The sequence below is a fragment of the Bradyrhizobium niftali genome (genome assembly GCF_004571025.1).
Taxonomy (GTDB): domain Bacteria; phylum Pseudomonadota; class Alphaproteobacteria; order Rhizobiales; family Xanthobacteraceae; genus Bradyrhizobium; species Bradyrhizobium niftali.
Genome location: NZ_SPQT01000005.1, coordinates 173014 through 288356, shown reverse-complemented (window position 1 = coordinate 288356; position 115343 = coordinate 173014). Strand labels below are relative to the sequence as shown.

102 protein-coding genes and 2 pseudogenes (1 of these 104 running past the window's edge) are annotated in these 115343 nt (G+C 57.8%); 63 read left to right on the top strand and 41 right to left on the bottom strand.

The genetic code is table 11. The features are described from left to right. From nifD to E4K65_RS13460, 10 genes are all read left to right on the top strand, one after another. Positions 1-1016, top strand: partial view of a nitrogenase molybdenum-iron protein alpha chain gene (gene nifD / locus E4K65_RS13505; RefSeq protein WP_135174592.1) — the 3' portion only. 487 nt of this gene lie to the left of the window's left edge; 1016 of the gene's 1503 nt are visible here — the last part of the coding sequence; the start codon falls outside the window, past its left edge; it ends in the stop codon at positions 1014-1016. 66 nt (positions 1017-1082) lie between these two features. Continuing rightward, positions 1083-2639 (top strand): nitrogenase molybdenum-iron protein subunit beta, encoded by a 1557-nt coding sequence (nifK, locus tag E4K65_RS13500; RefSeq protein ID WP_135174544.1) that lies wholly within the window; start codon positions 1083-1085, stop codon positions 2637-2639. A 97-nt stretch (positions 2640-2736) separates the two neighbouring features. Then, entirely contained in the window at positions 2737-4383 is a 1647-nt protein-coding gene (gene nifE, locus E4K65_RS13495) for a nitrogenase iron-molybdenum cofactor biosynthesis protein NifE (protein WP_135174543.1), read from the top strand. 9 nt (positions 4384-4392) lie between these two features. Beyond that, positions 4393-5802, top strand: coding sequence for a nitrogenase iron-molybdenum cofactor biosynthesis protein NifN (gene nifN / locus E4K65_RS13490; RefSeq protein ID WP_135174542.1), 1410 nt, complete (start codon positions 4393-4395; stop codon positions 5800-5802). Beyond that, positions 5799-6194 (top strand): nitrogen fixation protein NifX, encoded by a 396-nt coding sequence (gene nifX, locus E4K65_RS13485; protein WP_135174541.1) that lies wholly within the window; start codon positions 5799-5801, stop codon positions 6192-6194. Before nifN ends, nifX begins: the two co-directional genes overlap by 4 nt. Before the next feature lie 6 nt (positions 6195-6200). Next, entirely contained in the window at positions 6201-6677 is a 477-nt protein-coding gene (locus E4K65_RS13480) for a NifX-associated nitrogen fixation protein (RefSeq protein ID WP_135174540.1), read from the top strand. Then, complete coding sequence (locus tag E4K65_RS13475) at positions 6674-6874, top strand: CCE_0567 family metalloprotein (RefSeq protein WP_135174539.1); 201 nt, start codon at positions 6674-6676, stop codon at positions 6872-6874. Before E4K65_RS13480 ends, E4K65_RS13475 begins: the two co-directional genes overlap by 4 nt. A gap of 11 nt (positions 6875-6885) precedes the next feature. Next, positions 6886-7182: a ferredoxin III, nif-specific gene (fdxB, locus tag E4K65_RS13470; protein ID WP_135174538.1), complete on the top strand. Its 297-nt coding sequence runs from the start codon at positions 6886-6888 to the stop codon at positions 7180-7182. Positions 7183-8132: 950 nt separating this feature from the next. Next, positions 8133-8867, top strand: a complete 735-nt coding sequence (locus E4K65_RS13465) for a host specificity protein (protein WP_135174591.1) — start codon at positions 8133-8135, stop codon at positions 8865-8867. A gap of 490 nt (positions 8868-9357) precedes the next feature. Next, positions 9358-9753, top strand: coding sequence for a Rieske (2Fe-2S) protein (locus E4K65_RS13460; RefSeq protein ID WP_126261651.1), 396 nt, complete (start codon positions 9358-9360; stop codon positions 9751-9753). A gap of 9 nt (positions 9754-9762) precedes the next feature. On the opposite strand, the gene E4K65_RS13455 is transcribed toward E4K65_RS13460, so the two are convergent. Continuing rightward, a complete protein-coding gene (locus E4K65_RS13455) occupies positions 9763-10353 on the bottom strand; it encodes a hypothetical protein (RefSeq protein ID WP_135174537.1) in 591 nt (196 codons plus the stop codon). Positions 10354-10624: 271 nt separating this feature from the next. Here E4K65_RS13455 and E4K65_RS13450 point away from each other — a divergent pair, with 271 nt between their 5' ends. The 7 genes from E4K65_RS13450 to E4K65_RS13420 all read left to right on the top strand — a co-directional run bounded on the left by E4K65_RS13450 (position 10625) and on the right by E4K65_RS13420 (position 15663). Next, the gene (locus E4K65_RS13450) at positions 10625-10945 is read left to right on the top strand and encodes an iron-sulfur cluster assembly accessory protein (protein WP_126261653.1); all 321 of its coding nucleotides are present in this window, start codon (positions 10625-10627) and stop codon (positions 10943-10945) included. Next, positions 10924-11259, top strand: coding sequence for a NifU family protein (locus E4K65_RS13445; protein ID WP_347340954.1), 336 nt, complete (start codon positions 10924-10926; stop codon positions 11257-11259). Before E4K65_RS13450 ends, E4K65_RS13445 begins: the two co-directional genes overlap by 22 nt. A gap of 4 nt (positions 11260-11263) precedes the next feature. Beyond that, entirely contained in the window at positions 11264-12436 is a 1173-nt protein-coding gene (nifS, locus tag E4K65_RS13440; protein ID WP_135174536.1) for a cysteine desulfurase NifS, read from the top strand. Positions 12437-12441: 5 nt separating this feature from the next. Next, positions 12442-12666, top strand: coding sequence for a putative nitrogen fixation protein NifT (nifT, locus tag E4K65_RS13435; RefSeq protein ID WP_135174535.1), 225 nt, complete (start codon positions 12442-12444; stop codon positions 12664-12666). Beyond that, the gene (locus tag E4K65_RS13430; RefSeq protein WP_135174534.1) at positions 12663-13526 is read left to right on the top strand and encodes an SIR2 family NAD-dependent protein deacylase; all 864 of its coding nucleotides are present in this window, start codon (positions 12663-12665) and stop codon (positions 13524-13526) included. The genes nifT and E4K65_RS13430 overlap by 4 nt, the downstream gene beginning before the upstream one ends. 401 nt (positions 13527-13927) lie before the next feature. After that, the gene (gene nifB / locus E4K65_RS13425; RefSeq protein ID WP_135174590.1) at positions 13928-15427 is read left to right on the top strand and encodes a nitrogenase cofactor biosynthesis protein NifB; all 1500 of its coding nucleotides are present in this window, start codon (positions 13928-13930) and stop codon (positions 15425-15427) included. An 11-nt stretch (positions 15428-15438) separates the two neighbouring features. After that, positions 15439-15663, top strand: coding sequence for a 4Fe-4S binding protein (locus tag E4K65_RS13420; RefSeq protein ID WP_135174533.1), 225 nt, complete (start codon positions 15439-15441; stop codon positions 15661-15663). A 36-nt stretch (positions 15664-15699) separates the two neighbouring features. Here the strand turns inward: E4K65_RS13420 and E4K65_RS13415 are convergent, their stop codons facing one another. Next, positions 15700-15936, bottom strand: a complete 237-nt coding sequence (locus E4K65_RS13415) for a hypothetical protein (RefSeq protein WP_135174532.1) — start codon at positions 15934-15936, stop codon at positions 15700-15702. An 84-nt stretch (positions 15937-16020) separates the two neighbouring features. Between E4K65_RS13415 and E4K65_RS13410 the strand changes: the two genes are divergently transcribed. From E4K65_RS13410 to E4K65_RS13375, 8 genes are all read left to right on the top strand, one after another. Further along, on the top strand, positions 16021-16335 hold the full coding sequence (locus tag E4K65_RS13410; RefSeq protein WP_135174531.1) for a nitrogen fixation protein NifZ: 315 nt from the start codon (positions 16021-16023) through the stop codon (positions 16333-16335). Then, on the top strand, positions 16332-16571 hold the full coding sequence (locus tag E4K65_RS13405) for a nitrogen fixation protein NifZ (RefSeq protein WP_135174530.1): 240 nt from the start codon (positions 16332-16334) through the stop codon (positions 16569-16571). The genes E4K65_RS13410 and E4K65_RS13405 overlap by 4 nt, the downstream gene beginning before the upstream one ends. Positions 16572-16586: 15 nt before the next feature. Beyond that, positions 16587-16946 carry a DUF3024 domain-containing protein gene (locus E4K65_RS13400; protein ID WP_135174529.1) on the top strand — a complete coding sequence of 120 codons (360 nt, stop codon included), beginning with the start codon at positions 16587-16589 and terminating at the stop codon, positions 16944-16946. Positions 16947-16980: 34 nt separating this feature from the next. After that, positions 16981-17250 carry a DUF6129 family protein gene (locus tag E4K65_RS13395; protein ID WP_135174528.1) on the top strand — a complete coding sequence of 90 codons (270 nt, stop codon included), beginning with the start codon at positions 16981-16983 and terminating at the stop codon, positions 17248-17250. Positions 17251-17291: 41 nt separating this feature from the next. Continuing rightward, on the top strand, positions 17292-18446 hold the full coding sequence (locus E4K65_RS13390; RefSeq protein ID WP_135174589.1) for a DegT/DnrJ/EryC1/StrS family aminotransferase: 1155 nt from the start codon (positions 17292-17294) through the stop codon (positions 18444-18446). Positions 18447-18712: 266 nt separating this feature from the next. Further along, on the top strand, positions 18713-19015 hold the full coding sequence (locus tag E4K65_RS13385; RefSeq protein WP_430649028.1) for a hypothetical protein: 303 nt from the start codon (positions 18713-18715) through the stop codon (positions 19013-19015). Continuing rightward, the gene (locus E4K65_RS13380) at positions 19012-19485 is read left to right on the top strand and encodes a Rieske (2Fe-2S) protein (RefSeq protein WP_135174527.1); all 474 of its coding nucleotides are present in this window, start codon (positions 19012-19014) and stop codon (positions 19483-19485) included. The genes E4K65_RS13385 and E4K65_RS13380 overlap by 4 nt, the downstream gene beginning before the upstream one ends. Before the next feature lie 1381 nt (positions 19486-20866). After that, positions 20867-21214, top strand: coding sequence for a (2Fe-2S) ferredoxin domain-containing protein (locus E4K65_RS13375; RefSeq protein ID WP_126261662.1), 348 nt, complete (start codon positions 20867-20869; stop codon positions 21212-21214). A gap of 419 nt (positions 21215-21633) precedes the next feature. Here the strand turns inward: E4K65_RS13375 and E4K65_RS13370 are convergent, their stop codons facing one another. Beyond that, positions 21634-22377: an OmpW/AlkL family protein gene (locus E4K65_RS13370; protein WP_167770772.1), complete on the bottom strand. Its 744-nt coding sequence runs from the start codon at positions 22375-22377 to the stop codon at positions 21634-21636. A gap of 447 nt (positions 22378-22824) precedes the next feature. Continuing rightward, positions 22825-23238, bottom strand: a complete 414-nt coding sequence (locus E4K65_RS13365) for an ArsC/Spx/MgsR family protein (protein ID WP_126261663.1) — start codon at positions 23236-23238, stop codon at positions 22825-22827. Positions 23239-23790: 552 nt separating this feature from the next. Between E4K65_RS13365 and nifH the strand changes: the two genes are divergently transcribed. The 7 genes from nifH (at position 23791) to E4K65_RS13330 (ending at position 31466) form a co-directional block, all read left to right on the top strand. Beyond that, positions 23791-24675, top strand: a complete 885-nt coding sequence (nifH, locus tag E4K65_RS13360) for a nitrogenase iron protein (protein ID WP_126261664.1) — start codon at positions 23791-23793, stop codon at positions 24673-24675. Positions 24676-24823: 148 nt separating this feature from the next. Continuing rightward, positions 24824-25615, top strand: coding sequence for a nitrogen fixation protein NifQ (locus tag E4K65_RS13355; protein ID WP_135174526.1), 792 nt, complete (start codon positions 24824-24826; stop codon positions 25613-25615). Positions 25616-25832: 217 nt separating this feature from the next. Then, positions 25833-27023, top strand: coding sequence for a homocitrate synthase (gene nifV / locus E4K65_RS13350; protein WP_404550850.1), 1191 nt, complete (start codon positions 25833-25835; stop codon positions 27021-27023). A 343-nt stretch (positions 27024-27366) separates the two neighbouring features. Further along, positions 27367-27708, top strand: a complete 342-nt coding sequence (gene nifW / locus E4K65_RS13345; RefSeq protein WP_126261666.1) for a nitrogenase stabilizing/protective protein NifW — start codon at positions 27367-27369, stop codon at positions 27706-27708. Between the two features lie 992 nt (positions 27709-28700). Next, entirely contained in the window at positions 28701-29810 is a 1110-nt protein-coding gene (locus tag E4K65_RS13340; RefSeq protein WP_126261667.1) for an electron transfer flavoprotein subunit alpha/FixB family protein, read from the top strand. Positions 29811-29822: 12 nt separating this feature from the next. Further along, a complete protein-coding gene (locus E4K65_RS13335; RefSeq protein WP_126261668.1) occupies positions 29823-31130 on the top strand; it encodes an FAD-dependent oxidoreductase in 1308 nt (435 codons plus the stop codon). Positions 31131-31169: 39 nt separating this feature from the next. Next, positions 31170-31466 (top strand): ferredoxin family protein, encoded by a 297-nt coding sequence (locus E4K65_RS13330; protein ID WP_092218293.1) that lies wholly within the window; start codon positions 31170-31172, stop codon positions 31464-31466. A 230-nt stretch (positions 31467-31696) separates the two neighbouring features. Here E4K65_RS13330 and ahpD read toward each other — a convergent pair. Then, positions 31697-32244, bottom strand: a pseudogene (ahpD, locus tag E4K65_RS13325) (alkylhydroperoxidase, AhpD family). 6 nt (positions 32245-32250) lie between these two features. Continuing rightward, positions 32251-32805, bottom strand: a complete 555-nt coding sequence (locus E4K65_RS13320; RefSeq protein ID WP_126261684.1) for a peroxiredoxin — start codon at positions 32803-32805, stop codon at positions 32251-32253. 701 nt (positions 32806-33506) lie between these two features. Here E4K65_RS13320 and E4K65_RS48705 point away from each other — a divergent pair. Next, on the top strand, positions 33507-33794 hold the full coding sequence (locus E4K65_RS48705) for a hypothetical protein (RefSeq protein WP_235885622.1): 288 nt from the start codon (positions 33507-33509) through the stop codon (positions 33792-33794). A gap of 7 nt (positions 33795-33801) precedes the next feature. Continuing rightward, positions 33802-35805, top strand: a complete 2004-nt coding sequence (locus E4K65_RS13315; RefSeq protein ID WP_235885621.1) for a hypothetical protein — start codon at positions 33802-33804, stop codon at positions 35803-35805. 318 nt (positions 35806-36123) lie between these two features. On the opposite strand, the gene modC is transcribed toward E4K65_RS13315, so the two are convergent. Both modC and E4K65_RS13305 read right to left on the bottom strand, forming a co-directional pair. Beyond that, positions 36124-37248, bottom strand: coding sequence for a molybdenum ABC transporter ATP-binding protein (gene modC, locus E4K65_RS13310; RefSeq protein WP_135174525.1), 1125 nt, complete (start codon positions 37246-37248; stop codon positions 36124-36126). Positions 37249-38390: 1142 nt separating this feature from the next. Further along, complete coding sequence (locus tag E4K65_RS13305; RefSeq protein WP_135174524.1) at positions 38391-39461, bottom strand: cytochrome-c peroxidase; 1071 nt, start codon at positions 39459-39461, stop codon at positions 38391-38393. Positions 39462-40852: 1391 nt separating this feature from the next. On the opposite strand from E4K65_RS13305, the gene E4K65_RS13295 reads away from it, so the two are divergent. After that, positions 40853-41158, top strand: coding sequence for a hypothetical protein (locus E4K65_RS13295; RefSeq protein WP_135174523.1), 306 nt, complete (start codon positions 40853-40855; stop codon positions 41156-41158). A 54-nt stretch (positions 41159-41212) separates the two neighbouring features. Here E4K65_RS13295 and E4K65_RS13290 read toward each other — a convergent pair whose 3' ends face one another. The 6 genes from E4K65_RS13290 to E4K65_RS13260 all read right to left on the bottom strand — a co-directional run bounded on the left by E4K65_RS13290 (position 41213) and on the right by E4K65_RS13260 (position 48679). Then, entirely contained in the window at positions 41213-41512 is a 300-nt protein-coding gene (locus E4K65_RS13290) for a hypothetical protein (protein WP_235885620.1), read from the bottom strand. 246 nt (positions 41513-41758) lie between these two features. Continuing rightward, a complete protein-coding gene (locus E4K65_RS13285; RefSeq protein WP_135174521.1) occupies positions 41759-42478 on the bottom strand; it encodes a hypothetical protein in 720 nt (239 codons plus the stop codon). Between the two features lie 58 nt (positions 42479-42536). Continuing rightward, the gene (locus E4K65_RS13280; protein WP_135174520.1) at positions 42537-43286 is read right to left on the bottom strand and encodes a P-loop NTPase family protein; all 750 of its coding nucleotides are present in this window, start codon (positions 43284-43286) and stop codon (positions 42537-42539) included. Between the two features lie 1487 nt (positions 43287-44773). Beyond that, positions 44774-46180, bottom strand: a complete 1407-nt coding sequence (locus E4K65_RS47185; RefSeq protein ID WP_167770771.1) for a M16 family metallopeptidase — start codon at positions 46178-46180, stop codon at positions 44774-44776. Then, positions 46180-47532: a M16 family metallopeptidase gene (locus E4K65_RS13265; RefSeq protein WP_135174585.1), complete on the bottom strand. Its 1353-nt coding sequence runs from the start codon at positions 47530-47532 to the stop codon at positions 46180-46182. The genes E4K65_RS47185 and E4K65_RS13265 overlap by 1 nt, the downstream gene beginning before the upstream one ends. 436 nt (positions 47533-47968) lie before the next feature. Then, entirely contained in the window at positions 47969-48679 is a 711-nt protein-coding gene (locus E4K65_RS13260; protein WP_235885619.1) for a hypothetical protein, read from the bottom strand. A gap of 1762 nt (positions 48680-50441) precedes the next feature. Here E4K65_RS13260 and E4K65_RS47180 point away from each other — a divergent pair. Further along, complete coding sequence (locus E4K65_RS47180) at positions 50442-50609, top strand: hypothetical protein (RefSeq protein ID WP_167770770.1); 168 nt, start codon at positions 50442-50444, stop codon at positions 50607-50609. Here the strand turns inward: E4K65_RS47180 and E4K65_RS50215 are convergent. The 12 genes from E4K65_RS50215 to E4K65_RS13210 all read right to left on the bottom strand — a co-directional run bounded on the left by E4K65_RS50215 (position 50574) and on the right by E4K65_RS13210 (position 61885). Further along, positions 50574-50834, bottom strand: a complete 261-nt coding sequence (locus tag E4K65_RS50215) for a hypothetical protein (RefSeq protein WP_488226126.1) — start codon at positions 50832-50834, stop codon at positions 50574-50576. The two genes, E4K65_RS47180 and E4K65_RS50215, sit on opposite strands and share 36 nt — an antisense overlap. A gap of 16 nt (positions 50835-50850) precedes the next feature. Continuing rightward, the gene (locus tag E4K65_RS50210) at positions 50851-51000 is read right to left on the bottom strand and encodes a hypothetical protein (RefSeq protein WP_488226125.1); all 150 of its coding nucleotides are present in this window, start codon (positions 50998-51000) and stop codon (positions 50851-50853) included. Positions 51001-51092: 92 nt separating this feature from the next. Next, the gene (locus tag E4K65_RS47175) at positions 51093-51443 is read right to left on the bottom strand and encodes a hypothetical protein (protein ID WP_167770769.1); all 351 of its coding nucleotides are present in this window, start codon (positions 51441-51443) and stop codon (positions 51093-51095) included. 167 nt (positions 51444-51610) lie between these two features. Next, positions 51611-52156, bottom strand: a complete 546-nt coding sequence (locus tag E4K65_RS13250; RefSeq protein WP_209312060.1) for a tetratricopeptide repeat protein — start codon at positions 52154-52156, stop codon at positions 51611-51613. Between the two features lie 106 nt (positions 52157-52262). Further along, on the bottom strand, positions 52263-54380 hold the full coding sequence (gene sctV, locus E4K65_RS13245) for a type III secretion system export apparatus subunit SctV (RefSeq protein WP_135174518.1): 2118 nt from the start codon (positions 54378-54380) through the stop codon (positions 52263-52265). Between the two features lie 8 nt (positions 54381-54388). Beyond that, the gene (sctY, locus tag E4K65_RS13240; protein ID WP_135174517.1) at positions 54389-54811 is read right to left on the bottom strand and encodes a type III secretion apparatus assembly chaperone SctY; all 423 of its coding nucleotides are present in this window, start codon (positions 54809-54811) and stop codon (positions 54389-54391) included. 2 nt (positions 54812-54813) lie between these two features. Continuing rightward, the gene (locus tag E4K65_RS13235; protein ID WP_135174516.1) at positions 54814-55353 is read right to left on the bottom strand and encodes a hypothetical protein; all 540 of its coding nucleotides are present in this window, start codon (positions 55351-55353) and stop codon (positions 54814-54816) included. 33 nt (positions 55354-55386) lie between these two features. Further along, positions 55387-56277, bottom strand: a complete 891-nt coding sequence (locus tag E4K65_RS13230) for a SctD/MshK family protein (protein WP_135174515.1) — start codon at positions 56275-56277, stop codon at positions 55387-55389. A gap of 115 nt (positions 56278-56392) precedes the next feature. Then, positions 56393-56659, bottom strand: coding sequence for a nodulation protein NopA (locus tag E4K65_RS13225; RefSeq protein ID WP_235885618.1), 267 nt, complete (start codon positions 56657-56659; stop codon positions 56393-56395). Between the two features lie 37 nt (positions 56660-56696). Beyond that, positions 56697-56993 (bottom strand): hypothetical protein, encoded by a 297-nt coding sequence (locus tag E4K65_RS13220; protein ID WP_135174514.1) that lies wholly within the window; start codon positions 56991-56993, stop codon positions 56697-56699. A gap of 887 nt (positions 56994-57880) precedes the next feature. Next, positions 57881-59680 (bottom strand): HrpF/NolX family T3SS translocon protein, encoded by a 1800-nt coding sequence (locus tag E4K65_RS13215; protein WP_430649027.1) that lies wholly within the window; start codon positions 59678-59680, stop codon positions 57881-57883. Between the two features lie 1503 nt (positions 59681-61183). Continuing rightward, a complete protein-coding gene (locus E4K65_RS13210) occupies positions 61184-61885 on the bottom strand; it encodes a secretin N-terminal domain-containing protein (protein WP_135174513.1) in 702 nt (233 codons plus the stop codon). A gap of 189 nt (positions 61886-62074) precedes the next feature. Here E4K65_RS13210 and E4K65_RS47170 point away from each other — a divergent pair, with 189 nt between their 5' ends. From E4K65_RS47170 to E4K65_RS13155, 11 genes are all read left to right on the top strand, one after another. Next, positions 62075-62596: a nodulation protein NolB gene (locus tag E4K65_RS47170; RefSeq protein ID WP_235885617.1), complete on the top strand. Its 522-nt coding sequence runs from the start codon at positions 62075-62077 to the stop codon at positions 62594-62596. An 8-nt stretch (positions 62597-62604) separates the two neighbouring features. After that, positions 62605-63468: a type III secretion system inner membrane ring lipoprotein SctJ gene (gene sctJ, locus E4K65_RS13200; protein ID WP_404550826.1), complete on the top strand. Its 864-nt coding sequence runs from the start codon at positions 62605-62607 to the stop codon at positions 63466-63468. Positions 63469-63489: 21 nt separating this feature from the next. Further along, on the top strand, positions 63490-64110 hold the full coding sequence (locus E4K65_RS13195) for a nodulation protein NolU (RefSeq protein WP_135174512.1): 621 nt from the start codon (positions 63490-63492) through the stop codon (positions 64108-64110). After that, the gene (gene sctL, locus E4K65_RS13190) at positions 64107-64730 is read left to right on the top strand and encodes a type III secretion system stator protein SctL (protein WP_135174511.1); all 624 of its coding nucleotides are present in this window, start codon (positions 64107-64109) and stop codon (positions 64728-64730) included. The genes E4K65_RS13195 and sctL overlap by 4 nt, the downstream gene beginning before the upstream one ends. Further along, the gene (gene sctN / locus E4K65_RS13185) at positions 64727-66082 is read left to right on the top strand and encodes a type III secretion system ATPase SctN (RefSeq protein ID WP_135174510.1); all 1356 of its coding nucleotides are present in this window, start codon (positions 64727-64729) and stop codon (positions 66080-66082) included. The genes sctL and sctN overlap by 4 nt, the downstream gene beginning before the upstream one ends. Further along, positions 66058-66594 carry a hypothetical protein gene (locus tag E4K65_RS13180; protein WP_135174509.1) on the top strand — a complete coding sequence of 179 codons (537 nt, stop codon included), beginning with the start codon at positions 66058-66060 and terminating at the stop codon, positions 66592-66594. Before sctN ends, E4K65_RS13180 begins: the two co-directional genes overlap by 25 nt. A gap of 57 nt (positions 66595-66651) precedes the next feature. Next, positions 66652-67707 carry a type III secretion system cytoplasmic ring protein SctQ gene (gene sctQ, locus E4K65_RS13175; RefSeq protein WP_135174508.1) on the top strand — a complete coding sequence of 352 codons (1056 nt, stop codon included), beginning with the start codon at positions 66652-66654 and terminating at the stop codon, positions 67705-67707. Further along, the gene (sctR, locus tag E4K65_RS13170; RefSeq protein ID WP_027563377.1) at positions 67700-68365 is read left to right on the top strand and encodes a type III secretion system export apparatus subunit SctR; all 666 of its coding nucleotides are present in this window, start codon (positions 67700-67702) and stop codon (positions 68363-68365) included. The genes sctQ and sctR overlap by 8 nt, the downstream gene beginning before the upstream one ends. 1 nt (position 68366) lies before the next feature. After that, on the top strand, positions 68367-68642 hold the full coding sequence (locus E4K65_RS13165) for an EscS/YscS/HrcS family type III secretion system export apparatus protein (protein ID WP_025038819.1): 276 nt from the start codon (positions 68367-68369) through the stop codon (positions 68640-68642). A gap of 693 nt (positions 68643-69335) precedes the next feature. Beyond that, positions 69336-70151, top strand: coding sequence for a type III secretion system export apparatus subunit SctT (sctT, locus tag E4K65_RS13160; protein WP_135174507.1), 816 nt, complete (start codon positions 69336-69338; stop codon positions 70149-70151). Then, positions 70148-71185: an EscU/YscU/HrcU family type III secretion system export apparatus switch protein gene (locus tag E4K65_RS13155; RefSeq protein WP_135174506.1), complete on the top strand. Its 1038-nt coding sequence runs from the start codon at positions 70148-70150 to the stop codon at positions 71183-71185. The genes sctT and E4K65_RS13155 overlap by 4 nt, the downstream gene beginning before the upstream one ends. Before the next feature lie 190 nt (positions 71186-71375). Here E4K65_RS13155 and E4K65_RS13150 read toward each other — a convergent pair whose 3' ends face one another. The 5 genes from E4K65_RS13150 to E4K65_RS13130 form a co-directional block, all read right to left on the bottom strand. Further along, a complete protein-coding gene (locus E4K65_RS13150) occupies positions 71376-72008 on the bottom strand; it encodes a CpaD family pilus assembly lipoprotein (RefSeq protein WP_135174505.1) in 633 nt (210 codons plus the stop codon). A gap of 10 nt (positions 72009-72018) precedes the next feature. Then, positions 72019-73473, bottom strand: a complete 1455-nt coding sequence (locus tag E4K65_RS13145; protein ID WP_135174504.1) for a type II and III secretion system protein family protein — start codon at positions 73471-73473, stop codon at positions 72019-72021. A gap of 26 nt (positions 73474-73499) precedes the next feature. After that, a complete protein-coding gene (locus E4K65_RS13140; RefSeq protein WP_126261994.1) occupies positions 73500-74189 on the bottom strand; it encodes a response regulator in 690 nt (229 codons plus the stop codon). 39 nt (positions 74190-74228) lie between these two features. After that, the gene (locus tag E4K65_RS13135; protein ID WP_135174503.1) at positions 74229-74612 is read right to left on the bottom strand and encodes a hypothetical protein; all 384 of its coding nucleotides are present in this window, start codon (positions 74610-74612) and stop codon (positions 74229-74231) included. A 1588-nt stretch (positions 74613-76200) separates the two neighbouring features. Further along, positions 76201-77166, bottom strand: a complete 966-nt coding sequence (locus tag E4K65_RS13130; RefSeq protein ID WP_167770768.1) for a hypothetical protein — start codon at positions 77164-77166, stop codon at positions 76201-76203. A 523-nt stretch (positions 77167-77689) separates the two neighbouring features. Between E4K65_RS13130 and E4K65_RS13125 the strand changes: the two genes are divergently transcribed. Then, positions 77690-78130, top strand: a complete 441-nt coding sequence (locus E4K65_RS13125) for a VirK family protein (RefSeq protein ID WP_135174502.1) — start codon at positions 77690-77692, stop codon at positions 78128-78130. A gap of 721 nt (positions 78131-78851) precedes the next feature. On the opposite strand, the gene E4K65_RS48700 is transcribed toward E4K65_RS13125, so the two are convergent. The 4 genes from E4K65_RS48700 to E4K65_RS13115 form a co-directional block, all read right to left on the bottom strand. Beyond that, entirely contained in the window at positions 78852-79940 is a 1089-nt protein-coding gene (locus tag E4K65_RS48700; protein WP_235885616.1) for a hypothetical protein, read from the bottom strand. 219 nt (positions 79941-80159) lie between these two features. Next, the gene (locus E4K65_RS48695; RefSeq protein WP_235885615.1) at positions 80160-80747 is read right to left on the bottom strand and encodes a hypothetical protein; all 588 of its coding nucleotides are present in this window, start codon (positions 80745-80747) and stop codon (positions 80160-80162) included. Continuing rightward, positions 80732-81013, bottom strand: a complete 282-nt coding sequence (locus E4K65_RS48690; RefSeq protein ID WP_235885614.1) for a hypothetical protein — start codon at positions 81011-81013, stop codon at positions 80732-80734. The genes E4K65_RS48695 and E4K65_RS48690 overlap by 16 nt, the downstream gene beginning before the upstream one ends. Positions 81014-81314: 301 nt before the next feature. Beyond that, on the bottom strand, positions 81315-82226 hold the full coding sequence (locus tag E4K65_RS13115; RefSeq protein ID WP_167770767.1) for a hypothetical protein: 912 nt from the start codon (positions 82224-82226) through the stop codon (positions 81315-81317). Between the two features lie 1495 nt (positions 82227-83721). On the opposite strand from E4K65_RS13115, the gene E4K65_RS13110 reads away from it, so the two are divergent. From E4K65_RS13110 to E4K65_RS13090, 5 genes are read left to right on the top strand one after another with little or no spacing between them, the layout of a single operon-like run. Continuing rightward, complete coding sequence (locus E4K65_RS13110; RefSeq protein ID WP_404550801.1) at positions 83722-85044, top strand: NtaA/DmoA family FMN-dependent monooxygenase; 1323 nt, start codon at positions 83722-83724, stop codon at positions 85042-85044. Positions 85045-85079: 35 nt separating this feature from the next. After that, the gene (locus E4K65_RS13105) at positions 85080-86768 is read left to right on the top strand and encodes an ABC transporter substrate-binding protein (RefSeq protein ID WP_235885613.1); all 1689 of its coding nucleotides are present in this window, start codon (positions 85080-85082) and stop codon (positions 86766-86768) included. Beyond that, the gene (locus E4K65_RS13100) at positions 86740-87729 is read left to right on the top strand and encodes an ABC transporter permease (RefSeq protein ID WP_135174500.1); all 990 of its coding nucleotides are present in this window, start codon (positions 86740-86742) and stop codon (positions 87727-87729) included. Before E4K65_RS13105 ends, E4K65_RS13100 begins: the two co-directional genes overlap by 29 nt. Continuing rightward, positions 87726-88589 (top strand): ABC transporter permease, encoded by an 864-nt coding sequence (locus tag E4K65_RS13095; RefSeq protein ID WP_135174499.1) that lies wholly within the window; start codon positions 87726-87728, stop codon positions 88587-88589. Before E4K65_RS13100 ends, E4K65_RS13095 begins: the two co-directional genes overlap by 4 nt. Then, the gene (locus tag E4K65_RS13090; RefSeq protein ID WP_135174498.1) at positions 88590-90314 is read left to right on the top strand and encodes a dipeptide ABC transporter ATP-binding protein; all 1725 of its coding nucleotides are present in this window, start codon (positions 88590-88592) and stop codon (positions 90312-90314) included. Positions 90315-90947: 633 nt separating this feature from the next. Here E4K65_RS13090 and E4K65_RS13085 read toward each other — a convergent pair. Next, positions 90948-91208 carry a hypothetical protein gene (locus tag E4K65_RS13085; protein ID WP_135174497.1) on the bottom strand — a complete coding sequence of 87 codons (261 nt, stop codon included), beginning with the start codon at positions 91206-91208 and terminating at the stop codon, positions 90948-90950. Here E4K65_RS13085 and E4K65_RS13080 point away from each other — a divergent pair. From E4K65_RS13080 to E4K65_RS13060, 5 genes are all read left to right on the top strand, one after another. Next, complete coding sequence (locus tag E4K65_RS13080) at positions 91207-92688, top strand: pentapeptide repeat-containing protein (RefSeq protein ID WP_135174496.1); 1482 nt, start codon at positions 91207-91209, stop codon at positions 92686-92688. The two genes, E4K65_RS13085 and E4K65_RS13080, sit on opposite strands and share 2 nt — an antisense overlap. Before the next feature lie 197 nt (positions 92689-92885). Beyond that, complete coding sequence (locus tag E4K65_RS13075; protein ID WP_135174495.1) at positions 92886-93767, top strand: pantoate--beta-alanine ligase; 882 nt, start codon at positions 92886-92888, stop codon at positions 93765-93767. Positions 93768-94094: 327 nt separating this feature from the next. Next, entirely contained in the window at positions 94095-95336 is a 1242-nt protein-coding gene (locus E4K65_RS13070; protein WP_135174494.1) for a cytochrome P450, read from the top strand. A gap of 270 nt (positions 95337-95606) precedes the next feature. Beyond that, the gene (locus E4K65_RS13065) at positions 95607-95960 is read left to right on the top strand and encodes a hypothetical protein (protein WP_126262006.1); all 354 of its coding nucleotides are present in this window, start codon (positions 95607-95609) and stop codon (positions 95958-95960) included. Between the two features lie 580 nt (positions 95961-96540). Continuing rightward, entirely contained in the window at positions 96541-98772 is a 2232-nt protein-coding gene (locus E4K65_RS13060) for a hypothetical protein (RefSeq protein ID WP_135174493.1), read from the top strand. Positions 98773-100327: 1555 nt separating this feature from the next. Here the strand turns inward: E4K65_RS13060 and E4K65_RS13050 are convergent. Beyond that, the gene (locus E4K65_RS13050) at positions 100328-101653 is read right to left on the bottom strand and encodes an MFS transporter (RefSeq protein ID WP_135174492.1); all 1326 of its coding nucleotides are present in this window, start codon (positions 101651-101653) and stop codon (positions 100328-100330) included. Positions 101654-103363: 1710 nt separating this feature from the next. On the opposite strand from E4K65_RS13050, the gene E4K65_RS13045 reads away from it, so the two are divergent. The 3 genes from E4K65_RS13045 to E4K65_RS13030 all read left to right on the top strand — a co-directional run bounded on the left by E4K65_RS13045 (position 103364) and on the right by E4K65_RS13030 (position 107802). Then, on the top strand, positions 103364-103939 hold the full coding sequence (locus tag E4K65_RS13045; protein ID WP_135174491.1) for a hypothetical protein: 576 nt from the start codon (positions 103364-103366) through the stop codon (positions 103937-103939). 836 nt (positions 103940-104775) lie between these two features. After that, positions 104776-105084 (top strand): hypothetical protein, encoded by a 309-nt coding sequence (locus E4K65_RS48685; protein WP_235885611.1) that lies wholly within the window; start codon positions 104776-104778, stop codon positions 105082-105084. A 594-nt stretch (positions 105085-105678) separates the two neighbouring features. After that, positions 105679-107802, top strand: a complete 2124-nt coding sequence (locus E4K65_RS13030) for a prolyl oligopeptidase family serine peptidase (protein ID WP_135174489.1) — start codon at positions 105679-105681, stop codon at positions 107800-107802. A 1664-nt stretch (positions 107803-109466) separates the two neighbouring features. Here the strand turns inward: E4K65_RS13030 and E4K65_RS13025 are convergent. Then, positions 109467-110146 (bottom strand): annotated as a pseudogene (locus E4K65_RS13025) (helix-turn-helix domain-containing protein). Between the two features lie 1151 nt (positions 110147-111297). On the opposite strand from E4K65_RS13025, the gene E4K65_RS13020 reads away from it, so the two are divergent. Further along, positions 111298-111564, top strand: coding sequence for a DUF3551 domain-containing protein (locus E4K65_RS13020; RefSeq protein ID WP_135174488.1), 267 nt, complete (start codon positions 111298-111300; stop codon positions 111562-111564). 636 nt (positions 111565-112200) lie between these two features. On the opposite strand, the gene E4K65_RS13015 is transcribed toward E4K65_RS13020, so the two are convergent. The 3 genes from E4K65_RS13015 to E4K65_RS13005 form a co-directional block, all read right to left on the bottom strand. Beyond that, the gene (locus tag E4K65_RS13015) at positions 112201-112692 is read right to left on the bottom strand and encodes a hypothetical protein (protein WP_135174487.1); all 492 of its coding nucleotides are present in this window, start codon (positions 112690-112692) and stop codon (positions 112201-112203) included. Positions 112693-113382: 690 nt separating this feature from the next. Beyond that, positions 113383-113934, bottom strand: a complete 552-nt coding sequence (locus E4K65_RS13010) for a MarR family transcriptional regulator (protein WP_135174486.1) — start codon at positions 113932-113934, stop codon at positions 113383-113385. A gap of 399 nt (positions 113935-114333) precedes the next feature. Further along, a complete protein-coding gene (locus E4K65_RS13005; RefSeq protein WP_135174485.1) occupies positions 114334-114771 on the bottom strand; it encodes an SET domain-containing protein in 438 nt (145 codons plus the stop codon). A gap of 407 nt (positions 114772-115178) precedes the next feature. Here E4K65_RS13005 and E4K65_RS49485 point away from each other — a divergent pair, with 407 nt between their 5' ends. After that, on the top strand, positions 115179-115301 hold the full coding sequence (locus tag E4K65_RS49485) for a transposase (RefSeq protein ID WP_164719131.1): 123 nt from the start codon (positions 115179-115181) through the stop codon (positions 115299-115301). Positions 115302-115343 lie beyond the last annotated feature (42 nt).

The following is a 115343-nucleotide window of genomic DNA, read 5'->3' as shown; positions in this document are numbered from 1 at the left end:
TGATCGGTGACGACATCGAGGCAGTGTCGAGAGCGAAATCCAAGGAATACGGCGGCAAGACCATCGTGCCGGTCCGTTGTGAGGGCTTTCGGGGTGTGTCGCAATCACTAGGCCATCACATCGCCAACGATGCGGTGCGCGATTGGATTTTCGACCAGCTCGAGTCCGATGGCAAATCAAAGTTTGAGCCGACGCCGTACGATGTTGCGATCATCGGAGACTACAATATCGGCGGCGACGCCTGGTCATCGCGAATTCTGCTAGAGGAGATGGGCCTGCGGGTGATCGCGCAGTGGTCCGGCGACGGTTCACTAGCTGAGCTCGAGGCAACGCCGAAGGCAAAGCTCAACATTCTGCATTGCTACCGTTCTATGAACTACATCTCGCGCCACATGGAAGAGAAGTTCGGTATCCCCTGGTGCGAGTACAACTTCTTCGGACCTTCAAAGATCGCAGAGTCGCTGCGCAAGATTGCTGGCTATTTCGACGACAAGATCAAGGAAGGCGCCGAGCGGGTGATTGAAAAGTACCAACCGCTGGTGAGCGCTGTGATTGCAAAATATCGCCCGCGCCTGGAGGGCAAGACGGTGATGCTGTACGTCGGAGGGCTCCGTCCGCGTCATGTGATCGGCGCATACGAGGACCTCGGGATGGAAGTCATTGGTACGGGATACGAGTTCGGTCACAACGACGACTATCAGCGCACAGCTCAGCACTACGTAAAGGACAGCACGCTCATCTACGATGACGTTAATGGCTATGAGTTCGAGCGCTTCGTCGAAAAGCTCCAGCCTGACCTCGTCGGCTCGGGCATCAAGGAAAAATACGTTTTTCAAAAGATGGGTGTGCCGTTCCGGCAGATGCACTCCTGGGACTATTCGGGCCCATATCACGGCTATGACGGCTTTGCCATCTTTGCCCGCGACATGGACATGGCCATCAACTCGCCCGTCTGGAAGAAAACGAAGGCCCCCTGGAAGGAAGCTGCGAGGGCCAAGCTCCTGGCTGCAGAATAAACCAACTCATCTCGGTCTGCGCGAAGGCCGGCGCGACACCAATCTCGATAGTGAAGGATTTCAACAATGGCGCAGAGTGCCGAACACGTGCTCGATCATCTCGAACTGTTCCGAGGTCCAGAATACCAGGAGATGCTGGCCAAGAAGAAGATATTCGAGAATCCGCGCGATCCCGCCGAGGTTGAACGCATCAAGGAATGGACGAAGACGGCCGAATATCGCGAAAAGAACTTTGCGCGGGAGGCGCTAGCGGTAAATCCGGCCAAGGCATGCCAGCCACTTGGCGCCGTATTCGCCTCTGTTGGCTTTGAGGGCACGCTGCCCTTCGTCCACGGCTCGCAAGGCTGCGTGGCCTATTACCGCAGCCATCTGTCGCGGCACTTTAAGGAGCCGTCTTCCTGCGTCTCCTCGTCGATGACGGAAGACGCTGCCGTATTCGGCGGTCTGAACAACATGATCGACGGGCTCGCGAACAGCTACAACATGTACAAACCCAAGATGATTGCGGTCTCGACCACCTGCATGGCCGAGGTGATCGGCGATGACCTCAACGCCTTCATCAAAACGTCGAAAGAGAAAGGCTCGGTTCCGGCGGATTTCGACGTGCCATTCGCCCATACGCCGGCGTTCGTCGGCAGCCACGTCACCGGTTATGACAACGCGCTCAAGGGCATTCTGGAACATTTTTGGGATGGTAAGGCCGGAACAGCACCGAAGCTGGAGCGCAAGCAGAACGGGACGATCAACATCATTGGTGGGTTCGATGGCTATACCGTCGGGAACCTTCGCGAGATCAAGCGCGTCTTGGCGTTGATGGACATCCAGCACACGATTCTCGCGGACAATTCTGAAGTCTTCGATACTCCGACAGATGGCGAATTCCGGATGTATGACGGAGGCACGACGCTGGAAGATGCGGCTAACGCGGTTCACGCCAAGGCGACAATCTCCATGCAGCAGTGGTGCACCGAAAAAACGCTGCCATTCGTGGCTGAGCATGGGCAGGACGTCATATCGTTCAACTACCCGGTGGGCTTGTCCGCAACGGATGACTTTATCGTGGCGCTGTCACGCATCAGCGGCAAGGGGATTCCCGAGCAACTGGCGCGAGAACGTGGCCGCCTGGTCGACGCTATCGCTGACTCCAGCGCGCATATCCATGGCAAGAAGTTTGCGATCTATGGCGATCCGGATCTTTGCTATGGGTTGGCCGCGTTTCTGCTCGAACTCGGCGCCGAACCGACCCATGTGCTGTCTACGAACGGCAGCAAGGCATGGCACGAAAAAATGCAGGTGCTGCTTGCAAGCTCGCCATTTGGGCAGGGCTGCCAAGCCTATCCGGGCCGAGACCTCTGGCACATGCGCTCACTCCTGTTCACTGAGCCAGTCGATTTTCTGATTGGCAACACCTACGGCAAGTATCTGGAGCGCGATACTGGAACGCCACTGATCCGCATCGGCTTTCCGGTTTTTGATCGGCATCACCATCACCGCTCCCCCCTATGGGGCTATCAGGGCGGCCTGAATGTGCTGGTGAAGATCCTGGACAAGATCTTCGATGAGATGGACAAGAAAACAAACGTTCTTGGCAAAACTGACTACAGCTTCGACATCATTCGTTGATGAGCGACCGTGGCGCGTGCCATCGCCCAATAACTCGGCGATGGCACAAGCACACGACCGTTGACCATGCAATTAGTTTGCGCTGAGAGGAAAAGGGATGAGTTCACTAGCGGCCACGGTCCAGAATATTTTCGACGAGCCGGGCTGCGCCAAGAACGGCAGTAAGTCGGAGGCTGAACGCAAGAACGGCTGCACCAAACAACTGCAGCCGGGGAGCGCTGCGGGCGGCTGTGCTTTCGATGGCGCCAAGGTTGCGCTACAGCCGTTCACCGATGTCGCTCACTTGGTGCATGGTCCGATCGCGTGCGAAGGTAATTCCTGGGACAATCGCGGCGCGGCGTCGTCAGGCTCGAATCTGTGGCGCACCTCGTTCACAACCGATTTGAGCGAAACCGATATTGTATTCGGAGGCGAGAAGCGGCTCTGCAAAGCGATCAAGGAGATCATCGACAAGTGCGACCCGCCCGCGATCTTCGTTTATCAAACCTGCATCCCGGCGATGATTGGCGACGATATCAACGCAGTCTGTAAGGCCGCATCTCAAAGGTTCGCAAAGCCGGTGATCCCGATCAATTCCCCGGGCTTCGTCGGCTCGAAAAACCTCGGTAACAAGCTCGCCGGCGAGGCGTTGCTCGACTATGTGATCGGGACGCAAGAGCCAGACTACACCACCCCGTACGATATCAACCTGATCGGAGAATACAACCTTTCGGGAGAGCTCTGGCAAGTGAAGCCACTGCTAGACGAACTTGGAATACGGATTCTCTCCTGCATCTCCGGCGATGGCAAGTATCGCGAAGTCGCTTCATCCCATCGCGCGCGGGCGGCGATGTTGGTGTGCTCAAAGTCCATGATCAACGTCGCACGCAAGATGGAGCAACGCTACGGGATTCCGTTCTTCGAGGGGGCGTTCTACGGTATTCAAGATTCGAGCGAATCGCTGCGTCAGCTTGCCCGCTTATTGGTTGAGCGCGGCGCGCCTGCAGATCTACTCGGGCGCACTGAATCGGTGATCGCGCGCGAGGAAGCGTGTGCCCGGGCTGCGATAGGGCCGTACAAGCCACGATTCGAAGGCAAGAAGGCTTTATTGATTACCGGCGGCGTCAAGTCATGGTCGATCGTTGCGGCACTCCAGGAATCTGGGCTTGAGTTAGTCGGAACCAGCGTCAAGAAATCGACCAGGAATGACAAGGAGCGCATCAAGGAGCTCATGGGGCGGGATGCCTACATGATTGAGGACATGACTCCGCGCGAAATGTATAAGATGTTGAAGGACGCAAAAGCGGACATCATGCTGTCGGGCGGCAAGTCGCAGTTCGTCGCGCTGAAAGCGGCGATGCCCTGGCTCGATATCAACCAGGAGCGTTGCCACGCCTATATGGGCTATGTCGGAATGGTCAAGCTGGTGGAGGAGATCGATAAGTCGCTCTCCAGTCCGATGTGGGAGCAGCTACGTCGACCGGCACCGTGGCAGGCATTGGCCAAGGCGATGGAGCAAATGCAGCCGCCGGTTGCGGCGATCGCTTGCGATCCTGCGCTCGCCGAGACCGCGCGCCGCGCGAGGAAGATCTGCGTGTGTAACACGGTCGATCTGGGCACGATTGAGGATGCAATCTACGCGCACGGCCTGAGGAGCGTCGCAGCGGTGAGAGAGCATACCGATGCGCTCGGTGGCTGCTGTCGGAGGCGCATCCAAGGTATCTTGGTGTCCGATCCATCTGCCATGGGACAGGCGGCAGAATAAGGAGGCGTCATGGCCATCGTCACGGCGCCGAGGAAAGCCTGCGCTGTCAACCCGCTGAAGATGAGTCAGCCGATCGGCGGCGCATTCGCCTTCATGGGGCTGCGCGGGGCGATGCCGCTTCTGCACGGCTCCCAGGGATGCACATCCTTCGGGCTCACGCTTTTCGTCCGGCATTTCAAAGAGGCAGTACCGCTGCAGACCACCGCGATGAGCGAGGTCGCGACCGTACTCGGCGGTTATGAGAATCTCGAGCAGGCGATACTGAACATCTACAACCGTACCAAGCCAAAAATCATCGGAATCTGCTCGACCGGTGTCACCGAGACCAACGGCGACGATGTGGATGCCTACCTCAAGCTAATCCGGAGCAAGCATCTCCAACTCGCAAAGTTGCCACTGGTGTATGTCTCGACGCCTGATTTCAAGGGCGCGTTCCAGGACGGCTGGGGGAAGGCTGTGGCACGCATTGTAGAGGTGCTGGTGGAAGGGCCCGGCGCCAATGGCCTGCGGGACCCATTGAAAGTGAATGTTCTGCCGGGATGTCACCTCACGCCCGGCGACATTGATGAACTCCGTGTCATACTGGAAGATTTCGGGTTGTGCCCGTCCTTCCTCCCTGACGTAGCAGGATCGCTCGATGGACATATCCCCGATGAGTTTACGCCAACGACCATCGGCGGCATCGGCGTCGACGAAATTGAGAGCATGGGCCGCGCCGGATGGACGATTGCAATCGGGGCGCAGATGCAGCGTGCGGCAGAGGTCATGCAGGTCAAGACCGGCGTGCCTTTTCGTGTCTTCGAGCGGCTGTGTGGTCTCTGTCCAAACGACGAATTCATGACCTTCCTGAGCGAGATCAGCGGCCGCCCCATACCCTTGAAATATCGGCGCCAGCGCGGTCAGCTCGCCGATGCAATGCTGGACGCACACTTCCATATTGGCGGTCGCAAAGTTGCTATCGGCGCTGAGCCAGATCTTCTGTTCGATCTGTCCGGCATGCTGCACGACATGGGCGCGCAGCTGACAGCGGTCGTGACGACCACTCAGTCGGAGGTGATCGAGCGGATCAAGACCAAGGAGGTACTCATTGGCGATCTCGAGGATCTGGAAGGGCTTGCCAAAACACACCATTGCGACCTCTTGATCACGCATTCGCATGGCAGGCAAGCGGCGGCGCGGCTGAAATTGCCGTTCTATCGTACGGGTTTTCCGATGTTCGATCGACTTGGTGCGGGACACCAACTATCCGTGGGCTATCGTGGTACCCGCAATCTGATCTTTGAAATCGCCAACCTCGTGATCGCGCACCGCGAGGAAAACGATCGGCCTACGCCCGATAAGTGGCGGACTGCGTCCGAACTGCCACGTTGCTCGGGCTATCGCAGCTCCACCGGCGCGGCTGGGGAGGCGATTGGATGAAAGTTGCGTTTGCCACTCAGGACCTGAAACGAGTCGACGCCCATTTTGGTTGGGCAAAGAATATCGCAATCTACGATGTCACGCCTGGAGGGCACGTGTTTCTCAAAGCGATTGAGTTTGAGGGCGATCTAAAGGAAGACGGCAACGACGACAAGTTGGCGCCGAAGATCGAGGCGATCAAGGATTGCGCAATCCTTTACGTCGCCGCCATTGGTGGTGCCGGGGCTGCGCGAGTGGTGGCCAACAAGATCCATCCTATCAAGGTGAACAAGCCAGAAAGCATTCTGGTGTTGCTCGAAAAACTCGAGCGCGTACTGAAGGGCACGCCACCTCCCTGGCTACGCAAGGCCATGGCAAAGGACCGAGCGCGTACGTTCGAGTTCGACGAATGAGGTGATATGACCGCAAAAATAGAGCAGCAGGGCAGCGCCGTCGACGCGCCATTCCTCAAGCAGTTGATCAAGATTTGGCGTGCTCAGGATACCAACGGAGCCTGGAAGGCGAAGAGTGATCTTGACCTGCTCGAACCCTATATCCTGGACAAGCAGAAAAGGCGCGCATTGCCGATTATCGGTGATCCCGATCCCGATACACTGTGGCGGCTTAAGCTGTTCTTCGATGCGGTCGCGCTCTCGATCGAGAAGGAGACCGGCGGGATGCTCCAGCCGATTCTGGATCTGCATCATGAAGGCTTCGGCCGCATGGTGCTCATCTCAGGTCGGCTGATCGCCGTGAACAAGCAGCTGCGCGACGTGCATCGCTTCGGATTTGATAATTTCGTAAAGCTCGCGCAGGAGGGCGACAAATATGTCAGCGACGGAATCGACCTAATTCGGAAATTTCCGCAGGTGGCGAACTATTGGGGATACTCATGAGCGATCGTGAAACATTGAAGGCGGAACTAAGGAAGGTGTCCGCCAAGGCGACCCAGGCGAAGATGGATCTGCACGACCTTTCCGAAGAATTACCCATCAACTGGACCTCGATCATGGTGGTGGCGCAGAAGGCGTACGATGCCTATGCCGAACTTGAGCGGAAGGGTCTCGACTTGAAGGCGCTTGAAAAGACTTAAAGGGGCAATGCATGTCGTTTCAAACACGAGACGGACGCGACTGGACGCCACAATATTTGATCTCGATCGATCCCAAGAAGTGCATCGGCTGTGGCCGCTGTTTCAAGGTTTGCGGCCGTGATGTCATGACGTTGAAAGGAATCAGCGAGGATGGCGAATTTGTCAACCTCGATGACGACGACGATGAGATCGAAAAGAAGGTCATGGTTATGAATGATCAAGGCGCCTGCATTGGCTGCGGTGCATGCGCCAGGGTTTGCCCCGCGAACTGCCAGGCTCACGCGTCAGCCGTACCTGAAGCGGCGTGAGCGAACACACTCGTCCTGTCGCGGCAGGCGAGATATAGGTGAGGAAACGTGCAATTGCGATCAGGTGAACTCATGGTGAGAACGGCGCGCCCGAAGGATCTCGATTGGTTGGGGGGCGGCTATATTATGCCGATACAACAGCCGTTGCTCACAAACCACTCCTCTCCAAGGTCTGCCTATTCGTAGAAGGCGAGCCGCGCCTCCCGCAGCGCTAAGTAGATCGAAGTGCCTGTCATAATGGAGTCCTAAGAGCATAGTTCAAGGCAGGTAGCCACTTACGTTGGACGATTTGAGCCGAAGGGATGCTGCGCATGTCTGCTTGCGATCAGGAGAAGCTTACGTTTCTGCCGCGCCGCCGATCGTGGACAATGATGTCTGCCTAGATTCGAATCTGAGAACGTGAAGTGCCGGGAACACCTTAGTTGGTCTTTTGCGCACGCTCGGTGACGGACGACATTTCGCTGCCCAGTACACAGTCGTTGCACAGAGCATCGAGAGCACATCGCAAATCAGACACGGAACACTTGGCACGCAGGTCTCTAATTGTCGTTGCGCGGGTACCTGGTCGGACCTGCTACCCATCTGCTGATAGGGAATCTGCGAGTCATCATCATTAGACGTCGGTCTCTTTGACGGATCGGCAGCCGGCGATCTTACGTGCGATTCTACCCACAGATCGCGGCTTGTCGCAGCGACATTTGTAACTCACGCGCAGAGGTAGTCACGCCGAAGCGCAGGGTGTTTTGGTCAGGTTGTGGTCAGCTAGGAATCCTATCCTAGCAACAGAGCTTGCACGGCACGGGCTCAGTTGCGTGCAACTTTGCCGATAGGAGAGCGCTCTCATGTATGGCAGAAGCGTTGGCTCATCCAGCCAGTTTACAACCGGTAACCAAACTGACGATTTGTCAGAAGCGGGAGATAGTCCCCGGTTTGCGGAAACAGTTGCAGGAATGGAGCGAGGTGGGTCGTCATCCGAACCAGCGGCGTCATACTCTCTCGTTTCCGAGCCGCCCATTAGAGAGATCGACCGAGACTCCTTTTTGCGCGGAGTTGAGAGATTCTTGCGCAATGATATCAGGCGCATCGCCGAGAATCCAGAAGAGTACTCGGACTTCGTCTCCCAGAAGGCTGAGCGCGCAGCAACGGTTGCCGGAAGTTACGCCAACACGTACGACGATCCAAATAGACCAGCACGATTTTACAGCTACCGGTTGGGCGACGAAATTGTCGGGCTTCTAAGAGCAGGAGGCCCGGCTCGGATTAAAGGAGACCATTTTCAGCAGCAGTTTGGGCGCAACGATATCACGTCCGTCGTAGATCTTAGGGTGACTCATCCGCTTGTCGAGAACGCTGGCGATATCTTGCTAGAACATCAACTGCGACAGGACGGGGACCAGCCACTGATCTTGTCGCGGCCGGCCCTTGCAGGCATGGAACCTCGTCTAGCGGATATGGGTTTTGTTCCCGTAGGTCGTAACTACTGGGTGCTTGATCCTCACCAGCGCGGCGATGTGTGGGCGAAGAACGAGAACGATGAGTGGCAGCGGGTAGGCAAGCCTACGAAGTATCTTTCCAAAGATGGGGGCAGTGATGTCGGTCCTCAGAGAAGCTACGAAACGGACTCATCGGACGATGACCCTTCATTTTACTTGGAGCGCGCTCTTACGGAGATGCACATGGAGTAAATCCGCTGCAATAGCAGCAGCGGGCCTGAAATGACGGACATTTAACCGTTCTGTCCCGGGCTCAACGGTCTTGCTTCAAAGGGGGCGCACGCTCGCTGCGTCGTCCCCGCCGGCTGAAACGTTCGTTCAACCTTTCTCCGAAGGCGCTTACGAAGCTGCGGTGGGATGCGATCCGAGGGGCGTAACGGGCGGGCCTACGGAGTGGCCATCAACGAGCAGCAACGACCAGCCTTCGCAGGCAGCTCTCTGGCAAATGGTGCAGAGGGCCTGGACCCGAAAGCTGCAGCTGTATGGCCATCATGGAAACGGCAGCAAGGCCCAAATTGTCGAACTGACTGGTCTGAATTATGCGTCGGGTAATTGGGTGAGCCAGCAATGGCTGGCTTGCGCGTTGGATTACCACAGACACTATCAGCCCGGCACTTGTACGGTTCTTGCAGGTTGCTTGCACAGCGACAATGAAAATCGTCTTGCGATGAATGGGCGATAAATGAGGCCAAGTCCTATCTACGTGATCTGCAGGTTTAATGACATCCCGAGCCGCCAGGCCATGGGATTCCGCCTTATGGTCGTCGATGACCACGGCAATCACCGGCCGTGGTCCATCATTGTGGTGCGCTGGGGCAAAAAGGTGCTTGGCTACGTCAATAGATGCCCGCACAACGGCGTCAATTTGGACTGGCAGCGGAACGAATTCCTCGATCCATACGGTATCCGGCTGATGTGCGGCAAGCATGGTTCGACCTTCGAACTCGGCACCGGCCGGTGCGTCGAAGGTCCATGTCAAGGTAGGGTACTCACGCCGATCGCGTTGGCAGTTCTGGACGGTGATATCTGCGTTGTTGGCGTGCATCTTGTCGAAGACGATGCATCGGCCAACAACTGAAGACCGCGCTCAGACCGGCCGGTTCTCGTTGCGGTCTTTCACGGGCTCCATCCTCTTTAGCCCCTCGTCGTACGAGATCTCCTCATAGGACAGGCCGAGATCCTTTGCGGCATCGAGGAGGTAATCAAGCTTGCCGCCCGGATCGAGTTTCTTGATGTCGTCCTTGTTGAGCCCGACCAGGTCCATCATCTCCTTCCAAACCGTGGATTCATCGCATGGTAGGACGTGGAAGCTAATATCACCGAACTTGACTCGGTACTTCGCCAGTAAATCAATGTTGTTGCAAAACATGAAGTAGCTGCCTGTTGGGCTTAAGGCGCCGTCAAGGACGGTCACGACGTCAGCAAGATAGGCGAAGGAATGCAGATAGCCGGCCAGCACCGGAATAGTGCGTTCGCCGTCCTGCGCGATCGTCAACACCTGCTCAATCGAGTAGTCTGGCGGCCGTTTCTCGTCCGCGACCTGCGTCTGGAATTTTAGTGCCACGTCGCCGCGAAAGCCGAACCGGCCCGGCTTGGCAGTCCCGCCTTTGAGTACGGCATTGAGCAGGCGGCCCTCCTTCTCAAGTCTGCCGAGTGCGGTGTTCTCGATTGCAGTCATTAAACTCTTCCTCGATCTAAACTATTCACCGACGCCTTGGCCGGTGCCAGATGCGATGCAAATTGCTTGCCGTCGCATGTGTAGCGGCCTTCGCCGTAGCTTAGAAGAAAACGCGTCAGTGGCTGCTATCGCCTCAAGGAGCCTTGTCGGGAACCCAACACCGGTTTCAACGCCAACAGGCACGATCCAAAAAGGTGAGCATCATCAAGCGTCTGCGCGCTGGCACGTGACTTGCCCCTAACAGCTAGATCCAAGATGATGAGGGAAAGCCGTGATCAACCTGACGCACAGCGCAGTGAACGCAATCAAGAGCGCGATTTCATCGTCGACGCACCCGACCGGCGGTCTGCGCGTCATGATCGAAGCGGGGGGCTGCAATGGATTCAAATACAAGATGGGTCTGGTCGAAGAACCGAATCCTGACGACGCCGTGATCGAATGCGATGGGCTGAAGGTGTTCGTCGATAACAAGAGCCGTGAGCATCTGATCGGGACGACCATCGATTTCGTGATGGCACTGGAGAGTTCTGGCTTTACGTTTCACAACCCGAACACCACCGCGAACTGCTCATGCGGAAAATCGTTCGGCTGATGAACCAAATCGTTCAGCTGATGAGGAGGACATCGAAGCATGCCGGCCGAACCGGAACAACTGAGGCAATTACGACAGACCGAGAGCGTCGCATCCGCGGCGCCATCGAAGCAATCGGACCCAATCTGCAACGCGGTGGAGGTGACTGTCACCTGATCGAGATGGATGGCAGCAGGATCATGGTCAGGCTGTCCGCTGCCCGCACGTTCCGTAAGCTTTCGAGCGTTACGCTGAAAGGCATTCAGGCGCGCGGCTTGTTGATAAACTCGGCGAATTGGTCCGCCTGGTCCCCGTCGCGGCTGCAGGCGAGGTAGCGGATTGAGCGAAAATCGAATGCTGATTTACCTCGATAATAATGCAACGACTCGGACCGATCCATCCGTGGTGCAAGCCATGTTGCCGTTCTTCACCGAGCAATTCGGCAATGCCTCGTCCACGCATGCCTTTGGCAGCGAGGTCGCAGTCGCTGTGAGGCAGGCACGGCGTAGCTTGCGTATCCTACTAGGGAATGCATACGATAATGAAATCGTTTTCACCTCGGGAGGGACCGAGGGCAATAATGCCGCGATCCTCTCTGCGCTTGCGATGCAGAAAGATCGCGACGAAATCGTCACCACCTCGGTAGAGCACTCCGCCGTTCTTGCGCTAACCGAGCAATTGGCGACAAGAGGAGTCAAGTCGCACATCGTACCCGTAGATTCCCGGGGCCGGCTCGACATCGAGGCGTTTCGCGGCGCACTCGGGCCACGCACAGCGATTGCCTCGGTTATGTGGGCCAACAACGAGACCGGAACGATGTTTCCGGTGGAGTTTCTGGCCGGGTTGGCCCGCGAGGCCGGCGCGCTGTTTCACACTGATGCGGTCCAGGCCATCGGTAAGGTGTGCTTGAACCTGAAGGACAGTGCGATCGACATGCTGTCGCTATCCGGGCACAAACTGCACGGCCCCAAGGGGATCGGCGCGCTTTATTTGCGCAAAGGGACAAAATTCCGGCCGCTGATCTGCGGCGGATCACAGGAACGAGGGCGCCGAGGCGGGACTGAGAATATTCCCGGCATTGTCGGCCTGGGAAAAGCCGCCGAGCTTGCCGCGGAGCGGCTTGACCCCGAACGCGGTCGCATTGGCGCTTTGCGCGACCGTCTTGAGCAGGGAATCTTGAAGAACGGCGGGTGCGTTGTGCTCGGCGACACCGGCAATCGGTTGGCGAACACGGCCAATATTGCCTTCGACCATCTCGAAGGCGAAGCCATCGCCCACCATCTCGATCGGGCGGGCATCGCTGTGTCGCTCGGATCAGCCTGCAACTCCGGCTCCATTCAGCCATCGCATGTTCTGCGTGCCATGCAGGTGCCGCAGTGGCGGATGCACGGCGCGGTGCGCTTTTCTCTGTCGCGTGAAACCTCCGTCGCGGAGATCGATGAGGTCGTGTGCGCAGTGTCCGACATCGTGGCTCGCCTGCGCGCCACCTCCCCCGTCGCAGTCAGGGAGTAGACCTCGTGAAAATCATGATCCGCCGGTCTCCGGACGCGGGCCTGTCGATCTACGTGCCAAAAAAGGATCTCGAAGAGCCAATCGTTGAATCCGAGTACGAGACGCTATGGGGCGGCTGGATCAAAGTAGCTAATGGCTGGGTGCTCGATTTGCCTGAGATGCCGAGCGGCACAGCGTTACCGATCACAATTAACGCTAAAAAACGGGGCGAGAGCGGGGACGATCCGTGAAGGCGCCCCCACAGATCGACTTTGTCGATGGTGCCGATGCCAAGGCGAGGCTAGTTGATATCGCTGCCGGGCTGAGGGCCGCGAGCGTCATTCCCTATCTCGGTCCTGGCCTCGTCGAATTGTGCAGATCCGATATGCCGACCACGCCAGAGGCGTTGGCCAGCTTCTTCGCGAGCAAGGTTACGCCGCCGCGCCGGGCTAGGGGCAATGCGTGGGCCTCGGCGCAGCATATCGAGATCAGCAAACACCGGTCAGCCGTGACGACATTGATGACGCAGGCCTTCGCTCGCCCAGTCGAGCCGACGCGGTTGCACCATCATCTTGCGTCCCTGTCCCTGCCCGTCATAGTCGACGCGTGGTATGATGCCGCCATGCGCGCGGCGCTGGGTGAGCGCGATGGATGGGGCGAAGTGCAGGGTATCACCCGCATCGGCAATGGTGAGAATCGATGGTATCGCTTTTACGATTCACTTGGCCAGGAAGTGGACAGTGCCGTGGCCGGCAGCTGGGCGACGGTGTTGTACAAGCCGCATGGTAGCGTGCAGCCGGCCAACAACTTCCTTATCTCCGACGCTGACTATGTCGAGGCGTTGACCGAAATCGACATTCAGACACCAATTCCGGACATCATCAAGAAAAGGCGAACCGGCCAGACCTTTCTCTTCATCGGCTGCCGCTTCAACGACCAGCTCTTGCGTAGCTATGCCCGGCAGATCATAAAGCGCTCGGCCGACACCCACTACGCGATCGTGGATCCGGACGCGCTCTCTCGCAACGAGCTTCGCTTTCTACTCGAGCAAGGCCTTACACCGCTTGTGATTGGGCTCCCTTGCGCGGTTGAGATACTGATCACCCATTAGCGTCCTTGTGAAGCCAGAATCCCCCAGCTCGTATCGGGTTATTTGCGATAGCCGTAACGCGAGAAGACCCGGTCAGATGGAGCCGGGTTCCGGCGAGCTCGGCGCGAGAATGAATGCGCAAGCCATGGAGCGCTGCGTGAGAATGACGACGTATCTGTCGCACTGACAACAAGCGTATCATTGTATGTTCTTGCATGAGCCGGCGCACGTCGGTTCCGCTAACTCGTTGGCGTCTGGCAGCAATTTCATCGTCCCCGTCATGGCATGCGAGTTGCTAACAGCTTCTTGAGGCTCGCTCACGGATGGTCCTGGGAAGCCGATGATGCCTGCAGGGAAAAATGAAAATGAACGCGGTCGTCGGACGCGGAAAATATGTCAAAGCTGCAGTGGATAGCGGCAAGATGAAGTCCGCCGCCGAGCATAAGGGCTGCCGCGCTTCGGCCAAGACCGGGCAGGTGAGCTGCGGCTCGCAGGCAGGGCAAGGCGATCTGCCGACCGAAATCTGGGAAAAGGTCAAGAACCATCCCTGCTACAGCGAAGAAGCGCATCATCATTACGCCCGTATGCATGTCGCGGTCGCGCCTGCCTGCAACATCCAGTGCAATTACTGCAACCGAAAATACGACTGCGCCAATGAATCGCGTCCGGGTGTGGTGAGCGAGAAGCTCACGCCCGAGCAGGCGGTAAGAAAAGTGCTCGCGGTCGCGACCGCCATTCCGCATATGACGGTCCTTGGTATCGCTGGTCCCGGCGACCCCCTGGCCAATCCAGCAAAGACGTTCAAGACCTTCGAGCTGATCGCCGAGGCGGCTCCGGATATCAAGCTTTGTTTGTCAACCAATGGACTGGCTCTGCCCGACCATATTGATACCATCGCCAGGTCCAAAATTGACCACGTCACCATCACCATCAACATGATCGATCCCGAAATCGGCGCGAAGATCTATCCGTGGATCTTCTTTAACCACAAGCGCTACACCGGCATGGACGCGGCAAGGATACTCACCGATCGCCAGCTGCAAGGCCTCGAGATGCTTGGCGAACGGGGCATCCTGTGCAAAGTCAACTCGGTGATGATCCCAAACATCAACGACCGCCACTTGGTCGAGGTCAACAAGGCGGTGAAGTCGCGCGGTGCCTTCCTTCACAATATCATGCCACTGATCTCCGCGCCCGAGCACGGCACGGTATTTGGCCTCAACGGTCAGCGCGGACCGACCGCGTGGGAATTAAAGGCGCTGCAAGATGCTTGTGAAGGGGAGACAAAAATGATGCGGCATTGCCGCCAGTGCCGCGCCGATGCGGTCGGTCTACTCGGGGAGGATCGCAGCGCAGAGTTCACCACCGATCAGGTCATGAAAATGGACGTCCAATATGACTTAGACATGCGCAAGGCATATCAGAGCAGGGTAGAGCGTGAGCGTGCCGCCAAAATCGCGGCCGGCCAAAAGGAGCTTGCCGAATGTGCCGGAGAGATGAGCGCGATCACTCTTCTAGTGGCCGTCGCAACCAAGGGCTCGGGGTTGATCAACGAGCACTTTGGGCATGCAAAGGAATTCCAGGTTTACGAACTTTCTACATCCGGCGCCAAATTCGTCGGCCACCGCCGCGTGGACGTTTACTGTCAGGGCGGTTATGGCGAGGAGGACAGGCTTTCCGCCATCATGGGTGGCATCCATGACTGCCATGCGGTCTTCGTGTCCAAGATCGGCGGCTGCCCGAAAAGCAAACTGATCAAGGCGGGGATCGAGCCGGTCGATCAATTCGCCCATGAGTTCATTGAGAAGTCGGCGATCGCCTGGTTCAAATCCTATCTGGACAAGGTGAAACGCGGGGAGATCCAGCACGTGCAGCGCGGCGACGCCGCGATCCGGCAAGGATCTCGGATCTCTGCAGCGTAAAGGGGGAATATGTGCCATTCAAAATTGTCGCCTCGCAGTGTACGAGCTGCTCAGCCTGCGAACCCTTATGCCCGAACGATGCCATCTCGGAGAAGGGGGGGAGCTTCGTTATTGAAGCGGTGAAATGCACTGAATGTGTTGGCCGTTTCGACGAGCCGCAATGTGTCGCCGCCTGTCCGGTCGACAACACCTGCGTGGTTGACACATCCTTGCCTCGTTACCAGGCGCCAGCTTAAAGCGTGAGGCCCATGAGTGGCGTGCCAAGAGCTGGTTCAAAAAGCGTCATTAGCTACGTGCTGCGGGTTGGCGGCGGCGCAGGCGCCGATCTTCGGTCCTCCATCGCGGACGAGAACTGCGCTGGATTGCCGTGCGTTCGTGCTGTAACTGGTCGGCAGCACGGCCCTGGCGGGCATTTCATTCCGCGCGGTGGTGCAAAGCCGGTTCGCGATGCCGAGAGTGGCCTTCTCGGCAGCGCTGCTATCGTCGATGTGACTGACGATGCCGCGCAAGGATGAAGTGAATGCAGAATCTCGCCTGCGGGGGCCGAGGCGGCTCCCCGCACCTCTAAAGGAGCGATGCATGAGAGGCGATACATGAACAGCATCGTTCGCGACAGCGACGTCGTCGAGCTCAATCAGCCGCCTGTCTACAGCTTTGGCCAAAAGGTGCGAGCCAATCGCACCATCCGCAATGATGGCACCTATCGCGGCAAGGAGATCGGCGACGTTTTAGTCAAGAAGGGAGAGGTGGGTTACGTCGTATCGATCGGCACGTTCTTGCAGCAATTCTACATCTACGGCGTCGAGTATCCGGAAAGCGGCTACCGCGTTGGCATGAAGCGCAAGGAACTGGAGCCGGTGGAGGCCTACGAGGAGATCGATGATCTGCCATTGCCGGAGGAGTCGTGACGCAGCCCGGCTTTCCGAAATATCGACGTGGCCAGCGGATCAAGACCGCAGTCGACCTCATCAACGACCACTCATTTCCCGATAGGGAGCCCGAAGGAGTCTTGCTCGCCGCCGGAGCGACCGGTGAGATCATCAACGTCGCGATCCATACCGAAGCGAACGTGCCGATCTACATTGTCGATTTTGGTGAGCAGCTGCTCATCGGCTGTCTTGAAGAAGAAATCACAGTGCTTTGAATGGGGGCTTTCGCCATGAATGCTGCGCTGATGAGAAAGCTAAAGGCCGGGCTGGTGCCTCACCCCAACGAGCTCGATCGTAAACGGATCGAGCGCGGCTTGAGCTCGCGCAAGCGATATCTCTACGTCTCGCCGAACGTGACGCCGGTAAGGGGCGGCTACCTCGTCGAGAGCCCCTGTTGCTCGCGCAACATCGACGAGGATGGCGCACTCATCGATGTCGCGCTGATTCTTTATGATGCCGTGAGCGGGATCTGGAAGCTGTTTCGCAAGAACCACGCGCGCGGAATCTGGGAATTTTACAGCCTTTACCATCGGTTGACTTCTGCAATCGACGAATTGAATGCGGATCCGGAGCGTCTGTTTTGGCAATGATGCCCCGCCTTTCACGAGCCACAGAGGAGCCACGATGGCGCTCACCGCGCAGGAATTGATCGAAATCGAGCGGCTGCTTGCAGCCGATGGCGCCGAGATGGGTTCGTTTGTCGAGCTGCAGCGCCGCTTTCCGCAGCTTGCTTGGGTGCGCTGTGATGCGTCGGATGTGGCGGACCAGCCGTTCCGGCAGTTTCCGCGTTTCGACCTTCATCTGATCGATGGATCGGATCACTGCGTGCAGATTACGGCCGATCCGACGCGGGCGACCGGCATCGTCTTGGCCAAAAGGAATGTTGGGCGGTGAGCACTGAACTGGCAGAGTATCGGCTTGATGGCGCGTACACTGTGGAGGAGAATGCATCATTCATTCCACTGTCCGATCCCGATATCACCTTTGCCGAGCTCTCTGCCGTGGAAACGCTGCTGTGTTCGCCGCAGATCTCCAACGGGCAGATTACTGAGGCGTTTGAGCACGCTTTCGCCGCCTATCTTGGTCGCAAATATGCTGTTGCGGTCTCGAGTGGTACCATAGGGCTCCTCCTTGCGCTGAGGGCGCTCGGCATTGGTCCCGGGCACGAGGTTATCGCCTCGCCCTACTCCTTTCGTGAGACCGCGCATGCCATCAGTCTCGCAGGCGCACGAGCGGTATTTGCAGATATCGACTATTGGTCGGGAGCATTAGTCCCAGCGAAGGCCGAAGAGCGCATCACGGCCAATACGCGGGCGATTGTCGCCGGCAATCCTAACGGTCATCCAGCGCCATGGTCGGAGCTGCGCGCGGTCGCCCAGCGCCATCAGCTGCTGCTTTTGGAGGATTCCACCGAGGCGATCGGATCGAGCTACAAGGGTGAGCTCGTCGGCCGGTTTGGCGACATCGCGGTATTCGACTTTGCTCAGCCGCTGGCCCTAACCTGTGGTGAAGGCGCAATGGTTGTGACCGACGATATCGACATCGCGCTCGGCTTGCGTCGCCATCGCGCCCATCGCCTGGACGAGCGCTCTTCCGTTGTTGTCGGTAGCACGGCGCCTTATCAGGCCGGCATGAGCGATCTCACGGCTACCTTGGGCCTAGCGCAGCTCAAGCGTCTCGATGAAATCCTGGAGCGGCGTCGGTTCGTCGAGCAGCTTTATAACGCGCATATGCAATCATTTGAGGGCATCAAGCCGCCTTATGTTGGCCCCGATGTGGTCGAGGTAAACTGGTTGCTTTATCTCGTTCATCTGGGGACGCGCTTCACGCGATCGGGGCGCGACGCCATTATCGATGATCTGCGCGGCGCGCAGGTTGAATCCACCGCCTATAGCCAACCGCTGCACTTGCAACAACACTACTTTGACTTCGGCTATCGGCGTGGCGATTTCCTGGTTGCGGAAAAAATCGCAGATCGCGCTCTTGCGCTTCCGTTTCACACCCATCTCACGAACAAGCAGATCGAGTTTATCGTGGAGACCATGAAAGATGCGTCGGTAAACGTGGGAGCGGGTGCCGCGATTTACTAAGATGATCGTCATCCACGACACGGAAGAATGAGGGTTGAATGGCGGTGAGCGTGGTATTTCTCATCGCGAGAGATGAGCAACGGACCGAGGATACGTCCTTTGCGGCAGCGTTGTCGGATAGCATGGCGGGAGCGCGCCGGATGCCGTTGGAGGTATGCACTTGTCTTAGAGCAGCAAGAGAAATGCTCCAAGCGAGCGCGAAGAAGCCCTTCTCGATAGCAGAGAAGCGGCGCGTCCAAGGCGTGGCGTGAGAGCCTACCGCCAAGGTGCCCAAAACTAAGCACATCACAGTCGAGATTCTCGGTGTCCGTTCAGGATCTTTAGAGTTATCAAAAAAGGTGATCGGTATGAACTCGCAACAAGTCATCATCCACGTCCGCTTCGCTCCGAACGGAAGGGTGATCCAAATCAGCGAGCGTCCGGCGAAGCTCACGCCGAACCAGTGGTTTGACGTCCTCAACGCCCGTGCCAGCTCGGCTTATCGGGCGCTCGCTCGTGGCCGTGGGATTTTTCAGCTGAGCCGGACTGCGATCGAAGCCTTCAAGCAGGAAACTGCGAGGCCGGGATGAGCGAACCTGTAATCGGCAACCTGATGAGCGGTCACATCGAGGTTTTTGTCGTCTGTCCGGCCGATGCCATCGAGCGGAGTGGGGCCATGAGCTTTAGCCTGTCGCGGATTGACGATAGGGGCGAGAGCCGGCCGTTTCCGATTATTGTGGTGCGCACCTTCGGCAATGACTATTTTGGTTACGTGAATCGTTGTCCGCATCAGAGCGTCTGGCTGAATATCGGCTCCGGTACGTTTTTCTCGGCGGACCGCTCCTTTCTTAGATGCGGCCGGCACGGTGCAAGATTCGAGATCGACACTGGGATGTGCATCGACGGCCCCTGCGACGGACAATCGCTTGAGCCGGTAGCGCTCGCCGTGATCGAAGGTGACGTCTGCCTGTGCGGCGTCAAGCTGCTCGAGGACGATCGGTTTGGCAACCCCTTCGGGAACAGCGACGAAACCATGGATGTCACGATCCATCCGGACTAACGGGCCTATCGCTTTATTGTGCTCAAGCTGCCTTAGGGCGCTTTGCCCTCGAATGAGGCCATTGTACGCGTGAGCGTTGGTAGATGCGTGTCACAGCTTTTGATAAGACAAACGGCCACCTCGTCGGATTGCGGCCTTGCACTCCGCGACCTGCGCAGCACCAACAAGCTGCTCTTGCGTTGGCTCGTCAAATCGAGCCGGCAGCGGGACATGCCTCCTAGCGCCGTGGATATGTTTGAGGGGAAATGCCCCCGGCGGCTGGAAGTTCGCCGAGGGCATCGTCTGGGCGTGGAGAATGGCGGGACCCAGACTGACAGGATCGTTTGGGGATGAGGAATGACGATCCTGTGTCAGAAGGCCGGCCGGTGCAGCTGGCGTTATTCCCGGCGCTGCAGCTGCCATGCCAAGCCTCGGCTTGTGCGACACTCTTAGCGAATGGCGCCACCATCGTCAGTAAGGGCCGGTTAGAGCAAATGCATTCATGGGAACGTGCTCGTTGTTCCGCATTTCCGGCTGCAAGCGCGCGTCTTGACGCGTATCGTGTGAAGCGTGATCCCAATCTGGGACCGCTGTGTTGCGTTTTAGCGTTGCTGCCGACGGGATGCGACCGGCTTGGTCTGCAGCCTCAAAGGTGGCTCGGCGTTCATCCCTGCCTCGTTGGGCTCTCGCGACAGGCGCTATCTGTTGAGCAAACGATGGATGGGAAGCGGCGGAGCGCAGCGTCCAGCTTCAGGGCGAAAAAGATGCTGTAGGCTCGCGCCGGTCAATGCGGCCAGCCGATCACCCATGGTAGAACACGGCGCTCGATCCGCCGCACGATCTTCGAGCTCCTCGCTAGGCGGCTCGAGGGTCATGAAGATCGCTGCTCATTCCAAGATACGATAGCGCAAGAGCTGGGCCAAATAACCGAGCGTCTCTGTTGTTCTGCGTACGAACTGCAGAAGGTTGAACGGGAGGTCAAAGGCTATGCGAGGTTTGTCGTGTCAAAAACAGAGGCGAACGACATTGTCGTAACCTTCGCAACAATTGTGAGTCGCGCAAAGCAAGGGATCGTTGCGGAAGCGAACGTTACGCATCTGGTGTGCAACTTGCTTTGGAGAAGTTGGATGGTGAGCAAGCGGGAGCAGAAAGATCGTGATGAGGGCAGAAGAGGTTGGAGTTGATCAAGGAGGCTGCTCTGGACGCGAAGATATCTATCGCTGATCGTCGGCGACGACCATCACTATGGCGCCCGCTCATTTTGCCTGCTTTGGCGAGCGCGTGTGGGAATCATTAGCATTAATTAGTCGATGCGGCGTTTAATCGTAAGAGATTTTTTGGGGGAGATGTGCTCGCATCTTGTCTCTTCTCAGATGAAGCCCATTGATCACAGGATAGGCGCATGAACTCAGAAACCGAATTCGAGCTTCCTCAACTTTATAGACATCATGTCTTTGCCTGCAACACGCAGCGTCCGCCAACTCATCCGCACGGCAGCTGTGGCGCCTCCGGCGCACAAGCCCTATGGGATCGAATGGCCAAGGCGATCGAAGCGCAAGGCCTCAACGATATTGGCTTCACGATGGCAGGCTGCCTTGGCTTTTGTAACTCTGGTCCCTTGATGGTCGTCTATCCCGACGGAGTGTGGTATCGCGCGTCCACGCCTGAGGATGTCGACGAAATCGTAAACTCCCACCTCGCGCAAGGCAAACGTGTCGACCGCCTTGTGATGGTGTTAAAGCGAACCTAGAGGGCTCGATTAGCGGCCCCTTGCCAAGGCAAGCAAGCATCGACGGTTTGTGCGGCGATGAGCTGGCTGCTCGGAGGTCAGATCGTCTGAGATAGAGCGTAGCCATCACGCCCCGGATTTGAGAACAGAAAGTCATTGACGTTTTCGCGGCGTGCCGCCTTTCTTCTCCGGCCCAATCGGCAAATGGCGGCCTTTGCAACGCGCGTGCTGGGTCGATCTGTTTGTGTACCGTCACCGCTTGCCACGCGACCCGGAGTTCACAGCGAGAGCAGTGCTGGGCTCCCCGCGTCTCGCGAGATGACGCGTACTTGACGCGTCATCTCGCTCTGTTTGCACTGCGGTGAGGTTAGGGACGCGCTCGATGATCTCGCCGCGTCCGGTTTGATCAAACGGATCCCCTTTCTGATCCTGTTCTAGCGTCAGAACTTGTAAGTGACGCCGCCGCTGACGAGCCATGGGTCGATGTTTGCGCGACCGGTGACGGCAATCGCATTGTTTACGGTCGCGGAGTACTCCGGCCGCAGCCATAGCTTCTTCACGTCAAAGTTGAGGCCCCAGTGCCGATCAAGCATGTAATCGAAGCCGAATTGGACCGCCGCGCCGAATTGGTTGCTGATGCGCAAATCCGTAACGGCAAGACCAGCGAGCGACGTATTGGCTGCCGATTGGTTGAAGAATGCGGTGTAGTTGATGCCCGCGCCGATATAGGGCTTGAGCGCGCCGAAATCGGTGAAGTGATATTGCAGGGTCAGTGTTGGCGGCAACAGCCAGGCTTTGCCGATATCGAGGCCAGTGAGCGCGCCATTGCCGCTGATGTGATGGCTAGTTACGCCGAGAATGAGTTCGGCGGCAACGTTTCTCGTGAAGAAATAGGTGATGTCGAGCTCGGGTATGACTTGATCGCTGATCGAAAGCCCAGAACTTGGCGAGGACAGCGAGGGCACCCCGGCGACGCTGACTGAGCTGCCTTCGGTGTCCGGCAAAACGCCAAGTACGCGCAGGCGGATCATCCATGGATTGAAGGGTTCGATCGGGGGCGCTTGATAGTAGATCGGCGCCCGGCCCAGATCTGCAGCCTGTACCGGGATGCTGACCAACGAGGTTGCTAGCGCGAGGAGTGACGCCCTCGTCAGAACTGGCCTTGTTCTCATCGAATTCTCCATTCCAAAATCCGCGCGAAGAGCCGCGCGATATCTCTGTCACACACCGGGAAAGGCGGAGGATTTGATGCCGATCAAAATGGAAGCGAGCAGAGCGCAATTATGCCGCTAAGTTGCATAAGGATCACTGCCGCGCAGGGTGGAGATCTGTTCTGATCCTTATTCAATTCAAGAGAGGCGGGTCTGTTCAAGAAGCCGCATCTCGGATTGTTGCTCTGATCCAATCCAGGCCGCGGACATCATGCGCGACAAAGGCGGCACCTGCCACCGCCTCTCACAAGAGCGGGAAGCGCGGCGATCGAGCGCAATATAGACGATGCCCCTTACGGGCAGCCACTCGCGCGGGCCGTCTCAGCGAAGGTCCCGTCGCTTATTGCCCGTGAAGGAAGCCGGAAGTGGGAAACGTCATCCTTACTTGTTTGATCGACTGGGGGCCGCTCCTTCGTTTCCTCAGGCCTGCGCACAACGCCTGGGGTTTGCTTTGTGCAAACACCCCTCGAGATCATCTTGCGTCTTGCGGCCAAGCAGCGACAGCACGGGCTCATGATCGAGCCCGGCACATCGTGCCCCGTCTACGTCGATCAGCGGTCGTCGTATCAGGAGCGGATCGCCCACCATCAATGCGAGTGCGCTTGCCGCGTCGATAGTATCGGGATTGATTTCGCCTGACTTGATACGTGCCGCAGCTCGGTTGAACCAGGAGCCGACGGGCATATTGCCGAAGAAGCTACGTAATTCCTCCGCATCCCATGGCTCCTTCAAGATGTCTTGGGCGATCACGTCGTGGCCGGCGGACTTCAGCGCTTGAATCTGACGCGCGTTAGTGGCGCAGCCGGGTTTCTGATAGAAGATGATTGTCGCCACGATATACCTCTGTAGGCGCGCTGAGCTGAACGATTGGCACGGCGCGGCTGCTTCGGGAGCCTCTTCAATTTCTTGCCGATCATCTCCAAAGTCAGCGCACCAAGCGCCGTACCATGTATGCAACCTCGCCGCTGGTGCGCCAGATTGCGGGCCAACCGGCATATTCACTGTCGTCGAATCGGAGCAAGTTCCGTTCCACACGTGAGGGCATCGGAACTGATGGCGCAAATCGGCTTTTCGCGTTGATCGTTGTGGTCGTTGTTAGTTTTCTGACAGCCGCGCAGATCCTGTTAGATCCAAAACAGTCAGGGCCTTACTCACCGGCTAGTTGGTTTTCAGAAACGTAATCAGAAGCTTAAGGAGCGCGGTCAAGCGTTGGCACGGCGGTTGCTAATAAGCGGCAGCAACACTGACTGAGGGCTGAGTGCACGCCGACGCGTAAGACGAGCGATGCGCTCCTTCCCTTGAACCCGTGTGCCCCCGTTTCTGAGAGAGAAACAAGCTCGCGCGCAAGAAGCGCAACTTTTGGCAAATCGGTTGATGGAGAACAACATGTCTTCACTGAGACAAATCGCGTTCTACGGGAAGGGCGGCATCGGCAAGTCGACCACTTCGCAGAACACGCTGGCGGCGCTGGCCGAGATGGGTCAAAAAATCCTGATTGTAGGGTGCGACCCGAAAGCGGACTCGACCCGCCTGATTCTGCACGCTAAGGCGCAAGACACGATTTTGAGCCTTGCAGCGAGCGCCGGCAGCGTGGAGGACCTCGAGCTCGAGGACGTAATGAAGGTCGGCTACAAGGACATTCGCTGCGTGGAGTCCGGTGGTCCTGAGCCGGGTGTCGGCTGCGCCGGCCGCGGCGTCATTACCTCGATCAATTTCCTGGAGGAGAACGGCGCCTACGAAAACATTGACTATGTCTCATACGACGTGCTCGGCGACGTCGTTTGCGGTGGCTTTGCGATGCCGATCCGCGAGAACAAGGCGCAGGAAATCTATATCGTGATGTCCGGTGAAATGATGGCGATGTATGCCGCGAACAACATTTCCAAGGGAATCCTGAAATACGCAAACTCTGGCGGCGTGCGGCTGGGCGGTCTGATCTGCAATGAGCGGCAGACGGACAAGGAGTTGGAACTGGCGGAAGCGTTGGCCAAGAAGCTAGGCACTCAGCTGATCTACTTCGTGCCGCGCGACAACGTGGTGCAGCACGCCGAGTTACGCCGCATGACGGTGCTCGAATATGCACCCGATTCCAAGCAGGCCGATCACTATCGCAATCTTGCGACCAAGGTTCACCAAAATGGCGGCAAAGGCATCATCCCGACTCCAATCTCCATGGACGAGCTCGAGGACATGCTGATGGAGCATGGCATTATGAAGCCCGTGGACGAATCCATCATCGGCAAGACCGCCGCCGAACTCGCGGCCTCGTAAAGGCCGCGAGTCGCGGCCTTGCGAAGGTGCGCGACGAATGCCGGTCTCCCTCACCGACGCATCCCGGGAGGCCGGCATTCTGACGATCGATCTTGACCAAAACCAGGATGCGGCAGGGAAAACCTGACTGCTGTGGAACCCTCAAAATATGTTCGAAGCGCAATACCTTCCGTTCATGGCTGCTTGTGCCGTTGATGCCAACAGCCAGATACACAGGGGAATTGCAACCTACCGTCTGCTCACCGGTGTGCCTCCTGCAGATGCCGATATTGCCATTGACAGCAATTTCGATCGCCATGTCCTGGCGTCTATCTTGGCGGCTGCCACAATGGATGGTGGGTCCCTTCCCGAGAAGGCCGGCCTGTCCGGCCTTGAACTGGCGGCCTTGCTGGAGCAGTACTTTCCCTCGCTTGAGATCAAGCTCGCGGGGCAGCTCTCGGTTTTTAAGTGCGAAGGGGACGAAGAGATCGCAATGCTGCGCGATCTCTTGCTCAAGCAACGCTCGACGGAACGGGATATCGGTCACTGGCTGGCTGCGATGATAGCGCGGCGCGCCATTGAGCCAGGCCATCTTTGGGAAGCTCTCGGCTTGCGCAATCGCGGCGAACTCTCTCGGCTGCTGAGCCGCCATTTCGCGCCGCTCGCCGCGCGCAATGTCAACAATATGCGCTGGAAGCGCTTCTTCTACCGCATGCTTTGTGAGAATGAAGGCCTCGCGATGTGCACGACACCCGTGTGCAACCAATGTGACGACTTCAACATCTGCTTCGACGAAGAAAGCGGTGAGAGCCGGATGGCCGAGCGCCGGCGCGATTTTCTGTTGCAGGCGGCTCGGCCGGTCGTTGCCGGCGGCTGGCCATCTGAACTGCCACAAGGGTCCGCGATCGCATCATCATCGGGGAAAGCCTCGCAGGATTCGGTAAGCCGCGCGGAAGGCTGAGGGCGCGGCTGACGCCGTTTCGAGCGAGTGACCATGTGTCCAAGGCGGCGGCGGGCTCAAGTGCTCCGCAACAATTCTCACATCCTGGCGGGCCGCAACTGCATTAAAGTTCGAACACGGCGGGGCAGTAGGCAAGGCGTCCGCTTCATAGGCCTGTCGCATTTACGACAATCCATTTGCTGAAGCTTAGGTAGGTCAAACAATGAGGAGCTCTCGCGTGATTGCCGCTAGCACCGCCGCAAAATCGTCTTGGTCCGACCAGGTGCGCGCCAAACCCACCGTGCTCAACGACACGACATTACGCGACGGCGAGCAGGCACCTGGCGTTGCGTTCACCACAGAGGAAAAGCTAGCGATCGCGCAGGCGCTGGCGCGGGCCGGAGTCACGGAGATCGAGGCGGGAACGCCGGCGATGGGCAACGAGGAGATCGCCGCCATTCGCGCCATTGTCGAAGCAGATCTTCCGCTGACCACCATAGGCTGGTGCCGGATGCGAGAATCGGATGTCGACGCGGCGATCGAAGCAAAGGTGTCCATGATCAATATGTCGATCCCGACCTCCGATGTCCAGATCGCGGCCAAGCTAGGTGGTCATCGCGACCTGGCGCTGGAACGGGTGAAGCGATTGGTAGGCTATGCCTGTGCGCGCGGACTTGAGGTCGCCGTCGGTGGTGAGGACTCCTCCCGCGCCGACATCGATTTTCTCATCAGACTGATGGCAACTGCAAAAGCCGCGGGCGCGCGTCGCTTTCGTATTGCAGATACGCTCAGTGTGCTCGATCCCGACGCAACCTACGTGCTGGTCAGGAATTTGCGTGCGACCACCGATCTCGAACTCGAATTTCACGGTCACGATGATCTCGGACTCGCAACCGCCAACACGCTCTCCGCTATCAAGGCCGGCGTGAGCCACGCCTCAGTGACCGTCATCGGGTTGGGCGAGCGGGCCGGAAATGCCCCGCTCGAGGAAATCGCGGTCGCACTCAAGCAGCTCTACGGGCGCGAGACTGGCATCATACTCCCGGAGCTCGGGAACGTCGCCGCGGTGGTAGCAGGCGCGGCCGCACGTGCGATTCCTGTGAACAAGGCCATCGTCGGAGAGCATGTATTTACGCACGAATCCGGCATTCATGTCGATGGCCTTTTGAAGGATCAACGCACCTATCAATCGCTTGATCCCGTTTTGTTTGGCCGCTGCAACCGCTTTGTGATCGGCAAGCATTCCGGACTTGGGGCGATCACCGCGTTACTCGATGAACTGCAGCTCGTTGCCAGCGCCGATGAAGCCAGACAGATTCTGTCGCAAGTCCGCAAATATGCCATTGAGCACAAGCGGCCGGTCGAGCGCGAAACCGTGGCGGCGATCTGGCGCGACGTGTGCGGATGCCTGGCAACCCACCCCGCGTGAAAAGCCGTGTCCAGCAGCGTTTGCGTAAACAGACGCGCCCCAAGGATGGCGTCCGATATCGCTGATGGGCCCGAACGGCGTCCAGCTTTCGCGCGTCAGATCCCCTGGCGCGATCTCACCTCCAGATCTTACTTCCCGTTCCGCCATACATGCTGTGATCTCCTACCCAATGGCGAGCCGCCCCGCACTGCCAATCGGCGTCTTCTCGCCCTGAGTTCCGGTCCGGCGACCGTCCTGACTAGCGTCAGCCTCGATCGTGGTCTGGCCATTGATCCCGCCAGCAGTCAACAGGCGCCACCCCATCTCATTTACCGTCCAGAGCTAATCCGAAGGAGAATTTTCCATGATCAACTCATCCCCGGCAGCCGGTATCCTCGATCGGCTCAGCAAGGCCTCATCGGCGGAGGATTTTTTTTCGCTACTTGGCGTCGATTACGATCCTAAAATCGTGAATGTCGCGCGCCTTCACATCTTAAAGCGCATGGGACAATACTTTGCAAAAGAGCAATTTGCAGGTGCCGCAGAGCCGGAAATCAGAGCTCGGTGCAAGGCGATGCTGGAGCGGGCTTATGCCGATTTCGTGGCATCGTCACCGATCGACCAGCGAGTGTTCAAGGTTTTGAAGGAGGCGGCCGCAGATCCTAAGAAGGCGGCGGCCTTTGTCCCATTGAGCGAGCTGAAGTGATCTAGCGTTCCACTGCAAGGTGTGCCCGACGGGGCACCGTGGCAACCCGATGTGCGGCCTTCGTCTTTATCCGGGTCAACTCTCTGCAGCTATCACCCGAGCGGCGGCTGTCGTATTCCCGACCCATGTCTGGACTGGTCGTGTCCACGGTACCAGCGGATATTTCAAGTGTCTGCCAAACCATTACTTTCGACTGACTTTCACTGTTTTTTGCAACTGGTACGACACTTGCTGTTGTCCTGCCGATCCGATCATCGATGCCGACAGATGGTAGTCGTCCGAGATGAGATTGAAGGAAGACTTATGATGCTGCATTTAGTGCCTGCCGAGCCCTGCGCCATCATCTCGTGGCCTACGATCGCGCCAGGTGCGTTCGAAACGGCCTTTGACACGATCAAGGCTCCGTATGGACGGTGAGATGGTGGTCAATGGATAAGTTGGCCGTTCGCGCTACACCTGGAGAGGGTATGCCCAGCGTTGTCCGGATCAAGTCGGCCCCGGATTCCGCTCAGATTTGTATCCATCTCATGGCGGATAGCAACATGCGTCAGGAAGAGGGCCAACGTCGGCCCATACGGGCTGTCGGCGCTGGAGGCTCGGCATGGATCGCGTGACAGGTGCGTTGCCAGGATCGCGCTCGTCGTCACAGTCAATGTGGAGCTGGTGGGCCGAAAGTGAGGCGCAGGTATTGCGCAGCGAACGGACTCGCCAACTCAGGCATGGAAGCGACCGGTCACAACCACCGCGGCGCCCTGGCCGCTGCGGTGGCGCTCGTCGAACCTGGCGCGCAAGCGTCCAGTGTGGAAGACCGCTCCAAATCCGGCCGGACCGGTACGTCTATCGCGACGACGCCTCTTGTTGTGCGGCCGGTCGGACCAAGCAGACGGGGCAGAACAGCCGGCCCCTCGCTGACCAAAAGTGATCTTCAGTTATCGAAGCTAAAAAGCAAACCTGTGGCGCGGGCGCGCCTATCTTTGAGGGGAATTTAGAGTATGAACAATGTCACCAGAACGGCCATGCCGGCGGCGGCCGGTCGCGCAGGGGCCAAAAAAGAACTGCCGGAGCACTTTAAGGCCTACAAGCACGTCTGGGTCTTCGTTGAGCTGGAGCGCGGCCGGGTGCATCCGGTCTCCTGGGAGCTCATGGGGGCGGGCCGCAGGCTGGCCGACAGGCTAAAGGTGAATCTTGCTGCTGTCGTTATCGGTCCGGAGGGGCAGCACACACGTAACGCCGCGCTTGACGCATTTTGCTATGGCGCCGATATGGCCTATCTCGTGAGCGACAATGTTTTGTCGGATTACCGCAACGAATCCTACACCAAAGCGCTAACCGAACTCGTCAACACCTACAAGCCCGAGATCCTACTGTTGGGGGCGACGACGCTCGGTCGCGATCTCGCAGGTTCCGTGGCGACGACTCTGTCGACGGGGCTCACAGCCGACTGCACCGCGCTGGACGTCGACGCCGATGGTTCGCTGGCGGCGACGCGTCCGACCTTTGGCGGCTCGCTGCTCTGCACGATCTATACCTTGAATTATCGTCCGCAGATGGCAACCGTCCGCCCGCGGGTCATGCCGATGCCTGAGCGCGTCGTACGCGATGCCGCTCGTATCATCGTCCATCCGCTCGGTCTTGTGGAAGATGACATTGTCACAAAGGTATTGTCGTTCCTACCCGACCGCGATGCAGAAACCTCCAATCTGGCCTATGCCGATGTCGTGGTTGCGGGCGGCCTGGGACTGGGATCGCCTGAGAACTTTCGGTTGGTGCGCGAGCTCGCAACTCTGCTTGGCGCTGAATATGGCTGCTCGCGTCCTCTCGTGCAAAAAGGGTGGGTTACGTCTGACCGGCAAATCGGCCAGACGGGCAAAACCATCCGGCCGAAGCTCTATATTGCCGCCGGCATTTCCGGCGCGATCCAGCACCGGGTTGGCGTGGAGGGTGCGGATCTGATCGTCGCCGTCAATACTGACAAGAACGCTCCGATCTTTGACTTCGCCCATCTCGCGATCGTCAGTGACGCCATTCAATTGCTACCGGCGCTGACGGCCGCATTTCGCGCTCGGCTTTTGCCGAATTCGCGCGCCCGGATCGCTGTCTAGAAGGAGATGATAATGATTGAAGAGAGATTCGATGCGATCGTGGTCGGAGCCGGTATGGCCGGCAATGCGGCGGCATTGACCATGGCCAAACGCGGCATGAAGGTGCTGCAGCTCGAGCGCGGCGAATATCCCGGATCGAAGAATGTGCAGGGCGCCATCCTCTATGCCGACATGATGGAAAAGCTGGTCCCCGAGTTTCGAGAGGAGGCGCCGCTCGAACGTCACCTGATTGAGCAGCGGTTCTGGATGATGGACGATCGCTCCCATGTTGGCATGCATTACCGTTCAGACGACTTCAACGAGGAACGGCCGAACCGGTACACGATTATACGCGCCCAGTTTGACAAATGGTTCTCTTCCAAGGTGCGGGAGGCTGGCGCGACCTTGCTGTGCGAGACGACCGTCACCGAGCTCGTACGGGACGAGCGTGAAAGGATCGTCGGTGTTCGTACAGACCGTCGAGACGGCGAAATACATGCCGATGTCGTCGTGCTGGCCGAGGGGGTCAATGGCCTGCTCGGGACGCGCGCGGGCCTACGCGCGCGGCCGAGACCCGACAACGTTGCGCTCGCGGTGAAAGAGATGCACTTCTTGCCCCGCGAGACTATCGAGGCGCGCTTCAATCTCAGGGGCGATGAAGGCGTCGTGATCGAGGCGGTCGGTACCATTTCCCGCGGCATGACCGGAATGGGTTTCATCTATGCCAACAAAGAGTGCATTTCGCTCGGCATCGGTTGTCTCGTCGCCGACTTCCAGCGCACGAGCCAGACGCCCTACGGCCTGCTCGATCAATTCAAGAGTCATCCTTCCGTGGCGCCCCTGATAGCAGGGTCCGAAGTCAAGGAGTATTCGGCCCATCTCATTCCTGAAGGCGGGTACAAGTCGATCCCGCAGCTTTATGGGGAAGGCTGGGTCGTAGTGGGCGATGCGGCCCAACTCAACAATGCCATTCATCGCGAGGGTTCCAATCTCGCGATGACTTCCGGCCGCATCGCCGCCGAAGCGATAGGTCTCGTGAAATCGCGCGGCGAGCCGATGAGTGCAGCAAATCTGTCGATCTACAAGAAGATGCTAGACGATTCCTTCGTCATCAAAGATCTAAAGAAGTACAAGGATTTGCCGCCCCTAATGCATACCCAGTCACAAAACTTCTTTCTCACCTATCCGCAGCTCATCTCCAAGGCGATGCAAAACTTCGTGCGCGTCGATGGTACGCCCAAGGCTGAGAAGGAGAAGGCGACCCTGAAATCCTTTGTCAAGGCGCGGTCATGGGCAGGTCTGTTCGGTGATGCTTGTCGTTTTGCCCGGGCCTGGCGCTGACCGCGACAGTTGTGAAGCCCAACAATGGAAGGTCAAAGCATGAATGTCGAATCCCCAGTCCGCGTCGAAGACAAGCTGTATTATAATCGCTATCTTGTCGACATCGGTCACCCTCACGTCAAGGTCCGTGCGCACACGACGCCATCGCCGCAGCTCCTTGCACTTTTGAAAGCCTGCCCCGCGCGATGCTACGAGCTAAACGACAACGGCCAGGTCGAGATAACAGTTGACGGCTGCATCGAGTGCGGTACCTGCCGCGTGATCGCCGAGCCCACCGGCGACATCGAATGGAGCCATCCGCGCGGCGGATATGGAGTGCAGTTCAAGTTTGGCTGATAGTGGAACAGGGCCGTAATGCGGCCGAGTTAGGCGATAGGGCTTCACCGCATCATTGGCGCATTCCGCGTCACTTGCGCGGCGCCTGGACTTCGAGCAAGACACTCTTCGGGGGGACGCTGCACAAGCCATAGCGTGCAGATGTGCCGCTCGTTCGGGAGCCGCGAAGGACTGGTTGTGACCTCACTGAGTGGCGCCACAACGCGGTCGATCGGATCGTAGAGGAAGGATCAGCCCCTCGCCTGAGAGGGGTCGGGCCCAGCGGCCTCGATTGCGATTGCCACTGACTGCATGATCGCGGCAAAGCGCACGGCGGTCTGGATCGCTTCGGAATTGACGCCCGCGGCTCTCAGTGTCTTCTCATGGGCATCGATGCAGGCACGCAGCCGTTTATGGCGGAGACCGCAAGCGACCACAGCTCGAAATCGGACTTCTCCACGCCGGGATTGCCGATCACGTTCATACGCAGCCGTGGCGGCATCGTTTTGTATTCCGGGTTGGAGACAAGGTGAGCGAAGCGGTAGTAAACGTTGTTCATTGCCATGAGGCTGGCTGCGGCTTTCGCTGCGGCAATCGCCACAGATGTCATCACAGCGGACGCAGCCGATTCCATCGCGGCAATCAGGGCTGCATTGCGAGTGGCAATCGCGCTCGCCAGCAGCAGCCCGTATTTTCGTTGTGGCGAAAGCGTCTCATCGGCCACCAAGGAGGTCAAGTTAAGCCTGACGTCCTTCGCGAAATCGGGAATCTGGTCGCTTAGTTGTTCGATCGACGACATGCTGCCTCAAGCAACCTTCAAGGTTTCGCCGCCGATTTCGCGGTTGCAGGGACAGAGCTCGTCGGTTTGCAGCGCGTCCAGAACGCGGAGCGTGTCCTTAGGACTGCGCCCGACACTGAGATTGGTCGCATAGACGTGCTGGATCGTATTTTGGGGGTCAACAATAAAGGTGTAACGATAGGCAACCCCTTCTGGTGAACGCACGCCAAGACCGTCGACGAGCGTTCCCTTTGTGTCGGCAAACTGCCAGATTGGAAGTTTGTGCAGGTCGAGATGTGAGCGCCGCCAAGCGAGCTTGCAGAACTCATTGTCAGTCGAACCACCCAGTACAACCGCATCGCGATCGGCGAATTCCTTGGAAAGCCGGGCAAACTCAGCGATCTCTGTCGGGCAGACGAAGGTAAAATCCTTCGGATAGAAGAAGATGATCTTCCATTTTCCTGGAAAGCTCGCTTCGGTCAGCGTCTCGAATGCACTCTGTCCTCCTTCTTCCTGCGCTTGAAAACCGGGCTTCACGCCTGTGATTTCGAACCGCGGCAACTGACTTCCAATTCCGAGCATGCTGTCCTCACAAATTCGCTTTCTGTAGAAGGTGGCTTCGCTGTTGAAGCAAGCTATGTGCCATCCGTTCTCAGGAGTGGAGTCCAGCGGCTTTGATACAGACATGCCCGGGCGCTTGGAGCGTCGATCTGAGAAAAATCTGTAGCCAAGCGCTTCCTTGCCAAGGTTCATGAAAGCAGTCTTGCTTTGCGCGACCGCCTGAGATGTTCGCGCTGCAAGCGTCTGGTCAAGGCCGTTCTGCGTCCCCTCGAGCAAACCGCCTCATCTCGCCATCAATGTGATGAATGACTGTCGGCCTGCCGAGATCTAATGGAAATACGGAACCTGACGAAGCGCGAGGTTCGTAGCATCTGGCGCAAACAAGAGCGGCTGTATCGCCGGCGACAACAGATTGCGCCAGTAAGGCCAGATGCTCGCGGCTGCCAAACAAGGTGCGAGTAATCAGAGGCTACGGCGCTTCGCGCATTGAGGCGCTTCAAGCGGCGCGAGATCACCAGGCTCGGTGGTTTGCCGGATTCTAAAAGGTTTGAAAGCCAACCAGGCTCGCCTTTGGCGGCGATTTGGGGCTTGAACTCTACGTAGCGTCAGGTTGTACAGTCTGGATGATACATGCGGCGATCACTCTGAAGCTCCATGATCAGAAGGAGAGACCTCAATGTCTCAAGATCTTAGGTGCGTTAGCCGCCTATAAAGATGAATTCATGAAGATGGCCAGCGCCAACAGCAGGAACTATGTGTGTGGAGCATTGGAAACACTCCAGAAGTTCCTGGCTGGAAATGCCATTCTGGCCCCAGCTTTTGTGAATACGCGAGAGCAACCGATGCATCCCCAGGACGAGCGGATGATCCGCCAGTTCATGGAAAACGTCAAAGACTACAGAATTACTCCCGATGGTATCAGAGGCCGCGGGACTGGAAAGGTCCCGGCTGCTACGATCAAGTCCAATGTGCAGGCGCTCAACACGTTTGCTCGTTGGCTCCGAGAATAAAGGACCATTGGCTCTTCGGGCGTTCAATGAACCAAGGTCGCTCGCCGCCGACATCGACGAGTACGTTGAAGCTGGCGGCGATGATCGCGACCGCCTCAGCGCGGCACTGTCTCATCTGCGCAGGATCGGGGCTGACGGGCTCCAAGCTGTCGGCGCCGGGGCCCGACTGATGGGACGCGAAACATTGTCGGCTCATCCGGAGGACATCTCCACGATCGATGACTTTTTGACCGACGCTCTGTCCAAGCTTGGATCTGACGCGACCAAGAAGGAGAAAGCCGCCGTTTCGACGATGGTTTCCCGGCTATGCTCTTTTAGTGATTGGCTTCAAAGGGAGGGCAGGCCGTGCATCATGAACCGAATCGGCGGCAACACTGCGCAGCAATCGTCATTGACCGCAGATTATACGGCGTTCAGTAAAGCCACAAAGCGGACGGCTCCACTCGATCCGTTTAGAAAATACCTAGGTCTCGAGCCCCAACAAGGATTTCGCCCTTACGACGACGACGCCCGCCTCATCGAGGGCCTCGCCAACGAAGAGCTGAGCAAGCTTGACCCGAGTTCCCAGCACAGGAGAAAAACCATTCAAGGTACGGCCTCGGCGCAACGCAAGTTCAGTGGCTGGCTCCGCACAGAGGGTAGGGAGAGCATCGCGAGCCGAATCAACGGCAACAATAAGCAGCAACGCTCGCTGGATGCAGACTACCGGGCTTACCGCGAAGCCAAAGGGAAATCCGGCGTGACTCTCAAGAAGCTCAGGCAGTATGTGCAAGTCCTCGAGGCAAACAGAGCGCTGGGTGTACCCGCTCCTCAGCAAAGAGCAGGCTCGGACTCAACCTCCATCCCGACCTGGATGCGAGATTTGCCGACGCCGCCGTCCGAAAGTGAGTGGCCGCCGATAGTAGGCGCGTTTGGTCAGGCCGGCTTGCAGGAGGCGGCTGGGTCGAGCTCGACTTGGTCCCCACAACTGCCGACCTATTTCGACTTTCCAACGCCGAAGGGTGAGCCAGCTCGGTCCTCAGACATCTATCGGGGGCTCGGTTCTTTGGTTGACCTGCCGTCCACACCGCAGGAGGTGCGTGACGATGCCCAGTCAGGGCCGGTGCAGAGCCATGCCGGCAGACCTCCGTTCTTCATCGGGCCATCAGGCGTACCTCAAGAGCTGGAGGATATCGGATGTCTCGTCGGCGAGGATTGGCAGCATGGCTCACAGCCGGTGCCGGATTTCCTGCTCGATGTACTTGACAATAAAATGCTGTTGCCAAGTTCGCGAATGGCTCCCCAGCCGGTCTCCATCAACGGGGCGACCTACTCCATCACGTTGGGTCCGCGAGGACGCCGCGACGCTCAGCTGATCCATCATGCTGGCCCATCCTCGGCTCCTAAGGCCAGGGTCGGCGGTTCGGCTGCGAGTGCCTCTGCCGGCGACCGCAGCGGGCGGGTGCTCGGAGCCAGGGACTGGCTGGGCGACGAGCATATCCAGCGGGACTACGAACTCCTGGCGCAGGAGTTATGGGCGAGCAATCCAAATCTTGCCGCCCGGACCCGGTTTGTAGATCCTCTCATGGCCTTTCGGGTGGGCCAGGGTACCAACGCCGACGCGCTATCCGCATTCCATCAGATTGTCGATGATCCCAATGGTAACGACACAGCCGACTTTCTGTTCTTGCCGGTGAATGACGCCAGCACCATGGGTCCCGATGACGGCGGGTCCCATTGGTCTTGCTGCTGGTGGACCGCCGCGATCGCAACAATCCAGTCGCCTACCACTACGACTCCGCCCGGGGACGCAATGACAGACCCGCAGCAATGCTCGCAGCGCAGGTGGGAGCCGAAGACAACCTGCAAAACGCCCAATACGCCAGCAGAGGAACGGCTACGATTGTGTGTCTTTGTGCTCGACGGTACGCGGGCGCTGGCCAGGCGGTTAGCGGGCAGACGTCAGCCAGACCTGAACCTAAGCAATCTCGTCGTCGACCGGCAGGCACTGCAGAACCGACTGAGGGGTTGATATCGGCGGAAAGGGCAGCAGGTTGAACTCTCGCCATAGAAGGTCCGCAATCGGCACGTTCGCAAGGCATCGTGGTGGCGCAGAGCGTGGGAGCGGACGCAAGAGCTAAGGCTGTTTTCGGAGGCGGAAGAGCCTGATGGGCGATTTCGGAGACGACGTGGTCGACTGTCTCCTGTCGTCATCAAGCGATCCGGTATCATCGTCCCCAAATAACCGCAGCTGGGTCTGAAGGCCCCGCTGCGCGCCCGTCTCGTTGAGATCTCGCGCCACCACCCTGTTGATGTGTTTCTCGTATCGGGGCATAGCTGCCGAACGCTCTCATGCGGATCGTGGCAGGCGGTGCAAGTACCGCTCGGCAGCCGCGAGCGGAACGGCGCGCGCGATCTCCGCAAAAACGTTCGCTCCATTGCTGAGCCGTAGCGCATCAAACGAGCGGCGCGTGATGCGCGCCAAAAGCGGCACGCCAGAACGGCAAGTTTCAAGAGCCAGAACCAAGGTGACCTCCGCCTCGTCGAACGGCAGAAAGGCATTGATGCGTGCCGGAAATACATTGAGGATAGAGCTTGCACGTGGGGGCTCGCACGCAATGCTGACATCGCCGGCTGCGATGCGCAGCCGCAGCTGCGCGCCCGGTCTAAGCGGCACTCCAGGTATCAGAAGGCGCGCCCCGTTAAGGCGGAGCATGATCAGCCCATAGCGTCCATCATAGCCGCCGACCAAGGTATCAAGACAGACTGCCGCTTCGCCGCGCCCGGCAAGCGCCGGATCGGTCTGAACGACGTTGAGCGGCCCGGCCGCTGTCACGACGCCATCTTTCATCATGACAAGATGATCGGCAAAACGCTCGATATCAGCGTAATCTTGGGTGATGTAGATCATCGGCAATGGGAGCGTTTCCCGTATGCGCTCGAGAAATGGCAGGATCTCGCATTTGGCGGCGCGGTCGAGCACAATGAGTGGATCGTCCAGCAAAAGTAGCTGAGGCTGGCCCAACAGCGCGCTGCCAAGAGCAAGTCGCTGTCGCTCGGCCGCCGAAAGATGTGATGGCGAACGCTCGAGCAGCGGCGACAAGGCGAGCAATTCGACCACTCCATCAAAATCGATTAGTGTTGGTGTCGATGTTGACGCCTTGTATAGGAGGGTGCGCCGTACAGACCAATGAGAAAGAGGAATTGGTGGTCGGAATACATATGCGACGGGACGCAGATGAGGCGGTCGAAACTTTGTCTCATCCTGCCAAACCTCTCCATCGACCGCACAAAATCCAGTCGGCACATGCTGCACGCCGGCGATGCAGCGCGCGAGTGTGGTCTTGCCGCACCCGGGCGGACCAAAAATTGCTGTGACGCCTTTGGCCGGCAGGATGAATTGCGCATCTAACGGAATGTTCGCGAGAGAGCCGTTGAACGCAACCTCAATATAGCCCGTTCTTGCTTCTCTCATGAACCTGCGCCTGTGCTGTATCTTCCCATCCAAGTCACGAGCACAGCTGCAATAGAGATGATCGCCGTGCCTTAGATAATCCGGCCGGTGCCGCTCCAGCACGGCGTCTCTGCTCGCCTGAGGGCATAAGCTGCGGCGGTGGACTGCAGATCTGTGTTAAGATCAGAGGCTTCTTGAGCATCTCCGCGCCGCGACGATCGTGACAGTCGGACGCTGCCCAGTGCGCTTGCCAATGAGAGGCAAAGCGCCTCTCCCTTAGCGCGAGGTTTTCAGCCTGCTTCGCCGGCCCGGAGGCTTTTGCTGAATGTCCAAATTGCGCGGCTTGAGAGGTTTGGCGGTAAAGATGCCGGCTCAGGCCAGAGCTGAATACTAGCTCGGGGCCCGAAATCCGCATCAAGGATCCCACGGCTTTGCTAGCCGATTTGAAGTTTGCGCCGGGAGCTACGGTCATGGCTTCTGCATTCTCGGGTGCGACCAGCATCAAAGCCAGATCGATCAGGATGAATCGGATAAATCTCATTGAAACTCCGGCTCCCCGCGCCCTTTCTTTGGCGGCGACTGGTTGATCCCTACCCAGCAATCCGCGTGCCGTTTCAAGGAATATCTGCGCGTCTTGCGGCAAGGGAGGTTTTGTATCGGTCTCCACCCGACATCCTAAGTCGTCACATCTTATTGTAGGACTGTGGACGCTCGCGTCACCATGCGCACATGTAGGAGCTACCACATGGAAGCTGAGGATGATCCATCGCCTTTTGGATTGGGGATGGTGCTTTGGCGAACATGCGGCCGTAAAACTCGTCAAAGAGGGACAAGTGCATGCCATCCGATCTGGCGCACGTTCCGATCTGTGCGGAGGAGAAGGTCGGCGGCCGGGCGCTTGAAAAAAGGGCTGATGTGAGATGATATGCGGTGCCCGCGAGCTACGGCAGAACGTCTCCTAGCAGCACGGGTCGCCGACGTATTTCAGGGCGCGCGGGCCTTCGTTGCCTCGCGAGTCGACGCAGGATTGAGCTGCCCAAGACGGATGACTTGACCGGCGCCTAAGGAACTCTGGCGTCGGCGACGAACGGGTTGGGGCTCGAGGTCCGCAATTTGAGCCTGCTGAATGCTCCAGCTTGGATCGCCTACGCTATCGTGAAGGCCTATTTGTCTAAGGAGGGCTTTGGCGTTGCACTGGTGCGCGTGGGCAGTATCGGGTACTCGATCTTCGGCAGCTGCCCGGTGAGCGAATTCAGAAAGGCGACAATCTTGTCAGTTTCTTCATCGCTGAGCTTTGCTCCAAGCTGAACCTCACTCATGACGCCGACCGCTTGCTTAAGACTCCAAACCTGACCAGAATGAAAGTAGGGCGGACGCAATGCGACGTTGCGCAATGGCGCCGAGCGGAAAACATACTCGTCGCCGAGATCCTTAGTGACGGCAAAACGACCCTTGTCCTCCTTTGGAAGCAGGCTTTCGGCTGGCCTTTTAATGACGCCGAAGCGAAAATAATCCTGTCCACCGACGTTAATTCCGTTGTGGCAAGAGGAACATCCCTTTTCGATGAATAGCTTTAGCCCGGTTTTCTGCTGATCGCTGAGAGCATATTCATCGCCCTCGAGGTACTGATCGAAGGGGGCGGCGGGAGTAATCAAGGTTGCCTCGAAAGCCTCGATGGCCTTGGCGAAATTGTCAAACGTAACGGGCGCCACTTCGTTTGGAAAAGCCTTACTGAACATAACGACATAATCGGTCATTGAATTCAATGTTTTGAGCACGTGATCGGGCGTCGCATTCATTTCGACGCTGGCCTGGACAGGGCCTGCGGCTTGCGCCTTAAGATCCGCCGCTCGACCATCCCAGAACTGCGCCACGTTGAAGACCGCGTTATAGACTGTTGGCGCACGACGTGACCCCAGCTGCCAACGATGACCAATCGACCTCGGGCCGGCATCTACCCCGCCCGTCCCAAGGTTATGACACGTATTGCAGCTAATAACGCCGCTCGCCGATAGCCTCGAATCGAAAAACAAGGATTTGCCAAGTGTGATCTTTTCATGGGTGATAGGATTGTCCTTCACCGCTGGAGCGACTGAGGGAATTGGCTTGAAAATCCGCTTGGCGACGCGCATCAAATCCTCATTGGCGCCTGCTGCGGGTGAAACCAGAATGGCTGAGGCCACAACACTTAACCTACCGGCCCTGGAAAGCTCGCGTACCGCTATTTTCCTCATGTGATGTCTCGCTTTTCTCCTAGATCGTGGAATCGCAAACATAGCGCTCGGTCCGCGTCCGCCCGCAGAACGACGTGCAGCAGTCAACGAATGGTGTCTTCCGTATGCTGGGCTAGGCTGCACCCAGGCCGACGCTCCGCCGGTGCTATAGCAACCGGCGTGCCAGGGGGCTCAAGGTCGAAGCCTACTGAGCTGGTTTCAAGCAATTGCGCGCTGTGAATTGCAGCAAGCGGCTTGAGGCTGTCGAATCGACGGTACGTGACCGGTGCGACGAATCATCATCCAGCCACAGGAATCCTGGCCTGTCGGTCCAAGCCTCCGTGCTTCTCGGAAACTCACCCGTACGGCACTCTTTGACTCTGCAGGTCAGCTGGCTGGGACCGCGAACAACGCGAGCTGCGCCGGCGCAGCTTGTCGCTGCTCGGCTCGATGCGTGCGCTTTGAGCTTCAACCCCCACCCCGCGGGGCAGTCGGTCAGGCGTGCAGTTGTCAGGAGTTTCGTCCTACTGCCACCAAATGTGGGTATGCCCGTCTCAGCACGTATTCACACGTGCCGGACGCTCAAAGTCCTTGAATCGACCGTGGCGTCAGGTTGTAGGCATTGCGAAGTAGAACGCCACCGGGGAGACAGCATCGCCACACATGCGCTAAACGGCCAATCTTTGCCGTACCTCCGTCTTCGCAATGAGCGTGTTGCGCGTGGCGGGACGATGATTCGGAGGCCTTAATCATTGCGGCTGCCCCGCAACAGGCGCGATCATGGCTGCCGACGCGCCGTATCCGGCAAACAGATGACGCTCGCGGGGCAAAGAATAATAGTGAAGGATATGCGACTTAAGACAGGTTTGGTGAATCAAGAGCGACGAATGAGCTGGATTTGCAATGCGCATTGCTGTGCATCCGCCCTCGCTGCGATCGTGATCGCGATCGCAGCCACGTGGTGCACAGAACAAGCTCGTGCGCGAGATCGTGGGGCCGAGCAAGTCTTAATGTCATGCAGACTAGACGTGATGCGCTTCTGTGACCGCTTTAGAGGGCCTAGCGATGTGGAGGTAGCCATCTTTTGCCTTAGGGACAATTTCAAGAATTTACGCGGCGAATGCCGCCGCATCATGCCAATTGCGGCGGAGAGAAAAGAAGGACCAAGACGGCGTCTCAATAGGCTTCCGGTCGTCCTCCATCGAGAGTGAGGCGTCCGAGTGGCAGTTGCAGTTGCAGAAATTGAGCGACAGTGAGGTGTTTAGACCTGCGGGCCAGAGTTTGGCCGAAAGTCGATCGGGCTGAAGCATCAGCCTGCCGCGCCGCAGTTCATCTATCCGGGGGCTGAGCTCCGTGAATCGATTGGCCCCGATCAGCGATCGATGTGCGCCCACGCGCGCTACGAGATTGCAATGCGCTCTGAACTTCAATTTCGTACTGAAGCAGTTGCGCTCTTCAGCGCTGCAGCGATCCGCCGACTTTGGGCCCGCCGTGAGATTGCCATCGGCTTGGTCGTAGCTGGTCGGAAGGACAATCTGTGTAACTGCGGTGGTTACGGCAGGACATCTGCAGGAATTCGTGCTGCCCATCAATCTATGGCGTTGTGGTCGGCAACGAAGTATTTTCCGGCAGGCTATAACTGGCAAAAGATTGCCGGAACGTTAGCGTTGGAGGTTGTTCCGTCGTGGTCTTCTTCAGGTTTCTCAGCTGGAGAATAGCCCGGTTTCGACTGCCGGGCTAAAGACACAGATAGAGCCAGGAAACCTCTTTTGTTATCCGCCCATCGACTTCCCGAAGGAACTGCTTGATGCCATTGCGGCGTTGTCGATGGGCGCTTCAGGGGAATCAGTTTGCCCGATCGTGATGCTCTTGGCCGAATACCGTTTCGGGCTCAAGGTCAAAGGAAACGCCGTCGCCAAGAGCCGTTCAAAGGCAGAAAGTTGTTCAACCAGACGATTCTCGACGGCCTTGCGCTCCGCGCCATGTAGGTCCGTTTTAAGGAGTCGACGGCATCGCCAGATTTCGCTCCGCAGGGATCTGATCTCACTTAATGCATCATCAATTGAAGTCATCACAGATGCTTCGTCCCTGGAGTATCAAGCATAGCGCTGGTCATCGAGCGGCCATTCCTTCGCTCCGCCTTCCTGCCGAATAATTGCATCCGAAGACTCGCGACTTTCCCGCCCGTTCGTTCGGTGAGCAAAGATACGCAGTCCACTGAAGGGTCGTAAATCGAAATTCATGCGTTCGAGACCCTTGAGAGCGCCATCGAAGACGACCCATAGACCGGACGCATAGATGGCAGGCAGATCGGAATCTCAAGTAGCCCTTGTGCAACGTAGGCTGTCGATATCCGTGCCCCGAGATCGATAGACCTTTCGCAGCATCACACTCGAATCCAGATCGCGAAACATGCTGTAGTTCCGTCGGATCCATTGATGCAGCTCGGTGGACCAGTCATTCTCGTTGCGTAGATATCCAGTGAAGGAAAAGCCAAGCCGGTCTATATATCTCTTGAGGAACAGCGGAAGCGCGGGAATTCGAAGCACCCGCTCGCCATCCATCGCTTCAGGTAATTCGCCACGAAGCACGAATTCATTGTGGACGGTGACCAGCGACGCCGCCGGAATTCGCCGCCGCAGCATTTCATAACCGCGAAAGGAGATGCGGTCAGCGCCTGCGATGAAGAGAATGGTGGGGGCGACATAGCAGCGCGCCGTCTCCTTCATGAAGCCGATCTCTTCGCACATCCTGAAGAATTCGTCGAAGGCGTGAAAGCCGAGATCGATTACCTTGGCGACCCGGTCGTGGATGATAAGAGGGTCCATCAGCTGCATCTTGCCATAAGTGTCGATCACATCCGCGGTCTCCGTGATGTTAGGGAGGTAGTCGAGCAACGACGGCTCTTTCAAGTTGACATCAAACGACAGTGCTGTGCCGTTTTTCAGCAGCAAGAACTCGCTCATGGCCCGAGCGATGAGAGTTTTACCGACCTGCGGGCTAGGAGAGCAAATGATGTAGATGGGGGTCGCTAACATAGCCAGCAGATCAATTTCGTTTCGTACGTGGGCCCGACCTGAGCTCGCCGAAATGCGACTACTTCTCGCCGGCCCGGGTGGCGGACTTGGCGCCGGCCAATTCCGTCAAGTTGATGCGATCAAATTCGCTCCAGACATTTGCCAGCCAATGCCGGACATAACCGCGCAGCACGAAGGAGTTGTTCGCGGGTTCATCGTTCCGCCCCTTGTTCGCGACGAAGTCTACGAATGGGACGGATGCAACTTCCACCTGCTCATAAGCCATCTCGTTGAGCTTCGGTATGACCAACTCAGTCGCATGTTTGATGCGGTGAAAATAGGAATTATAGGTCGCTTGATCCCACTGGAAGAATTGAGTGTCGTTGATGAAGTTCTTGACTAGGTAGTACTTTGCGCCGTTCATGAAGGTCGCGGTCTCCGCGATTTCGTCTAACGAAGCGATGGATGATCCCAGGATATGGAATACGGCGAATGTTATCTGGCCAGACCGCGCCGAGTCCAGAAATCCGATGTCGCGCAAGGAAGCCAGCGCAGAGGACAGTAAGCCCGCACGAGCATCAATGACAGTGACGGACAGCCCTGAGTTCAGGGTATCGAAGATCTTCATCTGGTCCGCTGTCGCCGTCATGTCAACGATCTCGGTGATCTCGGGATAAAAGCGCTTCAGCGTTCCCCGCGGCGACTCCGTGTCGAATGCGCGTGTTTGCACGTTGTTGACGCTGAAGTAGTCCAGTAGCGTTCGTGATACGGTAGTTTTGCCGACCCCTCCCTTGTCCGCACCTACCACAATTACAACTGGCTTCACCATGGAAATCTCCTGAGACACTCGCTATTGCCGCGCGCAAACTGCGCAACCGACGCGTCTCTGCTTTGGATGCGAACATGGCAGAAAGAAGGGGCAATGAACCTTCGGATGAGAGAGATCTGCAACCGATGAACATTTCAACATCAAGCGAGTGACGGCCTTGGATTGCAATGACGATGCAAGCCGATAATGGGGAGTAAATCACTCGTGGTGGTGATCTACGTGAGGTTTGTAAGCGGCTGGAATGCGTGCCGCCAAGAACCAATGGCCTGCCTGTGGTGATCGCTGCGTTGCCGTAAGTTATCTATCGACGCCGCTATCTAGATTGGCATAAAGCGACCGAATCTTACGTAGCGTTAGATTGCGAGCTCGGGGAAGAAAAGGTGGTGCTACGCGGTACGACTATGGCTTGGTAAATCATCAAAGGTCCGCTGGAACAGATCGTCGTCTTTTCGGCAGACAATGACCCTGAACGAGCGAGCTCTCAGATGCTAAAGAGATCGAGATATGCGAGCGCTGAAACGGGCTGCTGACGCAAATAGCAAGCACACATCTGTTCGCGTCGAGCCGAGATTATCGTCTCATGGAGAACGAGATCGAAGGCTGAGCGGGCACGCCCGACGGCGCAACATCGGTAGCGAAGCGAGATCGAGAACGCTGCGTCAAAAGAAGGCCGGCGTCGAGCGAATAGGACCGGCGATCCTCCCCTCGGGCACTGCGGGAAGCTGCGCGGAATGAACGATGGCCTGGCGCGTGTGCGTTCTCGCTGGGCCGCTTCCTGGGTGCGTCGGACGGTGTACGTTACCGTTTTGAAGCGCCCACTCTGATCACCCTTTCAGTTTACTCGGGCAAGCCCGCCTGAAAGGGAATGCGAGGTGCGCGTCCACTTCTCGTTTCTTCTGGTCGGTCGCGCTTTATATAGTTGGTCTGCATATTCGGCCTCGGCGTAAAGCTACACCGCGCTTGCCTTCATATGGGGCAACCACCGGAGTCTGCCAGACATTCCCTAGGGTTTGCGCTGGAGGGGCATCGATGCCGCTGGCGCCACGGTACAGCCCTGCCGGCTTAACGCAGCTCGAGCACAGGCCGAAGGCGGTCGAAAGTAGCGATCCTCTGGCGCTGCGAAGAGCTCCGATCCGGCCATCGCTGATAGCCTGGAAATGAAGAATTGGGACAAGCCATTTGGTAAGGGGTTATTTCCACGCCTGAGCTATTGCCCAATGGCAGGACGACAGCGCCTCAACTTACTGTTCGCCGGGGCTATTTTCTATCTTGCATTTGGTTGCCCTGAAGATTTCAACCCGGACTACTTATTTGGCAACGCGATTGAGCAAAAACCGTGCTCGAGCGGCCGCATGGTAACTGTCCACGAGCGAATATCTCCACGAGCTAAAGGCGGGTGGCTAGGCGCACGCTGTGCGGAGCAGCCAGGCGCTTGCTAAGCGCCTGGCTGCTAGAAATTCAATTCGGTGGCGCCATCGGAGCGGCATTTATCTGCCGGACGCGCCTGGCGGAAGTATGGTCGCCGATGGCATGGTGGTCGGCTGCGTTGCGTCCTTTGGAGAGCGGCCAACGATAATTGTGAGCAGACCATCGCCCCACAGCCGCCGCGCTGCTCTCTTGGCGTCTGCCAACGTCACCCCATCGACCACGGCGTTGTGCTTGTCGAAATAGTCGATGGGCAGCTTGTCAAGCTGCTGCTGCTGCAGCGTCCGCGCAAGCTTTGATGATGTGTTGAGAGCCAGCATTTGCGAGCCCTTCAGGTAGGACTTTGCATCATCGAGTTCCTGCTGAGTCGGTCCCTCCTCGGCGATGTGGCGGACCTGCTTCTCGATTTCTTCGACCGTTTCGTCGGCACGATCGGCGCAGGTGCCGCTATTGCCGAGAAACATGGCTGAATGATCCAGCCAGACCAGGTTCTCACGAACGGAGTAGGCTAGTCCGCGCTTCTCGCGGACTTCGCGGAACAAACGCGACGTCAGGCCGGCGCCGCCGAGGATGTGGTTGACCACATAGGTGGCCATGAAATCGGTCTCGGTGCGACGGACGGCTGGACCGCCAAAAGTTACAACTGTCTGCGGAACGTCGAGCGGAATAAAGACCCGCTGCGGCGGCTTTGCTGCGATGACGTCGGAAACCGGCGTCGCTTCCGCTTTGGTCGGCAGGCTGCCAAAGGTTTTGTCGAGCAGCTTGCAGAGGACCTCTGGATCGACGTCGCCGACCACCGCGAGTTTGAGCGTGTCTTTTGCGAGCACGCGTCGGACATAGCCCTTGAGATCCGCGACTTCGATCTTCGGCACGCTTTCCAGCGAGCCCCCGACTGGGCGAGCATAAGGATGATTGCTAAAGGCGACTTCGAGGAACTTGCGATGGGCCAGAGACGAAGGATCGGTCGAGTCGTGCCGAAGGCGCGCAAGCGCAGTGGCACGGATCCGTTCGACATCGGCCGCGTCGAAACGGGGCGAGGTTAGCGCCATCCGTAAAAGGTCGAAGGCGTCGTCTGCGTTGTCCTCGAGCGTGCGCAAGGAACCGCGGAAGTGATCATGGGTCGAGTGAAAATGCAGATCAATGGCGCGATGCTCGAGCCGCTCATGAAAGGTCTTGAAGTCAAGCTCGGCGGAACCTTCCTTGAGCAGGCCAGCAACCATGTGGCTTACGCCAGGTTTTTGTTCGGGGTCCTGAGTCGCGCCGCCGGTGAAGGCAAATTCCATCGCGATCAACGGGACAGTGGAATCCTGCACGAACCAGGCTTCTATACCGCAAGACGAAACCAGGCGCCTGATCCTGGTCCGGGCATGCGTCCTCGTGGCGGCAAGCGAATTGGGCGAAGCGAGCGTGGCGATTGTGAGCGAGCCTCCCCCAAGGAGGACCTCACGTCGTGTGCAAGGATGGATCATTAGAGCTTCTCCCCGTGTTTTAGGGTGGATTCTTTGATGAGATAGCCGGTCACCGCTCGTTTCTTGTCGAACCATTTCCGCGCGGCCTCCTGCACCTGCTGGGCACCGACCGCGCGGATGCCATCCGGCCAGCCCCGAATATCGTCGATGGATAGTCCCGTTGTGAGGCCGCGGCCATACCAGCGTGCGAGCATCTCCTGATTGTCCTGGGCGTAGGTTACCCGCGCGATCAGCCGCGTCTTGACCCTCTCGAGATCTGCGTTGCTCGCGGGATTACCCGCAATGTCGGCTATTACCTCGTCGATGGAGCGCTCGATCTGGCTGAGCTTGACGCCGGGTTTTGGTACGGCAGAAGCCGCGAATAGCGAGGGATCGAGCGCGGCCGAGTGGTAACTCGCTCCGGCAGTGACCGCGAGCTGCTTTTCGACCACCAGCGAGCGATAGAGGTATGAGTTGACGCCGCCGCCCATCAACTGCTCGAGCACGTCAAGCACTGGACCCTCGCCGGCGGCCGCGGTGCGAGCCGATGGTACAAGATAATAGCGGTGCAGGGCTGGCTGCTCGACGCGGGCATCGGCCAACGTCACTGTGCGCGGCGCGGCCGGCGTCGGCTCCTGCGGCCGCAGGCGTTCCAGGGGAATTGATGCTTGCGTGGGGATGGCGCCAAATGTCTCCGTCACCATCGGGCGGATTTCCTTAGGGGCGACGTCGCCAGCGACGATCAGGATCGCGTTGTTCGGTGCATAAATGCGCTTGTAGAAAGTAAGCGCATCCTCTCGGGTAAGCTTTTCGATTTCGTGGCGCCACCCGATAATGGGGCGTCCATAGGGGTGGTTGAGGTAAAGCGCCGCCATCATCTGCTCGGCGAGACGTTCACGCGGATTGTTGGCGACGCTCATATTGAATTCCTCCAGCACGACGTCGCGCTCGGAAAGCACGTCCTCATCTTTGAGGATGAGACCGGTCATGCGGTCGGCTTCAAATTCCATCATCTTGCCGAGGTGCTCGCGCGGCACGTGCTGGAAGTAGCTGGTGTAGTCGAGCCCGGTGAAGGCGTTCTGATTGCCGCCGGCGCGCAGGACGGCCTTGGAGAATTCATTCGCTGGATGTTTGGAGGTGCCCTTGAACATCAGGTGTTCGAGGAAATGCGCAAGCCCCGATTTGCCAGGCGGCTCGTCGGCGGAACCGACCTTATACCAGATCATCTGAGTCACAACGGGTGTGCGATGATCCGGGATCACGACCACCTGGAGGCCGTTCTGAAGCGTGAAGCTAGCTGGTCGATCCGATCTGACCGTGTCGGCAAAGACGCTCTCCCCTTCAGGAAGATATAAGTCAGTGCTATCATCCATTCTGTGCTCGACCGCCAGCGCGGTAGGCGTCGTCGTGCCAGAGGCATTAGTGGCGGTACCTCCTGCCTTGGCGGTGACCGAAATCAGATTCTTCATGGTATCGCCTTTCATTCCATGCTGATCAACGTTCATGGCAGACAAATCCGACAAAGCGCGGAGCCGCTCGTTTTGCCAAACAGCAGAGCAAAGACCGGACCAGTCGCTGGAGTGGCGTACTCACGGCCGCGCGCACGCCAAGTGGATACAAAGCAGAACTGGCACCTACCATCCTGGCAAAAGGTGAACCGTCGACATGTCGTGAACACGACATTTACGCACGACGCGTCAAGAAAACCTGGCGTCAACTGGCAGAATGGAAAACTTGCAGAAGAGATCGATTGAGCGGCGGTATGACGTCGGACCAACTTTCCGCAGGCTCGCGGTTACAGATCTCGCTCTACACGATGAGTGGCTTGGCAATATTTCTCATGGTCGCGAGGCGGGAGTCGGCGAGAAGCTCCCTGGAGTACACTGCGCCGAAGTAGTCGAGGACGAAGGTGCCAGAATAGCGTAGAGTATCGGCCGCGCGGATTAGGTTATCAAGAATTGTGCCGACTTGGCCGATGCGATCGCGATAGCGCGAGCAGATAACATTAACGGCGTTCATCGAGTGGACCGCCTCGTCGGCAATTACCTCCCGCAGCCAATGATGGAACGTGTTGTTCCCAAGGGCGTCATAAAACGGTTTTTCTGCTGCATAGGCGCGGCAAGTGCACATTTCATCAAATGCGATCATAACCATCACGGAAAATTCGTCCTTCAGGTGTTCAACGATCGGCCCAAAATCATGAGATCGAGCCTCCAATCTCTCCCGAAGAGTCTTTTCGGATCCATTAGCGACAAGTTCAATGATCCGGATGAATCCGTCGGTGTGGCGCTCTTCGTCAATCGCCCAGGCGTTAAAGAATGCAGCAGCTTCATCGGAAGCGATAAGATCTCGCGCCACTAATTCTTGTTTCAAGTACCGGGCGTCATATTCGGTGTACAGATCGGGCCACAATTTTTCCCAACGTGCGCGGACAGCCGACGGCTCGGCGGCGAACATCGCTGGCGTAAGAGTATCAAGTAATTCTTTTGGACTCCAGTTCCGTCGAAACGGCGTGATCATCGGAGTGCCCCTAAACGCGTAGGATGCGAGCGTGCCGGCCCACAATTGTTGTCATCCGTACGCTCGTGTCATCCGTACGCTCGCAGAGCATATGCTGCAAACAAGAGGCCGTCGTCTCCTTGTTTTGGTAGGCTGATGGCCAGAGGTCGTTCGGCTGGCTGAAGCGTCCCCTTGAATGGCGCAGTAGCCTTTTGTGATCCACACGGCCGCAAAACCAGGGACACTTGTCGTTGCTAGTCGCGGGTCTAAAACGGCCTCTCTTGACCTCGCGAGGGGCGCTCTGGCGGGCCGCCATGCTGACAGGCACGATAGTTTCAGCAGATTCACGACGCCGCCTATTCAGGGGTAGGACTGCGGCACGTTTTGAAGCACAGTTAGCGGCACACGTGACATCCGATGGGAGGCCCCGCATCAATCGGGTGTGGACCAATGGGTGGTAGTTTGCGTCCCAGTGGATCCCGAACGTTAGCCTCGTTCCCATAGCCCTTTAATCGTCGGCAGTTGCGGCGATACTACCTCCCATGAGTATCGATGAGTATTTCTGGCCTTCTTCGATTCCGCTAAATTCTCGCTGAAATCCCTCTGGACTCCCGCCGCGCAAGCGCACCGCTAAATCAAGTAAACGGAGCTACGGAAGAGACTCGGAAAGTTATGCGATAAAGCTTACGCTACTTGGTAGATCGCCTAGGTTGCGCGATTGAGAATCCGTCGCTAAGCAGCATTTCGGTTGTCGACCGGCCAGGTAAACAACTGCTCAATCTCGCTAGCTTCGATGAGACGGAGGAAGTCACAGTCGCGTGCCGTATGCTGTTTATGGAGGCAAAAGGATGGCGACAAAGCACCGGCTCTCTGTCTTTCAAGTCACCAATAAACGGATTTCTCAATTAGTTAGTGAGGATTCCAAAGGCAGGCCAGTTCACAGTCATCGCGATTGAGATTGCAGGCCGAAACGTGCCTCGCTCGCGCTAGCTATTGCTAACTCCGCTATGCGGCCAACGGTGCAGAAGCGCCCGGATGGAGCACTGCGGAGCGGTTTTATGTGGATGTGATCCTTGTGGAAGACATTCATTATCGGCCCCCGTCATGCCGGCAAGGTTCTGCCAACCATTCACGGCTTCCACTCCGACCGCTAATGGATCGAAAACGGTTTTCGAGCAAGTTCTTGCCCGGGATAGCAGGGGAGGAGATCCACACATGAGCGGACCGGCCGTTATGGAAAACGTGCGCCGCTATCGCGCGATAGCTTCGTTGTGCCGTCAGTCCGCCGCATTTCGGCCAATCCAACGGGACTCATTGCTAGCGCAAGCGAGGAACGCGCGATCGCAGAGATCGAGAGATACTTCAGTTGTTCTGCTGCACGTCCTGCTTGATTGCGCTCGACGATGAAAAGTATCCACCATCTGGCCAATAGGTCGGATCATGAAAGGCAATGCTGGCCAAACGATCCAATCGCGCAAGCGGCCGCGCTGGTAATTCATCGGTGGGAGCTTCAGATAGAACGCTCAAATAGCTTCATCATCTCCGCCAGCACATCCCGGGCCCTCGTCCAGCCACCGGATAGCTCAGCTCTATTGCTTCCGCCCTCGCCGACGCTGTGCCAAGGGGCCCGTTACGTTCCCCTGGGGGATGATGCGTTCGCATTCGGCAAGAAGGAGTCCTTGGTTCGGCACCGTTCGTCGCGGTGCCGTGCAAACATTAAGCCCTAAAGCCGACCGTAAGAGGGGCATGCCAAGTAAATCTGCTAGCCGCCGGGAGCTCAGATGTGTTCAATGATCGCCTGATGAATGTCGGCGCGCGCTGGGCAGCCAGAAGATCCGATGTTGCGCCGCGCAAGGAAAACGGAAACTCCGGCTTATCAAAAGCGCGATTCCGCCATCCCCTGCGGATGCAGAAATCATCGATCAAGAGTTATATGGCGAAGGGCATTTGATGCGAGGCTGACCTCGCCAAAGTCGATCTGGCCAATGACGTCGGTTATCTTCGTGTAGAGCCTGTGCGCTCTACACAAAATATATTCATCATACGGATCGCTCGCGGGCTTTGCCGCACTCTCGGTACACCTGGCATTGCCGCTATCGGGCGATTTACTCGCTCGTTGCCATTTGCATCCTTTGTTTTTCCATTTGTCCTCGTGCTTGGTGGGATCAAGCACCATCATCGAGTCACTTACCTCAACAAGCCAAACGGTGCTGCGCGGGCTTTCGCTTCCGGATTGAAAGAGTGAGAGAGGACGAGGGCTCGTTGCCGTCGATCCGGAGCTGATGTTCAAGCAAGATATTGCCCGCGTTATCGACAAGCGGATGAGTAGCCTGGAAATCTATTATTGAGGTGAGTTCATCTCACCCAGGAAATTGTTCGCGCCAATCATTTTTGCGCTTGAGCAGCTCACTCGGGCGACCTCCGGCTTCGGTTCTCAGGAACCCGGCGCTCTTGTTCCCGAGCTGTAGCTGAAATATCGCGCTTTCTCCGAACCAGACTTCGTCGGAAGCAAAACGCAACGTCCGCTGTGCGTCGAGCCTTTCGGGACATCCGACCTAGAGTATCGCTGCGGATTCGCAGCAATATGCTCTATGTCTTCGCCATAAAACTCTGCCAGCTTGTTCTCGAATGAAGATCTTGAGATCTCAACCAGCGGTGGCTCGTCAACCAGCGCGTATGGCGGGACTGCAGTCGAAAATGATTCAGAGGAGAAACTCGATGGCGCCGAATTCAGGAAGGAGAGTATATCCGGCGAATCCTTGGCGATGCGCGTAGTACCGGTCATCAGTCGCGCTCGTTCTCATTTCATCGGCCTCGGGATAAATTGCTGGTGCGCTGAAACAAGAAACCTTCCATTTGTATCGGCGAGGTCGCGGGGGCTGCCGCCGATTGAGTGTTCCGCGTTGATGGTAAGCCTAGCTGTTGGCATGCTGACAGCTAAGCATCAAGACGTCACCATTCCGGTCCGCTCCCGCATGGGCTCGTTCGAGATAGCGCCGCGAAGTGCGGGCCGTCCGCCTGCGGTGCTGGGTCGGCGCCGCCGGTCTCCGTCTTACCTTCAAGGGCGAGGGACAGTTTGAAGTTATTGCGCAGCATTGGGTTTGCGGGTTCCGCTGCGAGAGCTTGGCGGTAGAGTTCTTGGGCCTCCCGATGTCGGCCCTCGTGATCGAGAACAACTGCTTTGGCATTCAATGCGCGCAGGTCGCCGGGGGCTGCCAATAAGATCCTGTCAAGCACCTCAAGCGCATCATTCGGGCATTTGCGTGCCAGCAAAGCCCGCGCAAGAGGAATCGCGGCATCAACATTCTCCGGTCGTTGCTTCAGCGCATCGCGCAAAGCTTTCTCGTCAGCATCCCGACCGAGGGCGAGAGCGATGCGTTCGCGCATAGCTGGATCGACCTCCTTGGCCCCGACCAGCTCTGGCGCAGACGTCGGCTGCTGTGAAAGACCCGACTTGTGCGAGTCAGCGCAACCTGCGAGCAGCACGATGGCAAGCATGGGGAGAAAGGCCGAGCACGAATGGCGACGAAAGTTAGGCCAGCGCCGCAGAACGTTAATCTTACATGAATTCATAAGTGACCTCACGACCCCAAACCTGTGCTCGTCAGCCGGCCGCAGGGAGGAGGTCACGATGCCCGCCTGTAGGAGTCTTGTCCTTGCCAGGCGGAAGTTTGACGGAGCCAATCGGCTGGACGGTGAAATCCGAGGCGAGATCCTGATAGGAGAGAACAGGTAGGTCTATTCCATTGCGGGTGAGAAAGCCGCGGACGAAGCGCCGGATATCCATCGATCCCAGGATAACTGGCTGGCTCTGACTGCGTGCGATGCTCGAATGGATCTGGCGAAATTGTGAAAGCAGCATCTCGCTTTGCCGATCCTCCAAAACGAGATAGGGACCGACAGCGGTCTCGCGCACCGCACTGCGCACGATATCCTCGGTCTCGCGCTCGACGATAAAGGCCGCCACAACACGATGGGCGTTGGCGTAGCGGTGACAGATCTGCCGCTTCAGAGCGGAGCGCACATATTCGGTGAGCAGTACTGCATTTTGTTCCCGTTCGCTCCATTCTGCAAGCGCCTCCAAAACCAAACGGGTGTTCCGGATCGGGATGCCCTCGTCCAGCAAGCGACGTAGGACATCCGCGATGCGAGGGATCGGTGTCGTGCGCAGCACCTCTTTCACCAGATCGGCATATTCCTGCTCCATCCGGCCAAGCAACTGACGCGTTTCCTGAATGCCAACCAGGCGCTGTGCATAGCGTCTCAACGTTGACTGGACGCGTAAGGCGATGATTTCGCTCGGACGGTGGTGCCCTATTCCGGCAGCTTTGAGAGCAGGCGCATGGCCTTGTTCGATCCAGATCCGATTCGTGTCTGGGTCCTGCCAAAAGGGGATCCCGCTCAGTTCAATGTTCGCCACGTCGTCGTTAAGTAAGAGTTGTGTCGGGTCAATGGCGCCCTCTTCCACGGGCACTCCTTCGACATCCACCCGGAATTGCGATTGGGCCAGGTGCTGTGCGCTTTGGGCGGGAATGCGTGGAATTGTGATGCCAAGATCAGCTGAAACCAGTGCCGAAACCCGTGCGACGCACTGCTCGAGTTCCCCTACGTCGATTGCCTGCATCAGGCTCGGCGCTAGCAATAGCGTAATCGGAAGTGCCTCCGCGGGCACGGTTTGCTTCTGACCCTGTGCGGAAGCGGGAGCCGAACCGGTGGGACCGGCGCCGGCCTTGAGAGCGGTCTTGCCCTCTTGCACGCCAACCTTGAGAAAGCTGGCAGCGGAGAACAGCGCGGCCAGTATGACAAAGGGCGGCAAAGGGAAGCCAGGAACGAACCCCATCACAAGCAAGACACAGGAGGCCAAGCGTAGCGCTTGTGTGCTGGCCGTCAGCTGGTTGACGATATCGGCGCCGAGATTGAGTTTGGAAGGACCGTTGACACGAGTGACAATGGTTGCGGCTGTAATTGACAGCAGCAGGGCCGGAATCTGCGAAATGAGCGCATCACCGATCGTCAGGGTGGTATAATGGTGCATCGCCTCCTCGAGGGACATGCCCTTGGAGAGCGATCCGATCGTGATGCCACCCAGCATGTTGATGCAGATGACTATTAGTCCGGCTATGGCATCGCCCTTCACGAATTTCATAGCACCGTCCATCGCGCCGTGCAGTTGGCTTTCTCGCTCCAGCGCGCCGCGCCGGCTGCGGGCTTCGTGCTGATCGATATGGCCGTTGCGCAGCTCCGCGTCGATCGCCATCTGCTTGCCCGGCAGCGCATCGAGCGTGAAGCGCGCAGATACCTCCGCCACCCGTTCGGCGCCCTTGGCGAGAACCATGAACTGCACCATGGTCACGATCAGGAATATGACAATGCCCACGGCGATGTTGCCGGATATGACAAAATCGCCGAACGTATGAATGATGCTGCCGGCATCGCCCTCGGCGAGGATCAGTCGCGTCGTTGCAACGGTAAGAGCGAGACGAAAGACGGTGGAGATCAGGATGACGCCCGGCAGGGACGAAAAGTCGAGCGGCGTGTTGAGATACAGGGCTACCATCAACAGCAATATGGCAAACCCCAGATTGAAGCCGATCAGCATATCGATCATGACGATCGGGATCGGCATGATCATCATTCCGATCGCAAGAAGAAGCATCAGCGCGACCATCAAATCCGGGTGAGCCGGCGCGCGCGTGATGAGAGTTCGTAGAAGGTTGGCCATGAGAAGCCTTATTGTTGTTTAATTGCAGCTGTGCTGCCCCGCAACAAAACATAGCGTTTGAAGACGGCTTGCGCTTCGGTCATGCGGCCAGCGTGTCGCAGCGCGTGGCTGCGCATCAGCATCAAGGGTAGACACGAAGACGGCTCGTCATCCAGTTTGTCAAGCTGATCCAATACCGACAGTGCTTCGTTACCGCGACGCTCCAAGATGAGAGCGTAGGCCAAGATGCGGAGCAGGCGGATATCTTGGGACTGTTCGTGAGCGGCCAGCCGCAACAGAGCCAGGCTCTTGGCGCTCTGTCCGCACGCAAGGTAGACATAAGAAAGCACGCAGAGCAAATCTCGCTCCGGCCCGGAGATCAGCTCGACAGCGCCGGCTTCGGAAACGCGCTGTGTAGATGTGAAGTGTTGTACTTTGTCTGGCCCGGCCATCGCTAGCCTTTGATCAAGCCATTGTGACTCTGCCGGAGCAGGATTAATCGCTGCAGCTCCAGTTGCAGAAGCGCGGCCCCTTCACGTGAAACCAAATCCTCTGGCGCGGCTGATAGCGTATCAGCCAAACGCTCCAGAAGAAGGCCGTGTTGCTCTGGACGCAGAACATGCGAATGACGTAAGCGCGGCGTCACGAAGGAGAGCAGACTGTGCGCGAGATTGGGCTCATTAAGCCAAGCGAGTTCCGAGCTTGGCTCGATCTGACCTGGCGGGGCGCGCGCCTCGTCTAGATTGATGCGCGAAACCGCATCGATCGAACTGAGCTCGAGCGCGCTCTCGATCGTGACGTCCACCAACCGATCCAGCACGTCACTATGACGAGAAAGTGAGGTGTGGCTCTTAGGATCATTGCCACGCGCCCGGTCAATCCCGATGGACTTGGCTCGAGAATTGACCGGCGTGTTGGCAGATGCATGATGATCAACGTTTGGCCCCTGAAAAGAGGTGCCGGGCTCGACGGGATTGGGGGGCAGCCTAGTCATGGCACTTTGCTTCCTTACCTGCGGCCTGAAATGCTAATAGGGCAGAGTGGCAAGCCGGCCATCCCGGCTCAGCAGAACACGCCCTTCCTCGATCCCGTAGACGGTCCATCCATTGCTCAAGAGCGCGCCGACGAAATACTTTTGACCAGCAATGACAATATAGGGGTCGCTCCCGCGCCAAACAGCTTGGACCCCAATTGCGGGAGGCGTCTTCTCATCCTTGATAGCCACCGCGTTGACGAGCGTATAAGCGCCATTGCTATTGTGATCAAACCGCTGCTGGACGTCTCGCCATGTGGCGAGCGAGGCGGGCGTAACGGTGCCATCGGCGGTGACAACGCCCGCCCCAGAGCCGACCTTGATGCCGACAAGGCCCGCTCTGTCAACTTCCTCTTGCAACCGTTCGGCAGCTGCATCGGTGGCCAGAGCATCAGGAGCGCTGAGCGCCAGCTTGGGCGCAATGTCCGGAGCAGGGGACGACGGACTTGACGCCACGGTGGTGTCGGTCTGGATAAAACTGGATGAGACTGCGCCAACCGCGGCAGAGCTGACCAGGACAAAAGTGAGAACGGCGAGCGATATACGCCGGCGGTTGATGGAGCCAGCTTGTTTGTAGTCCTCGATCGTCCAGCGAATGGACATCGCCCCGGCATGCAAAACGACAGGAAGAGGGACAACAATGGGCTCATTCGCTAAAACAGTCTCATGCCCCTCGATCCTGACGTCCCTCGCAAGGGCCTCGATCTCGATTGAATTGGAATGCGGGGTGACACGAAGATGGTGCGGTTCGAGGCCTTGTTCGACGAAGATTAAGTCTGCATCGAGGCTGCTGCCAATCAGACACGATCCGCCCCCCACTTTACTTGTCAGCCCGGAATAACACCCCGACAGCACTTCGAAATGCAGGCAATTTGGTTCATTCACGGTCGGTTTCCTGAACAGCGAACGGGACCGTACGGCAAAACCGTACGGCCCGTTGCGACTTCACAGACTAAGCAGCCGGGGAAAGTGGGGCGGCGACGTCGCCCCATCTCATCCCTTACTGCACCCGCTCATCGGCCGCTTTTTTGACAGTCGAAAGCTCGGTCGAGACGACGCGAAGTTCCACATCCCTCTCAGCAGCCTTTGTGCTGGTCAAAGTCAGAGCGGCGATTTGCCGTTGGAATGCCGCCTCTCCAGCAGCTTCAGCAGCCGTGGAAGCGGCTGCAGCAGTAGCGGTGCCGGCTGCCCCACCTGCAGTCGAGGTATGAGACGCACCAACATCTTTAGGCATACTATTCTCCTGTTTGCTCGATTTCGCCGCCACGTGCGGCTCCTATGTCCTAACGTCGCAACATGCGACGTCAGGAATCCTCCTCTGTCTCGGCCATGACATCGTCGAAATGGCTCATTGCACTATTCGCAACTTGGAGAGCAGCGGCTCCCAAAGCGGCGCTGAACGCTTGCTGCATAGCGGCTTCGTGCGAGTTTCCGCCCGGAGTGGACGCGCCGCCGTTTACGGGAATGTTTGCATCAGGCGATCGGGCATGATCGTCGCGCTCGCCAGGCTTGTGAGATCCTTTTTTGCCGCCGCTTTTGCCGCCAGCCGCATGGAGGTCAGCGTCAACGTGCCCAGCGGCGCTAGAGTTCGTAACGCGCATCGGGTTCTCCTATGTCAATTCGATCGTGCCAATGGAGGCAGTTTCTGCTCTCCACTATGCAAGTATTAGCTTTCGACAAGCTGACGAGTCGTAGAAAATGCAATGAGCCGATGGTCGATCGTCATTATACGTCTTCACCAGCCGGCCGTATTTGAACAAGTTGCCCGCGAAAGCTGGAGATCAGATGGTTAAGACAAACAATCGTTTGTGAAGATGATCGGGTGAGCACGTTGCTCATCGTTTCGAAAGCTTCAATAGCGGAATACCAAAGCCACCACTAACAAAAACGTTTTGAGGCCGACGTGCTGTAACCTCGGGCTCACGTCCCTTGCGATGCTCTTTCGACAATTTGCTTGCAGTCAGGCGAAGCGGCATGGAGCTTGACCTGGTCGGAGCGAAGCGGAAAGCCAGAGTGACGGCCGATTCAGCGGCCAAGAGCGGTCCCTCGGTCCTGGCGGGCCCATAGCAGATCCGTCAATCGCGACCTACTTTCAGGGAGACCGAGCAGAAGCCCGCCAGTCGAGAAAGAGCCCTTCGGACTTCTACCGCTCTGGACCAATGTGCTCTCGATCCTTGCGCAATCGGCAGGCTCCGCGGCTGCGGCCGGCTGTCGCGTAGTGTTAATGCATCGCGATCTTGACAGGGGCGTATGCAGTCGATGGAACTTCACAGCGGCAGACTGGGTTTGAGGTCGGATTCGAGAGTGCGGCCAACATAGTTTGTACGCAGTGAAGAGCCGAAATAAGTTCCTCGGATTCGGGGGCGGTCTCAAGTATGCTGGTAGAGCTTGCGCGACCTACTGCTCGGCAGAGAGGCCCAACCGCGCGGAGGCCGCGCAAGCTCATTACCGTTTCCAGCGTGATCCTGAGAAGATAGCGTCGCTCCGCCTAGGCGTTAGCGTCTGCAGCTTGCAAGCGCTCGGATTCGATGCGAGCCTTTAGGTTATTCAGATAATCCTCCGCGTAGGACTGGGCCACCGAAACCGGCAGGTTGATGCCGGCCGTCGCGGCTTCTTGAATTGCCTGCTTCACCAAGCCTTCTCGCATTGCTAATTTGACCTCAGGTCCGGCGATGCAGCCCACCGCCTGTGCCGCAAGGCTCAGCCCAGCTTCTTCCAGCGCTTGCTTTATGTTGCCGCCACTGATGGCAGTGTGAAGAAGATTTGCAGCTTGCGCCTCGGCTTCGAGCACCATTGACGCCAGATCGGCCAATTCACCCAAGCCTGGAATGAAGCCAAGTACACCGACTGCCGTCGCGGCCCAGTCGAATACCTTAGAGCCAACTTTGAGCACGTCATTAAGTGCGTGCATGAAGGCGCCACCGTTCTTTTTGGGAGACTTGATGTCGGGCTGGTCTGCCATGCCCATCGTCATGTCCGCGACCGCGTCCTGCTCGGCAGGCGTTCGGACGGCATGGGTCTTCACTTGGTGAACGGTGCGGTTCGCACCCGACATGTTGTTGAAGAACTGGTTGAAGTCGCTGTTGCTGATGTTGCCGGAATCGACCGTATGGCCACCACCGAAGTCGAAGAACTTGTGGTGGGTTTTGTAGCCCGTAATCGCGTTGTTCATCAACCCGAACAACACAGGATCGGAGAGCAGCTGGGAGGCCGCCTTTCGCACCTCGGGCGCGAGGCTCTTATCATCGACCATGCTCGCCAACTTTTCCCGGGTCAGGTCACCCTTCCCGAAGAACACGTTTTTGTTCTTGCTGATCGTATTGAGCGTATCGAGCTCGGCTTGCGTGAGATTGATCGATGATGAAGCAACCTGCAGGAAGTCCTCTTTGTGGACCTTGTCTATCGAGCCACCGTACAACTTCTTCCATTCATCCGGGTGGTCGAGGAAGTATTGAGCGGCCGCGAGGACCTGTGGCGGGCATTTGCCGGTTTTAGCTTCGCCGTCGACGATCCGTTTGAAATCCGCAAGGCTCAGGTTCTTAGGCAGGTTGTCGGCATAGCGATAGAGCTCGCGCAATGCATCGGTCTGGGTCATAACCGATGGCTCGCCATTCCGGGTGCCGTCGGAAGCGATGTAGTTTTGCGTATAGCTCTCTGCCCGCCGCTCCTGGAAAGCAGCAACCTGAGGGTGGTGATCGGAGAAGCCGGAGAGATCACCTGCTTTGATCTTCCCGCCGCAGCGGCCGTCACCTTGCGAGCCTATCGCATAGAAGAGCTCTGGGTCCAGTTGCAGAGCCTCGATCGCCGCCTTTAGATCCGGCGGTGTGGAGGGATCGTTGGCCAAATCTCCAAGAGATTTCCAATCCAGCGGGCATTTGTCTTTGTGTCGGTTCAGCACCGACACAATCTGCAGCTCGGCATCAGTCAGCGTGCCGCTGTTCCACGTGATCCTGGAGCTTTGTACGGGTGCCTCTGCAATCTTCGGGGCGCTCGCGGCGGAGGAGGACTCCGCGGAGGATGGCTCTGGGGCCTGCTGACATGCGTCCAGCGCGGCCTTGATCTCCGGCGGGAGGATGTTCCGCACCTCCTGCGTGAGTTGCTCCGTCAGCTGCTTGGCCGAGTCTGCAGCCGGCGGATCCTGTGGAGTGGAACGGTCATCGGCATTGTCTTTCAACGAGAAACTAGCCAGCATCGCCTCGAAGTTTGAAAGATCCCGCGCCGATGAGGGCCCGGGGGCTAGCCCGGACAAACTCGAGCTGGCGGTTAGCGATAGGTTGTTGACTGACATTATACGTCCTCTGATTTGAGATCGCACCACAAGCCGGTCATGTGGCGCAGCCCGAGAATCGCGACGAACAACGAGCAAGAAATGTCGATAGGCTTCGATGGCTCCTACCACTCGCTTCCGATTGCTCAGTGCGCCCCCAGCGCTCGGTTCCGCTACAATCTATAGGCACTTCGCCGTCTAGATATTCACGCCACATGGTAGGTTCGATTAGCTTTCCAAAAGCTGACGGTGCTCAGAGGTTTTACAACGAGACGCGCAATGATGGTGTGAGAGGCGGTGATGGGTTCTCGATATCGGAATCGGCTTGCTTGTTATGCTCGATCGCTCGCCTCCGGGCCAACTAGGTCGATTAGCGAGGCCGTGTCTGCCGCTCTCCAGATGGTCACGTGCGCTGATTCGTGAAACAATGTCGCAGGTCTCCGCAGCATCTTATGGTGAAATCACCCACGCGTAGCGACCTCGCGCCTGCGCCCAACGAGAGTATTGGCGCTTGCGTAGATGCTCGAAAGAGTCCGACGGTATTGTGCGGACCCTATTGCCCCGAGCCGATCGAAGCTCAGCTGCACTCCGCATTCTTCATGTCATCATGCTTAGCCGATTGGTGAGTGTTCGCTCGAACCTACAGGTCAAAGGCAAGGGTCCAGCGACGGTTTGAGACAAATAACACCTTCTTCTCGCCATTCCGCCGTGTGAGGCACACCCAGGATGGTGAACGTTGTTGTCCGGACACCCCTGGTAGGTTTGAGATCGCGGCTTCTTAGCATTTCGATCTGAGCGGGCGTAGCTGTTTGGCCAGTGAGGACCCAGTCGTCCTTGGCGCGACGACCGTTCCATGGCGAAATCTCCAATTTCCGGCGGAGCAACCCTGCGTGCAATGTGGGCCCAGCTTGAGACGGTCCAGCGTGAGGTGACCCGGCCCGCATGAGCCAAGGCTCAAGATCTTGCCAAACTCCGAGATCGGAGGCGTCCGCGCGGTGTTGAGCGATCGGCTGTTGGGAATTGGACCGCTCGCCGCCGCTCAATGATGGCTACACGCGATGCTGCTCCGAGTTCATGCCCAATTAGGTCCTGGCTGTATTCGGGTATTTCATGCAATGCCATTAGTTCACGCTCAAACTCCCTTGGACCGGCGGGCGATGAGGACGAGTGGGACGCTGGGTTGTTGTCCGCGCGGCTTAGCGCGTTGAAGTCCATCCTGTTCCTCCTTTTGGGCAACGGAGTGGCTTTCATTGCTATGCGACGAAGCTCATTTTCATGACGGACTTCGTGGAGTTGTTCAAAAGCTCGCATGAGGCGCTAAAGTGGCAAAGCACGCTCACCGATGCTGCTGGCTAGAATTCTGGTTCGCATCAGTGGCTCCGGTTTGGACGTTTATTGCGCCACCCTGCGGCATCGGCCATCTACACATCCGCGCTCTGACAATGCAGCAGTAGCTTTCGAAAAGCTGACAGAGGGCATAAGCAGACGCATTGCATCTCTTCCAGGCCATCTGTTGTCATCAGGTCATTTCTTACCTGCATCAGGTGTGTGAACCACGCCGTCTTGATGTGGTGCCTCCGGCGAAGGAGCATCGTTCGGTCGTCCTTCGCGAATGACCACGCTGGAGGATCCTCGAAACAGCATCAAAACCGACTCGTGCGGCGGCTTTTCGGTACCGCTCGAGTTTCGCCGTGCCTGTACCTCCGCCGCAAGTCCTTTTACTGTTTGCTCCACAAGCGCGACAAAGCGGGGTGGACCGGAGGCGAAGACAAGGCCATCTCCCGGTACGGGTCTCACGATGTAACGCTCGTCGGAGATGTTGAGCGCATCGAGTGCCGCCTTGAACGCATCAAAGCTGATTGGACTCAAGACCAAAAGGCGGCTTTGCGCCTCATGCGCATCGGATACGTAGAGCACCAGCCCATCGTAGTACCATTGAAGATTGTAGAGATTAATCAACCGTTCGAGGAACTCTCGCGGTGGGAGATCCGGCATTCGTCCGCGAATCCGCCCCTTCACCCCGGTGCTGACATTGACCCTGATATTTAGGTTGTTGCCGAATTCCTGCAGTGCGGCCGCGAGGTCCTGATCCAGAACTGTGTAACTATAAGGCGTCGATGGCAGCGCCAGGGGAGCGCCGAGCGCCTCGACGACGCCAAAGCAAATGAAAACACCAGCGTAGAGAACTTTCGTCAAGATGTGCAGCCTTGTGGATGGGATGAGCATTCCTGCTATTTTTGCGCTTGAGAACAAGCACCGGAATTCGTCCCAAAATGTGGAAGCCGATGCTTCGTCCCAAATTGGAAGCTACCCGTGATCATTAGATGACAGATGCTCGTCAGTTTTTGGTCAGCTTGCTTCTCCAAGGTGCGGCCCTTCGTGTGAACGAACGGCTCATCTCACCACGTGACAGAAATGATTTCCTCCATGCTGTTTGGCGTTACGTCGATCTCTGCCAACTCCGTCGAGTGTGCCTCCAACGGCTGTTCGCCGGCACACGCTCAGTTTGGCGAGAGTCTTGCGCAGGCGGCCTCGAACCGAGGCGTCGCCTCTTCTGTGACTGAGCACGCGCCAGCTCCATCGCTACCGGAAGTGCAGCGCGCGGTGGCGCCGGCGAGCCCGCTAGGCGATCGCGTCCTTCAGAGCATTTCTGCTATCCACCAGGGCAAACCATTTCCGTCGGGTGCAGTTTCGCCGGCGCTCGTCGGCGAGCCTGATCCTACCAAGAATCTGCAGCTTGGGCCGGCCGCGCAACCGGTCTTGCGTGTGCAGCAAGTGGAGGTACATCCAGTGGGCCAACCGGAGGGTGTGGATCATTTCGACTCGGCGCTGACGAATCTGCGGGATGTTTACAACGGCGTCATCCAGGTTTCGCTCATCTCCAAGGGGACAGGTGCTGTCAGTTCATCTCTGAATAAGCTTCTATCGGCGGGCTGAGTGGGCCGTTGGCTGTCTTGACGCAAGACAAGATCGGTAATGGCCGGCCCGCAAGAAAGCGGCTTGATGCTCTCGTCTTGTTGCTGCTTTCGCTGACCCTCGCCGGTTGCAAAGCTGATCTGTATACCAAAGTTCAGGAGCGTGAAGCCAACGAGATGCTTGGGCTGCTCCTGAGCAAGGGCGTCGATGCCATCCGTGTCGTCGGTAAGGATGGGACCAGCACAATTCAGGTGGAAGAAAGGCAGCTCGCCTACTCAATCGAGCTGCTGAATGACCATGGCTTGCCGCGCCAATCCTTCAAGAGCCTTGGTGAGGTGTTCAAGGGGACGGGCCTCGTTGCCTCTCCGGTTGAGGAGCGAGCCCGCTACGTCTATGCTCTCAGTGAAGAATTGTCGCGCACGATCAACGATATCGATGGGGTTCTCTCCGCCCGTGTTCATGTCGTTCTGCCGAAGAATGATCTTTTGCGACAGGATGCAACCCCGTCCTCGGCGTCCGTTTTCATTCGACACGCCTCCAACGCGAAGCTCTCAGCCTTGCTGCCGCAGATCAAGATGCTCGTCGCCAATAGCATCGAAGGTCTATCGTACGACAAGGTGACGGTCGTGTTCGTGCCGGTTGAGCGAGCTCAGCATGAGGCCTCCGTTGTGCCAGCGGCAGCTTCGGCAGAACCAACCAAATTCATCGCAACTCACATTGCGATCGGTGCAGGAGGTGTGCTCGCCGCGTTGGGCATTCTATCTTACGTACTGTTGATCACACGTGGGCGACAGCTTCGTCAATCCTGGCGCAAAGTGACAAATCCGGGCAGAGGCGCCAGCAAGCCAGCGGTCCAGTCCGCCGGCAAAAAACTGTCGTCCGATCCGAAATAGGCGGCAAGCAGGTCCGTATCGATGGCATCCACTGACCCAAATCATTCACTCACCCCGCATTCCGATCGCGTGCGCGAGCTTGCCGCTTTGATTCATCCCGGAAGGTTTGCCGGCCATCTTGATGGGCTCCTGTCGGCCGCCACCGTGCTGCAGCTGCAGAAGACTCCGAGACTGCAGCAAAGACTGGTCGAATTGCTAATGGGCAGTGAGCTGGTCTCGAACGGAACCGCCTGGGGTAGGGACGTTCTGCTCGGGCATGATCCGCGTCGGGCGGCCCTGCTCGCCGGCAGTATCTGGCATGCGCGTTCGGTGCTCAAGCTTGTGTCAAAGCACGATGTAGCGATTCTGATCGAAAATATTGGTGCCGAAGCTCATGCTTTCGCAGTCCGACACTTATCCAGCGCCGTCGCAACCACATCGATTGACGATCCGCAGAAGCTCGCGAGCCAGATTGAACATGACGGATGTGCCTGCCTTGGTGCTTGGCTCAAGGACGCAACAGAGCTTGACCGTGTGCGCGTTCTTTTCCGCTTACCTGTGGGGACCACCGCCGAATCCCCAGCAGCCGAACACCACAATTCAGCGGGTGAGTTACTGTCTTTGGTGGTGGCGCACTTGGCCACGGAGGAGCCAGCGGCATGACGGCCAACGAAACAGTCTTGCCTGATAGCCCGCGGATACGGCCGCTCGGTCCGCTCATACCAGCCGCGGAACTTGGCATCTGGTACGATGCGGTGCAGACGCGCGCGCTAGCCGAGCGATACCTGCGACAAGTTCGCAGTTGGGCAAGGAAGGCCTATCAGCAGGAGCGGGAGCGCGGGCACTGCGAGGGTCTAAGGTCAGGCTCGGACGAAATGGCACAGCTGATTGCCCGAGCTGCTTCCGATGTGGCCGGGCGAAAAGCCGTTCTGCAACAGGAGTTACCACAGCTCGTCATTGAGATATTGACCGATTTGTTGGGCTCCTTTGATCCGGGTGAGATGTTGGTAAGGACCGTTCGTCACGCCATCGAGCAAAGATATGGCAGCGCAGAAGTATGCCTTCACGTGTCTCCTGTGAATGCTGATGCACTAAGGCATGAATTCGTGGCGTTCGATGGAACGAATGGTCGGCCGAGAGTCAGAATTGATCCGGACCCTGCCGTGGGGCCGGACCAGTGCGTTCTGTGGAGTGAGTTCGGCAGTGTCGATTTAGGACTTGCCGCGCAGCTCCGCACATTGCGTCTCGGCCTTAATCCATCTTCTCAGGAAAGCTATTCGTGACGACGCAACAATCAGGCCATGATCAAGCCGGCGGAGAAGGAGATGTGCATGCGGCGATAGCATCTCTGAGATTCGCAGCAAAGTATGTCGATACGCGTGCCGTGCGGGGACGGATCACGCGTGCGATCGGCACCTTGCTCCATGCCGTGTTGCCAGGGGCCCGTGTTGGAGAACTTTGCCTATTGCAGGATCACGCTTCCGGATGGTCACTTGAGGCGGAAGTCGTCGGTTTGCTGCCGGACGGGGTGTTGCTGACGCCCATTGGCGATATGGTAGGCTTGTCCCACCGCGCGGAAGTGCTCCCGACCGGGCGCATGCAGGAAGTGTCAGTCGGGCCCGACCTGCTCGGCCGCGTGATCGATAGCTTCGGCCGTCCACTCGATGGCAAGGGGCCGATAAGGACGGTCCACACTTGTCCGCTCCGCGGCAAGGCGCCCAACCCGATGAGGCGGCGTGGCATCGAGCGGCCGTTTCCGCTCGGCGTTCGCGTGCTGGATGGACTTCTGACGTGTGGCGAAGGTCAGCGGATCGGAATCTATGGAGATGCCGGTTGCGGTAAGTCGACGCTGATGTCGCAAATTGTAAAAGGTGCGGCCGCCGACGTCACCGTGGTTGCGCTCATAGGGGAGCGTGGACGCGAGGTGCGTGAATTCATCGAACGTCATATTGGAGATGCCCTCGCTCGCACGATCGTTGTCGTTGAGACATCCGATCGATCGGCAATGGAGCGGGCGCAATGCGCTCATATGGCGACCGCACTCGCCGAGTTTTTTCGTGATCAAGGGCTGCAGGTCGTTCTGATGATGGATTCGCTGACGCGCTTCAGCCGTGCGATGCGCGAAATCGGCCTTGCCGCCGGAGAACCTCCCACCCGGCGCGGTTTTCCTCCTTCCGTCTTTGCGCTGCTTCCTGGTCTGCTGGAGCGAGCCGGTATGGGCGAGCGGGGCTCGATCACGGCATTCTATACCGTGCTTGTCGAAGGTGACGGCACGGGCGATCCGATCGCCGAAGAGTCGCGCGGCATTCTCGATGGTCATATCATTCTTTCGCGCGCGCTGGCCTCGCGAGAGCATTTTCCCGCCATCGACGTGCTGTCGAGCCGAAGTCGTGTCATGGATGCGGTCGCCTCTGGTCCACATCGCAAGGCGGCATCCGCATTCCGCGATCTGCTCTCGCGCTACAATGAGGCTGAGTTCCTGATCAAGGTCGGTGAATACAAGCCGGGCAACGATCCACTGACTGATCGGGCAATCGAGTCAATTGAGGAACTGCGCGCATTCTTGCGCCAGGGACAGGACGAGCCGTCTAGCTTTGAGGAGACCGTTTCATGGATGTCGCGTCTGACGGCCTGAATCTCGTGCAAGCGTCGAAATTACGGCTGGTGAAAGACATGAGAGAGCGAAGCGCGCTTCGTGAATTGTCGAACATGGAAGCCAGGCGCCAAATTGCGGTCGCAGCGCTGCAGCGAGCGTCTGAGAATCTTAAAGGCGCGGAGAATCGTCGCGCCAAGGCCGAAGCTGAACTTTATCAGGAGCTGGCGTCGCTCGAGATGATGTCCGTGACGGAGCTCGATCGTCGCTGTCAACTCGTCCTTGGGCGACTGGCAGCAGAGATCGAATCGGCACGCCAGGCGCGTGAGCAGGCGCGCGTCGCGCATGAGCAGGCCCAGCGGGCGGTGAATGAGGCGCGGACCATATGGGCCAAGCGTTCGGCGGCGAGCCAGAAATGGCAGGAGATTGAGGGCGATGTCCAGCGCACTACCGCTGTCCGTTCGGAGTTTGCAGCCGAAATCGATGCCGACGATGAGGTTTTGCTCCGATATCAGGGTGGTTCGCGCAGCCAGACGATCGATGGCTCGAACTAATGGCTGGTTCTCTTATCACGTCGCGAGCTGCGCCCGCGGAACCTGTCGATAAATGCCATGGGTGAACCCGCACTATTTCAGCCAGCGGCAAAGCTGTCGCATGAAGTGGTCTCCTGGCTCAACGAGACCGCCGCACCGCGCACGGTTCTGCAGAGCCGCATTGGCGATAAGCCGCTATCGATCCGTATGAGCCGGCTTGTTTGGCAGGCCGAGCCATATGCCACGTCGGTGCTCGACTGCGTATTTTGCGCCGAAGGCGAGACCGCTGTGTTGTCCTTGCCCCGCCTTCTCGTCGAGGCACTGATTTCAACGGTCCAGTATGGCCTTACTTTACCTTCCGAGCCAACCCGCTCGCTCCTTCTCGAACTTGCACTGGAACCTTGGCTCGCTGCATTAGAGATCGTGCTCGCGCGGAATTTGCAGCTGATCCGCGTCGAAGACGCAACGGCCAAAGACCCCTATTTGGAGTTCGACGTTACTTTTGGGCCGCTGGCGGCCAAGGCTCGCCTGTTCTTGTTCGCGCCTCTTGACGGTCTGGTTCCGTCTGCGTTTCGTGTCTTAGGCGAGTTGATCGGCCAATTACCGCGAGATTTAGGTAAGATTTCTTCGGAATTGCCGGTCGTAATTGCGAGAGAGATCGGCTCGCTGCGCGCGCCCATCAAGCTTCTTCGCCAAGCACAGCCCGGCGACGCACTGCTGCCCGAGGTCATTCCCTTTGCCCATGGCCAGCTCATCCTCGCTGCGGACAAGTTGTGGGCGCCGGCGCAGGTCGCGGGCGACAGACTTATCCTTCGGGGACCATTCCGCCTGCAGTCCCATCCTCTAAGGTATGCAAATATGACGATAAGCCCCCAAGCTGAACAAGCAATCTCGCCCTCGGAAGCCGACATCGACAGTGTTGAGATCACGCTTGTGTTCGAATGCGGCCGCTGGCCCATCCCGCTGGGTACGTTGAGAAGCATCAACGAGGGGCACGTGTTCGAGCTTGGCCGGCAGGTGGACGGTCCGGTCGACATTGTTGCCAATGGTCAATTGATCGGCCGCGGCGACATCGTACGTGTCGGTGAAGCGTTGGGCATCCGGTTACTTAGCAAGTTGGCGGTCAATGGTTGACATTCAACCGAGCATCCTTGCGCTTGTTGCGGCGACCGCCGGTCTTGGCCTGCTGGCGTTCGCAGTTGTCACAACAACGGCGTTCATCAAGGTTTCCGTCGTTCTCTTCCTGATCCGCAACGCGCTCGGCACTCAGTCCATACCACCGAACATCGTTCTGTATGGAGCTGCATTGATCCTTACCGTGTTCATAGGCGCCCCAGTATTCGAGCAAACCTACAACCGCGTGACCGATACGCAACTTCGTTACCAAACCGCCGATGACTGGTTGACTGCCGCCAAGGAAGGCAGCGAGCCGCTGCGCGCCCATCTCAAAAAGTTCACCACTGAGGAGCAGCGCACGTTCTTCCTCTCGTCGACGGAACATATCTGGTCGGAGGAGATGCGCGCCAACGCAACAGCCGATGATTTTGCGATCCTCGTGCCGTCTTTTTTGATATCGGAGCTTAAGCGTGCGTTTGAAATCGGTTTCCTTCTCTATCTTCCGTTCATCACGATCGACCTGATTGTGACGACAATTCTGATGGCCATGGGCATGTCAATGGTATCACCAACAATGATATCCGTTCCTTTCAAGCTCTTTCTGTTCGTCACAATCGACGGCTGGTCGCGGCTCATGCACGGATTGGTCTTAAGCTACGCATCCCCGGGGGGCTGAGATGGACGAGGCCAGCATCCTCACCCACCTGAGCCGATCATTAGTCCTGTTCATGATCTGGGTTCTACCGCCGCTCCTGGCAGCCCTCGTGGCCGGATTGGGTATTGGCATCGTGCAGGCAGCAACCCAGCTCCAGGATCAAACCTTGCCGCTTACCGTGAAGCTCCTCGTCGTCGTCGCCGTGCTCGTTCTGTTTGCTCCGGTGCTGAGCGCGCCGCTGATCGAGCAAGCCCAGCATATCTTCACTGAGTTCCCCGCGCTCACAGCGAGGTATTAGTGCGCGCGGAACGCAAGCCTGTCTAAGTGTCAGCTATAGCGTCGCGTTTGTTGGCCTTCATTGCGAACCACAAAGGGCGAGTTCGTCAGCTTATCGAAAGCTCGCCTCACTATTATGGGACGGATAGACATCCGAACTGTCCTGTTCGGCTCTATGAGCCTGCCGTATTCGGAGGAAGAATGACCCCATTTGGAATTTCTATCCGTTCGATTCAGGTTTGCTTACGATGTGATGGAATTACTTGCTGAGACCTGGTCCTCGATGCACAGCCCGGCGAGTTGTCGACGCAAGTGAACGGGCAACGGCTTTGATTGCAAGCGGCCCCACGATTCTGGCATTCTGGTGAATGAGCCTGCGAATGGAGGTGCCGCTCGAGACCGATCTCCATAGCCTGCGAAATTGATGGAAGCTTCGAGGCCCTCAGATCTCCAAACCGCGCTGCGGCCGGTGAGAGCTGAAGAAGCGTGGCTTGTAGGCCGCGCGCGATTTCGCCGGTGCTCTCATCGAATGGTCATATACCTCTGCCGGATGGCTGTAGTCATATGGATAGTGAAGCCGAAGTCATCTGCCCTGGGAGGCCTGTCGCTCTGAAACCGCAGGGACACGAGATCTGCAGAGTTCTTGACGTCTCACATCATGGCGACGTGAGTGCGACGGTTGCATTGGCTGAAGGGACCACGAGCTGAACTCAAAATGGATGCCTTGTCGCCCACCGAGACGCAAGCTCTGATTCAGACTGCTGTCGAGTTCGTCGTTGCGGCCGGTCTTGGCGCGGCCCGGGCCCTCGGCATTATGCTCGTTCTTCCGGTATTCACGCGACCGCACATTGGCGGGATTATCCGCGCAAGCGCGACGATTGTGATTGGATTGCCTTGCTTGATGCAGATCAGGAACGGCTTGCAGACACTAGATCCGGGTACCCGTATGGTTGCAGTCTCGCTCCTCGGTTTGAAGGAGATATTTATCGGCCTGCTGTTCGGGTTTCTGCTTAGTATACCACTTTGGAGCATCCAGGCCATTGGTGACATCATTGATACCCAGCGTGGCATCTCCAGCCAGGTGGACGATCCTGCGACACGCAGTCAAACCGCCCCGATGGGGCTCTTTCTCGGGACTGCCGCGGTTACGATCTTCGTTGTATCAGGAGGTCTGCAGACCATGGTCAGATGCCTCTATGGAAGTTATCTGATCTGGCCCGTGTATCGGCTGCTACCGCCCCTGACCCACCACGGGGCAATGGAGTTTATTGGGCTTCTCGACCATATCATGCATGCGACCCTCGTGGTCGCCGGGCCCGTGCTGGCTCTGCTGCTTCTGATCGACGTATCCCTCATGCTGCTCGGGCGCTTTGCGCCGCAAATCAAGCTGAACGATCTCTCACCGACCATCAAGAATGCCGCTTTTGGCATCATTATGGTCAGCTACGCCGTCTTCCTGATCGAATATATGGGAGCAGAGATCATTCGGTTCAACGGCGTGCTGGAGTGGCTCGAGAAGTTCTTGAAATGAGCGACACGAGCGAAGAGAAAAAACTTCCACCAAGTCACAAGAAGCTGAGGGACGCGCGTAAGAAAGGGCAGAGCCCGCGCAGCGCCGACTTTGTGACCGCGGCAGGCCTTTGCGCTGGTTTCGGCTGCCTGTGCTTCAGGGCGGGCCCGATCGAAGACGGATGGCGCGAAGCCGTGCGGCTCACCGACAAGCTGCAGGAACAGCCCTTCAACAGTGCGGCCCGGCAGGCGTTGGTCGGATTGATGGACCTTTCTATAACAGCCGTGGCTCCCATCCTAGGTGCGGCGGTTGTCGCGGCGATTCTGGCCGGTGTCTTGGCCGGCGGCGGGCTGACGATTTCGGCTGAGCCGCTTAAACCCAGCTTTGAGAAATTGGACCCGGTCAAAGGGCTGAAGCGGATTGTCTCCCAGCGGTCGGTTGTCGAGCTTGGAAAGTCTATCGTCAAAGTTGTGGTTCTTGGCGCTACGTTCGTTTTCACTGTGCTCGCAAGTTGGAGGGCACTTGTATACTTGCCCGTGTGCGATTTGAGCTGCTTTGGTTTTGTTTTTAAAGAGCTCAAAGTGCTGATCGCGATTGCTGCCGGCGCTCTTCTGATCGGCGGCTTGGCCGATCTGCTCATCCAGCGTTGGTTGTTCTTGCGCGACATGCGCATGACGCAGAGCGAAGCCAAGCGCGAGTCCAAGGAACAGGATGGTAATCCGCAGATCAAGGGTGAACACCGCAGGCTCCGCCGGGAGTCGGCGAACGAGTCCCCGCTCGGCATCCATCGGGCGACATTGATACTGACGGGGCGAGCGACATTGATTGGGCTGCGCTACGTTCGGGGCGAGACCGGCGTCCCGGTACTGGTGTGCCGCGGCGAGGGCGAAACGGCTTCACAGTTACTGGCGGAGGCGCGCGCCCAACGTCTGAGCATTGTCGAGGATCATGTGTTGGCGCGTCAGCTGATCCGAAAAGGTGCGATGGGCAAGGCCGTTCCGATGGAGTGTTTCGAGAGGGTTGCAAAGGCAGTCTTTGCCGCCGGCCTAGTTTAGCGTCGCACAAAACAGCGATGCGCTCAAATCTCTGGTCAACGACCCAACTGTCCCAAAACCTGATCTGCAAGCTGCACGATCCCAAGGATCGAGCAAAGATTCGACTCCTGGAGGCTCGTCGGCCTATTCCAAGACTGATATGGACAAGAATGGCCACCGACGTTCATGCTGCTCGGGTCCTACGAGCCGCTTATCGGGTTTCTGGCGCAACCCTGTTATGCGTTTCATCCTCCAAATTACTCCTGTTGCCCGCCGACGTGGCCCCACGTGCGGTGATGGGAAGCACTGCACGATCACCACTGGTCGGCATGACAGCGCCATTGCCTAACAAGTCGCCAGGTTCATTGACCATGACCGCAAGGTTATTCCGGACTGAGCAGCCAAGGGTTGGATTGAACGAATTGTCGTTCACTGTAGGACCGACGATGGAGAGCGAGGGGCAGACCGGAGGATGGGCTTCGAAAGTGATCGCTTCGATCCTCACCCCGGAACGAGCCGGCAAATCCACACGAGAAGCGGACAGGTGGATGTTGTAGGTGGCAACGCCCATGGCGCGAGCCTCGTGGGCCACCTGTGCAACGAGTCTGGGTGGGCCGATGACACCCACATGGAGGGCATCCCGCCGGCCGCGACTGGTCGCTGCAATAAAGCTTCGCAGCCGATGCCGTTCGGGGCCACGAAGGCTCTGCAGGAACAGCACGCTACTCTTCTGCTCGACCCGGATCTCTTGGTCAGCCGGCGCGGGCTGGATCGAGGCAGTATTTGCGCAGCCCCCCAATGTTGCTCCAATAGCGATCGGGTAGCACAGATGTCGCAAAGTCATTTGGCGATCCTCATTCGATAATAAAGCCGGCGCTGCCGGTCAATCCTGGTGCGCTGGCGCGAGGCGCATCGCGCTCTCGCGGCGGCCGGGCAACCGTGTTCGTCAAAATCCGCCCCGCGTCTGAGGGCGGTGAGATGCGGTCGCTCGGCGCACTCATCCGGTTCGGATTCGGTCCGGGCCGCACGATGTAGGGCGTGACAATAATGACCAACTCGGTTTCACGTTTTTGAAACGATGAGGAGCGAAAAAGCGCGCCCAGGATCGGCACATCGCCGAGCCAGGGAAACTCGCCGATATCAGTGTTGAAGTTGCGTCTGATGAGGCCGCCGATTGCAAAGCTCTGACCGCTGGCGAGCTCGACCACGGTGCTCGCCCGCCGAGTCGAGAGGGCAGGGACCGCCATGCCATTGATTTTGACTTCGCCTTCGCTCGACAGTTCGCTGACTTCGGGCTTCACACGGACATTGATCTGATTATTGTTGAGAACCGTCGGAACGAACTCGAGGCTCACGCCGAACTGACGAAATTGGACGGAAACCTGCCGGTTGTCCTGCATCACCGGAATGGGGAATTCGCCGCCGGCGAGGAAGCTTGCGGCTTCGCCGGACATCGCCGTCAGATTCGGCTCAGCCAGGATTGAGGCGAGGTGCTCGCTCGCGAGAGCGTCCAGAACAGCGCTCAAATTGGTGTTGCCGGCGCTAAACCCAATCCCGATCGTGCCGCCGCCGCCGGCTGCGCCGGACCCTCCCCCTTTGCCGGTGACAAGGAAAGCGCCGTTTGGGCTCGAGGCGGTGAAGTTGATGTTGAGATCCTTGACGGCGCTGCGGGAGACCTCTGCCACCCGTACGCTGAGATTTACCTGTAATGAACCGGCGACCTGGATCTTGTTGGCAACCAGCGCGCCAGCCCCAAGAAACTGCTCAGTGACCTTCCTGGCCGTCTCGACGACCTCGGCGTTAGGCGCCGTACCGCTAAGGATCGCGCCGCGCGGGGTATAGCTGACCTGAATCGGATAGTCGCCGACCTCGGCCTTCAGCGCGGCCCGCAGATCCTCGATCGGTTGGGTGACGACAACACGCAGCTCGGCGAGAGCCTCTCCGTTGTCGTTTAGGGCGAACAGGCTAGTCCGTCCCGACTTTTTGCCAAACACGAAAATCGTGGTGTTCGACGGCGCCTGATAATCCGCAATGGCCGGGTCGGCAATAAAAATGCTCGCAGCCGGTCCGGTCAGATGAACTGTCTTTCCCTGTGAGGAGGTAAGGTTGAGCGTGCCGGTGGTGCTGCCAGGCGCCGCACGTGGCGGTTCTCCTTTGCCATCTCGCTTTACCTGAGCTGCGGCAGCAAGCGGAAGTAGCAGAGCGACTGCGCACAGGGCGTAGCAGAGGCGGGGAAAAGCGGCAGAGTGCGAGCTGCTGGCGGCCACCGACGGCTCATCGGCGCCGGCGTCATTGTTAACGACGTTCAAGGGATTGTTGCTTTCAAGTGAGACTGCTAGGCAGCCGATGCTGCGCCGATGAGTTCAAGGGTGTAGCCGACACCGCGCGCGGTCTTGATCCTGAGCGTTGCCTCCGCCTGGTTCAAATGCGCTCGTAAGCGGTAAATCCCGACTTCCAGCGCATTGGTCGAGACCTCGTCGTCAAACGCATACAAGCTTTCTTCGAGCGCTGTGCGGGGCACGGTACGGCCCGCGCGGTTGAGCAAATGTTCAAGAATGCACACTTCGCGGCGCGCAATTCTCAGTACTCGTCCACCGACGGAGACTTGTCTCGCGATCGGATCGAAATGCAGATTCCCGAATGTCACCACCGGCGCCGTCATCTGCGTTGATCGTCGCAGAATAGCTCGCATGCGAGCAACGAGCTCGTCGATAGAAACGGGCTTGGGCAGAAAATCATCCGCTCCGGCGTTGAAGATCGCAATCCGCCGACTGAGATCATTGAGATTGCTCATCATCATAGTCGGCATTGATCGTCCTTCGCGCCGCAACTGCTTCAACCAGTCCAAACCATCTCCATCGGGCAAGAAGGATTCGAGCAGTATCATGTGGTAGTTCGCGCAATCCAACGCGGCCGACGCCTCATCCAGCGTCCGCGTCACGTCGACGGCGAACCCGCAATTCAGCAGCGCTTCCTTTACGGCGCGGCCAAAGTCCGCATGATGATCAACCAGTAGAATTCGCATTCATCGCCTCTCGTCCATCCTCGGCAGGACTTGAGCGTGTCACGCTTGACCATGACGATCGGCGGAACCCAGAGGATGCCGCTTTGGCGTGAATTCGAAAACCCGTGCGCGATACGCACGGGCTTGTTGGCAGGCAGCCAATGTCTGCACGTCCGCCGTCGGCGGATAGGCGGGGGCCTGCGGCGGATGGTTCCAGCCCGCGGCGCGGCTCAAAATCTCCTTTACGCCGGCAAGAGATCCGCAATCTCTCACGAGGCTGAGAGCCCCGGCGATGTGCTGATTCATCTGCGGGCCGAGCATAGCGGTGGCTTCATGCATTAGGCGAACGCCTGCAGTAGCGATCGCGCCAAACTCGCGGAGCGAAAGGAAAGCGCAGGCGAGAGCGGCTGTATTTGCCGCCGAACGGACTTGCGAAACCGACATTGGAACTCCCAAATCGTCTTGATCCGCGGTCAGTCCTGCAAGGCTGTTGAGCCTGTAGTGTCGTCAAGTCACTACGATACAAGTTTTCCGCGTTTAAGACAGTTCACGCGCTATGCGTCGGACGACGGGCTGTAAAAGGCCAAGATGCGATGAAACGATCAACACGCCCATCGGCGGGTTGGACATTGTCTCGCCCGCCGGTGATAATGGCCAAACATGGTGTCAACCGTCCTGAAGCTCGGTTGCTTCCAAGATCTTCTCCGCGCCAGCCGAGCGAAGGCTGCCAAGGAAGGACAAATTGAGCCTGGCATTGCTGTCGCGCATTGTCTGAGGTGGTGAGGCCGGCTCAATTTCGTCAGACGGGTTGAACGGCGCAAGAACGATCTAGTCTCGAGCTTGGACTCAGCCTGTGATCGGTACGGCGATTGCTCGCCTTGTTCTCGCGCGCTGGATCCTGGTATGGCTGCGAAGAGCGCGCTTCGTCTTGCGCTCACAGAGCAGATTAACGATGCAAGCTCTGAATCGGAGCAGTCGAGCAGTGTCCCAAGCCGTATCGGCCGAGCATTGAGGTTCTGAGACGTTCGCAATTGTCACTACCTGTCAGGAAGAGTTCACGCGAGTGGATTCTGTCGCGAGACTGTCGGAAATCCTACAATCTGACGCTGGGTGAGATTCAAGTGCCTTTAAGGGCTATTTGTATCGGCGCCATCAACATCGGGCTCCTTGTGAGGCAATGACGACACAGTTGGGCCATGCTGTCGAGCTGTGCGAAGGTCAATCGCGCTCTGCCCAAGGCCGTGAGCATTTGTCCGTCCAATCAAGCCTAGCGCCATAACGCGTTGAAGCGCGCGAAGAGGCAGTCGTTTCGGCTATGACGCCAAAGATCGGCCAATCCGATCTGCCTCATACTCGGCAATTTTGTGGGAAAATCGGGGCGGGCGCGGGACGTCGATGTGACGCGCAGGACCTAACGTCCGAAATGCAGACTGCCGATCGCGCGAGCCAAGTGGTTCGGCAAAGGGCTGAGGAGAGAATCGATTGCCAGACGTCATCTTGAATGCGGTCTCCATACATTGCGATCGACTATGAGGCCTTTAGGCATGCTCGGCAAAATCGATTGTTTTGATGGAACGCATCCAGGTTGCGGATCGGCTGTAATGAAACAGCGCCGCTTGCTACGGGTGAGTGAATGAATGATGCGATCGCGGCCGAAACACTGTTGGTTGACGCGCGATCATTGTCAGAAGCAGTTAGCTAACGCGAGGGATGCTGCGCTTTCAGCGGCTCGCCAAATCCGCCTGCCAACCCCCGGCTGATAAATTCCTGCCTCGCGACACAATGCATCCAAGATGCCGCGATGCTTCAACGAGCGGAAAGGGATGAGGGGACAAGATCGGTGTCCTCCTGACCTTCCGTCGGAACTGTCAACCGCTGTACGGCTCGATCGGCGCCTTCATCGGGCCGTCGGTCGCCCCCTTTACGCTTAATCTGTTGTGCATGAGGCGGAGCTGATGCGCCGCTTTTCTTCGTTGCCGGGGATTGTGGCGCTTGGTCGCCAACGAACCTGCCAAATGGCGAGATCGACCATCTACTCATTACTCTCGCGCTTGTAGGGATTTGCTTCGCTACTGGTGCGGTAGCTTTCCAAATTGCCTCCAAGGAACAGGCGCTCGGTTTCCCGGGTCGGCGTTCTGCCCAGTGAGCACATCAAATCGACGTCCCCATCGATGGTGTCCTGATCCTCCCCGTTCATTCCAAGCCCAATGCTACTCAGTACGTCGTCGGGCGTCCAGATTGTGGTCTTCGGTACGGTATAGGTGTGTAGCGCGTCCGCATTGTTGGCAATCGCTCTCGCCCACGGATCGCGAGATACGACGAGTTTTGACGGATCTTCAACTAACGATACGAAGGGTGAGGCTGTAGTCTTCCCCCGCATATGCCAACCAGCTTGGCGGGCTCGGTCCATGGGATACCGCTCCAGAGGATATCCAACGGAAGAATGATCCCGAGCCGTGTTGCGGACATGAGATATTGCACTCGTGTTTTCTTCCGTGCGCGGCTTGCAATCAGTGTCCTGATTCTGAAAACGCCGCAGTGTGACATATGACGAGCCCGCCACGTCGTCGAATACGCGATCTCGATCAATGGCAGCGTCGGTCGCCGATGACCAACGTGCTGCTTGTTGCGCGGCAAGTTCGATCTCGTTCCGAAGTGCGTCAAGAGTGGCTCCAGTCAATGTTGCGGCAAGCTGAGCGCGCGCACTGACGTATGATGAGGCTGGATAGCGACTGGGTTCCGAGGTCGCCTCGTTTGGCCCAGATGAGGGCGCGGCGCTCGCGGAATCTGCCGCTAAGGACACTGCCTCCGAGGTTGGGCAGACCGAGTCCAAGTCATCTAGAGCCAAGTCATTCAGCTGCTGCTCAAAGTTTGCTTGGTCTTCTGAACTTGTCGGTGCGCTGGTGTGGGCGCTAAGCTCGTCCTGCTGTCGACCGACGTGGTGCGGCCGCTGAACCTCAAAGGAATTGTCTGCGGCATTCCGCGGATCGACATTCATCTCTCTACTCCCTTCGAAGGGCCGCCTATCGGCGTGGATTGTTGCAGGTGCAGCTTTCGAGAAGCTGACGATCGATTAAGCTGAGACCGGATTCCTCGACCGCCGCGCCGCGTTCGCTTCACCTGTCGCCTAGGGCAGACAGTCCTTGCAGACTAAGAGGGACACGCAAGCGCATGCGGCTGATCGAGTGCTTCCTTCGTAGATCGTCTGCTCCTGCAGATGTGACGGCTGCATGTTCTCGCTCATTAGGCCCGAGTGGACCAGCGCGACCGCTCGTCGTTTGTGGTTTCCCGGCGGCCGACCATCGAACAAATCGCTCGAGTCGACGCCCGCAAGGCGAAGCCCCCAGAACCTGACCTACGAGGTTGTGATGTCGGAATAGCCGTCGCAACTACTTGCGCCTTATTGCGGCAGGCTGTTTTTGTACAGGCGCGAGCGCGCTTGCTGAATGAAAGCCAAACAACGCGCGAGCACGACATCTTGAAAAGCGTAAGCTGTGGTACTTATCGAGGGAGAAGAGCATATGAAGATTACCGGCAAAGGACTGACGATCCTGTTGTCCTTGCTTTCGGTCGCAAGCGCTAGCGCTCTGGCGAGAGCCGATGAGCCCTCGCCGAAATACACCGAGGTGCTCAATGCCCTGCAGGCGGGGAAGAATGTGAAGCTCATACTGGACATGAGCCACTGTAACCCCGCGGAGGGCGGCAAGCCTGCATCGGCGACGCAAGCCGGTCTGGTTATCAATGCATTCAGGGTGACGGTCCAGAACGGAATCAGCTTCTCCAATGCTCACCAAACGGTCGACAGCTCTGGACATGCCGTGACCGAGTACATCCGCCATAGCCTTAGCCGCGAAGGCAAGCTGACGGTGCGAGCCTCGAAGCTTGTTGTCGGAACCACCGAGCTTGTGAACCAAGGCGAATTCATCTGCGAACTGCCGGATGGCGCAAAGTTCATCTGGTAACAAAGAGCACAGAGAAAAGGGGCGCTCCGAAGAGTTGATCCGAATCGTGTAGAGGCCTTCGCAGTATGACACCGATCCTTTCGATCTCAGGGACGCTCAGAGTTTCTCTGGCCGTCTTTTCGTCTGGGAAGGATCCGAGTTGCGCCAAGTTTCTGCTGTTTGACCAACGTTGGGCATGAGGGCCGTCGATCTCCATTCGTCTCAGTGATTGGAGGATCGGCGGTTCGGGCTGTCAGCATATGGGTTAGAGCCCCGGCTTCTCAGTCGAACGCTCCAGATGAGCGGGGCAAGGTACGTCCCCACGCCCTCCGCGGTCCTGTTGGGAGTGTATTTACAAGCCGATCAAGCGGCGGGCTCGCGATGATTTCGCTCGACCCTCGGGCCCCCCCCAGGATGAGCTGGTATCTTTCATGCCGCGCCTTTTGGGGTTCTTTCACTTGAACCTTCCGTGCTGCCGAATGCAGCCGCAGGGTGATTGAACCACCCCGCTTAAGATCATGCTGTGAATGGCGGCTACGGGGTTTACTCACCGTCTCAATTGTCGTTCGGAGGCGGTTCTGATTTCCGAAAATAGGCGATCCGAGTGGATTCGGGAGCTTGTGGGGCTGCCCGAGGTGCCGACAGCATATCGTTCAGCCAAATTGCGGCCGATGGAAGAGAAGAACGCGGCCACCGGCTAGGCTTTCAGCCGTGTAGGGCTCGCCATGGATCAAAAAGCGGGTCATGGGGACGCCCTGGCTCGGCAGAAGGCCAGGTTTTGGAGCATGTCAATCACGAGAGTCGAAGCTTCTCGCGGGCCGTGCCTCCAGTCGAGGCCGAACCACTCTCCGAATTCAGGAACTTGCGGGAGCGGGTGGTGGCCCGAGAGGCGCGCGGCGGACGGCGGTTGGAGGTTCGCCGCCTGCAATTCGAACCCGGAGGGCCGATCAAGCCCAGATGCGAGGCCGTCGTAGGTATGCGGGGAAGCCATCGGAGTCACCGACGCAGCTTCATTCCCCGAAGCGAACCTTGGGTGATGGATGAGTTGAACGTCATTGGATCCTCTCGGCCCCAGCACGGCCGTATAGCGTTCCCCACCAATCTCATAGTTCATGAGCGGATATTGCGCATTAGGCAAGAAGTCCCACTTGCCCAGCTTGGAAAGCATCATGTCGGGAGCGAGCTGGGTGCGATGAGAAAAATCATTGGGCACTGCGAATGAAACGTCAAATGTATCGCCAACAGCAGGAGAGCGCAGATGGATGAGCTGAAGATCGCTACCCACACGCGGTCCTAACACGCCCGTATAGCGTTCACCGTGAATGTTGTAGGTCTTAACCCGCTGTGTTGCATCCGGCATCTGACCCCAGCGGCTGAGCCTGGAACGCATCATGTCCGTCGCGGGCTGGTTGCCATGGGGAAAACCTTCGGTAACGGCCAAGGAGGCGTCAAAGCTCTCGCCGGCTCTCTCCCCATCTTGATTCATCATCCGTCCAAAGTCTTTTTCACAGGCGGGACCCTGCGGCCGTGAGCTGGGCTGCCAAATCACGGCATCGAAAGGGTCCGCCCCGCCGGCGCTATGGGTTGTCGCCTCCGTCGCCCCCCATAACTTCGATGCCTGCAGATCGAAAGCAGGCGCAAACTGGTCTCGATCCGCGGCATCGAAAAGCTCTTGCTGGACACTGTGCACGCGCGAATGGGTGACTGAACCGGCGGTTGGCCAGCGCACCGGTGCATCGTAGGACGTCGTCGGCAAGCCCTTGCGATCAGCAGCACCTAAAAGCTGTTCCTGGGCGACATCTTGCACGGGTGAGTAGGCGACCGAACTCATGCTCGGCCAAAGCACCGGTGCATTGACTGGCGGCAGGCCCTCGCGATCGGCGGCATCGAAAAAGCGCTTCCTGAGCGAAACTCTGCAGGGGCGAGGGAGCGGCACGCATTCCCTGCCAAAGTGCCGGCGCATCGACGCTAGAAGGTGGAGGCACATCGTTTTGGCGCACAGCGTCGGAAAGCATATCCCGGGCGATACGTCGCGCGGGAGAACGAGCGGTTAAACCGTTCCCTCCCAAAACTGCTGAGCATTGAAGCTGCCCGCCGGCAATGAGCCGTTCGCGTTCCCTAAAGGCTGCTCACGTTCGAAAAGCTGGACGGGCAAATCGGCGGCCGGCTGCATCGGCTGACGCGAGTCGCCCACGTAACTCGGCGAGTTGTCCCGCCCCGCGATTCGGCGGTAGTCGTTCAGCCTGTTCAACGCGTAGATGAGGCTCTTGTCGTTCGGAAACAAAGCATCGGCATAGCCGAGCAGCGCTTTGTGGCTGAGCTTAGCAATCGACAAGGGGCGCAGTGCTGCCACTAGCTTGCGAAGACTGCTAGCGTAATTTCCAGCGGTGTTTGCGTCCATTGCTCGACCAAAGGCCGCCTCGGTCGCCTCTCTGATGAGGTTGGTATCTTCCTTGGACGGACGGTAATGTGTTCTGAGTGGCGGAGCGGTATCGCTGAGCTCCCGGTACCTACTCACCATTGACAATGCAGAGAAGATCACCTTGTCTTCTGGCAGTAGCGTCTTGGAGCGCTCGAGCAACGTGTCGTCATCGAGCTCAGCAATCGAGTAACCAGACTGCTTCAGCAGCTCTGCCAATTTGCGAAGCCGACGGTCATAGATTTCAATGGTAATCGCCTTTGGCGGTGGGCCTCGGTCAAGGACAGCACCAGACGCTGCTTGGATGAAGCGATCGTCTTCTTCGGTGATGTCATAAAGCCCGCTAGTGAATATACCGGGCCGAGCTGCCGCACCTCTCGCAAGTGTTGCTCGAACACCGCTTGCGGTTCCTTGGGCTGTTCAACCGTGGTACCTGACGCCGCGGAATCTTTATACGCTCGGTTGATCGCGTTGTATCGATCCATGCTGCAGTCCGCTGGCTTCGTTTGCTCGTTCTTTCGCGACCCACGTTAGCTTTCCAAAACCAGACCTGGCCGGGCGGAAAGTTAGAACGAATATTGGTCGGCAAGTGCCTTTTCGAACCCGACGACGAGTGCGGCGAACGTAAAGACGGTACAGGCTTCAGCTGAAATTCTGATTTTCCAGGTGCGGTACGCGGCAGCTCCCTGATGGCCAGCTCGGCGGGAGCAGTATAGACCGAGCGAAGGCTGCTTTCGATTTTCCGAGCATCGAAAACAGCCGAGTTATCTTGCTAAGCTTCCACCCTCAATCTTCTTTCCCTGACTTTCTGTAGGGATTCGACGCGCTCGCGGTCCGATAGTCGTCCAGATTCCCGCCCAGAAATAGTACCTCGCGCTCCTCAGTTGGGGTATCGCTCACCCAGGCCAGATTGGGTTCATCATCCTCAGTCCCGTCCTCAAGAATACTGACGATCTCCTCGGCCGTCCAAGCGGTGATCCTCGGCACCGTGTACGTGTGCAACTCATTCGCATTTTCCGCGATCACTTTGGCGCCATGCTCGTTGTCGTCGTCCGGCGAGAGGAGCAATTGTGAGGCCTCCTCGGACAATGACACAAAGGGCGAATCAGTGGTGTCGCCCCTCATGTGTTCTGCCGCTGCGCGACCCAGATCAAGTCGTTGGCCTCCCCAGATATTCCAGGGGGCGGCGTCGAAACGCGAAGCCGCCATGGAACGCAAATGGGCCATCGCGCTTTGATTAGCCAATCCGCGCGGCTTGCAATGGCTGGGGTGGTTTTGAAAGCGCTGCAGCTCCGCGTATGAGGACGCCACCACGTCGTCGTAAACGCGGCTACTATCCACGCCGCCGGTCGACGGTCCAGTCGCTCCTGACCATGGCGTTGACGTCTGCGCAGCGAGTTCGATTTCCCTTCTGAGTTCCGCAAGGTTCGCGCAGGTCAGCGTTGCGGCGAGTTGAGCGCGCGCTTTTACAAAGGATGCGGCTGTGCACCGTTCGTTCTTCGGGATAAGGTCCGCTCTCCTATTGCCATCCGTTGCAGCTCGGGTCGATCCAGCGCCGGCTGAAGCTGGTGCTGGGAGGACTGGCCGATGCTCGCTAAGCCGCAGCTCAAAGTCTGCTTGCGGCGCGGTCTCTTCCCGTTGCGGCTCGACGTAACTGATGCGAGCCGCGGACGGGTTGACGTTGTCAGATTGGTCCATTCCCCTCTCCCACTGGTTGCCTTGTCAATGTCATCGAGCAAAGTTGGTCCGATAAGGATCAGAGGCTGGGCCGGGCGCAACTCTCGATAAAATTGTAGCGGACGGTATGTTGAGGGCGTGCGGAACGGACTGAGCCAGGATCCAGGTCCTTCTCTTCCAGGTCATGAGCCATCAAGTGAGCCTGCTAGTCCGATAGAGATGTTACTATGCTAAAGGGCTTAGCTGTCGAATAGCTGACCGGGCCCATTGGTTGAAGTAAAGTTCGGGCCCTTGCCGCTGTGCTGGCGGGCCTGTTGTTCATTGCAGAGTTGCGTTTGGCGAGATCGACCCTTCGCCCCTGTCCAGCTCCGGTGTAAATGGTCTGGGAGAAGCGGTGCGCGAAAGCGCTGCAATCGGTGAGCTTGCGCTGGGTGGATCAGTTTATCTGGGTCAGCTTGCATTGTGCGCGAGTCGATGTCGTTGAAAGGTTCGTCCAGGGGCAAGCTCTGATCCGAGTAGCCGATGCCACAGCCATCGGGCTCGTGATTGCGCCGGTCTGGCGTGAAGCTCATTATGCTTGTTGGGACTGCTGTTTGGGACGAGGAGTTGCGCGGGCGCGGCGAAGGCTGGTCGCAAAACACGACCCGCTCGATGCAATTTCAATCCGCCGCGCGCGCGATAATTAACGACGCTCCAGCATCCTCGAATCCAGCGCAGCTTCGAAGCGTTGCGTGTAACGCTGTATCTATAATCTAGAATGGTTCATCGCATTATTAGATGGTGGGCTTGGCGACGCCTTATTGATCGGATGTCACTTTGCAGCGCGGCAGCAAGCGGTTGACCCATCATGTCACGCCAAAACTGCCGTGTGTTCTCGAGCGCATCGAGTCATCTCAGCGTCGCGCCGGCGCTCCCAATTGCAGTCGCTACAATTACGCAGCGCGTGTTCGGTGGGCCTGATCAGAGAACGCTTTGGATTAAGCGAGTAAGGTTTAGACACGGCAATAGAAGAGCATGCCAATGGACGATAGTAGATTGAAATACTCAACTATTGCGTTTGCATGGTCTGGACCTCTAAAGATCCTCTAGCATGATCATTGCTCGCTCTCGGGAGTCCAAATTTTCGATGGCGAATCCCATCCAAAACATCTTCCTGAAAAGGAGCTGGCTTCTTGAGGAATTCTGGAGAGGCGATGTGAATGTACTGGTGTGGAAGCAACCCGCCGCTGGGGACAAGCTGTCACGTCGGCGTAATCGGCGACCAGCGTGGTCGAAGCTCTTCTTTGCCGCGCCCGTTCGGAGAAGATCGCAAGACCTAGCAAAAGCTTCTTTGGTGACATTCTTCTCACATCAGCTGGCTGTTTGTTGTCTATCGCTCAAATTGGCTGCCCCGAGCACATGCAAGGTGCGCTTGCGCGAAAGCGCAGGCTGGCTGCCGAGATCAACTCGTCCACAAGGTCCGCCAAGCAGCTCAGATGCCGCCGCATGAGTGGCTGTTATGTCTTCGGGTAACTCCATGCTTCATCTTGGCTTAAATCTTCATGGTGCGGGTGGTCATTCCGCCGCATGGCGCTGGCGGGGCACAAATCCAAGCGCCTTTTTCGACATCGAGCACTACGTCCGCGCTGCGAAGATTGCGGAGCATGGTCTGCTGGATGCTGTATTCCTCGCCGATACCCCCGCGATAAGTTCCGACATCACACACCAGCCGCCGCTTAATGGGCTCGAACCGACGCTGGTTCTCGCCGTGATTGCGCGTGAAACGGACCGGATTGGTCTGATTGCGACGGCGTCGACTACCTACAACGAACCATATAATCTTGCCCGGCGCTTCCAATCGCTCGATGTCATCAGCCGCGGGCGCGTTGCGTGGAACGCGGTCACGACGTCGAGTCCGGCGACGGTTGCGAACTTTGGCGGTCGAGAGATTGGGCGAGCGGATCGCTACAGACGTGCGGAGGACTTCGTTGAAACGGTCCGTGCTCTCTGGCTGAGCTGGAGCGGCGAGATAGTCATCGCCGATCAGGCTGCGGGTGTTTACGCAGATCAGAGCCGATTCCGCCTGCTCGATCCCGCTACCAATAGTTTCGGCATCCGGGGCCCACTTACGCATCCCGCTTCGCCCCAAGGCCACCCAGTCATCGTTCAGGCTGGCGGTTCGGATCCCGGATTACGGCTTGGCGCCCGCAGTGCAGATGTCGTGTTTGCGGCAGCCGGGGACTTGACAACGGCGACGCAGGAGGCAGAGCGCCTGCGCGCGCTTTCTCGGCAATTCGGCCGCCCTGCGGCCCCGCTCATCCTGCCAGGCCTTGTCACCTGTATCGGGGGCACCGAGGAAGAAGCGGCTCGTCGCAAGGAAAACCTTGACGGACTCCTCGATATGGAGCGCGCCATCGTTGCTCTTGCACGAAGCATGGGCGTGGCGGTCGAGAAGCTCAGCCTCGAAAGGCCAATCCCGGAGGAGATTTTGCCTACTGCAGATGATGTTCCGTTTTCTGTCGGTCACCATCGCACGGTTGAGACTCTGGCGCGTCAAGGTCGGACGGTTCGCGAAATCATTAGCAGCGTTCAAGCGTTTGGCCACCGCTTGCTCGTGGGTGCACCTGAGCAGATTGCGGACTCGATTGAGGCATGGTTCCGCGCTGGCGCGGTTGATGGTTTCAACATCATTCCGGACGTGCTGCAAGATGGCACTTCAGCGTTTGTCGACAATGTGGTGCCCATCCTGCAGAAGCGCGGGCTCTTTCGCAAAGAATATCGAGGGCAGACGCTGCGAGAGCATTTCGGGCTTTCCATTCCTTTCGGGCCGACACGAGCCACAGCTAGCTCACGGCTATGACGCTTCCTCAACATCAAATCATTTGGAGACTGGATATGCATTCATCGAATGCGCGGTCAACGAGGCGATTCACTGGAAAGTCGAACTATCCAGCAAGAACCGTGAAGGCAACCCTTCTCGTGCTCTTGGGCCTGTCGCAATTGCCGTCAACTATTCATGCTCAAGAAGGGGTAGCCGGCAGCGTAAAGCGAGGAGGCGTTATTCGTTACGGGCACTTTCAAGAGCCGGCGTGCCTCTTCGGGGGATGGGTGCAGCAATGGTATCTGCAACGCCAGTACAGCGATAATCTGGTCGCCCGCAGCGAGGATGGCAAGATTGTGCCATGGCTGGCCGAGTCATGGACAATTTCCGATGACAAGAAGATATACACATTCGAGATAAAGCCGAATGTGAAGTTCACGGATGGCACTTCTCTGGATGCGCAGGCCATCGCGGACAATATCAACGGATGGCTCAGCAACGACCCTGATCTGCGCAATCCGACTGCTGCTCCGTATCTTAGCGATAGCTTCGAATCGGCAAGTGCAATCGCTCCTCTGAGGTTACAGGTAACCTTGAAGGTGCCATTTCAACCCTTGCTGAACGTGTTTGCTCAATCCTCACAAGGCATTCTCTCACCATCCGCGCTCAAGCGCGGACTTGCGGTAAACTGCGAGAACCCAGTCGGCTCAGGTCCATTCATTGTCGACAAATGGCGTCATGGATGGGAGGTCACCTTCCGCCGCAATCCCGACTACAACTCGGCGCCGGCCACCGCCAAACATCAAGGGCCGGCTTACATTGACGGAATCAGCTGGAAGTTCCTGCCAGATCAGACCGTCCGGTACGGCTCGTTCATCACGGGCGAGACCGATGCCATATACGATATCCCAGCTATCGCATGGAAGGAGGCCAATTCCCGTTTTCCAGTATTGCGGCACATTACCGGCGGTACCCCTCTGCGCCTGGCGTTGTATACGGCGCGGCCCCCATTTGACGATGTGCTCGTCCGCAAGGCGTTTGCCTATTCGACTGACCGGAAGGCCGCAGTCGACACATCATTCCTTGGCTCTTTGCCATTTGAAGGCAACGGTGCGCTTAGTCAGAGCTCGCCGGAATACCTGCGCGAGCTCGGGCAGTCGTATACGTACGATATTCGGAAAGCCAATCAATTGCTTGATCAGGCGGGTTGGACCGAGCGTAATCCTAGCGGCGTTCGTGTTAAGAATGGCAACCCGCTCATCGTGCGCGTGTCCTATTCGAACGCTTTTCTGAAGCCAGATGGCGAGCAAGCCTTGCAAGTTATCCAGCAGCAGGCAAGAGCGGCCGGTTTTGACGTACGTCTTCAGCCTACTAATCCAGCTGATTTCTTCGCCGGAAAAAACCTCGGACCCGATGATTATGAGATTGTTCTCCTCTATTGGGTTGCCCCCGGCGCGGAGATATTCCGGATCTCGTGGAAGCCCGATCAGAAGGGCGAGACTAATCGCTTCAATCCCTCACGCTATCAAGATCTGACGCTTTGGGACGTCATTCAAAGGGCGGAGCAGGAACTCAATGGGGCGCGGCGTACCGCCCTCTATCAGCAGGCGGAACGGAAGATCGTGGATGAGGCTCCTGTGATTGGCCTCACGGTGCTGGACGTAACCTTGGCGACCAGGCCGAACCTCAAAGACGTTTGGCTGGACCGCGGCTCGGTTGGCGAACCCGTTTTCTATGACGCTCATTTCGATGATGGGAAGTGACGCCGTGAAGATAGTAGCCCATCATCCCATTGTTTGGTTCACGCGCCGGATATTCTCCGGCGTGGTCGTGGTGTGGGCTGCCGCAACCTTCGCGTTCTTGATTCAATGTGTGCTCCCTGGCGACCGCGCCCAAATCATCATCAATGCGACAAGCGGCAACGTCGGACTCGCGTCATCGGCAGAACTTGCGGCGATCAATGCGAAATACGGATTTGATCAACCGCTCGCGATTCAATACGGAAAATACATACTGCGAATCCTGCATGGAGACCTTGGCGAGTCATACCAGCAACATCGGCCTGTCGCAGGGATCATCGCCGAACAGATTGGCCCTACCATCATTCTGGCGGTCACCGCGCTACTGCTCGCATGGATTATCGCAATCCTGACGACCTTGTTCATCGCCGGCAGGGACAACATGTGGGCGAAGTTGCTCAATGACACGCAGGTCTTTTTTGCAACCGCGCCGCCCTATTGGCTGGCCACAATTCTGCTGGTTGTTTTTGCGGTAAAGCTGCGCATTTTTCCGGTCATCGGTGGAAGTTCACCGGCCGGGCTCATTCTGCCGACACTTGCGTTGGCTCTTGAATTATCGGGCTTTTTCGGACAAGTCGTTCAGAACGAGTTCACGCGCGTGCTCGAGCAGCCGTTCGTTGCATCCGCGCGGGCCAGAGGCATGAGTGATTTCGGCGTCAGGCTTCGCCATGTCCTCCGCCATGCCGCATTGCCTGGCATTACTTTATCAGGTTGGGCGCTCGGAAAACTGCTTTCGGGCGCGATTTTGATCGAGGTGGTTTTCGCCCGTCAAGGCCTCGGTGGAGTCCTTGTTGCTGCAACGTCCTCGCGAGACGTTCCGATTGTCTCGGGAGCTGTTTTGATCTCTGCGGGCCTATTCGTTCTTGTCAGTTTGATTGTCGATCTGACTTATCGGTTGGTCGATCCGAGGATCAAGTTGACATGAGCATGTTCGCCGAAGCTACCGAGTCTCGGTCGCTCAAAGAGGTCCTGGCAATCGTCCGCCATGTTCCGTTCCGAGTTGCCGCCTGTCTTATGATCATTGGCCTATTTGCCCTCGCGGCTGTGGCGCCAAAGGTGCTGCAGACGCACGATCCGCTCGCTATTGATTTGAGATCGTCATTGCAGTCTCCGTCGATCGCCCATTGGTTGGGAACTGATCAATTGGGTCGAGATCTTTACTCTCGAGTAGTCGAGGGGGCAGGCCAATCCCTGGCTATTGGACTAGGCGCGACGGCGCTGAGCATGTCCATTGCGATCGTTTTCGGCGTCGCCGCCGCACTTTCTGGTGGCGTATGCGACAGCATCCTGAGCCGGATTGTCGACGTGCTCTTCGCAATTCCCACGCTCCTGCTCGCCCTTGTGTTCGTGACCGTTTTTGGGCCGTCGGTATTGACTGAGGTCATAGCTGTCGGAATCGGCACAGCGCCAGGCTATGCGCGCATGATCAGGGGCCAGGTGCTTGCCATCAAGGAGACAGGGTATGTAGAGGCCGCTAAGGTGCTGGGTCATCCATTTCCCCGTATTGTCTGGAGGCATATTCTTCCCAACGCCATGAACCCGCTGACGGCAATGATGACGATCGGCGTAGGTCAGGCGATTATATGGGCCTCCGGTCTTGCTTTTCTAGGACTCGGCGTCGCTCCCCCGGCGCCTGAATGGGGCGCGCTGCTCAATGCCGGGCGCAATTATGTAATCTACGCCTGGTGGCTGGAGATCATACCCGGTTTGGCAGTTACGGCGTTTGCCCTCAGCCTCACCATCATCGGGCGCCATCTACAGGACCGTCTGGAAGGAAAAACGTGAATGTCACAGGGGCGCCCACAGCCTGTCCCGCAGCAGCCAGACCTCCTCACGGTCGATTCGCTGCGTGTTTCCTTCGGTCGCGCCATCGACGAGAAACCGGTTGTGCGCAGTATATCCTTCTCCCTCCGACCCGGACGGTGTCTTGCGATTGTAGGTGAATCCGGCTCGGGCAAGAGCGTGACTGCGCGGGCTCTCATAGGCCTCGCTGGTCGCTACGCCAATGTTCATGCACGCCAGCTAAGCTTCGACGGGACGAACCTGATGGGTCTTAGCGATCGTGCCTGGCGGGGCATCCGCGGCAACGAGATCGGCTTTGTATTACAAGATGCACTCGTCTCACTTGATCCGCTTCGCCGGATCGGCAAAGAGATTGGCGAAGGCTTGCTCCTCCACGGCGCGGTATCATCGCGCGAGGAGCTCGCGCAGCGCGTCATTGCTCTTCTTAAGCTCGTCGGTGTCCCCGACCCCGAGACCAAGGCCAAGCAGCTGCCGCATCAGTTATCCGGCGGCCAGCGTCAACGGGCTCTCATCGCTTCGGCACTTGCGCTCGATCCCCGCATCCTGATCGCCGACGAGCCGACGACCGCTCTCGATGTGACTGCGCAAGCTCATGTGCTGTCACTCCTTGAGGAGACCAAAACGAGGGGCAAGGCTCTGATCCTGATCAGTCACGATCTGGCAGTGGTCTCCCGCGTGGCGGATGAGATCCTCGTCATGCGAGAAGGCGAGGTCGTCGAACGCGGTAACGCCGGCCAAATACTCAAAGATCCGGAGCACCCCTATACTAAGCAGCTGCTGGACGCCGTGCCATCAGGCCGGCCGCGCGGCTCACGCCTCTCACCGTCCACTATTGTGCGTTCGCCTGCCCGGCAAACGCAGCCAGAAGTGCAATCGCCACCGAAATCTCGTCCCATCCTGCTCGAAGCGACAAGTCTGGTGAAGCGCTTCAAGGGCCCGGATGGCACTTTACGGACGGCTGTGGACGGCGTCTCCTTCGAACTGCGATCCGGCGAGACTTTGGGCATCGTAGGTGAGTCCGGCTCAGGAAAGTCAACGATGGCGCGCATGGTCCTGGCGCTCGAGGAGCCTGACGAGGGAGCCGTTCAGTTTGCAGGCCGGCCTTGGACCGCGCTCGCCGAGCGCGAACGGCGGGCTCGGCGGCGGTCGCTATCAATGATTTACCAGGATCCTCTTGGCTCGTTTGATCCACGTTGGACGGTCGGACGCATCATATCCGACAGCCTTTCGAGTGACGTTGAGATACGGCGCAAACGGCAGGAGCGCGTTATCGAGCTGATCGATCTGGTCGGGCTATCCCAGGCCTTGCTGGACCGACGACCGCTCGAGCTTTCGGGCGGTCAGCGCCAGCGCGTTGCGATCGCCCGCGCGATCGCACCAAATCCTGCCGTCATCGTCTGCGATGAGCCGGTTTCGGCGCTCGACGTCTCGATCCAGGCCCAGGTCTTGGACCTGCTCGGCGATCTGAAGGAACACGTCGGCGTAAGTTATCTCTTCATCTCGCATGATCTCAGTGTTGTTCGCCAAATCAGCGATCGCGTCATAGTTATGCGCCGGGGGAGAATCGTCGATAGTGGCGCCACTGAAGAGATATTTCGCAATCCAGAGTCTGAATATACCAAGAGCCTTATCGCCGCCATGCCGCGTCTTGTGCGCGACCACCAGATAGGTCATTCAGCCACGATCCTCGAAGAAGGCATCGCATGACGCCTTCGAATCCGATTCTTTATCATAAAATTATCTATCTCCGATCGCGGGGCATTCGCCTTTGCGCGCCGAGTTGGTCACGATTACGCGCTCCATCACCGCTCGAACAGGATAGTCTGTGGCGCGGGTTCCCCCTTGATGGACTGGCCGGCGCGCGGAGCAGGGCGAGCCGAGTTCGAACACTCGCTAACCCCGAGCTCGGCGATCCGCAAATGTCGGATTGCAAGTCATCGATTGCGTGCTCGCAAAGGACGGGCGCTCTTGCGCTCCTGCAAACGAGCTCGCAATCTTCGCTTTCACGATAGCCTTGCCATCATGGTGCGGTCCCTGACATCGAGAGTGTGTTTGTCAGGTTCAAAACATTCGGCGTCAATATTGATTTCATAACGTCTATTCAGCTCTTTATTGCGACTGATGCGGCTGGCACGGTCATTGCTATCGGAAATGAGGTAACGCCGAGTAGGGGCCGACTTCAGCCCTGTGAACGATCACTTTTCCGCCCGGAAGCCGTGGGTCCATTCTGAAAAACAAGCAAGGCCCTGAAGTTTTCGCATTCGGTTTGATGGAGAGCGAATTGGATTTGCCTAAAAGAGCCGACGAGACAAATCGCAACGTCTTGCCATATCGGCAATGTCAAAAGACGGTTGCGTTGTCAACGTTGCCGGACTCGGTGAACAATCTCAGCGCGCGCCAGTGGGGGCGCATGACTAGAATTCGGCTGACGTGCTCAAGCGTGCCGGCTGCGGAGGTTACCGACACAATAAGCGCCTCATTGAGGCGTCTTGTCGTCATTTCGCCGACGAGTTCGCCACAGGTCGCATAGCGTACTTCCAAGGCGGAGCAAAAGAGGTCGATAACAGGCCCCCCGTAATCCGGGCAATACGGAATCATCATGTCGCAAACGATCGGCCCTGATAGCGAGTGCACCGCGAATGAAGGGGCAGAGCACTGGTCAGATCCGAAGTACAATCTTTCATCAGATGGGGACTTTGTTCGGTACTGGAGCCGAGCTGCCGATCGGCTGCGCGCGGTGGCTGCGGTTGGGAGGCGAACCGAAGAGGCGATCGGAAGGACCGGGATTGGCTTGCAGCTATCGTCCGAGAACTTTAACGGTCTCGACCTGTCAGATTTCCCGTTGCGACGCTGTACCCTCAATCGTGCGCAGCTCTACGGAGCAAAGTTGGATCGGGCGGACCTTTCTGGGGCGAATCTTATCTGTCCGGGGCTAGAGAGGGCAAGCTTCCGCGGGGCCAAGCTCGATTTTGCGTATATGCATGCGATTGCAGCGCAGGTCTGCAACTTCGACGATGCCAGTCTTTGCAATGTAATTGATGCAACGGGCAGCCTGTTTCACGGTTGCAGCATGAAAAGGGCACGCTTTGATAACGCTATGCTCAGCGGGCTTCTCGCTTACCAATGCGATGCGAGTGATGCTGTATTCGATGGCGCGGAGCTACAGGGTTCGACCATTAATGAATGTTTCCTTCCTTCCGCTTCCTTCCGCTTTGCCAAGCTGAGCCAACTCACGATCACGAAATCACATCTGGCGTCTTGCTCGTTCTTCCAGTCAAAGGGGAACTGTTTATCGATTGTGCGTCCCACCTCGGTCGATGGTCTTGTCCTGGAAGGCGCTCATCTTCCGTATCTGAGACTATCAAAGGTAAGCGGCCACATCGCAGCGAGAGGCATGTGCGCACCATTTGCTGATATTCACCTGTCAAATCTTCCAAATGCGGAGCTTGAGCAGACGGACCTGACCGAGGCGCGGCTTTTGTCCGTAAACTTGTCCAACGCAAACCTCGTCGGCGCCGTGCTCAACGGTGCATCCATTCATTCCTGCGAGCTCGACGGAGCGGACCTGTCTCTGGCATCAGGCGAATGCATTTCTATAACAGAGAGCACGATGCGAGCCGCCAAATTATCGGGCTTTCGTGGCCGCTCTACCTTTGTGCGCGACTGCGATCTCGAACGCGCAGACCTATCCAATGCTTACCTTTACAGGTCGATGATCACCGGTGATCCCCCGCAATCAATGGCACTGGATGAGGCAAATCTCGAAGGATCGAATCTCGTTCAGGCATATCTCGCCGCAGGAATGACGAGAACCAATCTGGAGGCAACGCGGGCCGCGTACGTTCGCATGAACCAATCGTCCTTGCGCGAGGCGAACCTGAGTGGGATGTCGCCGTTCCAGGCCAGCTTCGTAAAGGTGGATTTTTCGGGCGCTAAGATAACCACATTCGAGCCACCGTTCTTTGCAGACCGATGTCCGGGCCTACAGGCCGCTCTGAAGGGGGATCAGCCACGCGAGCCATCAAGCTATCTGACTGAATTCTCATCGTTGATCCGACGGGGTCGAGAAGGGTCTACCTGACGGCTTCGGAGACTGCAAAATAGAAGTCAATGCAGTGTCGGCGAGTTAGGACAGGTCTGGGCGGTCGTTCGAGCTGTGAGCGAGCGCTTAAGCGCTATGGGGCTCCCTGGCATCGCCGGCGGATACGAGAGGCAGGGCAGACCTTCTGTGCGATCCGACCGACGCTCTTTTGGCATTCAAAGAGACTGGAGTAGAAAATGCATCTGGCATGTCTTTCCGCAGGTAAAGCGTTCATTCGGGAGGTGGCGAGAACAGGGCAGACTATCGGGACGGTACATACTCTCGGAGCCCTGCATCTTGGGCATGCAGAACTGATCAGAAGGGCGGCATCGGAAAATGACGTCGCGATCGTCACAGTCTACCCGAACAAGATCCAGCTTAGACCGGGTGGGAGCTACGACTTCAATTTGGACGACGATATTGGACTTGCATTGCGTTCGGGAGCAACTGCCGTCATTTCCTCCAACGACACCGAAATGTTCCCGCCTGGCTATCGAACCTTTGTATCGCAAGGCGACTGTCATTTGCGTCTAGGGGGACCCGAGGCCTATTTGCAGGAAGCCGTTACCGGGGCAGTCCGCTGGATCTGCTATGCAAAGCCGACTCGCAGCTACTTCGGCCTGAAAGATATCGGTCAGGCGATCCTGGTGAAGCGCGCCGTCGCAGATCTCCTTCTGGATTGCGAGATAAGGTTTGTGCCGACCGTGAGATACAAGAACGGAGTGCCCATTTCGTCGCGTCTGAGACGATTTAGCCGTTCCGAGCTTGATGAGCTGTCCCGCCTTTTCACGGCACTCAACCATTCGAGGAAAGAGATCGCCCAAGGGGCATCTAGTGTGAAGGATCTGGTCGCGTCCGCCACATCTCAGATCAAGTTCCGGCACTTTAAACTCGACTTTGTTCGAATCGTCGGCGCTGACGACTTCGAAGACCTGAAGCAAGTCGAGCTCCCTTTCATAATTTTTGGCGCGGCAACGGCTCATGGCCTCAGGATCTTCGATAATATCTACGTTCCAGATCAAGATACTCTCGTGAAGGGTCCTTCGGATATCTGGATCGATCTGCCTGAACAGTCCTAGCCAGGCGACTATTCATCCATGACCTTGAGAAAGCTATCCGTTCCGGCCGTATCCCAAAGCGAGGGTCACCTTATGAAGGTGTACTCGGCTTGATGTTGCCTCCAGCGCATAGCCATCCCTAACCAGCACTGAGAGCTCTCACCGATCCTGAGTAGATCGACTTGGAAAGTCAATACGATCCTTACTGCCCGACATGGTAGGGCGAGGCTAGCTGCACTGTGAGGTAGCCTGGTCGAGCGTCCCGTCGCAGCCAAGTGCTGCGGCAGCTCGAAGGCGACGAATCGCACCACGCCGTAAACTCTCGAGAGCAGAATCTGCAGAGATATCATGACAAGGCGATCGGAAGATTATAGAGCTGAGGATCCGTGTGTCATCCCGCTGAGCAAGCTGGATGTAAGCGAGGGCAAGCGCTTTCAAGACGACAGCATGTGGGCTTGTTTTGAGCGGTTGCGAAAGGAAGATCCCGTTCACTACTGTCAAGACAGCGCTCATGGTCCATATTGGTCCGTGACGAAATACCGGGATATCGTAGCCGTAGACACAAACCACAAAGCGTTCTCGTCCGAACAAGGTGTTACTATTGTCGACGTGCCTGGCGAGCACTGGACCCCGAGCTTCATCAAGATGGGGCCTCCCAAGCACGCCGAGCAGCGCAATACCGTCGGCCCGATCGTCGGACCGGAAAGCTTGACGAACCTTGAAAGCTTGATCCGGTCTCGGGTCAGGGCGATTCTCGCAGACTTGCCGCGCAATGAGGCCTTCAACTGGGTGGACATGGTGTCCATAGAGTTGACGACGCAAATGCTCGCCACGCTGTTCGATTTTCCATTTGAGGATCGGCGACTGCTGACCTATTGGTCAGACGTCGCTGTTACAGCTCCGAAAGCAGGCCATGCAATCGACAGCTGGGACAAACGAAGCACCATCTTGTCCGAGTGCCTGGAGTATTTCACCCGGCTTTGGAACGAGCGCATCAAAGCCGAGCCGCGCCTCGACCTGATTTCCCTGATGGCGCATTCGCCTGCCACACGCCAGATGGAGCCGAGTGAGTTTCTCGGAAATCTGATTCTGTTGATCGTTGGTGGGAATGACACCACGCGCAACTCGATTACCGGCGGCCTCCTGTTCATGAGTCAATATCCCTCCGAGCTGCGAAAGCTAACTGACAATCCCAAGCTGGTCTCGAGTGCCGTGTCCGAGATTATTCGGTACCAAACGCCAATCGCACATATGCGCCGTACCGCCGCGATCGACAGCATCGTAGGCGGAAAACAGATCAGGAAAGGCGACAAGGTCGTCATGTGGTACATCTCCGGTAACAGGGACGAAGAGATCATTGAGGACGCCGACAATTTCATGATCGACCGCAAAAATGTGAGGCAGCATCTCTCGTTCGGATTCGGCATCCATCGCTGTCTTGGTCGACATCTTGCGGAACTGCAGTTGAGAGTCCTCTGGGAAGAGATCTTGTCTGCGCAATTGGGGTTCGAGGTTGTCGGCGAACCCGAGCGGATTGCGTCTAACTTTGTGCACGGCTATTCCGCTCTTCCCGTGCAAATTGCAGCCTAGGCAAAAATTGTTCTGCTCACGCAGGCGGCGGAGCGGGCTTGCCCTGAACCATCTTTGGTTTCTGCAAGCAGCGCAGCTGGGGTGATCGACGGAAACAATGCCGCATGTCGGAAGTTAATTACCGGCCCGGCAAACGCTTGGAAAGACCTGCGAAGCGATCGGTGAGGCGCGCGTCTCCGCAAGCGCTTGGCATGCCGAAAATTGAACCTCAACGGCTACTCCGATGCCGGTCTCCGGGCCACCCTCGAATCGCCGAAACCATAGAGAGCAATGACCTTGATGTTGAAAATTGTAGCTGTGGCAGCAATTTTCCTTGGAGAAGCTCTTTCGATATTCGCCGAGTTAATTGCCTCAAGGCAATTCGGAAAGGCCGGTGGCGATCTGGCGATGCTTTGGCCGATGTTTCTCCTGGTATGCTTGGGTGGCATCCTGCTCGTTCTCGGATACGCGCTGGGCTACATGCATCTGAAGAATATTTGGATCATTGTCGCGATATCGGTGGGAGCGATCCTGGTCGTGGAACCGATGCTCACGGTTCTGCTCTTCAGAGACGTGCCGACCGCCGGTTCGCTGATTGGGCTGGTTCTCGGTGCGTTTGGTGTGCTCGCTGCGATGTTTCTATGAAGGTGATCTCACCGAACCCGGATGGGCGCCGCACTTTTACGAAATGCAGCCTGAGGATCTGCGGGAGGTCATTTCAGCTGGTTGGGACGAGGAGAAATATCGATGCTGATCGTCCTTCAGCATCTCGTCATCGGTGTACGGCCGCTAGATTGTTAAGCTCTTATGTCGAAGTCCCCTTACCGTTAGTAGGACGCGCGTGGCGAGCGTAGGTCTGCCATATAAGCTGGCCATTTCTGCTTGACCATAATTCGCCGATTAGGCCCCGACTGTTCTCCCGGCTACCAACGTTTGGGGACGACTTGCCTCAGTCGGTGTGGACGGAGCTAACGGCAGAGGGGCGACGCTTGTAGCGGATCGCGTCGAGGCCAGGGCACCTCAGCCGCGGTTACGTCGCGCTGCTTACACGGACGCAGTTACCCGCATCGCTCTCTTCAGCGACATTGGAGCTGCGATGGAAAGGAACTTCAGGTGACATTGGCCTTCTTGTGCATCCGAAAGAACGGTTTTTGGTCAGCTAGTCGTCAGTCAGGCGGTCTATCCAGACGGGCTGCACATTCGTGACTTTCATCGGAGACGAAGTATGACAGGGATTGGCCGAGCTGGCACATCCGAGGTGGGAACCACAGGAGCCGGCAGCGGCGGGGACGTAAGCGGTTCGAGCCCGGAGCCTAGCCTCCTCCTGGCAGGACGCAGTCAGTCCTTCGATGCCGTCATCGAGCGGATGCGCTCTGGGACTCAGGACAGAACCCCGGTGCTTGGCAAGCCAACTTCGGATCTGGCAGCGCCAACGCGCATCGAGATCAAGGCAGCAAGGCAAAAAATGGACAGCCTGCTTGGGGAGCTTGAGGCTAGCCGTCGAGCGGCGACGCACGCCCAGAACCTGCCAGAGGCGCAAGAGCTGATCGATCAAGTCGTCAAAGCAGGCTCAACAGTTCTGGAGTACTACGCGGATCTGCCGGCCAATGTGGCGCGTCGCATCCTGCCCGACGATCGGGCTCGTCGGCTCCGCGATGACACGCTGGAGGCGGCCGATCGATGTAACGAAGTGGCCACCCATATTATCTATGGGCTGGAGGAGAACAGAAAGAAAGCACTACGCGTGCTCCCGGGGATTAGAAACATCGGTACGCCTGCCCAGGTGAGCGACGCGTTTGCAAGCGTGGCGAACTACTATGCAGCCTGCATGGAATGGTGGGGAAAGAAGGTTTTGCGCTTGGAGCGGATGCAGTTTGTCTGGGCGGCTACTGCCAACTTGCCAAGTAGCACCCCCGAGATGCGCAAGGCCGAAGAGGCCGCACTAAGACTACAAACCGGCTGGGCTCTCAATATGAAGTGCATGTATCTGCAATCGCGGATCGCGCTCGCGGAGCTCTTGATTGAGGCGCGAGCGAGCGCGCTCGAGCCAGACGTGCGCGATGCTCTCATGGACGAGAGCGGGCGGGTGCGTCTGCTCGGGACCTTCGTTGAGGATGTTTTTCCGGCATTCGTCTCGACGAACCAAGCCGTTCTATACAGCGACGGAGCAGTGCTCGACGCGGGGCATCGCGCCGTTCTGGAAGGAGTCATGGAGCGGCTTTCGGAATTTGCATCGGGGCTGAGCGGCATCGTTGCCAGTGTGAGGGGGACCGGAGCGGGAGTTGACCTTCCGCTGCAGTTGCTGGACGAGACTGTCGAAGGTGCGTGGGCGACAGCGAACGAGGTCATGCGGCTGCTGGCATTGCAGCCAACAACGCCGGTGACGATTGAACCGCCGGATTGGGCTGCGCTGCCTGAAAATGCCGGCGTCGTGGGCGAAGTCAATCCGCGTCGCAGAAAGGGCAAAGGAAGGCGCGCAGCGGCTGGAGGCGAGGGGAGCTCAACGGCAAGCTCATCCGAGCCGCAACTAGGCGGGCCCGATACCGCTACGGCTCCGACGCGCAAGGTTATCGTGCGCTCCGATCTCGGGACAAAGAGGATCGCCACCACCGAGGAAGCACGCACCTCTTCCGCAACCGAGCACCTCCAGATGTGGCAGGCGCCGCCGTCCAAGGAGGCACTGGCGGGATTACTTGAGCGATTGGACAAGCTGCTGCAGTTCGATCTGCCATCTCAGCAAAAGAGCGTCTCGCAAACGCGCCAGATGAAGCCCGAGAACGCCGAACACGTCTTGGATTGCGTAATTACGCGCTTGCAGACGCAAGCCGAAGAAATTGAGGCCTGTGTAACCGCGTTGCAGGAGCCTCGTCGACGTGGCCTGCTCACCCCTTCGCAAGTTCCCGAAGTGCACGACAAGTTAACGCGGCTCAACGGGATGTTGTCCGAGCTGCAGGGACAGGCAAATTCATTAAAAACGCGGAAAGCAGCGATTACCAGCGATTGCATGAAGACCTACTCGTTTCCATCGCAAACGTATCTCGAGCAGTTGCGCGCGGCGGGGGAATTGGAGTCGGTGGGACTGCCGCACGCGCTGAAGGGCGAGCCAGGTAAGCTATTCGAGATCAAGCTGCAGCCTAAGGCGCTGCGCAGCGGCGCGACGCCAAGGCCGATGTGGATGCACATCCATACCGAGCGGCCGGTTTATGCCTGGCAATTGGCAACGCTTAGCGATCGCGATTTCGCCGCATGCCATGTTAAGTCCGACGAACAGCGCGGATACAATCGGCATTGGCAGAACGCTCGTGCGGCCGAGGGCCACGACAAAGTCGTGATCCACCGGGGCAAGCTCACGCCTGCGTTTTGTAGGTCCTTGTTGAGCACCGCCGCTGGCCAGCCGTGGCAGCCCCTTCCCGATCCGGAGCACGTTTCAGCGCAGATGGCTCAACTGGGGATCTGATGAGTGGGTTGTCTTGCGGTGAGCCGTTCGGTGGCAGCCTTCATGCCTTCGGATCGGCTCGGTGGATTGCCTGAGGAGCGCCGAGCCCTCTTGGGCCCATCTTACAAAAACATGGAGCTTGGGGGAGAATGCACCTCACGCGAGGGGTAGCTGACGGCGATCCCGGAGGACTGTCCTCAAGCAAGCCGCCATTACGAGGTGTGGCAAACATCGGCGCTCGGGCGAGAAGCTAGTCCGCTGAGCATTGCACACCGAAAACATGTACCCGACGCCGGCGGTGATCCGCTCGGATGTAACAGTGCTTTCGCCTGTTTGCCCGCGGCAAGCTGGCGCGCAAGCCCTCGGCGGAGCTTCAACGGATCACGGACGGCTCGGTGGCACGGGAGCTGAGCATCACGGCCGCTTTGACGAATCGGATCGGGCGGTGCACAACAAAGTGGCCTGTTTGCTACTCTTGCATAAGGCTACGACGGCCCCTGCATCAAGCCTCCTTGGCCCCCAAAGATGCTGGGGCTGTCGTTCTTCCTCGAGCGTCTCAAGCCAAGTGGCGGCGTAGCTGCTTCGCCTCAACTGCAATGGCCGAGCGTGAAACTCGTCCTCCATGTCGTCGACGAGCCGCTCCTCAATTGCTGCGTGATCTTCGGGAGCACGTTCGCGGGTCAACCCGGCTCTCTCCTCGCGGCGCCGCATGTGCGACCATGCAGGCCGACTGTCGCCTTGCTCGGACGATACTGTCAGATTCAACTTTAACTCGAGTGCTCCGCAGACATGCATCGACCACTCCGAGCTTCCAGCGTTCGATCAAGCAGATTGCAGGTTCCGCGCGGGCTAACATCGAAGCCCTACGGTGATGTCCGGACTTATCCATTCACTAGATAGATCTGATCAAGAAAATCAATTTTACCGCTTACAGCTTCCTCATATAAACCCGAGGAGGGTTGGGGCCAACCTAGGGAAGCGATTTCTCGGATGAAAAAGTCTGTGTTAGTGACAGCGAGCACCTTCGCGCTTGCAACGGCGGCCGTGCCTCCTTTTGCTGCAACAGTTGCCGCGCAACCGGTCGCCGCGAGGGTGCATGTAGCCGATACTTCGTATCCTCAGTGCGCGGACGACCCGTTGGATGGTATCTGCGACCTGTTTTTTTTGTTTGACAGATCCCTCGTGCGTGCGACACTGAGAACGGAAAACAACTCAAGCAGAGAATGAGGAGCGAGCCTCGTGCGGCCGCTTGCTCCAAGGTGGCCGCGTCCTCATGTCGTACGGTTGCAATGGCAGATGGTGCAGGCGCCATCTTATTCAAAGTGATTGCTCGCTTTCAGCCAGTCGGTGGCTACCGCGCAACCGCTGCATCGGCGAAGGTTGGGTAGACGGGAAAAGCCGGCTAAGAGCGCCACGCTGTGTTCCGCTGGGAGCCCCTGCTCGATCAAAACTGATCGAATCATAAGCATCTATTGCTTTTCCATGCCGCGCACATGGCCCTTCGGTTCGATGGTTCGCATTTCGGACGTCATGGATATCCATTCTTCCCGCTATGCCTAGGGTAGCCGTCGTGGCGTCAGGAAGGATCGTTTTTGGTTGGTCTAAAATTGCGTGGCGCCGTCTCCGGCATCATGAGCATGGCAAAGAGCCCGGCTGCGCTCGCGAAAAGCATGTACCATGCGGGCACGAGTGCGCTCCCCGTAAGGTGGATCAGCCAGGTGACGATTGGCTGAGCTGTGCCTCCGAAAACCACTATCGCAAAAGCGTAGATCGTCGCGAAGGCGCCACCACGAATGTTCCTGGGCAACCCTTCGGCCATGCTCACGTAGAAGGCGCTATACGGAATCGTTCCGATCAGGGTGAGGGCGCCGAGGCCTCCTAGAAGTGCGAAGGCGCTGCGGCTCTCCGCAATCCACAAGAATACCGGATAGGTCATCAGCAATGCAGTGACCTGCGGCCATATCATGATGAGACGACGGCCTGCGCGGTCGGCGAGCAGGCCGCCCAGCAGTGCTGCAGCAATTCCGACCGCATTGCTGATGAGCGTGGTACCAAAGGCGACGGGTGCGGAAACGTGAAGAGTGTTCATCGCGTAGGTGGTCATATATCCGGTAACATAAGTCGTGATCGTGCAGCTGGCCAAGATGACAAATCCCAAGCACATGATGCGGCGATCGGCACGCGATTGCCCTCCAGGCTCGGTGACCAGAACAGGCGCCTCGGGCCGGTGCAACGTTTCGGGCAGGACGCTCCGCAACCAAAGTCCAAACGGCAACGTAGCGGCACCGAGCAACAGCGCGATCCGCCATCCGTACGCATTGAGAGCTTCGCTTGTCATGGTGAGCGACAGTATTTCTCCAACCAACGCTCCGGCCGTCGCAGCTATCTGTTGGCTCGCGGGCTGAAAGGAGACAGCAAGACCGCGGGCCTCAGCGGGGGCCGCTTCCATCAAGTAGGCGGTCGTCGGACCCACTTCACCTCCGAGAGCAAAGCCTTGCAGCAAGCGTGCGAAGACGACCAGTGACGGAGCGGCAAGTCCTATTGTCTCATACGATGGCGTGATAGCTAACAATAGGACCGCGGCACTCATCATGGTAAAGCTGGCGGTCATCGCGGGCCGTCGGCCGGCCCGATCCGAATACGAGCCGAGCACGATGGCCCCGATCGGTCTGGTTACAAAACCTGCGCCGAAGGTTGCGAGTGAAAGCATGAGGCTAGCGAACGAGTCGGTTGCCGGGAAGAACGCTTGGCCGATCTGTATCGCGAAAAAGCTGTAGGTCCCGAAGTCGTAGAATTCGAGAATATTGCCGATGGTTGCGCCCAACACGGCGCGGCTCGTCAAGCGTTCCTCTGCGGGATCGAGGACCGGCTCCAGCCTCTCTCGAGTAGATTGCCTCGACATCCTCGACCTAATCTGAAGCGCGATTCCGACCCAAAATTGTGGCCAGACAGGACGCACCGTTGCATTGCACTGCCCGCTCCCGTCCCTCACGGCCATTTCGCCAGGCAACGTGGAGGCTGAAGCGTGTCACGACGAAGCTCATCGTAACGTCTGCAATAAAAATGCCTGCCTCTCCGCCACCATTTAGCCCTTGATCTGATCGCTGGCCCGGCCGGCAAAGACAAATATGCCAACCTGCTGCATCCGTGAGGTGGATGCAGACTTTTGCGCTGCTGTGGCGAGTGTGCGACAAAATTGACGGGCATCGCACACGACTGATGACGACTCGAGCCATTCCGCCTCGGCCAGGTTACGTCCGCTCCCTAAGGAGCCAATGGGCTAGGCCCTTCATCGCCTAGGCGCTTGCCGCCGCTCAGCGCGCCTGCGGCGGTTTCTCGCGGCGTGCAAGATCACCGCTTATCGGTGCTCCACCTACGGCCCGGCCGCGTCGCCAGCGAGCGGGCGACGCGTCTACTCAGGGGCCGCTCGCATCTGGCCACAATCAAGGCCCAGACCGTCGGTCATCCTTGCGTTCGGCGCCGCTCGCCGTGCATCTCGGCTATCTCCGGCGAGAGAGGGTCCCCGGGACGGGGACAGGGCGCGGCGTATTCGGCCCCGAAGCCGACGATGTCGATCTCACGTTGTTCGGTGAGCGCTGCCAAAGTTTCAAGGTCGTACATTTTGGTCAACCACTTGGGAAGCTGTTAACCCAAATCAATGACGCCACACGTAGGAGGTACCGCTCGTGTGCCCGGACGGGCGAGCACGCATGCGGCTTACATCTCTTCATCAACGGACCGTTGGAAGGGAATTCACTCGTGTCCCGAATAAGGTAAATGGTCGTAATTCGTGCGCGCGATGTCGAAGTCGCCGCTGAAATGTCCGCTTCCTCTAAGTGCGCCCTGACACGAGCGCCATCTGCATGACGCAGAGCGTCAATAGCAGCCAGGACAAAGTTGACTGTTCGTACCGGCTCACCGGATGATGTAGCATTCCGCCCGACCGATGTAGCTCCGGCTGGCAGTCCGAGGTTGCATCATGACGCTCAGGATCGGAGGCACTGGGGACGCCGCCGAGTCCCATTACATGCAGTGCCACCCGCAGTCCCGGGATCACCGGCGGCGCCGCGCCTGAATGATCGTCTCGGCTGCTTTGCGTCTGAGTGATTTCGCTCTTCATCCAATCAGGTGAGCAGTTCGCTCCGCGGTCGCCGGATCCTCACGGAGGCCGCGCTCTCGTCTGTTTTTGCGCTGGCGCGGCTACGGTTAGCGGCCAGTGCATAGGCTCGGAGTGTAAGCCAGAGCGACTGGTCGCGAGCAGAGATCGAAATGCACACGTTCGGTGCAAGGCTAGATTTGGCCGCGGTCCGCATCCTCCTAACCAGCTTTACCGCGAGGTGAATGCGATGCACGACGCAGACCTGCGCGCCACTGGGAGGTCAGGCGGAACGAGATTTGGCTCGGGAATGATCGCATCAGTCGTGGCAGATGCGGCCGCGAGTTTGTCTCCCTTCTTCGACGTTTGTCAGCTTCTCGAAAGCCAGCCTCTTTAACACTCAAACTTGGCCTCTCGATGACGAAGCCGCCATGTCTGAATTCGTAACGAACTTCAGCTCACTCGCTGGGGAGATCTTCAAGAGGCCTTTGTTCTCATAGTGGAAAGGAGAGCTTTATGGATCCGAACCCGATCGACAATGCCCGTTCACCAGAATCACCAACGGCGCACGTCTGGACACAAGAAGATCATGATTTGTTCAGTCAGATCATGAATGAAGCGGGACCATCATCATCTGCCGCACCTGAGGAAGCGGTAGATGTCTCATTCGCCGCTCCCCAGAGATTCTCACACGGTTCGCAAATCGCGCCTGACTTCATGGTCGAGAGGCTGTTCCACCAGGGTCTCTTGCCTGACTCGGACCAGCCGACGATGACCTATGAAATCCGAGGTCACCGCTACACGGCCGGTTTGGATGGATCCAATCGCGTTCTTCTTGTTCATAATCCTGCGGAGGACCAAGTGGTTGGGGTCGGCCGGGCGGGGGTACCGGAATTCGGAGCATTCTTCACGGAGCTTCGGCGCTTCGGAACACCGCTACCACAGCAATGGGCCACACCTGCCCTGATGGACAAGCTGCGTGAAGAAGGTTTCATGCCGACCGCGAATAACCCCACAACAATCCAGCTTAACGGACGGACCTACAAAGCCGAATTAGCCGAAGGAGGGTTCGTTAAGCTTACGCGGGTATGAGAGGCAACCCGACGGTGAAGCGATCGCGCCGGACTGGAGTCCTGCGGTCACTTCGGGTCTCCTTACCTGGCTAGACAATTCACCGCTCAGCAGTGGATTGTTCGCGCCGCCTGTGGGTACGCATCATCGGCCCGCTGGCAGCGCACGAGATGCACGGCCAATCTGGCCATTTGCCCGGGTGGTGTCGACGTGTCATCCGGGCTGCAATATTGCCCCTCACCTGAAGATGTTACGGCCGATGTAGGTCCGGCTGTCGACCAGTCCGAGGTTGCACCAAAGCACGCAGGAGTGGACGACTGGAGGACGCCGCGGAATGCCGATTACGCGCGGCCTCTGGGGACACGACCATCGTCCTTCGGCTGCTTTGCGTCCAAGGGATCTCAACAAGCGCTGCAAATGGTGTGCTGCGGCGGACCGAACTGTCCGAATCGTTGCTCAGCTAGGCTGAGACTTGCCAGCGCGGTCAGACGGGGCTACTCGGCCGCCAACCAGCGCTCGATGTCGGCTGTGTTCGCGCAAATTGGACAGCGAAAACCGGTGCCCGTGCAAAGGCATGCTCGGGAGCGGCGTAGGCGGCGCCGGTGCGAGCCTACATAGTCTTGGCGGGCGCGGAGGTATTCTCAAGGAGATGGCAGCAAAGGTCTCGTAGCTGCAACGATCGTCGTAAGTGGCGCAGTCGCTTTGCGTATCAGTGGGATTGCGCGAGCTTATCGGATGGCAATTCTGCACTACCAGATCTGGGCGTTTTGCAAGCACTGCCCCCTCCGTAGGATCACAGAAAAATCGCATGCACATAGGCGTGTGCAAACAGCTACGAAACCACGGAAAAGAACGCCATGACGAACATCAATCTCACCTCTGCATCTATTGCAGGTGCACGCGGCGGACAGCGAGCCATCACCGACCAAAAAGCCTTTAAAGGGAGAGCGCTGGCCCCGAGACGCCGGGGTTTCCAGATGATACGAGGAATGAAGCCGATGGCGCGGATGGCTGTAGCAACAAGGCGCGCGCTCGCCATGTACGATCTCGACCGGTGCCGCGCAATCTGGTTGCTCTATCGTATCCATTTCGGATTCGCCGGCGACGTGATGTTGGGGCTCGCCCCGGTCAGGGTTGCTCAGGAGAGATCCCGCGGCGGAATTTAGGAATCGTGGCGTCGAGCGCCTTCCATACGGGCTCGGCTGCCGAACCTACCGCAGGTTACGCGGTTTGGCTGGCGAACAAAGGCGTTGCCCAACGCCAATCGCCTCAAGTCTCTGCCAGCCAACAAGGCGGCAAATCACATCGAGTACCGGCGGCCTGCGCCCGGCACTGATGGTGCCGCCAAACGCGAACAGCAGGCCGCGAAGATCGAACCTGTGCTCGCACTTCACACCACAACTTAGAAACTGGCCGACGCATGATGCTGCCCATAGCCGAGTTGTGAGTGACCGAACGGGGGCGCAAGCGATTGTCGAGGAGTTACGTAATGCGGAGCAAGGCGGCCGCTGGGCAACATGCGGCCCTTACTAAGAACCGATTGTCAGGTGTGAGACGGACGTCCAAAAGTCGACACTTACATGGGTTGGAAACGCCTGGAGAAGCTCCAAGTTTCAAGCGGCACGCTGCTTGCTCTATCGAAAACGAGCGGAAGCAATTCCCGGATGCCCGCGCTTCGAAGCCGAGTGTGCATCTTCCGAATGCTTCCACTCACCTAGCAAGACGCCCAGGTCCGGCTGGCTCACTTCAGGACAACTCCCATGAAAAATTCGCTTTTTCTCGCCGCGTCGCTTTCCATGAGCTGTTTGATGGCCGCGGGACTGTCCCCGACGCGAGCGCCTGCGACCGGCGCCGAGGATCCTTTTCTTTGGCTTGAGGAGATCGAAGGGCCGCGCGCATTGGCTTGGGCTCAGACCGAGAACGACAAGACACTCAGTGCGCTCCAATCCGATCCACGTTATCAGCGCTTTTACGGGGAGGCGCTCCACGTTCTTCACGCCAAGGACCGGATTCCGTACGTGTCATTGGGACGGCGCGGTCTGGATAATTTTTGGCAGGACGAGAACCAGGTGCGCGGCGTCTTGCGGCGTACGACGCTTGAAAGTTACCGCACCCACAGCCCTAGATGGGAGACCATCCTCGACGTGGATGCGCTCGCTGACGCAGACAAGAAGAACTGGGTCCTTAAAGGGGTGAGCTGCCTTCCGCCCGAGGAGCGCCTATGCTTGCTCAACCTGTCCGAGGGCGGAAAGGACGCTGTGTTCGTCCGGGAGTTCGACGCAGTCGCCAAAGCCTTCGTCACGAACGGCTTCGCACTTCCCGAGGGAAAACAGGAGGTCACTTGGGTAAATAGCGACACGGTCCTCATTACACGAGAGTGGGGCGAAGGGACCATGACTCAAGCCGGTTACCCTTTCGTTGTGAAGGAGCTCAAGCGCGCTCAGTCGCTTGCGGATGCGCGCGAGGTCTTCCGTGGCGAGCCGACCGACGTCGGGGCCACACCATTCGTGCTGCGCGACAGTGAGGGCACGATCCATGCGACCGGCGCCGTGCGCGGCATCAGTTCGTTCGAGCATGAGTATGTGCTCTTTGGGCCCGAGCCGATTAAGCTCAATTTACCAAAGAAGGCTGCCATCGCCGGCATCGCCAGTGGTCGCCTCCTGGTGACGCTCAACGAAGACTGGATGCCACCGTCCGGAGACGCCCCCTTCTCAGCCGGCTCGATCATCTCGTATGACCTGGCCGAATGGAAGCAGGATCCGCTGCGCGCCAGACCCACGCTCGTTTTCAAGCCTGGGCCTCGACAAGCGCTCAGCGGATTCACCGCCACGAGAAACTTGTTAATCCTAACGATTCTCGACAATGTTCAGAGTAAGGCGTTCGTCTACAAGTACCATCAGGGCGCCTGGCGGGCCACGCCGATCCCGCTTCCAGAGAATGCGAGTGTCGGTCTGGCTGCAGCATCGCATGAAACGGACGAGGCGATGTTCACCGTCTCCAGCTTTCTTAGCCCGACGATGCTCTGGTACTTCGACGCTGCAACCGAACGACTTGAGATACTGAAGGCGACGCCTCCTAGGTTCGACCCCTCGAGACTTGTCGTCGAACAGTTCGAGGCAATCTCGCGCGATGGCACCCGCATTCCTTACTTTCTGCTACGACCCAAGAGCGCAAGGTTTGACGGATCAACTCCAACGCTTCTCTATGGTTATGGTGGCTTTCAGACTCCGCTCATCCCCTCTTACGTCGGCCTCACCGGACGACTCTGGCTCGAGCAGGGCAACGCATATGTTGTCGCGAACCTGCGCGGCGGGGGTGAGTTCGGGCCCCAGTGGCACCAGACTGCCCAAGGAGCAACGAAGCAGCGCACATGGGATGATTTTATCGCCGTCGCCGAGGACTTGATCCGGCGCAAAATCACTTCTCCCCGCCGGTTGGGCGTAGTCGGCGGTAGCCAAGGAGGCCTCCTGGTAGGGGCAGCAATGACCCAACGACCCGAGCTCTTCAATGCGGCCATCTTGCAAGTTCCGCTGTTCGACATGATTCGGTTCACTAAGCTGGGCGCCGGAGCCTCCTGGATCGGCGAGTATGGCGATCCCACCATTCCCGAACAGCGCGAGTGGCTCGAGGCCTACTCGCCCTATCAGAGGTTGGTGCCAGGCAAGACCTACCCGTCCCCTTTCATTCTCACGTCCACCAAGGACGACCGCGTGCATCCAGGGCATGGCCGCAAGGCAGCGGCGAGGCTCGCTGCGTTGGGCCAACCGTACCTCTACTATGAGAACATCGACGGGGGGCATAGCGCCGCCGCCAACCTCATTGAACAGGCACGCCGGATCTCTTTGGAATATACTTATGCATCCCGGCGGCTTGTCGATGAGTGATGTCGAGGACTAAGGGCGGACGACGTTATCGGCAGCGGCGTCAGCAAGCCCGTCTTTGCTCATTCTCTTCACACGTTGTTATCTCCCTAGAGATGAATCCGAGCGATCAGCAACGCCCTCAGTCTCGCCTGTCAGCCGGGTAGGTCCATTCAAGGGCGATGTCTCGTTACGTTAGTGCCCGCAAGGCATTTCGTGTTTGAACAGCCCTCAAGGCACACCGGTGCGTTAGCCTCTCGATCCCGTGGTAACTTCATGGCAGTGCGGATGCGGATAGAAATAGCGCCTTTCTCATCAAGTCCGCTCGATAGGCGCCAAGTCGCATCCGCGCTGCTTTCCATCTATTGCTGACCGGCCTTATGTCGCTCAGTCGTGCGACGCTGTATTTCTCTTGCATCACAGAGCCAACAATTTAAGTGTGCAATCATCATCCGGCTCGCGTTTTCCTCAATCGGCAGGATTCCCGGTTGAAGGCTTACTGGAATTCCACAAATGCACTCCGACAATCGTCCGATACGCGGAGTGCGAAGATCGTGGCAGTACAATATGCACGGTGGAGGTATGGGCGGGCGCAAAGCACCGAATTCGCGATTTGACGCCACAGCGAGGCCTGCCTCTAACGGGTGCAGTATCTACGATGGTACGCTCCGCAACCGACAATGTGTCACTGATTGGCAGCCTGAACCTTCCGGGTGATCCTGAAGTCATGACGGCCGACTGCATTGAGAGCATGTGTGAGTGGTTGCAGGAATTTCCGTGGCACATTGATCGGGTAATGATAGCCCACACGTACCATTGACCGACTGCGCAAAAGGTGCCTGTCAGCTTGCGGTAAGCTATCACAGATACAGAGCCCTTTGGGGTTAACGGGATGTGGCAGGGACAGCGCTATTGCTCCAGATCGATCGGCGCCGAGTCACCTTCCCGCTAGTCTCAACGGCAGTGCGGATGTGGTAGGGACTAGTTGGCCTGGTTTCAGCCCCCGGGTCCGGTTAGCACCGAGCCGCGCCCGCACTGTTTTACATCTCGCTCCGACTGATCGCGGTGGCCATCTCGACAAGCTTCGCAGGTACTCTGGCGAAGGTCGGTACACCACCTGAAAAGTGAGGGCCAGGTACTCCATTTCTGCCGCGACGCGGCCGATGAGTGGCGTTGGAAACTACATACCGCGACGAGAGCCGCCTGAATCGCGAGTTCGGCCGCAAGCGCTTCGGCGATGAAGGCTGTGCCGCGGAAGAGTTGGTCGCGTGGAGGCTCTGATGCTCACGCCAAGAACTATTCATTGCTTCTGGCCAGCGGTCCTCTCGCGCGTCTTGCCCCCTTTTACGATCGCCAGCATTCTTCCTTACGAACATGTCGATCAGCGCAAGATCAAAACTCGCCATGGACGTCGGGGGTGAATACAAGCAATTGGCTTGCACCAGTGGCAAAAAACTTGCGCGCGAGACGCGTGTTGATGCGGACGTGCTCATTGCTACCCTGATCTCTATGGCCGGGCAGCTCCCCGACCTGGTGGCGGACATTCGCACGCGCGCGAACGGATTCGAGCGCAACCACGAGCTAATTCATTCCGATATCGGCGCGCTCACCGAACGGCTCCCTGATAAGCCATTGCTGCGCCGCCTCATGCTTTTCCGAGTTACGGTTTGCATGCACTCAGCTGGCCATCAACTTTGCAGGTCGAAACTAGCAAGCCGCTGCCGGTCTAGAATCATGATCTCGCGTTGAGTATTGCCGATGAAATCAAGAACGCCATCACTATGCAATTGCGACACTGCGCGTGAGACGGTCTCGATGGTCAAACCCAGGTAGTCCGCGATGTCTTGCCGAGGCATTGGCAGTGACATAACATCAACAGCCATGAGCCGCACATCCATCTCATGCAAGAATGCGGCAACGCGCTCCAGAGCAGTCTTACGTCCAAGCAGCAGCAAGTTCTCCGCGTGCTGCAATTTCATGGTGGTCATGCTAAGCAAGGTGCGCCCGACGACAGCGTCAGTCTGGGCGATCGTATCAAGAGTGTGCCTCTTGATCAGGCGAACAGTGCTCTGCGTAACGGCTTCCGCGGTAAATCGGCGTACCCCACCGTTCTCGAATGCAAAAATGTCACCTGGCAAATGAAATGCGCCAATCTGGGTCGCCCATCGGACAGCAGTTTGTAGGTCCGTACCGTCCCTTTTATGACCTGATAGACGTACTCGGCGGGGTCGCCCTCGATGTAGATCGTCCTACCCTTCTTATAACAGAATTCACTCAAACTGACGATCGGATTTGACAGGCTCGATATGCCGAGCTCATTGAGCGCATTACGGCAAGATCTTTGGTCTGTAGTGATACTTACAAACATAACCCGGCACTCCTGAAAGAGAGATTATAAGCATTGAAAGATTATAATAGCTGAATCGATCGTTGTTCAATGTCGGGCGTAATCTGCGGGGGCCGCGAAATTGTAACAAGCTTGTATGAAAGGAGGAAGCCGTGTCGTTGTAAGGCGGTGCCGCGCACCAACGTGGCGCGATACAAGTGCAGCTCGTTTGCCCAAGCAAAGGCTATAGACGCTGAACTGGTTTTGACTTGAATCAGCCCCGCCCGGACCGACCTGCGTGAGCAGGGCGGCAAATAGCCGGACGACGCGCTAAAGCTGCGGGAGAATGCATTTTTAGGACAAATACGAGCACAAGAATGTAGAAGAGGCAGCTTCTTCTTCCATCATCGCGGCGCTCTGCTCTGGGTGGTCTCGACAGCGGTCGCCTGGGTTGAGGATTGCGCCTTGACTTCACTGGGACTGGGCGAGGGCAGACTAGGTCGTCGGAGTTTTGCTCGATCACTATGGAGTTGCTGCACACCTACACTGCCTCGCCCGCCAGCACTGTGGGATCTCCAAATGTTGAACGCCGCTACAACTGGGCCGTTACGGTCGGCCGTCGATGAGGTCTGCGTTAGACTCTCCCGGTACGAGACGAGCGCTCGCGTTGATGTCACCTCGAAAATTCTGGAGGTGCCAGCACAAATGAGACGAGGTCCGATCGGCTGAAGAAAATGGGTCGCGAAGCGCTTTCCAATGCCTCGATAGCAGCGCGCCCTCAGCATCACGCAGGCCTCCCAGATCGTCCAGGATGTTGGCCGCGGTTCGTCACGGGGAGCTAAGCGAATGTAACGGTCGTTCATTTTGTCTGGTAGCGAGTCCGCACAAACATGTCGAGGCGCGCCCATAAGGGTCTTTCTGCCGGGGAAAGTAGCAGGAAAGCTGCTAAGGTTTGATCGACGTTCGAGGACCCCCCTGACCGTGGGGCTACCGTTGGGCCGTCTTATTGCTCGCGCCTTTGTGTACCCACGGTCCCGCTCAACTTCGGTGGCGCCCGCAGGCGCCGGTCACGCTGAATCGTCTTTCCGGTGCTAGCCCGCGGACTGACCCAGGCAATCTGCCATTGACTAAGATCAAAGGGTGCAATTCAGATCCTGTATCTTCTGGTGAACTTAACGGAGGCAAGAGGTCTCATGCGCTACCTTCTCCTTATCGGAGTGCTCGCACTTCCCATCCTCGTCGGCTCAGGATCGCGTTCGACGGCTGGTTCGCGGGCTCATTCGTACACGCCACCGGTACGCCAGGACGTCTATTGTCTGCAGGGACGCAGTTGGGGATATCCGGGCAATTGCCAGTTCTCGACCTATGGCCAGTGCATGGCTACCGCATCAGGTACATACGCCTATTGCGGCATCAATCCGACTTACGCTTTCGAGCGGCAAGAAAGACAATCGCGCTGATGTGAATCAGATTTGCCGGTACACCAAGCGGCGGGTTTGGCTCCTGTTGCCGTTCGTTCACCTGTTCTGGGCTGGAACGCCTTTTCTCGGCTGCCGGCCAAGCCCCGGGGATACCCAAAGCCCTGTGCTTCTCCGCCACAGACAATGAGGAGTATAACATCCGTTCGAGGCAGTGGCTGAGCGGAGATTCATCAAGACAGCCCTCCAAGGCGCCGAAAATCATCAGGCGATATGTCTTAACATTAGTGGGCCGGCTGCGGCTGTCGATTTGGGCGGGCCGCCGTAAGCAGATCGGCAAGGTCGCCCTGTGCGCTGAGCCAGCGCGGCCCACTGCTCTGATTGCCTGCCCGAGTATGTATGCTCTCGGCCGCTAGGCGCCAATTCCGTGCAGAATGCGGCGCTTGAGCCTTTGCAATCGCCGCTATCCTTCTTGTTGCGCTGCTACATCGCCAAATGCCCCTAAGGTGATCGGCCATTGGTTAGATCACGATATTTCGCTCTCGCGGCGGTGCTCTTTTGGGGCGCTCTCGGGTGGCCGTTCTACTCTCTTTGGAAGTTGCCGTTCCAATCGTCGCGCTGCCTGGTCCCACTTAACTTTATTCCGAATCGGCGCTCTCGCAATATTTCCGGGTATTTTCAGTCTTCCGTTGGCCTGAAGTCGCTCGCCAGGAATTGGTCGTGCGTCCATTGCTTCAGCGCATCGTCGTTGAGTACCGAGTTGACCAAGGCATTCCAATTCTCACCAGCCTCCCTCCATTTCGTTTTTCGGTCGGGAATGTTCCGGAGCAATCGAAATGCCGTCGTTGCGAACTTGCTTGCCTCTTTCCCTTCAGCAGCCTCGCGGATCACGTCTTTGAACAATTGTTCGGGAAAGGTCCACCCAGCGGCTGTGAAGCGGTCGGCAAACGTGTATTCGAACGAGGCGCGAAACACGACCGCGGCTAGCGCATCCTCATATTCCGTGCCTGCGCTGCGCAGGTCGAACCATTGCAGCAGTCTTCGAACGGCTGCAGCAGGCGAAAACTGGCAGTCTCCGAGTGTGAGAGATACGAACATATACGCGATGTCTGATTGAAGTTCGTCGTCCAGGGACACGTACCAACGTTTGATTGCTTCAATAGGAGTCATGGGACAATTGCTATGAAAACGCGAGAATACGGGATGCGCCCCCGCTCAGGCGCGCTTGATCACGTAGCGCCACGGCTCTCAACCGGCCGACTGCCGGCAGGGGCAGTTGTCCAGGAATCCCTGGTTCTCTGTTGTAAGACATCGACGATGGTGCTCGCCACAATTCGATGGCACGTCGTGGTTGGCTGCAAAATAGTGCGTTCTTAACAGAAGCGAAGTATCAAGCAACGGTGTAGGGTGCTGCCTCGTGCAAAATGAACGGATTTCGGTCAGTTGTCCTCACATTAGACGGTGAACTCATTTCTTGCGACTAGTCTAAACTGCGCAACCGAGAACGACGCGATGAGCTGTCGAGGATAGCCGATAGCGCTTTGGGGCGCTCGTAGAATACCGCGCCTCCGAGCAAAGAATTGGCCAGATGCCGCAGAGTTGTCGCTTATCATCGTCTCACGGAACAAGATGCAGAAACGATTGCTAGTCGACGTAAATCGCTGCGTTGGAGCTTCTGTCGGCGCATGGCTCCTTCAGCATGCGCGCAGCCATAGCTTGGAACACCGAGTTTGATCACTCAGCTCCGGCTCGAGCTGTGTTGCAGAGTGGCATAGTAAATCCAAGCTCCTGATCCAGGATTGGGTTGTGCCCGCTGTGATCGCGCGGCGAGTAGGTTCGTGGTATCAAGTTGTTCACCCGCTAGGCATCCCGCAGCTGCTGCTCTCTTGAAGGTTCTTGCATCTTTAACGTGGCGTGCAGGCGAGCCTTTTCCAGCCGTTGCCTGACTCCGCTAAGGCAACTAGCCAGCTTTGCAAAGTCCGTAATATCGAGATAACCAGAAACAAACTCATCGAGTTCTTCCTGCTGTGCCGCGATGCTCGCAAGTTGTCTGCGAGCGCTGTCGGTTAGTGACAGGTTGACGATTCGTGCATCGTTCGCGCAGCGCTTACGTCGCACTAATCGCTTTTCCTCAAGCTGTTTCGAATGCCTCGTAATGAAGGCAGACTCAACCTTCATCAACTTTGCAACCACGTTGACCGGAACTCCGTCGCCCTGTTCCAAGTCGATCAACGCCATCAAGATCATCATTTGTGGTGAAGCAAGGCCCAGCGCATGCGCCTGGAAAGAACGAAGGTCGTCCAGACACACATTAATGGCTCTGATCTCCCACGTGAATCGTCTGAGCACATCCTGACTCGCGGCAGGGCTCTTCCCGAGCCGTCTTTTCAATCCTGGCAGCTTAGACGGCATCAGATTTCAGGGAGTCTCCATCCTAAAACTATTCCGGGCGAGCAGAGCGTAGTTGGCGGGGACTACATATGCGCCCACTTCGAACCGTAGAATCTCGGGTCAATAAGCATCCCACCAACTCGCTTCTGTGCCAACCCTCTTTGCAGACACGTCCGGTGCCGAAGCTGCCTAGGTGCAAAGCAGCTTCACACACTCATGAATTCACCCAAAATACAACTCTCATATGCAGAATCCCGGCTTCATGACCTGCTTTTGCATGCGATTGCAGCGTCTGACGTCCTGAACGTGGCGAGTCCGCTCCAAAAGCGACACTGCTCCGCCGCGCGATTGGATGGCGAGAATTTTTAGGTTGTCGAGAACTGCTCACTGAATCACTAGAACAACGCGTACGGCGCAGGATCAACCTGTCGGAGCCGGCTCCAGGCTTGGAAAGCAGGAGATCGGCAATAGCTCCTTATTCCACGATAAGTCACACCCTGGATCGAAAGACAAGTAATCGCAAGTCAGTTCTTCACCAGGTTGTACGTCACGGGCTGTGAAAATTCTGCAATGATCGTCTTGATAGGTGTTTGGATTACTGCTGTGATTCATGAAGCGGGCGTTGTCGGCATTATACTCTACGACGCCGTCATTAACCCTGTGGTCTCTCGGATAGGCATGCTTGTCAAGTAGAGCTTGAAATGTTGGAGCTAGAGCTTCGTATTGTTCGCGCGTCACCGCAATGTCAACGATCGGGTTGTGAATCCAAAGTAGCGCGCCTCTAGGCAGACGAGTCGCAGAGAAAAGTCCAATACCGCCAAACTGGTCTGGCTTCAAAATAGTTTCAACAATCAACATCGAAGAAATCTCCCAAAGTCATTAACACCGAGCAAGCTAACTGACGTGAGCTGCGAAATCTCCTGCACGAATTGGTAGGATCGTCTATCCGCGCCTTCCGAGTTCCTCGGGATTCGTATCGGCTGCTTGGTCCGGATCGCCCTCCGCGGCACCGCCATCGTGGTGATGCTGGAAGGGGCTGCAGGTCGGTGGGATTCCGGGCAAAGATCCGCGCCGATCAAGCAGGCGAGTGATCGTGACCTGTGGACTCTCAGCGCGTCGGCACGCCGGACTTTCTCGCGACCCTGCAAGCCGCCGACAAGACCTTCATCAAGACCTTCAAGAGCAGGGTATTCCTCCGTTGAGGGCCGCCTTGTTTGACGGACGCGAACGCTGCAGGTCCTAGGGGTAATCCTAGGAGAAGCGCTATGACGATTTCGCGGACAGAGGTGATCACATCGGTCGAGCGGCGGCGCCGGTGGTCGCAGGATGAGAAGGAGCGGCTTGTTGCAGCATCGCTCGAGCCCGGCGCATGGCTGGCCTTCATGTAAGCCAGCTGTTCAGGTGGCGCAAAGAGCTTTGCAAGCACGGTG

Excerpts from the sequence above, each read along its gene's own strand:
- nifK (WP_135174544.1), top strand. The coding sequence starts at position 1,083 with ATGGCGCAGAGTGCCGAACACGTGCTCGATCATCTCGAACTGTTCCGA.
- nifE (WP_135174543.1), top strand. The coding sequence starts at position 2,737 with ATGAGTTCACTAGCGGCCACGGTCCAGAATATTTTCGACGAGCCGGGC.
- nifN (WP_135174542.1), top strand. The coding sequence starts at position 4,393 with ATGGCCATCGTCACGGCGCCGAGGAAAGCCTGCGCTGTCAACCCGCTG.
- nifX (WP_135174541.1), top strand. The coding sequence starts at position 5,799 with ATGAAAGTTGCGTTTGCCACTCAGGACCTGAAACGAGTCGACGCCCAT.
- E4K65_RS13480 (WP_135174540.1), top strand. The coding sequence starts at position 6,201 with ATGACCGCAAAAATAGAGCAGCAGGGCAGCGCCGTCGACGCGCCATTC.
- E4K65_RS13475 (WP_135174539.1), top strand. The coding sequence starts at position 6,674 with ATGAGCGATCGTGAAACATTGAAGGCGGAACTAAGGAAGGTGTCCGCC.
- fdxB (WP_135174538.1), top strand. The coding sequence starts at position 6,886 with ATGTCGTTTCAAACACGAGACGGACGCGACTGGACGCCACAATATTTG.
- E4K65_RS13465 (WP_135174591.1), top strand. The coding sequence starts at position 8,133 with ATGGAGCGAGGTGGGTCGTCATCCGAACCAGCGGCGTCATACTCTCTC.
- E4K65_RS13460 (WP_126261651.1), top strand. The coding sequence starts at position 9,358 with ATGAGGCCAAGTCCTATCTACGTGATCTGCAGGTTTAATGACATCCCG.
- E4K65_RS13455 (WP_135174537.1), bottom strand. The coding sequence starts at position 10,353 with ATGACTGCAATCGAGAACACCGCACTCGGCAGACTTGAGAAGGAGGGC.
- E4K65_RS13445 (WP_347340954.1), top strand. The coding sequence starts at position 10,924 with ATGCGGAAAATCGTTCGGCTGATGAACCAAATCGTTCAGCTGATGAGG.
- nifB (WP_135174590.1), top strand. The coding sequence starts at position 13,928 with ATGAAGTCCGCCGCCGAGCATAAGGGCTGCCGCGCTTCGGCCAAGACC.
- E4K65_RS13410 (WP_135174531.1), top strand. The coding sequence starts at position 16,021 with ATGAACAGCATCGTTCGCGACAGCGACGTCGTCGAGCTCAATCAGCCG.
- E4K65_RS13400 (WP_135174529.1), top strand. The coding sequence starts at position 16,587 with ATGAATGCTGCGCTGATGAGAAAGCTAAAGGCCGGGCTGGTGCCTCAC.
- E4K65_RS13395 (WP_135174528.1), top strand. The coding sequence starts at position 16,981 with ATGGCGCTCACCGCGCAGGAATTGATCGAAATCGAGCGGCTGCTTGCA.
- E4K65_RS13380 (WP_135174527.1), top strand. The coding sequence starts at position 19,012 with ATGAGCGAACCTGTAATCGGCAACCTGATGAGCGGTCACATCGAGGTT.
- E4K65_RS13375 (WP_126261662.1), top strand. The coding sequence starts at position 20,867 with ATGAACTCAGAAACCGAATTCGAGCTTCCTCAACTTTATAGACATCAT.
- E4K65_RS13370 (WP_167770772.1), bottom strand. The coding sequence starts at position 22,377 with ATGGAGAATTCGATGAGAACAAGGCCAGTTCTGACGAGGGCGTCACTC.
- nifH (WP_126261664.1), top strand. The coding sequence starts at position 23,791 with ATGTCTTCACTGAGACAAATCGCGTTCTACGGGAAGGGCGGCATCGGC.
- E4K65_RS13355 (WP_135174526.1), top strand. The coding sequence starts at position 24,824 with ATGTTCGAAGCGCAATACCTTCCGTTCATGGCTGCTTGTGCCGTTGAT.
- nifW (WP_126261666.1), top strand. The coding sequence starts at position 27,367 with ATGATCAACTCATCCCCGGCAGCCGGTATCCTCGATCGGCTCAGCAAG.
- E4K65_RS13340 (WP_126261667.1), top strand. The coding sequence starts at position 28,701 with ATGAACAATGTCACCAGAACGGCCATGCCGGCGGCGGCCGGTCGCGCA.
- E4K65_RS13335 (WP_126261668.1), top strand. The coding sequence starts at position 29,823 with ATGATTGAAGAGAGATTCGATGCGATCGTGGTCGGAGCCGGTATGGCC.
- E4K65_RS13330 (WP_092218293.1), top strand. The coding sequence starts at position 31,170 with ATGAATGTCGAATCCCCAGTCCGCGTCGAAGACAAGCTGTATTATAAT.
- E4K65_RS13320 (WP_126261684.1), bottom strand. The coding sequence starts at position 32,805 with ATGCTCGGAATTGGAAGTCAGTTGCCGCGGTTCGAAATCACAGGCGTG.
- E4K65_RS48705 (WP_235885622.1), top strand. The coding sequence starts at position 33,507 with ATGAAGATGGCCAGCGCCAACAGCAGGAACTATGTGTGTGGAGCATTG.
- modC (WP_135174525.1), bottom strand. The coding sequence starts at position 37,248 with ATGAGAGAAGCAAGAACGGGCTATATTGAGGTTGCGTTCAACGGCTCT.
- E4K65_RS13305 (WP_135174524.1), bottom strand. The coding sequence starts at position 39,461 with ATGAGGAAAATAGCGGTACGCGAGCTTTCCAGGGCCGGTAGGTTAAGT.
- E4K65_RS13295 (WP_135174523.1), top strand. The coding sequence starts at position 40,853 with ATGCGCTCTGAACTTCAATTTCGTACTGAAGCAGTTGCGCTCTTCAGC.
- E4K65_RS13290 (WP_235885620.1), bottom strand. The coding sequence starts at position 41,512 with ATGACTTCAATTGATGATGCATTAAGTGAGATCAGATCCCTGCGGAGC.
- E4K65_RS13285 (WP_135174521.1), bottom strand. The coding sequence starts at position 42,478 with ATGTTAGCGACCCCCATCTACATCATTTGCTCTCCTAGCCCGCAGGTC.
- E4K65_RS13280 (WP_135174520.1), bottom strand. The coding sequence starts at position 43,286 with ATGGTGAAGCCAGTTGTAATTGTGGTAGGTGCGGACAAGGGAGGGGTC.
- E4K65_RS47185 (WP_167770771.1), bottom strand. The coding sequence starts at position 46,180 with ATGATCCATCCTTGCACACGACGTGAGGTCCTCCTTGGGGGAGGCTCG.
- E4K65_RS13265 (WP_135174585.1), bottom strand. The coding sequence starts at position 47,532 with ATGGATGATAGCACTGACTTATATCTTCCTGAAGGGGAGAGCGTCTTT.
- E4K65_RS13260 (WP_235885619.1), bottom strand. The coding sequence starts at position 48,679 with ATGATCACGCCGTTTCGACGGAACTGGAGTCCAAAAGAATTACTTGAT.
- E4K65_RS50215 (WP_488226126.1), bottom strand. The coding sequence starts at position 50,834 with ATGGTGCTTGATCCCACCAAGCACGAGGACAAATGGAAAAACAAAGGA.
- E4K65_RS47175 (WP_167770769.1), bottom strand. The coding sequence starts at position 51,443 with ATGACCGGTACTACGCGCATCGCCAAGGATTCGCCGGATATACTCTCC.
- E4K65_RS13250 (WP_209312060.1), bottom strand. The coding sequence starts at position 52,156 with ATGCTTGCCATCGTGCTGCTCGCAGGTTGCGCTGACTCGCACAAGTCG.
- sctV (WP_135174518.1), bottom strand. The coding sequence starts at position 54,380 with ATGGCCAACCTTCTACGAACTCTCATCACGCGCGCGCCGGCTCACCCG.
- sctY (WP_135174517.1), bottom strand. The coding sequence starts at position 54,811 with ATGGCCGGGCCAGACAAAGTACAACACTTCACATCTACACAGCGCGTT.
- E4K65_RS13235 (WP_135174516.1), bottom strand. The coding sequence starts at position 55,353 with ATGACTAGGCTGCCCCCCAATCCCGTCGAGCCCGGCACCTCTTTTCAG.
- E4K65_RS13220 (WP_135174514.1), bottom strand. The coding sequence starts at position 56,993 with ATGCGCGTTACGAACTCTAGCGCCGCTGGGCACGTTGACGCTGACCTC.
- E4K65_RS13215 (WP_430649027.1), bottom strand. The coding sequence starts at position 59,680 with ATGTCAGTCAACAACCTATCGCTAACCGCCAGCTCGAGTTTGTCCGGG.
- E4K65_RS13210 (WP_135174513.1), bottom strand. The coding sequence starts at position 61,885 with ATGCTCATCCCATCCACAAGGCTGCACATCTTGACGAAAGTTCTCTAC.
- E4K65_RS47170 (WP_235885617.1), top strand. The coding sequence starts at position 62,075 with ATGATTTCCTCCATGCTGTTTGGCGTTACGTCGATCTCTGCCAACTCC.
- E4K65_RS13195 (WP_135174512.1), top strand. The coding sequence starts at position 63,490 with ATGGCATCCACTGACCCAAATCATTCACTCACCCCGCATTCCGATCGC.
- sctL (WP_135174511.1), top strand. The coding sequence starts at position 64,107 with ATGACGGCCAACGAAACAGTCTTGCCTGATAGCCCGCGGATACGGCCG.
- E4K65_RS13180 (WP_135174509.1), top strand. The coding sequence starts at position 66,058 with ATGGATGTCGCGTCTGACGGCCTGAATCTCGTGCAAGCGTCGAAATTA.
- sctQ (WP_135174508.1), top strand. The coding sequence starts at position 66,652 with ATGGGTGAACCCGCACTATTTCAGCCAGCGGCAAAGCTGTCGCATGAA.
- sctR (WP_027563377.1), top strand. The coding sequence starts at position 67,700 with ATGGTTGACATTCAACCGAGCATCCTTGCGCTTGTTGCGGCGACCGCC.
- E4K65_RS13165 (WP_025038819.1), top strand. The coding sequence starts at position 68,367 with ATGGACGAGGCCAGCATCCTCACCCACCTGAGCCGATCATTAGTCCTG.
- sctT (WP_135174507.1), top strand. The coding sequence starts at position 69,336 with ATGGATGCCTTGTCGCCCACCGAGACGCAAGCTCTGATTCAGACTGCT.
- E4K65_RS13155 (WP_135174506.1), top strand. The coding sequence starts at position 70,148 with ATGAGCGACACGAGCGAAGAGAAAAAACTTCCACCAAGTCACAAGAAG.
- E4K65_RS13150 (WP_135174505.1), bottom strand. The coding sequence starts at position 72,008 with ATGACTTTGCGACATCTGTGCTACCCGATCGCTATTGGAGCAACATTG.
- E4K65_RS13140 (WP_126261994.1), bottom strand. The coding sequence starts at position 74,189 with ATGCGAATTCTACTGGTTGATCATCATGCGGACTTTGGCCGCGCCGTA.
- E4K65_RS13135 (WP_135174503.1), bottom strand. The coding sequence starts at position 74,612 with ATGTCGGTTTCGCAAGTCCGTTCGGCGGCAAATACAGCCGCTCTCGCC.
- E4K65_RS13130 (WP_167770768.1), bottom strand. The coding sequence starts at position 77,166 with ATGAATGTCGATCCGCGGAATGCCGCAGACAATTCCTTTGAGGTTCAG.
- E4K65_RS13125 (WP_135174502.1), top strand. The coding sequence starts at position 77,690 with ATGAAGATTACCGGCAAAGGACTGACGATCCTGTTGTCCTTGCTTTCG.
- E4K65_RS48700 (WP_235885616.1), bottom strand. The coding sequence starts at position 79,940 with ATGAGTTCGGTCGCCTACTCACCCGTGCAAGATGTCGCCCAGGAACAG.
- E4K65_RS48690 (WP_235885614.1), bottom strand. The coding sequence starts at position 81,013 with ATGGATCGATACAACGCGATCAACCGAGCGTATAAAGATTCCGCGGCG.
- E4K65_RS13115 (WP_167770767.1), bottom strand. The coding sequence starts at position 82,226 with ATGGACCAATCTGACAACGTCAACCCGTCCGCGGCTCGCATCAGTTAC.
- E4K65_RS13110 (WP_404550801.1), top strand. The coding sequence starts at position 83,722 with ATGCTTCATCTTGGCTTAAATCTTCATGGTGCGGGTGGTCATTCCGCC.
- E4K65_RS13105 (WP_235885613.1), top strand. The coding sequence starts at position 85,080 with ATGCATTCATCGAATGCGCGGTCAACGAGGCGATTCACTGGAAAGTCG.
- E4K65_RS13100 (WP_135174500.1), top strand. The coding sequence starts at position 86,740 with ATGACGCTCATTTCGATGATGGGAAGTGACGCCGTGAAGATAGTAGCC.
- E4K65_RS13095 (WP_135174499.1), top strand. The coding sequence starts at position 87,726 with ATGAGCATGTTCGCCGAAGCTACCGAGTCTCGGTCGCTCAAAGAGGTC.
- E4K65_RS13090 (WP_135174498.1), top strand. The coding sequence starts at position 88,590 with ATGTCACAGGGGCGCCCACAGCCTGTCCCGCAGCAGCCAGACCTCCTC.
- E4K65_RS13080 (WP_135174496.1), top strand. The coding sequence starts at position 91,207 with ATGTCGCAAACGATCGGCCCTGATAGCGAGTGCACCGCGAATGAAGGG.
- E4K65_RS13085 (WP_135174497.1), bottom strand. The coding sequence starts at position 91,208 with ATGATGATTCCGTATTGCCCGGATTACGGGGGGCCTGTTATCGACCTC.
- E4K65_RS13075 (WP_135174495.1), top strand. The coding sequence starts at position 92,886 with ATGCATCTGGCATGTCTTTCCGCAGGTAAAGCGTTCATTCGGGAGGTG.
- E4K65_RS13070 (WP_135174494.1), top strand. The coding sequence starts at position 94,095 with ATGACAAGGCGATCGGAAGATTATAGAGCTGAGGATCCGTGTGTCATC.
- E4K65_RS13065 (WP_126262006.1), top strand. The coding sequence starts at position 95,607 with ATGACCTTGATGTTGAAAATTGTAGCTGTGGCAGCAATTTTCCTTGGA.
- E4K65_RS13060 (WP_135174493.1), top strand. The coding sequence starts at position 96,541 with ATGACAGGGATTGGCCGAGCTGGCACATCCGAGGTGGGAACCACAGGA.
- E4K65_RS13050 (WP_135174492.1), bottom strand. The coding sequence starts at position 101,653 with ATGTCGAGGCAATCTACTCGAGAGAGGCTGGAGCCGGTCCTCGATCCC.
- E4K65_RS13045 (WP_135174491.1), top strand. The coding sequence starts at position 103,364 with ATGGATCCGAACCCGATCGACAATGCCCGTTCACCAGAATCACCAACG.
- E4K65_RS48685 (WP_235885611.1), top strand. The coding sequence starts at position 104,776 with ATGACGAACATCAATCTCACCTCTGCATCTATTGCAGGTGCACGCGGC.
- E4K65_RS13030 (WP_135174489.1), top strand. The coding sequence starts at position 105,679 with ATGAAAAATTCGCTTTTTCTCGCCGCGTCGCTTTCCATGAGCTGTTTG.
- E4K65_RS13020 (WP_135174488.1), top strand. The coding sequence starts at position 111,298 with ATGCGCTACCTTCTCCTTATCGGAGTGCTCGCACTTCCCATCCTCGTC.
- E4K65_RS13015 (WP_135174487.1), bottom strand. The coding sequence starts at position 112,692 with ATGACTCCTATTGAAGCAATCAAACGTTGGTACGTGTCCCTGGACGAC.
- E4K65_RS13010 (WP_135174486.1), bottom strand. The coding sequence starts at position 113,934 with ATGCCGTCTAAGCTGCCAGGATTGAAAAGACGGCTCGGGAAGAGCCCT.
- E4K65_RS13005 (WP_135174485.1), bottom strand. The coding sequence starts at position 114,771 with ATGTTGATTGTTGAAACTATTTTGAAGCCAGACCAGTTTGGCGGTATT.
- E4K65_RS49485 (WP_164719131.1), top strand. The coding sequence starts at position 115,179 with ATGACGATTTCGCGGACAGAGGTGATCACATCGGTCGAGCGGCGGCGC.